Raw genomic sequence first — 115,343 nt, 5'->3', positions numbered from 1 at the left:
TGACCTGACCGTGCAGGCCACGGTGTCCGACGACATCACGGGTGCCATCGCCGACTCGATCAACTACACGGTCGAGGAGCTGCGCAGCCTGGTGGGCCGAATCAACCGTACCGCCGCGGCCGTGGCCGAGGCGTCTGCCAGTGCGCAGGTCACGGCTTCGCACCTGCAGGCCGTCAGTGAACAGCAATCGCGCGAGATTCGCGAGACCGGTGAGGCTGTCCTGAACATGGCGGCGCAGATCAAGCAGGTGTCTGCGTCTGCTTCCGAGTCGGCCGAAGTGGCGCGCCAGTCGCTGTCGGCGGCCAGCCGTGGTCGTGACGCCGTGCAGAACGCCATTGCCGGCATGGGCGGCATCCGCGAGCAGATTCAGGACACCGCCAAGCGCATCAAGCGCCTGGGTGAATCCAGTCAGGAGATCGGCGAGATCGTCGAGCTGATTTCCAACATTACCGAACAGACCAACGTGCTGGCGCTGAACGCTGCCATTCAGGCGGCATCGGCGGGCGAGGCAGGTCGTGGCTTTACCGTGGTTGCCGAAGAGGTGCAGCGTCTGGCTGAACGCTCGGCCGAGGCCACGCGCCAGATCTCGGCCCTGGTCAAGGCCATTCAGACCGACACGCACGATGCGGTGGCGGCCATGGAGCGCAGTACGCAGGGTGTGGTGCGGGGAGCCAAGCTGTCCGATGAGGCTGGCATGGCGCTGATCGGCATCGGCCAGGTGTCGCAGGAACTGGCGGACCTGATCATGCGGATTTCCCGCACGACCGAGAACCAGGCAGCTTCGGCCTCGTCGGTGGCGCAGAGCATCCAGCGCATTCTGCTGGTCAACAGCCAGACCAACGAGGGCACGCAGCAGACGGCAGGATCCATTCTGCAGCTGTCCGAGCTGGCACGGGAACTCAAGAATTCAGTGGCCCGCTTCCGGGTGGGGTGAAGTTTCAGGGGTGTGAGCGCATCTCCGGATGGTCCGGCTGCGCGATCCAATCAGTCGAAGAGGGTGACGGGTGGAACACGGCAACAATATCGATATGATGACTCTGTCCTGGTTCGTGCCAGAGATTCGGGAGTCGCTGCAGCACGTCGCGCATGCGCTGGACGAGCTGCGGGCCAACCCGCATGGCCAGGACGCCATCAAGCGCGCACGCCTGCACCTGCATCAGACTCATGGTGCGCTGCAGGTTGCGGGCATTTCCGGTGTGGCACTGCTGACCGAAGAAGCCGAGCATGTGATCTCGGCCTTCGAGGACGGGGTGCTGGAAGCCGACGAATCGAGCATCGATGTCCTCAAGATGGTGATGCGTGCCATCACCGAATACCTGGAGGACATGCAGGCCAGCGGCACGTCAATTCCGGTGCTGGTCCTGTATCCGTACTACCGTGATCTCGTGGGTCTGCGCAAGGCCGTCCAGCCCGATCCGGCCGCGCTCTTCGACGTGGACCTGGATCGTGCGCTGCCGGCCTCGGTGCGCGCCATGATTTCCGACGCGCCGGACCGTGAAGAGCGGGCGAAATCTGCCGCACGCGGCTTCGAGCGTGCGCTGCCGGCGCTGATCCGCGGCGAGAACGTCGTGGCGGCCATCGACGGGCTGCACGAGTCCATGGGCCGCATGCTGCGCAATCAGCCGCATGTGGGTGCGCGGCTCTTCTACTGGCTGTCGTATGCCTTGCTCGACGGCCTCAAGCACGGTGCGCTGAAGGTTGATCTGGCCACCCGTCGTGCGGTCGGTCGCATCAACATCCAGAACCGCCACCTGTTCACCGGCCAGTCCGACGTGCCGCCGCAGTTCATCAAGGAACTGCTGATCATCCTGGCGCAGGCCGGAAGCGGCTCGGCTGTTGTGGAAGAGGTCAAGCGTCACTTCCATCTGGCCAGCCTGGTGCCAGCCGACTACGAGCGTCGCCGCTATGGCCTGGCCGATCCGGAGACCATCCGTATCGCCCGAGAGGCGCTGGTGCTGGTGCATCGCACCTGGGAGAAACTGGCAGGCGGCACGCAGGCCGAGGAGCCTGCCTTCGTCGAGGCTGTTGGCCATCTGAACCAGGCGCTGGCCAAGACCCATTACGCCGGTCTGGGCATGCTGGGCAAGACGCTGGCCACCATGCCGGCGGCGCTGGCCGGACAGCAGGGCCGGACGCGCGAGATGCTGGCCATCGAGGTGGCCACCGCGGTGCTGTTCATGGAAGAGGCGCTGGCGGGCGCACTGCGCTCCAACCCGGCCTATGACGACCGGGCGCAGGAACTGGCAGCCCGCATCAGCAGTCTGCTGGCAAACCCGGAGTCCTTCGATCCCACGCCGCTGCCGTGGCTGGTGGCGCTGTCGAACCAGGCCTCCGAGCGCATGACGCAGGCGGCCTTCGTCAATGAACTGAAGCACAACCTGTCCACCTGCGAGCAGGCGCTGGACGATTACTTCCGGGATGAAACGGCGGTGAATCGTCTGGAGACGGTGGAGCCGCTGCTGGCCGAGACGAGCGCCGTGCTGACCGTCCTGGAGTACCGGGATGCGGCCCAGGCCTGCCGTGCCATCAGCAAGCAGGTTGACGACATCATCCGTGCCCGCGTCACGCTGAATGATGCCGGCCGCGCCCGCCTGGCCGATGGTCTGAGTTCGGTGGGATTCTTTGTCGAGACGATGCTGCAGTCGGCATCGCGCGCCCGCCGTTTCCGCTTCGATGCGCAGCGCGGCATGCTGTTCGAGGACACCTCCATTCCTGAAACGCCGGAAGAGGTTGTCTCGGATGCCGATTCCAATGCACTGCTTCGCTCGTTTGCTGACGACGCATCGGCAGGGGCCGAACAGGCCGCGGATGCTTCGCATGAAGCCGCTCCCGAGGCGGCCGTCGCTGCGGCTGGCCTGACGGCGGCTGCGGGTCTGGCAGCGGCACAGGGTGCAGCTGAAGCGCCCGCATCGAAGGACCATGACGGGGCAGGGGATGCGCTGGCATTCGAGCTGCCGTCGCAACCCGTTGCTGAGGCTGCCATGCAGCCGGCTGCCGACGAAGGCCTGGCATTCCCGGCACCAGAAAGCGTGCAGGCCGACGTGACAACCGAGGTGGCTGAACCGGCCCTGCCCGAGGGCGTGCTGGAGGACGGCACTGTCGAGCTGTCGGCCGATGAGGCCGAGCTGCACGAGATCTTCCTGCTGGAAGCTGCCGAGGTGCTGGATGCCATCGACGAGAACCTGGGCGTGGTGCGCAAGGCACCGGATGACCGCGAGGCGATGACCACCATCCGCCGCGGCTTCCACACGCTGAAGGGTTCCAGCCGCATGGTGGGTCTGGACGCCTTCGGCGAAGCTGCCTGGGCCTTCGAGCAGATGATGAACCACTGGCTGTCCGAGGACAAGGATGGCACCACGCCGCTCTTCGAGCTGATCCAGGACGGTGCCAACTTCTTCCGCAGCTGGTGCGAGCAGCTGCAGGCCGCGCCGCGCCGTGTGCTGGACGCCAGCCTGCTGACGGCCCGTTGCAACGCATTCCCCGACAAGCCCGCTGCCGTGCCGGCCGCCAAGCCTGCTGCGCCGGCGGCTGCTCAACCCGTTGCTCAGCCTGCCGCTCCGTCAGTGGCCCAGCCGGCTGCCAAGCCTGCCGTTCAGCCGGCACCGGTGGCTGCGCAGCCTGACGAAGAAGAGGTCGAGACGCTGCCCCTGCTGGAACTGGATGGCGAGGCCGACACGCTGCCCATGCCCGAAGTGCATGCACCGGAGCTGCCCACGCTGGAGGTGCCGTCGCTGGACGACGCCCTGTCGGCCAGTGCGCTGCCTGCCTCGCGGGCGGACGGTTTCTCGCAGAGCCACAACTTCGCCAGTGTCTCCCGGTCGATGCCCGAAGGCGATCTGCGCCAGTCGCTGGAAGGCTTCCTGGACGACGCCAGCCATCGCCAGGCCGACATGCCCGTGGCCGATCTGGCTTCCCTGCACAGCGATCCGGTCCGTCCGGCGGATTCCCTGCGGGATGAGGACTTCGGAAGTCAGCAGGACGACTTGCTGGGCAACGGCGCCTTTGAAGCCCAGGACGAGGACGAATCCTCCAGCGATCAGGCCGATCTGGATGCCTGGTCCAATGCCATGGCGGGCGAGTCTGCGGACTTCGATTCCCTGCTGGGCGAGCTGCCCAATGGTGACGAGCTGGCACTGAACAATGTCGAGGCTGCCGACCTGGATCTGGCCGATGCCTTCATGGTGCCGGCTGATCTCGGCGAGGATGACGACATTCCGCTGCTGGACATGGGGTCAGCCCTGCCGGCCGGGAAGCCCGTCGAGAAACCGGTCGAGGCTGCGCCGGTTTCGCATGATCCGTTCGACTTCAGCGCCGCTTCGCTGGGTGTTGAAACGAAGTCGTTTGCGGCCGAAGTGCCTTCCGAGCCTTCGCAGGAAGATACGCTGGACTTTGGCGCCTTCAAGTTCGATGACGAATCGGTGTCCGAATCCGTTCAGCCGGACCATGAGGTGAAGCCGGTCGCCGAGACGCCGGCGCCCGCCGCGCCCGTGGCTGCCCAGCCGGCCCCGGTCGCACCGGTGGTGCCCGAGGCTCCTGTCGTGCCGTCTGCACCTGTTCCGGTTGCCAAGGTGGCACAGCCCGAGCCCCAGGAATCGATGGTTCGCATCGGCGAGCGCCTGGTGGATGCCGAACTCTTCGAGATCTTCAATGCCGAGGCCACGCAGGCCCGCATGCGGATGAACGAGGACTGGCAGGATTGGCATGCCTCCGACGCGCTGCGCGCACCCGAGCCGCTGATTCGTGCGCTGCACACCCTGGTGGGCACGTCACGTCACGTGGGGCTGGTCCAGGTGCGCGGCATTGCCGCCGCCATGGAAAAGCTGCTGGTGAAGCAGCGCGAAGTGGCCAAGCCGCTGCCCGATGGCATGAAGGCCAGCATGCAGGCTGCGCTGGGCGTCATCGACCGGATGCTGGCCGAATTCGCTTCGCGCATCGAGCCGGCGGCCGATCCCGAGACGACCCAGCGCATGGAAGCGCTGCTGGCCAACTGGGATGCCGAGATCAACGCCGACAGCCAGCCGGCCAAGCCGGCGGTCGAGCCGAAGTCCGACCGCGAGATGCGCGGCGAGGACCTGCTGAAGAAGGCGGCCGAAGTGCTGGGGGCTGCCCGGCGCGAGACCGAGGAAAAGAGCGATCCGCTGGCCGGCCTGGTCGACGAGATCGATCCGGACCTGGGCCCGGTGTTCTTCGAGGAAGCCGAGGAGCTGATGCCGCAGGTGGACAACAACCTGCGCGAATGGCGCGAGCGCCCGGCCGATGGCTCGGTGCCTGGCGCGCTGATGCGGCTCTTCCACACCATCAAGGGCAGCGCCCGGATGGCCGGTGCCATGCGCTTCGGCCAGATGATCCACGAACTGGAAACCCAGGTCGAGGACGCGCTGGCCCAGCCGCCGGTGCAGCCGGCGGTCATTGAGGCGGTGCTGGCCGGCTATGACCAGGCCGTGTCCGCCTACGAGGTGATGCTGCATCCCGAGCTGGCCGAGCAGCGTGCTGCCGAGACCAAGGCCCTGCAGCAGACCTGCGCGGCCCAGGCTGCCAAGGCCCAGGAGGCGGCGCCCGAGGCTGCTGCTGCGCCGCAGGCCCAGCCGGCGGCACCGTTGCCGCAATGCGAGGCCCTGGCACGCCAGCAGGCTGCCCAGGCAGCCGCCCAAGCCGCTGCGGATGGCCATGCACATGATGCGGCCAAGGCGGGTGGAGCCCTTCTGGATCCGTCGATGGGTGGAGCGGCCAACCCGGCCGCGGCGGCCCAGCATGTGATCCGCGTGCGCGCCGACCTGCTGGACCGCATGGTGGCCGAGGCCGGCGAGGTGGCCATTGCCCGGGCACGTCTGGACAGCGAGATGGGCCTGATCCGTGGCGCCATCAACGAGCTGACCGAGAACGTCAACCGCCTGCGCCTGCAGCTGCGCGAGATCGAGATCCAGGCCGACAACCAGATCCAGGCCAAGATCGCCCACTCCAACGAGACCGAAACCGAGTTCGACCCGCTGGAGTTCGACCGTTACACCCGCTTCCAGGAAGTGACGCGGATGCTGGCCGAATCGGTCAACGACGTGTCCACCGTGCAGCAGAACGCCCTGCGTGCCCTGGATGCCGCCATGCAGGACCTGGCGCGGCAGGGGCAGGTGAGCCGCAGTCTGCAGCAGAGCCTGATGCGTGTGCGGATGGTGCAGTTCTCGACCATCAACGACCGCCTCTACCGCGTGGTGCGTCAGGCCGGCAAGGACACCGACAAGCGCGTGACCCTGGAGATCAAGGGCGGGCAGGCCGAGATCGACCGCAACGTGCTGGACCGCATGGCGGGCCCCATCGAGCACATCCTGCGCAACTCGGTGGCCCACGGCATCGAGGAACGCGCCAAGCGGGCCGCCAGCGGCAAGCCGGACATCGGGGAACTGACCATCGAGGTCTCGCAGGATGGCAACGAAGTCATCATGCGCTTCCTGGACGATGGCCAGGGCCTGGACTATCCCCGCATCGAGGCACGGGCACGCGAACGCGGCCTGATTGCCCCCGATCACCAGCCGTCCGAGCGTGAGCTGGCCCAGATGATCTTTGCGCCGGGCTTTTCCACCGCCAAGCAGGTGACGGCGCTGGCTGGCCGGGGTGTGGGCATGGACGTGGTGCGCGCCGAAGTGGCGGGTCTGGGCGGCCGTATCGACGTGGATTCCACGACGGGCAAGGGCAGCTGCTTCACCGTGCACCTGCCGGTCTCGCTGGCGGTCACGCAGGTGGTGCTGCTGGAAATCGAGGGTGGCAAGTTCGCGGTTCAGAGCGCCCTGGTCGAGCAGATCGTGCAGATGAAGCCCGAGGCGCTGACCGAGGCCTACCAGGCCCAGCGCCTGGAGATTGCCGGCGAGCGCGTTCCCTTCTACTTCCTGGGCAGCCTGCTGGAGATCCCCGGCGTGAAGCCGGTCGCCCAGCGTGTGGCCCCGGTGGTGGTGCTGCGTGCCGGCGCCACGCGGATCGCCCTGCACGTGGACACCGTGGTGCCCAACCAGGAGGTGGTCATCAAGCACATTGGCCCGCAGCTGGCCCGTCTGGCGGGTGTGGCTGGCGCCACGGTGCTGGGTAACGGTGACATCGTGCTGATCCTGAACCCGGTGCAACTGGCCATGGCTCGCGTGGCCGGTCAGCTGGGCAAGGGCAAGGCCGCCACCTTCAGTGCCAGCGAACTGCAGACGGCCGCCACCGTGATGGTGGTGGACGACTCGGTGACGGTGCGCAAGGTGACGCAGCGACTGCTGATGCGCGAAGGCTACAACGTCGTGCTGGCCAAGGACGGCGTGGATGCCCTGCGGCAGATGCAGGAACTGATTCCCGACGTGATGCTGGTGGACATCGAGATGCCGCGCATGGACGGCTTCGACCTGACGAAGAACGTGCGCGAGCACGCCGACTTCGCCAACGTGCCGATCATCATGATCACCTCGCGGACGGCCGACAAGCACCGCAACCACGCGCTGTCGCTGGGTGTGGACGTGTTCCTGGGCAAGCCGTTCTCCGAGGACGACCTGCTGCGCCACGTGCGAAGCTTTGCCAGCCAGCGTGCACCCCGGGCGATGACGAACTGAGCATCGGGGTGAAGGGCTGCCGGCTTCGGCTGGCAGCAGAGAAAAGGGGCAGACCTCCGATGAGGAGGCTGCCCCTTTCTGCTTTATGGCTTTGTCTGGACGAAACCGGAACGGTTTCACCCATCAGGCCTTCATTGCTTGAGGATGAAGGTGATGACTTCCTTCAGTTCGTCGTCGCTGATGGCGGCCTTGCTGTTGGGGGGCATGGGGATCTTGCCGAAGCTGCCCTTGCCGCCCTTGCGCACCTTGTCGAAGAGCTGCTGGTTGACGTCCTGGCCCTTGTACTTCGCGGCCACGTCCTTGAAGGCAGGGCCGACCATCTTCTTGTCCACCGAGTGACAGGTGGTGCAGGAGGCCTTGTTCATGGCCGTCTGCGGGTCGCCGGCCAGTGCGGGGGAGGCGACGGATCCGACCAGCATGGCAGCCAGGATGCCGGGGATGAAAGTGCTTTTGTTCATGTTGATTTCTCCGGGTAGTGAACTCGGGGTGAACTGGTGGTGAACCGTTCCGAAGAATCAATTGTTTGCATGGGGGCAGGAAAATCCTTGACCGCCCTCAAGACAGATGCATTTGCCGGGTTTGTATTTTCAAAAGGACTTGCCCGGCATGAAAGGAATATTGCATGAACTGATATTCATCAACTTATCGGGCTGACGGGGATCAAGATACGGCATTGAAGGATATTTATTTTTATTCTCAGTCCCTTTGTTTTGCTGATCCGTTTGGTCCGCTCGGTCGTTCTGTCATTCTGGGAGGTTGGCCATGCGACGGTGTTTGTCAGGAATAAACGAGATTCGGATGATAATGCTTATTAATAACTATGTGTGATCCAGTCTGGCGGGGCAGAGTGGCTGTCTCAACGATATGTCGCTGAAATTGCGTCAGGCACGTTCGGCCAACATCCTGACACCTTGTGCAAAGACCTTCAGGCTACGCGACGTTGCCCGGTCTGCATCCAGCAGCCTTCCCAGCCTCCGGGCTCCTTCGTTCTTCTGGAAGTCCTTGATGTTCCGCTCAAGCTCGTGCGAGGGTTTTTGGCACTCGTCAGGGTCGGGGAATCGTTTGGCAAGGGTCCGGATCTTCTTCTGGGCCTCTGGATAGGCTGCGATCAATGCGTCGGGGTCGGCCAGGTACCAGGACTCCAGCTCCTGACAGACGAGGCGTATCAGGGTCTTGCGGCCACTGGTGGCGCACATGGTCTGTAGCCGTGCCTTCAGGGCAAGGCAATCGGCATTGTCATTGTCCCGGACAACGACGAAGCGGGCACCAGGTTCCTGCCATGCTTTCAGCTTGATCGGAATGCTCTTGTCGAGATCACTCTTGCCTTGGTGCGGGAGCAGAAGAAAGTGCTGCCCCTGTATCCATCCGGGGACCAGACGAGGCAGGTATTCTGCCAGCATGACCTTCATGGAAGGTTCTTCCAGCAGGAAGATGACGCGGCCGCTCACGTGTTCAGCCCTTCAAAGACCCCTTGCTTCCACAGATAGCCGGGCAGGTCGCCGGCGTCAACCAGTGCCTGCAGGTTGGCCGAATCACTGGCATGGGTGATGGTGGTGAAGCCGTTTTCTTTCTTCAGACAGTAGATCTCTTCCAGCTTTAGTGCGTTCAGGAAATCTGGGGAGTGCGTGGAAACGAAGACCTGGCCACCACGACGGGCATAGCTTCTGAATTCCTCGGCCAGTTCCGGCAGCAGATCGGGATAGAGCTGGTTCTCGGGTTCCTCGACGGCCAGTAGCGGAAACGGCCTGGGATCCTGCAACAGGACCAGGTAGGCGAACATCTTGATGGTGCCGTCGGAGACGAAACGGGCGATGAAGGGATCGTGGAATTTCCCGTCCTGAAAGCGCAGGACCAGGCGGCCGTCTTCCGTGGATTTCGCTTCGATATGGCTGATGCCGGGGACACGACGCTTCATGGCCTCCAGGACGGCCTGGAAACGTTCCGGATGATATTGATGCAGGTACTGGGCCACCTGGGCCAGGTTGTCACCCCGAGTGGACAGGTGCTCGGCAAAGCCTTCTTCCGTAGAGGGGCGTGCGTCGGCAATGTGGAAATCGGAGATCTGCCAGTTCTCGATCAGGCTGCGGAACTCGGCCACGACCCGGAACTCCTTGAACTGGCCTAGCCCCTTGATGGCCAACACATCTGGCTCGTCCAGCGCGAATACGGCACGCTGTTCGTCTGTGCCAGCCAGTCCATATGCGGATTCATTGGTGATGGCCGTTCCCGTACCCCGTTGGAAGTCGACGAAGTGCCACGGTCTTCCCTCCTGCCCGCGGCGGTACTTGAGGACCTCGCGCTCAATGACGACCCGCCCATCCAGCTCGTCGAAGGCCAGCTCATAGGTGGCCAGGCGCCCGCCCGACTCGCGGAACTTGATCTCGATCCGGATGGGCCCCCGCTGGTCGCGGCTGCGCAGTTCCCGCATGGACCCGCGTCGGGCCACGGCCTTGCCTACATTATGGGCAAGCGCATCCTTCAGAAAGGAGAAGACGTCGAATAGGGTGCTCTTGCCGGTGCCATTGGCGCCGACCAGCGTCACGAGCCTGGGCAGCCCATCCAGATGTGCATGGCGGAAGGTGCGATAGTTCTGGATCTTGATGGATTCGATCTGCATGGGCTCGCCGTGTTGAGGGTATGAAGGAAGAGGGCCGACCTCCCTGGATCAGGCGTTGCTTTTGATGATACTCGGCCTGACAGGGATACAATGCGCTGTCGTCGAACCGAATCGCATTTCCGGGGAGCCTTGTGGTGTTCTGGGCAGGAGCAGGTCACTTCACGTCGCGGGCTGCGGAGCAGGCCGTGATGGCGCGTTCGTTGCGTCCGGGCAACGGGCACGGGAGCGCATCATGACCCTTTCTGCCGCCACATCCACCGTCCAGACCCTGCTGGCCTTCGACTTTGGCCAGAAGCGCATTGGCGTGGCGGTGGGCAACAGCCTCACTGGTGCGGCGCGACCGCTGGCCACGCTGACCGAGCAGACCACGGATGGTCGCTTTGCCCGCATCCAGACGCTTCTGAAGGAATGGCAACCCACCGGGCTGGTGGTGGGGCGGCCGCTGCACCCCGACGGCACCCCGCATGAAGTCACGGCGCTGGCCGAGCGTTTTGCGCGCCGGCTGGAAGGCCGCTTCGGGCTGCCCGTCTTTCTGGTGGATGAACGCTACAGTTCGGTGGCGGCCCAGGAGCGGATGCGCGACGAGGACGACGAGCACGTCACGCGCGGTGGCCGGCGTCGCAAGGGCGGGGCGTCGCAGGGCGACGATGCGACAGCTGCGGCCATCATCCTTGAACAGTACCTGAGCGAGACACGATCATGACGACCCCTCTGCCGGCCGATGCCGAGACCCTCTTTGCGCGTCTGCGCGATTCCCTGAAGGACGCTCTGGGCGTTTCCTGCAACGGCCTGGCACAGGGCGGAGCAGATGCCCCGAAGGGCGAGGGCGCAGCCTCGGCGGGTGCTGAAGACGCGCCCGCCTTCATCGGCATCCACACGGGCGGGGCGTGGCTGGCGGCCCGGCTGCATGCCGAGCTGGGGCTGTCGTCGCCGCTGGGCTTCCTGTCCAGTGCCTTCTACCGCGACGACGTGCAGGCGCGCGGCCTGTCGATGCGGATGCAGCCCACGCGCATCGATTTTGACGTGAACGGGCGCGACATCGTGCTGGTGGACGACATCCTGCATACGGGGCGCACCATCCGCGCGGCGCTCAACGAGATCTTTGACTATGGCCGGCCGGCGCGGGTGCGTCTGGCCGTGCTCATCGACCGCGGCGAACGGGAGCTGCCGGTGCAGCCCGATCATGTCGGGACGCGGCTGGTGCTGCAGCCCGGCGAGAAACTGGCGCTCAGCCAGCGGACCAACGGGATGTTCGAGCTGCGGGTGGAAACGGTACAGGCGTGATTGGCGCTGATCAGGCGTGACCGGGCCGGGAAGGCCGGAAGAGTTCAGCAGAGGTAGAGAGGCAAGACATGCAGATGCAACAGGTGCAAGTGGGCAAGGACGGGCGACTGCGCCACCTGCTCACACTGGAAGGGCTGTCGCGTGACATGATCCATCAGATCCTGGACAACGCGGCGTCGTTCCTGAACGTGTCCAACCGGGAAATCAAGAAGGTGCCGCTGCTGCGCGGCCGTTCGGTGTTCAATCTGTTCTTCGAGGATTCGACCCGCACGCGCACGACCTTCGAGATTGCCGCCACCCGGCTGTCGGCCGACGTGGTGAACCTCAACATCAGCACCTCGTCCACCTCCAAGGGCGAATCGCTGCTGGACACCATCGACAACCTGCAGGCCATGGCGGCCGATGTGTTCGTGGTGCGGCACAGCCAGAGCGGGGCGGCGCACCTCATTGCGCAGCACGTGGGCGACCATGTGCACGTGGTCAACGCCGGTGACGGACGGCATGCGCACCCCACGCAGGGGCTGCTGGACATGTACACCATCCGCCACTTCAAGAAGGACTTCACGAAGCTGTCCGTGGCCATCGTGGGCGACATCACCCATTCGCGGGTGGCGCGCTCGGACATCCATGCACTCACCACGCTGGGCGTGCCTGACGTGCGCGTGGTGGGGCCGCTGACGCTGCTGCCGGGCGGTCTGGAGCAGATGGGCGTGTCGCTGCACACCGACATGCGCACTGCCCTGAAGGACGTGGACGTGGTGATCATGCTGCGACTGCAGAACGAGCGGATGCGCGGCGCGCTGCTGCCCAGCCCGCAGGAATACTTCAGCCGCTACGGCCTCACGCGCGAGAAACTGGCACTGGCCAAGCCCGATGCCATCGTCATGCACCCGGGGCCGATGAACCGGGGCGTTGAAATCGAATCGGCCGTGGCCGACGGGCCGCAATCGGTCATCCTGCAGCAGGTGACCTTCGGCATTGCAGTGCGCATGGCCGTGATGAGCATGCTGGCAGCGGGATGAAGGAGAACATGATGCAAGAAGGTGTGATCAAGGCAGGCCGCAGCGGGCATGAAGCCTCGTTTTCCATCACCGGCGCGCGCCTGGTGGACCCCTGGGTGAAACTGGACATGCAGGCCGACCTGCATGTGGCCGATGGCCGCATCATCGCCGTGGGCGCTGCGCCCCATGGTTTCCGGCCGGCACGGACCATCGACGGCACGGGCCTGGTGGTGTCGCCGGGACTGGTGGACCTGTCCGCCCGCCTGCGCGAGCCGGGCTTCGAATACAAGGCCTCGCTGGAATCCGAGATGCAGGCCGCCGTGGCCGGGGGCGTGACGGCGCTGGCATGCCCGCCCGACACCGACCCGCCGCTGGACGAGCCGGGCCTGGTGGAAATGCTGAAATACCGCGCCCACAACCTGGGACTGGCGCACCTGTACCCGCTGGGCGCCCTGACCGTGGGCCTGAAGGGCCAGGCGCTGACCGAAATGGCCGAGCTGACCGCCGCCGGCTGCGTGGGCTTTGCCCAGGCCAGCCAGCCCATTCAGGACACCCAGGTGCTGCTGCGCGCCATGCAGTATGCCCATTCCTTCGGCTACACCGTGTGGCTGAACCCCGTCGACCCCTTCCTGTCGCGGGGCGGCGTGATGCACGCCGGGCCGTTTGCCTCGCGGCTGGGGCTGCCCGGCAACCCCGTCACCAGCGAGACCGTGGCGCTGCACACCATCTGCGAACTGGTGGCCTCGGTGGGCTGCCCCGTGCACCTGTGCCGCCTGTCGTCGGCCGCCGGTGTGGAGCTGGTGCGCCAGGCCCGCAAGGCCGGCCTGCCCATCACTGCCGACGTGGCCATCAATCACCTGCACCTGACCGATGTCGATGTGGGCTTCTTCGACTCGGCCTACCGGCTGGAGCCGCCGCTGCGCGCCCAGCGCGACCGTGACGCCCTGCGCGCCGGTCTGGCCGACGGCACGCTGGACGCCATCTGCTCGGACCACACGCCGGTGGTGGAAGACGCCAAGCGCCTGCCCTTCGGCGAAGCCGAACCGGGTGCCGTGGGCCTGTCGCTGCTGCTGCCCCTGTCCCTGAAATGGGGCAAGGAACAGGGCCTGAACCTCGTGTCCGTGCTGGATCGGCTCACCCGCATCCCGGCCGGCATTGCCGGCATCGACCCTGCCCGCAAGAACGAGCCCGCCGGCCTTTCCGTCGGCGCCCGGGCTGACCTGTGCGTCTTCGACCCCGAAGAATCGTGGGTGGTGAACGAGAAAACCCTGTGGGGCCAATGCACCGACACCCCGTGGCTGGGCCGTGAAGTGCAGGGCCGCGTGCGCCTTACCGCCGTGGGCGGCCGCCTGGTCTTCACGCGGTGATCCCCGCCCTGCGCCGTGCGGCGCGTCTGCCCCTGCTGACGCTGCTGCTGGTAGCGGGCCTGGTGGGACTGGCGCTGATGCAGCCCTGGCTGCCTCAGCAGGGCAGGCGCGTCCTCATCCGCTGGTGGTCGTGCCTGCTGATGCGCATCTGCGGCGTGAAAGTGCAGGAAACCTGGGCCGGCGACCCCGCCCGGCCCCGCACATTGGCCGAACTGGCCCCCGGCCGCCTGCTGGTGGCCAACCACGTCTCGTGGCTGGACATCTTTGCCATCAACTCCCTGGCCACCTCGGCCTTCGTGGCCAAGGCCGAAATAAAACGCTGGCCCGTCATTGGCTGGCTGGTGAGCCTGGCCGGCACCGTCTACATCGCGCGGGGTAACCGCCGCGCCGTCCCCGACGTGCTGCGCCAGATGCGCGAACGCCTGCGCACCGGCTTTCCGGTGGCGCTTTTCCCTGAAGGCACCACCAACGCCGGACCGGAACTGAAACCCTTCCACGGCAACCTGCTGCAGGCCGCCATCGACGAAGAAGCCGAGATCGTGCCCGTGGGCCTGAAATACCTGCACACCGACGGCACCCCGGGCGTGGAGGCGTACTACCTGGACGAGACGACGTTCATGCAGTCGCTGTGGGCCGTGGTGGGGGCGAAGGGGCTGGTGGTTCGGGTGGTGGTGTTGGATGCCGTTCCCTCGGGGGGAGGGAACGGCGGGAGGTGGGGGAGAGGTTGCGGAGGGCCATATCCGATGGTATGGCTGGCTACATGTTCTGAGATTTGTCTTTGAACAGGTCCATGCGACTTTGTACTTTTCCGGTGCGTTGTAGAAGATGGGGTTCTACCCTCGACGCTTCTCGGTATTGGCCGAGCAGTGTCTTTCCGAGGGTTTGAATATTGTCAGGAGATTTTGATCTGAAGAATGCGTTGCTATATATTCTTATTTTCTTATGTCTCTTATTTGTTATTCGAAGCCCTTTCGGAGTAATGGCGACTCCTGTTATAACTCGGGTTTTATTGGCGGAGAAATGCGAGATTTTGTGTCCGCGCAGATCGTTTTTTTTGAGGTGCGTGATGACCTTATTTCTAAGCTCTTGGGAGGCTGCCTCTCCAGAAAAGAACATGTCGTCGACATAAAGAGAAAAACAGAGGTTATTGCTTCTTGCGAGGTTTCCTATCCATGAAAACATGTCCTTGCAAGCGAAGTACGATAGGGTCGGGCTGATTGGGCTTCCGGTAGGGAGTGCGCCGTGGATGCAGCATATTTTTGCCAGGAGTCTAGCAATGTCGGGGGCGCACTTCATCTCATTTTGGAAGAAGTTATGTACTTTCTTAATTTTTACGGATGGATAGAATTTTTCTATATCTACTTTGAATGATGGTTCGTGGATTCTGTCTTTGTGGAACTCAGCATTGTTTAAGTAAGAGCGGCCTTTCGTCGCAGAATAGACAAATTCTTCCTTCTTGATTCTAGAAAGGAATTTTGCTATTTTTTTGTGAATCTTGAGAAGGTCTTCTTTGGGCTCCTGGATTTTTCTTGGTGTGTGGGTGATGTTGCAAATCTTATCTCTAGGTTTTTGTTTTGTCTCCCATAACTTATAGTGCTTGCTTGTGTCTGATGCGAGGCGAATGATAGTTTTTGCATCTGTTTCAAGTATGCGCGCAAGCCTCCTTTTGGATTTGATCGAATAAAGAGGTGATTGATCTTTGTTGTATTGTTTTTTCGAGATCATGTTGTTCTTCTCTTTCTTTTAATGGAGGGGGTTAGGAAAGCCAGTCTTGGATCCAGTGAGCTATTTTTGCAAGCCTATAGAAAGCTTGAATTGCGTGAAGCACCTGGCTGAACGAAATTTGCTTCAGCTTTGTGGTGATCGTTTCACACCGAGCTCGACTAGTGTTAGTCTGGCTATCCTTCTTGCAGTTGAGGCTAGATTGGTCACACATAAAAAATCTCCAAAGACCGACGGCACAATTACCGTCGCTGTCGCGTCATTTGGGTATATGTGTGACAGGAGAAACTGCAAGATTCTTACCCCCATCCAACCGCCGCTTACCTGTCGTAAGTGCGGCTATGTCTCGCTTCACAGACTGTACGCATGGATCGTCGGTCGTCGCGCGTCCTCGGATCGGCAGCGAGAGGCCTGCTAGGCGAAGTTAGAGACCGAGGTCCCCACAAGCACTTTCGCGCTCAATTTGCTACTACAACATCTCCTTTTTCTAACCACGCACCGATTCTAGATGTTTTTAGAGATTTGTCTAATTTTTGTTGTGTTATAGGTTCGCATTGTTGGTTTTGTGCTTGTGATGGTTGTTGTTTTTAGACAGCGTCTCGCAACGGGCACCCCCGTATATGTACCTCCACGCGCTGCATCAGCCCTGCCGGCACGCCGTGATCTTCATAGCGCTTGCCCCAAACATCCAGTATCCGGCGCGTTGTGGTACACACTTCCGCAAGCAGTTCTTCCCGAACCTGCCCTGGTAGCCCCAAGCGCTGGAAGAAGGCGTTGAAGGTATCCAGCCCGATGGCATCAAAGCGCTTGGTGCCTGCCATGTTGAGGGCGATGGTCTGGTCGTGCTGGGTCCAGGCGACGGTGGATACCAGGTCGTAGGCGGGAGCCAGTCGGGGTTTGTTGGGGGTACGGTAGATGAGCGACCAGTTCTTGATGTGGGCGTCTCCGTTGCCCAGCAGGACGTTGAGCACCAGGCGGCGGGTCATCTCCTTCAGGTCATCGATGCCGCCGGCGTATTGCAGCAGCGTCATCGCCATCATGTCGTAGTTGACGCGGTTGTATTTCTGGCTGGTGCGCAGGCTGAATACCTGGACGAAGTCTTCAACGTGGATGCGTTCCTTAAGGGAAAGGGGCGCGTCGCTGTCGTTTTGTGGGCGGGAGGTGTCGTTCCGATCGAAGCGACGAATGGCGTAGAAGGGTTCGTCGGGTAGATGGCCCAGAATATTGGAAAGGCCTTCCAGTTGGTCGGGGTGCAGCAGCAGGGTTTCGGGTACGTCGATGCCTACGGCGCGGGCGGTGGCCATGGCGGCGGCTTCCACTTGCGGCAGGCCGGGAAAATCGTGGGAAGGGGGCTTGATGATGTAATTGCCCAGCCGACCGCCGGTATTGAGGGTGTAGCGTTCTCCCTGCCGCAGCATGGAGAATTTGAGCTGCATGCCGCCCAGCGAGAATTTCAGGTGGGTGGAACCTGCTGTCTGAGGTGCGCCATCGTCGGCTGTATCGGCATTGATGGGGAGCGCGCCGGCTTGTGTTGCGTGATTCTTGTGCCCCGGCGGCGGCGCGTTAACTGGCCGCAGGATGACGGCTCCCGGCAGGTCATGGCCCAGTGCTTCCAGCAGCAGGAACTCGCGGTCTTCGTGGACTTTCAGCTGCTGGGCGATGCGCGCGCGCATGCCGCCTTCGGGCAGCAGGTTGGAGAAGAAGGGCGGCGCCTTGATGGAAGCCGACTTGTGGCGCGGGTCCAGCAGCAGGCGGCGTGTCTGGGCTTCATCGTCCGGATGGGTCCATGCCAGCGAGAGGATTGGCCGAGCGGGGCCAGCGTCCAGATACTCCTCGCTGACGCTGAAGACGGTCCGTTCGTCCGGGTAATGGGTCAGGTAGCCGACGAGGGTATCTGACAGCCACACGCCCAGGGTGCGCGGCGCTTTCATTCGGGATCCGCCAGATAGGCGTAGCGAGTCATCAGGTCCATCGGGCCGAAGTCCTCGTCTGGCTCATGGGCCGGGTTCTGAGGCGGCAGTCTGCCTCGGCCACGCAGGTTCTGCTGGATGAGGGCGGCCTGGCCGACGGGGACGAGAGCAATTTCCAGGCCCAGTGCCGACACGTAGCTGATGAAGCTGTCCAGGGTCACGTCGTGGCCGTTCTCGATGTGCGAGACAGTGGCCTGGCGCAGGGGGCGTGGCTGGCCTTGGCGGTAGTGGCGCAGGCCGCCCTGGCTGCGGCCGGCGGCTTCACGTATTTGGCGCAGCTGCTGGCCCAGGTGGGCCAGTACGTCAGCGTTGTGGGGGGAGCGTGGGGTGGACATGGTGTGGCTGGCGTGGGAGTGCTTAAATTATACGCTATAGCGTATCACAGGTTATAGTTCTATACGTAATAGAGTATTGTCGGCTGTTGGCCATTTTATGGGCTTTAATCGTTGTGGGTTGCAAGAAACAGCCGAAATCTGTTCTTGCAACCCGGGACGGCTCGATCAGCTGTATAGATCGTCCAGATCCTGTACGTATGGTCCCTGATAGCTACGCCAGTACATCAGGCCACTTTCGTTTGGATAGACAGATCGGTCATCCACAACGTATGACTCGGGGTCTTTGAGTTCCTGTCCCCACTTCCAGTCTGATGGAACGTGCCAGACTGTGCATTGCAGTCGTTTGACCTGGGGTGAATTTAAACTTGTGCAGATCTTTGCTTCGTCGTTCCGGTCGCCTTTTATCAGTATCAGTTGAAGACCTTGGCTCCAGGTGTTGATCACGCCATAAGGAACCTCCTGACTTCTGGTGATGTTCGTTCTATGGCCCCCCATAGGAAGGGATGTTCCGCCCCCTGATGGAGGAGGTGTATCCCTGTCCGTTGCTTGGTATCCGAGGTCCACTGCAGCATAGCCGCTGACGGAAGGACCGATTTCAAAACTGTCCTCACGGATGTTGATTGTGTAACTAATCTCCATCGTATTGAAGCCGCGGGTTAGCCAAGGTTCGCCGTACATGGAGGGGTTGCGAAAGCGCGTATATTCGCTTTCGCTTGTAACCTTGTAGACGTAAGTTCCGGGGGGCGTGGCGTGATAGTAGCGCCGGCTACATAGACCATATGAGTCGTAAATTGGGGCTCTGACCCAGAGACGATTCGGGTCGTCGATGTAGTTATTTGATGAAAGTGCAGCGGATATGCGTACTTTCGCAATCCCCAGAGGTTTCTGCTTTTCCAGATATGGCTTGTCAAATGACTGGCTTGCGTAGGCTCTTGTCTGGCAATAGTTCTGTTCAATCATCGCCAACAACACGTCCCCACGAACGCCCGTGTTGCTGATGCTGGGCACCGTCTTGGGTTCCGGAGTTGGAGTCGGCGTCGGCGTGGGGGCAGGCTTGGTATCTGCCTGTGCCACCGGCTGCGTCGGGGCAAGCGTGGTCGGGGGCAGATTGGTTGTCTGGTTCTGCGGTACGGTGGGTGCCGGCTGTACAGAGTTGGGCTGTCCAACGGCAGGCGTGTTCACCTGGCCAGTGGGTGCAGGGTTGTTCTGTGGCGTGGTGACCGAGGGCGTGGAGGGGGCGGTGGCGACGATGTTCTGCGTCGGCGTGGGGGCTACGGGGCTGGCGGATACGGCTTTGTCCCGTTCGCTGCCGCCACCGCCGCCGCAGGCGGCGAGCATCACGCTTAGTGCGGTGGCGTTGCAGGTAGTGCGAAGGATATGGGGATGTCTGGATGCCATGTTGCGTCTCCAGGGTGCAACGTATTGCACAAGATGGACCATGGAGGAATCATATTCTTGACCTTGGGTGGTGCCAGATGTTTCGGCCAAAAAGCATCAGTCGCAGCAGGGCGAGGGGCGCGGTCTGTCGTGCGGCAGCGACGAAGGCTGCCGCAAGGCGGCGTTGGCAGGGAGTTTGTCGCGCCTGGCTTGAGTGATCAGGCAGCTGCGAGCTTCAGCAGCCTGCAGGGCAGAGGCGTTGTCATGGGCTGCCCGTAAGGCAGCCTGCCGTGATGGGGCGCGCGAGTGTGCGCGCCCGCGTCCATGCGTCAGTCCTTCCCGCCGCGTTTTCGCCCCGGGCAGGGCTGCTGGAAGACGTGGCGGTTTTCCAGGCGGATGGCGGTGAGGCTGCCGCCCCAGACGCAACCGGTGTCCAAGGCGATGAGGTCGGGTTGCAGTCTCAGGCCCAGGGATGACCAGTGGCCGAAGATGATGGGGCGGCCGGCGGAACGGCGGTTAGGGGCCTGGAACCAGGGGATGAGCCCTTCGGGGGCATAGGCCGGGGCTTCGGTGCATTTGAAGTCCATGCGGCCGTCGGCGTGCAGGTAGCGCAGGCGGGTGAGGCCGTTGACGATGCAGCGCAGGCGGTCGTCGCCGCGCAGGCTGTCGCTCCAGCGGTCGGGGGTGTTGCCGTACATGACGGCCAGGAAGTCCTGCCAGTGGGGGCCGCTCAGGACTTTTTCCACTTCGTGGGCCAAGTCGCGGGCCTGTTCGAATTCCCATTCGGGGAACAGGCCGGCGTGCACCATGAGGAAGTCGCCCTGGCGCAGGGCCAGGGGGCGGGTGCGCAGCCAGTCGATGAGTTCGGGGGCGTCGGGGGCGCGCAGGATGGGTTCCAGGGTGTCGCCGGGACGCGGGGTGCGGATGCCGGCGTACTGGGCCAGCAGGTGCAGGTCGTGGTTGCCTAGGACGGTGCGGGCGCGCAGGCCCAGTTGGCGGATCTGGCGCAGGGTGCCCAGGGAGTCGGGGCCGCGGTTGACCAGGTCGCCGCAGAACCAGAGCGGTTCGGTGGGGGCGGCACCGATTTTCTTCAGCAGTTGTTCCAGCGGCTGGCGGCAGCCTTGCAGATCTCCAAAGGCCAGTGTCACGTCGAGGTCCCCCGTGTCAGTGTTTTCGCTTTCGTCCGCGTCGGTTGCTGCCTTTGGCGGCTTTGGCCGCGGGCTGGGTGGGCGTGGTGTCGGCCGGCTCGTCAGCGTCAGCTTCCGCTTCGGGTGCGTCGGCGGTGGCAGCGGCTGCCGGTTCGGCGTCGGCGGCTTCGGCTGTGGCAGTGGCCTCCTGTTCAGGCGCGACTGCGTCTGCCTTGGCGGGCTCGTCTTCTGCCGGCCTGGCCTGAACCTTGTTTTGTGTTTCGGGTTCGGCGTCCATTTCAGCCGGGGCAGCAGCTTCCTCGGCGACCGGGGTTGCTTCCGTGGCCTGCGACGTGGTGGCCGCAGCGGCGGATGAGGCCGTCGGCGTGGGCGAAGCCACCGATTCTGCCGGCATGGCCGAATCGGCTGGTGTGGTTGGCTCAGCCGACGCAGCGACAGGCTCATCAGCCGTCTCGGTCCGGGTGGCCACCTGGGCCAGGTGCTTCAGGCGGGCCAGCAGGGCGTCGTTGTCGGGCAGCAGGGCGGCCAGTTCTTCGCGGGACTGCACGGCGTCGTCCTGGCGGCTTTCTGCCAGGGGAGCCGGTGTGGTGTCAGGCACGGCAGGGCTGGCCGTCGGTGTCTGCCGGTTGACCGGAATGGGCTGGGCCACGGGGTCGCGCAGCATGGAGACGGCGAGCGGGGAGGGCTCGATTGCCGCAGGGGCCAGGGCAGCACCTGCCAGCCGGGCGGCGACGGTGCTTCCGGCTGTGGCGGGTGTGCTGGTCGGGGCAGTCGTGGTCGCGCCCTGGGGGGCGGCCGCCGGTCGGGATGCGGCCGAGGTGGCGGGTGCCGAGACAGGTTGCCGGGGTGTGGCCGGAGCCGTGGCCGCGGTGGTCGACGGTGCCTTGGTGGCGCCGGCATCCGGTGCGGGGCTGGTCTCTGTGGCCGACGGCAAGGTAGCCGGGCGAGCGCCCGGGGTGGCCACGGGCGGGTACAGCGGGGCCGGCTTGTATTCGGGCACCCACAGGGTCAGCATCTGGCGCACCTCGGCGTCGCCCACGGGGCCGGGGGATTCCAGCCAGCGCTTGACGGAGATGTCCCAGCTGGTGCCCGGGGGATCGATGGGGCGGGAGACACGCAGCTTGGCGTGCGGGGTGGGCAGGGTCTTCTCGTTGTCGGCCAGCAGTTCCTCGAAGAGTTTCTCGCCCGGGCGCAGGCCGGTGAAGGCGATGGGGATGTCGGCTTCGGTGTAGCCCGACAGGCGCACCATGGTGCGGGCCAGGTCGACGATGCGGATGGGCTGGCCCATGTCCAGGACGAAGGTCTCGCCGCCGCGTCCCATGAGGCCGGCCTGCAGCACGAGCTGGGTGGCCTCGGGGATGGACATGAAGTAGCGGGTGATGTCGGGGTGGGTGACGGTGATGGGGCCGCCGTTGGCGATCTGCTCGCGGAACTTGGGAATGACGCTGCCGCTGGAGCCCAGCACGTTGCCGAAGCGCACCAGCACCATGGGCAGGGTGGCCATGCTGTGCTGGTACTGCAGGATCATCTCGGCCAGGCGCTTGGTGGCGCCCATGACGTTGGTGGGGTTGACCGCCTTGTCGCTGGAGATGTAGACGAAGCGCTCGATGTCGAAGCGCGAGGCCACGTCGGCCAGGACGCGGGTGCCCCAGGCGTTGTTGCGCACGGCCTGCCAGGCGTTGTTCTCTTCCAGGATGGGAACGTGCTTGTAGGCGGCGGCGTGGTAGACGATGGTGGGACGGTGGCGCTCGAAGATCTCCTGCAGGCGCGCGGCGTCCTTGATGTCACCGACGATGGGCACGAGGCGCTGTTCGGGGAAGGCGCGCTTGAGGTCTTCGGTGACGCGGTAGAGGGCGAACTCGCTCAGCTCGTAGATGATGATCTGGCCGGGCTTGAAGCGGGCGATCTGGCGGCAGAGTTCGGAGCCGATGGAGCCGCCACCGCCAGTGACGAGGACGGACTTGCCTTCCAGCATCTGGCGCAGGCCGCCGGTGTCGAGGCTGACGGGGTCGCGGCCCAGCAGGTCGTCCACGTCCACGTAGCGGATCTGGGAGACCTTGACCTGGCCGCTCATCAGTTCCTGCACGTCGGGGATGACCAGCAGCTTGATGTGGGCGCGTTCGCACAGCTCGAAGACGCGCCGGCGGGTGGCGTGGTTGGTGGCGCCGACGGCCAGCACGGCGTGCTTGCAGTTGCTGTCGCGGGCGATCTGTTCAAGCTGTTCCCAGTGACCCAGGATGCGCACGCCGCCCATCTGGCGGCCAACCTTGTTGGGGTTGTCGTCCAGCACGCCGATGACGTACCAGTACGGGTTGCGATTGAGCTCGTCGATGAGGGAGAGGGCGGCGTTGCCCGCGCCCAGCAGGATGACGGGCTGGGGCTCGACCCCCTTGGCGCCCATGGCCTTTTCCTTCCACCAGCGGTAGAGCAGGCGCCCGGCGCACATGAAAAGGATGAGCAGCAGCGGGTTGAGGAAGTAGAGCGAGCGCGGCACGCCCAGGCCGTTGCGCCAGAGCAGCAGCAGGATGGGGATGATGAGTGCCGAGGTGCCCACCGACATGGCGATGAGCCGCATGTCGTGGATGGAGGCGTAGCGCCAGATGCCCCGGTACAGCCCGAAGTAGACGAAGCAGCCCACCTGCACGGCCAGCACGGCGGGCAGGGTCTGGAAGAGGATGATCTGCGTGGAGCGGTCCAGCTCGAAGTTCCAGCGCAGCGAGAAGGTGAAGGTCCAGACCAGGGCGGCCACGACGATGTCGTGGCCGATGGCAATGAAGGTGCGCGGATTGACGTTGAACAATCTCATGTCAGGAAACGGGCTCCTTGCGGCCGGCGCCCAGCAGGTAGGCGGCGATGATGAGCGGCAGGTAGGCCAGGGCAACCAGATGCCAGGCCTGGCCGGGCTGCAGGCGGGCAAGCGCTGCCAGGGGCAGAAGCCAGAGTACGTTGATCAGGCAGTATACAAGTGTGACCCGTGCGTGGCTGTTCCAATGCCTGCTGAGGCGCTGGTAGGCGTGGCTGCGATGCGCATCGCCCACACGCTGGCCGCTGAGCAGGCGGCGCAGCAACGTGACGGTTGCATCGGTGATGAAGAGGGCACCCAGGATCATCCAGCTGGTAACGGGTATGCCGTAGCCTGCGCTGACATCGGTCTCGCCGGTCAGCTGGGCCTCGCGCAGCCAGGTCAGGTGGCCGGTGATGTCCAGTCCGGCCACGGCCAGGATGGAAAAGCCCAGGAAGAGGCTGCCGGCATCGCCCATGAAGATGCGGGCCGGCGCCCAGTTGTGCACCAGAAAGCCTGCAGTGGCGGCGGCGATGATGAGGCTGCCGACCGACCACGGGTCGGTCATGAGGAACTGCAGCTGCAGGCGCTCCAGCAGGCCGGAGGCGGTATCGGCGCCGTTTTCGGCCAGCATGAGGCTGCGCAGCAGCACGCCGGCCAGCAGCATGAAGAGGGCCTGGCTGGCGGCGATGCCGTCGATGCCGTCCATGAAGTTGTAGAGGTTGATCCACCAGGTGCCCAGCAGCATCAGGGCCACCACCAGGCCCAGGGTCATGAAGGCGGGCAGCAGGGCGTCGCGGGCCTCGGCCTGGGTGAAGGTCTCGGACATGCCAGGCAGGCCCCAGCCGGACAGCAGCTGCCAGAGCTGTTCCTTCAGGCCGGCCCAGGCGCTGCCTGCACCGGGCAGGCTGGAGAGCACCACCAGCAGCCAGGCGCAGCAGAAGAGCTGAAAGCCCAGCCGCAGGCGGATGCTGAGCGGCTCGCGGTCGTCCTGCAGGCCCAGGATGCCCAGGACCAGCGCGGCAAGGAGGAGTGGAAGGGCGATCCAGACCAGGGGGCCCAGGCTGTAGAGCCAGGCCGCATCCTGCGCCAGCAGGTTGGCGAAGGCGCCCTGGTCGAGGGGCTGGCCCAGACCTACCAGATGTGGCAGGGTGACCACGGCCAGGGTCAGCAGCAGGAAGCCCGCCAGACTGGCGGCCACGATGGCCGCGCCACCGCCACGCGGGGTGACGCGGGTGTGGGAGGAGCGTTCGTTGGGAACGTCTTCCAGCCCCCAGGTCACGGCGTTCCGGATGATGAGACCGGTGCCTGCCCAGGCGAGGGCGGCGGTGGCGGCAAGTATCAGCAAAAGCGTGATGGAGGTCACCTAAGTCTTCCTGGGAATGGGGGGAATGCCACGTGGGCGACGGTCGGGACCGCTTATACTCCAAAAATTATGCGCCTGTTCGGGGCTGATCCGAGCGTTGCCGCCGGGGCGCGTTCCATTGCCGGACAGCGGTCCGGCCTCAATCGGAAGGATACTGAATACATGATTCTCGTGACAGGTGGTGCCGGTTTCATCGGCTCGAACTTCGTGCTGGACTGGCTGGCTGGCAGTGACGAGCCGGTGGTCAACGTCGACAAGCTCACCTACGCCGGAAACCGGCAGAACCTGGCGTCGCTGGAAGGCAATCCGGCGCACCACTTCGAGCAGGTCGACATCTGCGATCGCGAGGCCATCGACGCGCTGCTGGCCAAGTACAAGCCCCGCGCCATGGTGCACTTCGCGGCCGAAAGCCACGTCGACCGCTCCATCCACGGTCCGGCCGCCTTCGTGCAGACCAACATGGTGGGCACGTTCACGCTGCTGGAAGCCGCCCGTCAGTACTGGAACCAGCTGCAGGGCGCCGAGAAGGAGAACTTCCGCTTCCTGCATGTCTCCACCGACGAGGTCTATGGTTCGCTGGAAGCCGACGATCCGGCCTTCACCGAGACCACGCCCTATCAGCCCAACAGTCCGTATTCGGCCAGCAAGGCCGGGTCCGACCACCTGGTGCGCGCCTATTTCCATACCTATGGCATGCCGGTGCTCACCACCAACTGCTCGAACAACTACGGGCCCTACCACTTCCCCGAGAAGCTCATCCCGCTGGTGATCACCAACGCGCTGGCCGGCAAGAACCTGCCCATCTACGGCGACGGCAAGAACGTGCGTGACTGGCTGTTCGTGAAGGACCACTGCAGCGCCATCCGCCGTGTGCTGGAAGCCGGCAAGCCGGGCGAGACCTACAACGTGGGCGGTCACAACGAGAAGACCAACATCGACATCGTGCGGCAGATCTGCAAGCTGCTCGACGAGATGAAGCCCGATGCGGCCGGTTCCTATGAGCGTCTCATCACCTTCGTGAAGGACCGCCCCGGTCACGACCGCCGCTATGCCATCGACGCCGCCAAGATTGGCCGCGAGCTGGGCTGGACGCCGGCCGAGACCTTCGAGACGGGCATCCGCAAGACGGTGCGCTGGTACCTGGACAACCAGGACTGGGTGGCCAACGTGCAGTCGGGCGCCTACCGCGAGTGGATCGAGCACAACTACCAGGATCGCAAGGGCGACGCGAAGCAGTGAGCGTGGCCGAAGCCTGGCACTGACGAATCCAAACCTAGCGAGCCAAATCCCATGAAAGGCATCATCCTTGCCGGAGGTTCCGGCACCCGGCTGTACCCGGTGACGCAGGCTGTGTCCAAGCAGCTGCTGCCCATCTATGACAAGCCGATGATCTACTACCCGCTGTCGTGCCTGATGCTGGCCGGCATCCGCGACATCCTGATCATCTCCACCCCGCAGGACACGCCACGCTTCCAGCAGCTGCTGGGCGACGGCAGCCGCTGGGGCGTGTCGCTCAGCTATGCGGTGCAGCCCTCGCCGGACGGCCTGGCGCAGGCCTTCATCATCGGTGAGTCCTTCATCGGAAACGACAGCTGCGCGCTGGTGCTGGGCGACAACATCTTCTACGGCCACGCGCTGGGCGAGGATCTGGCGCAGGCCGGCCGCCAGGAAAGCGGCGCCACGGTCTTTGCCTATCGTGTGCATGATCCCGAGCGCTACGGCGTGGTGGAGTTCGACGCCGAAGGCCGCGCCGTCAGCCTGGAAGAGAAGCCCACGCAGCCCAAGAGCCGCTATGCGGTCACCGGCCTGTACTTCTATGACAACCAGGTGGTGGACATCGCCCGCAACCTGAAGCCGTCGCCGCGTGGCGAGCTGGAAATCACCGACGTGAACCAGCACTACCTGAAGGCGGGCCAGCTGAAGGTGAAGACGATGGGTCGCGGCTATGCGTGGCTGGACACCGGCACGCAGGAGTCGCTGATCGAGGCGTCGATGTTCGTGCGCACCATCGAGAAGCGCCAGGGCCTGAAGATCTGCTGCCCCGAGGAAGTGGCCTTCCGCAAGGGTTACATCACGGCAGACCAGCTGGCCAAGCTGGCCGAGCCGCTGAAGAAGAGCGGCTATGGCCAGTACCTGCAAACCATTCTGACTGAACGGATTTTCTGATGAAGCGTATCGATACCGCCCTGCCGGATGTTTTCCTGATCGAACCGAAGGTGTTCGGCGACAGCCGTGGCTATTTCTACGAAAGCTACAACCAGAAGGTCTTCGACGAGATGGCGGGGTCGCACGTGGAATTCGTGCAGGACAACCAGTCCCGTTCGGCCAAGGGCGTGCTGCGCGGTCTGCACTATCAGATCCAGCAGGCGCAGGGCAAGCTCATCCGCGTGATGGAAGGCGCCATCTTCGACGTGGCCGTGGACATCCGCCGTGGCTCGCCCACCTTCGGCAAGTCGGCCGGTTTCGTGCTGTCGGCCGAGAACAAGCGCATGGCCTGGATTCCGCCGGGCTTTGCTCACGGCTTCCTGTCGCTGGAAGACGGCACCACGGTGCTGTACAAGGCCAGCGATTTCTACGCGCCGGCGCATGAGCGCTCGCTGCTGTGGTCCGACCCGGTGCTGGGCATCGAGTGGCCGCTGGATCAGGTGGGCGGTCTGTCGGCCGTGCTGGTGTCCGACAAGGACAAGATCGGCAAGCCGCTGGCCGAAGCTGACGTCTACGCAGAGGGGCAGCCATGAAATTCGTCGTGACGGGAACCACCGGGCAGGTGGGCTGGGAGCTGGTCCGCGCGCTGCAGCCGCTGGGCGAGGTGGTGCCGGTCTCCATCGACGACCTGGACCTGACCGATGCCGAGGCCACGCGCCGGCTGCTGGACCGCGTGAAGCCCGATGTGGTGGTGAACCCGGCCGCGCATACGGCGGTGGACAAGGCCGAGACCGAGCAGCAGGAGCTGGCCCGGGTGCTGAACGCCGACGTGCCGGCCGTGCTGGCCGACTGGTGCAAGGCCCATGGCGCGCTGCTGGTGCATTACTCCACCGACTATGTGTTCAACGGCGAAGGCACGCGCCCTTGGAAGGAAGACGACGCCACGGCGCCGCTGAACGTCTATGGCGCCACCAAGCTGGCGGGTGAACAGGCCATCCAGAAGAGCGGCTGCGCGCACCTGATCCTGCGCACCTGCTGGGTGTATTCGCTGCACGGCGGCAACTTCCTGAAGACGATGGTGCGGCTGGCTTCCAGCCGTGATCACCTGAAGGTGGTGGCCGACCAGTACGGCGTGCCCACGCCGGCCTCGTTCATCGCCGACGTGACGGCCGAGCTGATCCGTCGCCGCAGCTTCGATCCGAAGCTGGCCGACTGGTCGGGCATCCTGAATCTGGCGCCGTCGGGCGAGACCACCTGGCACGGCTACGCCCAGACCGGGCTGAAGCTGCTGCACGAGGCCACGCTGGCCGCCGGCGAGAACACCGCCCAGCGTCCGCGCCCCGAATGGCAGGTGCCGCGCATGCCCACGCTGGAAGCCGTGCCGGCCACGGAATTCCCGGTGCCCAGCAAGCGGCCCAGCAATTCGCGGCTGGACCTTTCCCGCATCCAGCAGGTGTGGGGGCTGCGGATGCCGCCGTGGGATGAGCTGCTGAAGACGGTGCTGCGCGACGCCTGATCGCCGCAGCAGGCAGTCACGCTGAATGCGTGGCCGCCCGCGTGTCATTCAGGACCGAGGGGACGCTTCCGGCAGGATGCCGGGAGCGTCTCTTTTTTGCATACAGGGTGCATGTCGGTCATGCGCGAATCATGGGCATTGGGGCTGCGCCGACGGCTGGCGTTTCAGCCGTGAAGCGGTTTTCTGCGCGCATGAAAGATCGCTTGCGGGGTATTTTTACGAAACGGAACCAAAATATCGGATCCCGTCAAGCTGCTGTGTCTGATTCAATACAAAGATGGGCGATTTTGATTGTCAAACGTTGCAAATACATCTAATTGTTCGGTTTGTATTAAATTTTGGCAAATTGGTAAAACCAGAGACGTCGTATTGTTTTTGATGGGTGCGCTTTTCTGTGTGGGTAGAATGCTACAGCTTTGAATTCTGGCTGGCAGCGAGCCGATAAATGTGCGGAATCACGGGATATTTTGAACCTGGCCAGCGACGTGCGTCGCCGGATCTGTTGCTGAAGATGGCCAAGGCCATCCATCATCGCGGACCGGACGACGCAGGGGCATGGACGGATGAGGGGGTGGGTCTGGGGTTGGGGCATCGGCGCCTCTCCATCATGGATCTGTCGCCGGCGGGCCATCAGCCCATGGTCTCGGCCTCGGGCCAGCGGGTGCTGGTCTTCAACGGCGAGATCTACAACTTCACCGAGCTGCATGCCGAGCTGGAGCAGCAGGGCCGGGCCCCGGCCTGGCGGGGGCATTCCGATACCGAGACGCTGCTGGCGGCCTTCGAGGCCTGGGGCGTCGAGCAGACGCTCAAGCGTGCGCGGGGCATGTTTGCCCTGGCGCTGTGGGACCGTCAGAACCGGACACTCACGCTGGCGCGTGACCGGCTGGGCGAAAAGCCGCTCTACTACGGCTGGCAGATGCAGGGACAGCAGCCGGCCTTCCTGTTCGGCTCCGAGTTGAAGGCGCTGCGTGAGCATCCGTCCTTTGCGGGCGAGGTGGATCGTTCGGCGGTGTGCCTGCTGCTGCGCTACAACTGCGTGCCGGCGCCGTATTCCATCTACCGGGGCATTGCCAAGCTCATGCCCGGGCACTATCTCACGCTGACCGAGCAGGACCTGCAGGCGCAGCGTCTGCCGGCTTCCACGCCTTACTGGTCGCTGGCCGAAGTGGCGGTGGCCGGCGTGGCGGCTCCCTGGCAGGGCTCCGATGCCGAGGCCATCCGCGAGCTGGATGCACTGCTGCGCAATGCCATCGGCCAGCAGATGGTGGCCGACGTGCCGCTGGGCGCCTTCCTGTCGGGCGGCATCGATTCGTCCACCATCGTGGCGCTGATGCAGGCGCAGTCGTCAAAACCGGTGAAGACCTTTTCCATCGGGTTTGACGAAGCGGGCTACAACGAGGCCGTGTACGCCAAGGCAGTGGCCGATCACCTGAAGACCGAGCATACCGAGCTGTATGTGCAGCCGGCACAGGCGCAGGCGGTCATTCCGCGTCTGCCCACGCTCTATGACGAGCCCTTTGCCGATTCGTCGCAGATTCCCACCTTCCTGGTGTCGGAGCTGGCGCGCAAGAGTGTGACGGTGTCGCTGTCGGGCGATGGGGGCGATGAGCTCTTCTGCGGCTACAACCGCTATCAGATGACGGCCCAGCTCTGGAACCGTCTGGGTTCGCTGCCGCTGCCGCTGCGCCGAATGCTGGCTGGGGGCATTCACCTGCTGTCTCCCACGCAGTGGAACCAGCTGGCGCGCAAGCTCCCGGGGGCAGGCTCCCGCTACGTGAATCTGGGCGAGAAGCTGCACAAGGGCGCGAGCGTGATGGGCGCGCGTTCCATCGAGGACCTGTACCTGGGCTTTGTCAGCCACTGGCCGGACCCGGCGTCGGTGGTGATCGACGGGCGGGAGCCGCCCACGCTGGTGACGGGCAACCGGCCCGACCTGCGTGGTCTGGATGGTGTGCAGCAGATGATGGCGCTGGATGCGCTGACCTACATGGCCGACGACATCCTGGTGAAGGTGGACCGTGCCTCGATGGGCGTGTCGCTGGAAAGCCGGGTGCCCTTCCTGGATCATCGGGTGGTGGAGTTTGCCTGGCGGCTGCCGCAGTCGCTGAAGCTGCGCAATGGCCAGGGCAAGTGGCTGTTGCGGCAGGTGCTGTACCAGTACGTGCCTCGTCAGCTCATCGAGCGGCCCAAGCAGGGGTTTGCGGTGCCCATCGACGCCTGGCTGCGCGGTCCGCTGCGTGACTGGGCTGAAAGCCTGCTGGACGAATCGCGCCTGCGCGACGAGGGCATCTTCCAGGTGGCCGCGGTACGCCAGAAGTGGGCCGAGCACCTGTCCGGCAAGCGCAACTGGCAGCACTGGCTGTGGGATGTGCTGATGTACCAGGCCTGGGCCGAGGAACAGAAGAAGTGAGATTCGGGGCAGGCCTGCCGGGATGCCGGCGTGCCTGACCCCGTCTTCGGAGGAGACGGCTGCGCCATGGCGCAGCGCGTGAAGGGCGCGGGGGCGCAGACATGCCACCCCCGTTTCTTGACCCGCTTAGGCGCCCGGTTCTGCGCCCGTGACCGGGGCGCCTGACGTCACTGCATCCGTTTCAGCGCCGTTGGGGCATCCACCGGGGGCTTCCAGCCCAGCTGCTGGCAGAAGCGCTGGTTGTCCACGGCCAGAGATCCGGCCAGGCGCTGCCAGATGCCCGACTTGCCCGCCAGCCTGGCCAGACTGGCCAGCAGCGCCGGTGGCACGGGCAGCAGGCGGGCCGGCTTGCCGGCGGCCTGGGCCATGGCCCGGATGAGGGCCGGTGTGGAGAGTGCCGGACCATCGCTGAGGTGAAAGAGCCCGGCCGCGCGCCCGGGGTTCTCCAGAATGGCCATGATGGCGCTGCACAGGTTGTCGATGGCCAGGAAGCTGCGCTGGTTGTCGACGGACCCCAGCGGCAGCGGTAGCCCGCTGGTGGCCAGTTTCTGCAGGGCCGCAAAGTTGGCCTTCACGCCCGGGCCATAGACCAGCGGCGGCCGCAGGATGGTGATGACCAGGCCGTGCTTCAGACGCTGCAGGTGGCGCTCTGCCGCCAGCTTGGCAAAGCCGTAGCAATCCTCGGGGCGGGGCGGGTCGTCCTCGCGCAGGGGGTGTCCGGGGGCCGACCATTCGCCGGCGGCCTTGATCGAGCTGAGAAAGATGAACTGCGCCACGCCGGCACGGGCGGCATCGCGCGCCAGCCGGCGCGGTGCTCGCACGTTCACGCGCCAGAGCTGGCGCTGGCTGTCGCGGTTGGCATCCAGCGGCACGTGGGCAATGCCGGCGCCGTGGATGACGGCGCGGGCGCCTGTCAGCACCGGCTGCCAGTCGGCATCGGGTCCGACGCCCGGATGGGCAAGAACCTGCAGACGCTTGCTGTGGATCCAGTCTTCCATGGTCTCGTCATGGCTGGTGCCTGCGGGCGAGGTGTCGGCCTGGCCGCTGCGTGCAGCAGCCTCCCCAGGGGAAGAGGGTGACAGCCGGAAGGTTGCGGGGTTGCGCGTGACGGCGCGCACGCTGTAGCCGGCTTCCAGAAGCTGGCGCACCAGGTGCTGACCGATGAAGCCGCCGGCACCGGTGACAACAATCGGTGCGGAAGTGGACGGCGCAGTGTCGGATGGGCAGACGTTACAGTTTTCCATGGCGGAAGATTGTATAGTTGCGCCCGGACGGCCCGGGTGGGCGCCGCATGGGTTCTGGGTGTTTTCCGGCAGGGCCCGGGCGTTCGTGCCAGTAGGGTTGTCCATGGCTTGCGCGCTTTCGCGCGGGTGGGCCGCCCCGGTGTGCAGACCGGGGACAGGCATCAGGTTCGGCGGCGTGTTTCGGCACTGCGCGGGTGCGCGTGGCGGCGTGCGTGGATGGGCAATCTGGAGTATCGTTAGACACATCCCGGAATGTGTCCTGGCGGGCCTGTGCGCCGGCAAATCTCAGGTTTTCGGGCGTGCTCCGTCACGTCGGGAGCCCTGCGGGACAGGGCATGTCCCGGGCAGGAAACAGCAGAACAACACGTCTCAGGAAGTCGCGAATTTCCCATGATCGATCAAGTCCTTCCACCTGCCCAGGCGCCTGTGGTCTCCGCGGCCATCTTCAAGGCCTATGACATCCGCGGCATCGTCGAGACCGCACTGACGGAAGAGGCCGTCTCGGCCATTGGCCTGACGCTGGGCGCCAAGGCACGTGCCCGGGGCATTGGCCAGGTGGTGGTGGGCCGCGACGGCAGGCTGTCGGGCCCTGCGCTGGCGCGGGCGCTGTCGGCCGGGCTGTGTGCCGCCGGGGTGGACGTGATCGACATCGGCATGGTGCCCACGCCGCTGGTGTACTTCGCCACGGTGCTGACTGGCTGTGGCACGGGCGTAGCCGTCACCGGCAGCCACAACCCGCCGGAATACAACGGCCTGAAGATGATGCTGGGCGGCGCCACGCTGCACGGCGAGGACATCCGTGACATCGCGGCCACGCTGGCTGATCCGGCACGTTATGCGGCCCTGTTTGCCGCCACGCCGGGCACGGTGCGCACGCTGGACGTGGTGCCTGACTACATCGCCCGCATTGCAGGCGAGGTGAAGCTGGCCCGTCCCCTGAAAGTGGTGGTGGATGCTGGCAATGGCGTGGCGGGTGCGGTGGCTCCGGCGCTGCTGCGGGCGCTGGGCATCACGGACCTTACCGAGCTGTATTGCGAGGTGGACGGGCATTTCCCGAACCATCACCCCGATCCGGCCCACCCCGAGAACCTGCGTGACCTGATCCGTGAGGTGCAGGCCCGCGATGCCGATATCGGCCTGGCTTTCGATGGGGACGGCGACCGGCTGGGCGTGGTCACGCGCAGCGGTCAGATGATCTTCCCCGACCGGCAGCTGATGCTGTACGCGGCCGACGTGCTCGAGAAGAACCCCGGCGCCACCATCATCTACGACGTGAAGTGCACCCGCAACCTGGCGCCGTGGATCCGCGAGCGGGGCGGGGAGCCGCTGATGTGGTGCACCGGCCATTCGCTGGTCAAAGCCAAGATGAAGGAAACCGGCGCGAAGCTGGCCGGCGAGATGAGTGGCCACATCTTCTTCAATGATCGCTGGTACGGCTTTGATGACGGGCTCTACACGGCAGCGCGGCTGCTGGAGATCCTGGCGCGCGTGCCCGATCCGGGCGCGCTGCTGGAAGGCCTGCCCGATGCCAGCAGCACGCCCGAGCTGCAGGTGCCGCTGGCCGAAGGCGAGAATGCGGCGCTGGTCCAGGCGCTGCGTGAGCGCGGACACTTCGAGGAGGCCGAGATCATCACCGTCGACGGGCTGCGCGTGGAATACCCCGACGGCTTTGGCCTGGTGCGTGCCTCCAACACCACGCCGGTGCTGGTGCTACGCTTCGAGGCTGACGATGCGGCCGCACTGGCGCGCATCCAGCAGGCCGTGAAGGCCGCGCTGCTGGCCATCCGCCCCGATCTCTCCATTCCGTTCTGAGTGCCCGTTTCCCATCATGACCCAGTCCTCCGGCGCCCAGAACATTGCCCGCTGTCTCTACGGCTGGGGCTGGCGCCTGGCCACCCCGCTTCTGGGCAGCTATCTGCTCTACCGCAGTCTCTGGCAGCCTGAGTACCGTCAGCACTGGGACGAGCGCTTCGGCTACTGGCGCGCGCCCAGCAACACGCCAGACACGCACAGCTATCACACCGGTCAGGTGCGGCCGCTGTGGGTGCATGCCGTGTCGGTGGGCGAGACGGCCGCCGTGCTGCCGCTGCTGCGCCAATGTGCGGCCGCCTGGCCCGAGGTGCCCATCCTGCTGACGCACGGCACGCCCACCGGACGGGCCACCGGTGCGCTGCGTCTGAAGGATCTGCCCGGCCGCATTGCGCAGAGCTATCTGCCCTATGACCTGCCGGGGGCGGTGGAACGGTTCTTCCAGCACTGGAATCCCGCCATCGGCCTGATCGTCGAGACTGAGGTCTGGCCCAACCTGGTGGCGGCCGCCAATCGTCACCAGGTGCCGCTCATTGCCGTCAACGCCCGTCTTTCGCCCCGTTCGCTGGCGCGCGGGCAGCGCTTCCGCTCGCTGATCGAGCCTGCGGTACGCGGCTATTCGATGATCATCGCCCAGACCCAGGACGACGCCGAGCGCATCGCCCATCTGGGGCAGCGCCCCGAGTTCGTCACCGGCAACCTGAAGTTCGACCAGCCGGCCGACTTCGTGCTGCAGGCGCGCGGCCGGGGCTGGCGAAAGCGTTTCGGCGACCGTCTGGTGATTCTGGCGGCCAGCACTCGTGAGGGCGAGGAAGCCCTGGTGCTGGAGAGCTGGAAGCGCGTGATGCAGCACCGTGATCCCCGGCTCGGTGGCATCGGTGACAGCCTGCCACCCATGCTGATCATCGTGCCGCGCCACCCCAACCGCTTCGAGGCGGTGGCCCGACTCATCACCCGCCACATGGGCGAGGCGCCGATGCAGCGCAAGGCGCTGGATGATCCGAACACCGATTTCTCGCACTGCAACGTGCTGCTGGGCGACTCCATGGGCGAGATGCAGGCCTGGTACGCGGCGGCCGACGTGACGGTGATGGGCGGCTCGCTGCTGCCCTTCGGATCGCAGAACCTGATCGAGGCCAATGCGGCCGGCTGTCCGGTGGTGCTGGGACCGTCGGTCTACAACTTCCAGCAGGCCGCCGAGGCGTCCATCCTGTTCAGCGCCTCCATCCAGGTCAGTGACCCGCGCGAGGCCATTCCGGTGGCGCTGGAGCTCGCAGCCGACACGGCGCGACGGGGCGCCATGTCCGCGGCCGGGGCCGCCTTTGCCCAGGCGCATCGGGGCTCGCTGGAGCGCACGCTGGAGGCCATTGGCCCGCTGATGGAATCGGCACTGGGGCCTCCGGTGGCCCCGCTGGTCACCGCGCCGCCGCAGGTCGAGCTTTGACGGGCTGACCGTTGCCGGGCGACACCGGCGCGGTGGCCGTGCTCGACCCGGCAGGGGCCTTCAGATAACCGTCGACCGCCGCGATGTCGGCGTCATCGAGTGCGCCGATGGCTGCCTTGAGTCGCAGCTGGTTCAGCAGCACGGCGTAGCGGGTGGAGGCCAGGTTCTGACGGGCCTGAAAGAGCTGCTGCTGGGCGTTCAGCACGTCGATGTTGACGCGCACACCGGCACGATAGCCCTCATGGTTGGCCTCCAGGGCCAGCTGGCTGGAGCGCACGGCCGCCTGCAGCGCATCGGCCTGCTCCATGCTGCTTTGCAGGGCCAGGTACAGGTCGCGCACCTGCTGGGCGGCGCCACGCCGGGCCGCTTCCAGCTGACTTTCCCGCTGTTCCAGCGTGGCCACGCTGGCGCGTTCCTGGGCCACCAGTCCGCCGCCGGCATAGAGCGGGATCCGGACCTTCACGCCCGCGGAAATGTCGCGGGAGCGGTGCACCTGGGTGCCTACGGTGACGTTGGTCTGGCCATTGAGGGCACCGGCCTGAGCGCCGATGGTGACGGTGGGGTAGTGGCCCGCACGGGCAGCATCCACACCGTGACGGGCGCCCTGAACCCCCATTTCTGCCTGACGCACCAGGAAGCTGCGGGTGCGCGCCTGGTCTTCCCAGTAGGCCTGTGACTGCGCCGGTGCCAGCGGCAGGCGGGTATCGGGGGCCAGGCGCTGCAGGCGATCGGCCGGCAGACCGGTCAGCTGGGTGAAGGAGGCCTGGCGGCCCTGCAGCGCATGACGGGCCGCCGCCAGCTGGGCGCGGTTCAGGTCCAGCCGGGCCTGGGCTTCCTGCTGGTCGGTGATGGTGGCATTGCCCGCTGCAAAGCCTTCTCGGGCCGCTTCAAACTGTTCCTGGATGGCGTGGCGCTGCGCCTCGACCACGTCCAGGGCATCCTGTGCCGACAGCACGGCAAAGTAGCTGGAGGCCACCTGTTCGGCCAGGCTCTGCAGGGCCTGCGCCAGACGGCTCTGCGCCAGCAGTTCGGCTACCTGGGCCTGCTGCAGACGGGCCGCGTCCTGCGGGCTGTACACCGGAATGCTCAGGTTGATGCCGGCCAGCCGGTTGTCGTAGTAGTGCCGGGAGAACAGGTTGGTGTGCAGCTGGCCGTTGGTGGTGCTCAGCTCGGCACCCAGGCTGGGCCGAAGTCGGGAGCGCGCTGCCTTGCGCTGCTGGTTGTCGATGTCCACCTGCAGTCGGGCGGCCTGTACGGTGGGGTCCTGCCGCTGCGCGGCATCAAAGGCTTCCTGCAGGTTGGTGGCCCAGGCGGGCAGGGCGGGCAGCAGCAGCGTTGCCAGCAGCAGGCGGGTGAGCCGATGTGTCTTGATCATTGCCCTTCCGTGTGTGTGGCCCGCCGGGTCTCAGTACCGGGCCATGGTCGGATCCTGCTGCACGGCCCAGGCGTCGATGCCGCCGGCCAGGTCGTGGACCTCGGCAAAGCCATGGTGTGCCAGAAAGTGGACCGCCCGCAGGCTGCGCACGCCGTGGTGGCAGATGCAGACGATGGGCTGCTCGGGATCCAGCTCGTGCACCATGGCGGGCAGCTCGGCCAGCGGCACGTGCTGCGACTCGGGCAGGCTGACGTGTTCGAACTCCCATTCCTCGCGCACGTCCAGCAGCAGGGGAGATTCGCGTCGAGGGTCTCCCAGCCACTGGGCCAGCTGTGCGGGCGAGAGGCGGCTCATCTCGGCGCGGTGGTCAGAAATGGAAATGGCTGACCGAGGGGAAGCCCTGCAGGGCCGGAGCCATTGTCTCGAACAGGTTGAGCGACTGCAGGCCCTGGTCGGTGCGGGTGTAGACGCGGGCTTCCATGACGGGAGCCTCGCCGATGAAGCAGAAGAGCCGCCCGCCGGCGTTCAGCCGGGCCAGGAAGTCGGCCGGCTCGGTGGCCACGGCTCCCGACAGGATGATCACGTCCCAGCGGGCATCGGAGGCCTTCAGGGCCTCGTGGCCGTCGCCGGTGTGCAGCTGCAGGTCGGTCAGGCCTGCGCGGGCCAGGTTGGCCGCGGCGAAAGCGGCAAGCGCCGGGTCGATTTCCCAGGAGCTGATGTGGCGGCTGCAGTGTGCCGCCAGCGCCGTGCCGTAGCCTGATCCGGTGCCTACCTCCAGCACCTTTTCGTGGGGCTGGATGGCCAGATCTTGCAGCAGGCGGGCTTCCACCTTCGGCGCCAGCATCACCTGGCCCGAGGCATGACCGTCGATGTTGAGCGGTACCTCGGTGTCGGCAAAGGCCATGCCCTGCGAGGCGGCCGGCACGAAGTCCTCACGGCGGACTTCTGCCAGGATGCCGAGCACCCGTCCATCATTGACCCGCCAGGGGCGGATCTGCTGTTCGATCATGTTGAAGCGGGCTTGCTCGATGTTCATGGTGTTCAGCGCCGGGTGATGTCTCTGGATGAAGTATGCCAGCATGCCGGGAACGACGAAACATCGGGAAGGAGAGAAGCCGTCGGGAATCCCGCGCAGGAGGCCTCAGGCAGGCAGGGGGGGCGGGAGCGCGTCCTGGGCCGGGGCGTCGGGCGTGTGCGTGCTGGCGCAAGGCGCCGCAGTTGCCGTGTCCGGGCGCAGCAGCGTCAGCACCAGGTCGGCGTGATGGCGGATGAAGTCGGCCGGATCGATGATGGGCTTGCAGCACTGGCCCACCGAATGGTTCCAGACCAATTTCAGTATGAGCGGGGACATGATCAGGTGGGTGGCCGTGTCCAGGTCACAGGGCTGACGGAACTCCCCCCGTTCGATGCCGCGCTGCACCAGCCGACGGATCACCTCATGGGTGGGCAGGGTCACTTCGTCGTTGAAGAAGCGCGCAATTTCCGGGAAGTTGCTGGCTTCTCCGAGGATGAGCTTCATGATGCCGCCCATCTGCGGCTTGCTGAAGCAGCTCCACCAGCCTTTCAGCACGTCGGCCAGCAGCTGTTCGCTGCTGCCGGTGGCCTGCTCGATGTGGTGACGGAACTGCTCGATGACCGGCAGGATGGTGGCGCGCACCACGGCCTTGAAGAGGTCTTCCTTGCCGGCGTAATACAGGTAGAGCGTGCCCTTGGACACGCCTGCACGCGCGGCCACGTCATCCAGGCGGGCGGCGGCATAGCCCCGGGCCACAAAGACTTCCAGCGCGGCGTCCAGCAGTTCGCCGGGACGCTGTTCCTTGCGGCGCTCCCAGGCACGGGGGCGCTTGCAGCGGGCAGGGGATGGTGTGGTCGTGTTCACCTGACGCATTAATGACTGTCAAGTCATCAATATAGCGTCATTGCGACATTTCCGTCAATCCTGCCGCACCTGGCGCGCTTCCTGGCGCATCCGCCACCAGGCGTCCAGCCGGCGGAACAGCCAGCCCCGCGGTTGCTGGATGCCGGTGCGCACGTAGTCGACCGCCAGCGGGTCTTCCAGGAAGTTGAGCTGCAGCTGCCGGGCCATTTCCTGACCCATGAACAGCAGCCGGTCGCCGGGGCGCAGCTCGGTCGACGGATCGGGCAGCAGGGTGCGCTCGCCACGCCGCACCAGCATCACGGCCAGGGCCGTCAGCCGGGTCTCGTGGTGGCGCGGGTCGCGCAGGATCTGCTCGATGGTGAGCGCACGGCCGCCCCGGTTGCGGAAGAAGGCATTGAAGAGCCCGGGCTGGGTGGGGTCGCAGTGGAAGGCCCAGTTGCGGGGTGCGGCGTTGCCGACCGTGGCCATCACGCGTTCGATGACCCGGCTGGCGGCCGTGTTGCCCTGCTGGCGCACCAGGCTGATGAAATCGCCCAGCAGCGGGGTCTTGAGCGTCTGCAGGATCTCGCGCACCACCAGCTGCGAATGCACCACGCGCAGGTTGGCGCGTGCTGCATCGATCAGCAGCCGGTCGGCCGACTGGTTCTGGCGGATGATGACGTAGATGTCGGGGTTGAGGCGGCGCGCAATGGTGGTGACACTCAGGTTGATGGTGTCGTTGTCGGTGCCGGCCACCAGCACGCTGGCCCGTGCCACGCCGGCGGCCTTCAGCGAGCCCTCGGAGTTGTCGCCGCGCTGCAGGCGTGCTTCGCCGGCCAGGTCCCGGTCGGGGTCGATGGCCTTCCAGGGCACGCGCGCCTCGTCCAGTGTGGCCGAGATGGTCTGGCCGAAGCGGCCGTAGCCGATCAGCACCCACTTGCCCTTGGGCAGATTGATGCGGGTGGGAATGGGCGTGCCCGGCGCGGCCGTCACCCAGTCCTCCATGCGCAGCACCTCGGGTGCGGCGATGTCCAGCGACAGGTTGGTGGCCAGCACCTGGAACGGGTTGACGGCATGCACGTTGCCGAAGGCGTGCAGGTTGTTGGTGCCCTCGGCGTCGGTCACGCGCGCAATGACGGTGATGTCCTCACGCAGCAGCTTGGCGCCGATGGCGATGGTCTGGTTGGCGTGCTCGTTGCTGGTGAGGGCAATGACGCCCTGGCACCAGCGCCGGTGGATGCCGGCATCCTTCAGGGAGCCCGGATGGCTGGCATCGGCCTCCATGATCAGCGGCGGGCTGAGGAACTCGTTGAGCGCAAAGCGGGTGGCGCGCTCGCCGTCGATCTCCACCACCACCACCCGGTGGCCCAGCTGGTCCAGGGCCTGGGCCAGTGCCAGAGCACTGCGACCGGCACCGCAGATCACGAAGAAGGGGCCCGACAGACGCTTGACCTGCCAGCGGAACACGTTGCGTGCCACCGTGCGCCGGAAGGTGCGGTCGGTGGTCATGGCAAACACCGAACCCACCGCGTAGGTCCAGGCCAGCACCGACAGGTAGATGGAGATGATCAGCCAGGCCCGCTGCTGGTCGGAAAAGGGAAAGGGCACCTCGCCGAAGCCGATCGTGGTGGCCGTGTAGCTCATCACGTAGGTGGCGTGGAAGAACCCCATCCGCCAGGGGTTGCCGTCCGGATCGACGCCGGGCGCAATGGCCAGCCCGAAGATCGAGATGGCGTAGACCGCGATCAGGATGATCAGCGGCACCCGCAGGCGCCGCAGGATCATGTAGATGACGTCGATCATGGCGGGGGATCCGTGCGGCAGCCCGACTCAGCGCGTCTGGCGCAGCGTCTCGCCGATCAGCAGGATGACCGAGACCAGGTTGGCCAGCAGCGCACCGCCCGACAGCGACACGATGATGCTGACCGTGTGGCCGTCCAGCGGGGTGTTGTTGAACTGTTCGACCCACATCCAGACCAGCGAGGCAAAGAGCAGCTGCAGCGTCGCCACCAGGCTGGTGGCCAGGTGCGTGGCGCCCATCTGGGTACGGTCGCCGAACTTGATGATCAGCGTGATCAGGTTGATGACCACGGCGATGAACAGCTCGGCCGGGTGGTGGAAGTCGGCACGGTCGATCTCGCCCAGAAAGAACCCGAAGTTCAGGGTACAGGCCAGGATCGTGAAGAAGGCAAAGACGACTTTTTCGAGGTTCACGCTCGACTCCGCGACAGGAAGGGCACTGTGGCGGATGAGGGCATCCTGCCGGACAGGCCGTGGTGGAGGGGGCAGGCCTTCGCAGGGGGCGGCCATGGCACCCCGGGTCTGCCCGCAGGCCGGGCTCCTCGGAGCAATGGCCTCACTGCCGGCATGTTACGCCAGCTGCCCGGGAAGGTGAACCGCCTGCCAGAAATGGTGCAACGGCCCGCGGCCATGTCCCACCTGCAGCGTATCGGCGTGCAGCAGCGCGCCATGCACGTAGTCCTTGGCCATCCGGGTGGCCTTTTCCAGCCCGTGCTGCGGCCACAGCGCCGCGATGGCTGACGACAGCGTGCAGCCCGTGCCATGCCCGTGCCGCGTGGCAATGCGGGGCGCGGACAGGCGGATGACGCCCTCGGGCGTGGCCAGCAGGTCGGTGGATTCGGGGGCGTCGGGGGTGTCGTCGGCCAGATGCCCGCCCTTCAGCAGCACGTTGGGCACCCCCAGCGCCTGCAGTGCGGGCAGGCAGGCGTGCATGCCGGCTTCATCGACGGGCTGCGCGATGCCCAGCAGCCGGGCGGCTTCCTTCAGGTTGGGGGTCAGCAGACTCACCTGCGGAAGCAGCACGGTGCGGATCCGCTCCAGGTCGCTTTCATTCATCAGGCGCTTGTGGGTGCTGGCCGCCATCACGGGGTCGAATACCACGAAGGGCGGCCGATGGCGGGTCAGCACTTCGGCAATCGCCTCGGCAATCCCGGCGTTGGCCACCATGCCGATCTTCACGGCGGCCACCGTCACGTCCTCGAACACGGCTTCCAGCTGCGCCTGTACCAGCTCTGGCGTCAGCGGTGAGACCATGCGCACGGCCTGCGTGTTCTGCGCCACCACGGCCGTCACCACCGCCATGCCATAGGCGCCCAGCGCGCCGAAGGTCTTCAGGTCGGCCTGGATGCCAGCCCCGCCGGTCGGATCGGTGCCGGCGATGGAAAGTACGTTGGCGGGGGCGGTGGGCGCAGGGCAGGGCGTGGAGGCCGGGGTCGAGGTGGGGGACATGGCGGTATGTCGGGAAAGAAGCAAGGAAAACAAGGGCGGAGAGGAGAACCTGCGGGGTAGCGCCGTCACCCGCGATGCGGTGCCAGGGACAGGGAATGAAGGGCGCACGACCTGCCGGCCCCAAGGATATCCAGATGACGCGTTGTCTGCCGGAATCCTCAAGGATAGGAGTATCGGCTTCCGGTCTTCGCGGATCCGGACGGGATGAAGGCCGAGCAGCACCGGCTGCCACTCATGCGGGGTGTGCTTCAGGGCATACCCGCATCCCGGCAGGCAGCTTCCCCTGCCAGGGGTGATAGGATGCCATCCGTCTCGGTGTCCGTTTCCGGAGTCCTGCCATGTCCCGTTCCGACAACCCCGTGTCGGGCCACTTCGATCCTGCGGCGCTTGCCGGCCAGCCTGGCGCGGCCGCGCGCGCCATTCCCAACCTGCTGACCGTCGCTGGCGTCGACCCCAGTGGCGGGGCCGGCGTGCTGGCCGACATCAAGACCTTCTCGGCGCTGGGGGCCTATGGCTGTGCGGTCATCTGCGCGCTCACCGCCCAGAACACCCGAGCCGTCACCGGCATCGAGGGTGTCTCCACCGATTTCATCCGGCTGCAGATCGACACGCTGTTCGATGACGTGCGCATCGACAGTGCCAAACTGGGCATGCTGGGCACCGCCGCCATTGCGCGCACGGTGGCCGACGCGCTGGAGCCGCTGCTGGCTTCGGGTCAGCTGCCGGCGCTGGTGGTCGACCCGGTGATGGTCTCCAAGGGCGGCGACGTGCTGCTGCCCGCCGACGCCATCCGCATGCTGACTGAGGCCGTGCTGCCGCTGGCCACCGTCATCACGCCCAACCTGCCCGAGGCCGCGCTGCTGCTGGATCAGTCCGCCCCCGACGACGTGGCGGGCATGCGCCGGATGGCCGAGCGGCTGCGCCGCCTGCTGGCCGATGCCGACGGGCGCTGGGTGCTGCTCAAGGGCGGCCACCTGCCGGGCAACCCGGTGGACCTGCTCTTCGATGGCGACCGGATGATCCAGCTCGATGGCCCGCGCATCGACACCGACAACCTGCACGGCACCGGCTGCACGCTGTCGGCCGCGCTGGCCGCACTCATCCCGCAGTCGGCCGACATGCCGGCCGCTGCCCGTGCCGCGCGCGACTATCTCACCGGCGCGCTGGCCGCCTCCAGCCAGCTCACGGTGGGGCGGCGGGTGGATGGCCGGGGCCATGGACCCGTGCATCATTTCCATCGGCTGTGGTCGCGCGGCTGACTTTTCTGTATCAATCTGTTCCAGGGGGCGTGATGCCGGTGAAAGTGGCAGGATTTGGCACCGTGCCTGCCACGATGCGCGTTAACATCCTGCCCCATGGAATCCCTCTACGCACTCCCCCTGATGGTCAAGGCCGTCATCCTCGGCATTGTCGAGGGCCTGACCGAGTTCCTCCCCATCTCCAGCACCGGCCACCTCATCCTCACCAGCTCGCTGCTGGGCTGGGATGACGAAAAAGCCAGCGTCTTTGCCATCGCCATCCAGACGGGCGCCATCCTGGCCGTCATCTGGTACTACCGCGAGCGCATCGGCAAGGTGCTGGCCGGCCTCACGTCCGACCGCGTGCAGCAGCGCTTTGCGCTCAACATCATCATCGCCTTCATCCCGGCGGCGGTGCTGGGCGTGCTGTTCAGCAAGCTCATCAAGACCCACCTGTTCGGTCCGGTGCCGGTGGCCATCGCCCTGGTGGTGGGGGGCCTGATCATCTTCCTGGTGGAAAAACGCCAGGAAAACATCGCGCCGCGCATCACCGACATCGACAGCCTCACCGCCGTCGATGCGCTGAAGCTGGGTCTGGCGCAGGCCTTCGCGCTTATCCCGGGCACCAGCCGTTCCGGCGCCACCATCATCGGCGGCATGATCTTCGGCCTGTCGCGGCAGGTGGCCACCGAGTTCTCCTTCTACCTGGCCATCCCCACGCTCATCGGCGCCAGTGTCTATGACACCTGGAAGAGCCGCGACCTGCTGAGCGCCGGCGACATCCCGCTGTTCGCCGTGGGCACCATCTTCGCGTTCTTCAGCGCACTGGCCTGCGTGCACTGGCTCATCCGCTTCGTGGCCAGCAACAGCTTCCGCGTGTTTGCCTGGTACCGCGTGATCTTCGGCCTGCTCATCCTGGCGGTCACCTACACGGGCGTGCTCCACTGGGGCAGCGCCATGGACTGATCGTCCGGCTTTCCCGACATCCCTCCCATCCCGGACCGGCACGGCCCCTGCGGCCTTGCCGGTCCTTTCTATTTGGCGGATGGGTAGGCGTCCTGATGGCGGCCAGGCACATTCGGGAAAGTCCCTATCCGGTGGGGCATGACATACTTCCGGCCTTCCTCTTCTTCCTCCGGGAGTTTTCATCGTGTCCGACGCGGTCGTCGCCAATCGGCGCGGCTGGCTGATCCTGGCCGCCGATCTTGTCCTCTTCTTCCTGCTGCTGCGCTGGCTGCCGTTCTCGCCTGTCGAGAACCGGGGGCTGGCGCTGCTGGTGTTCGTGGGTGTGCTGTGGCTGACCGAGGCCTTCCACATCACCGTCACCTCGCTGATGATCCCGCTCTTTGCCATCGGGCTGGGGGTGCTGTCCACCAAGGCAGCCTTCGCGCCCTTTGCCGAGCCGGTCATCTTCATGTTCTTCGGCGGCTTCGTCATCGCGGCCGTGCTGCACATCCAGAAGCTGGACCTGTGGATTGCCGGACACGTCATCCGGCTGGCCGGCGGCAGCCTGAAGCTCACCATCTTCTACCTGTTCGCCGTCACGGCGTTCCTGTCGCTCTTCGTCAACAACACGGCCGTGGCCGCCATGATGCTGCCGCTCACCCTGGGCATCCTGCGGCAGGTGGACGTGGAGAAGAACCGCAAGCTCTACGCCTTCGTGCTGCTGGGCATCGCCTTCAGCGCCAGTATCGGCGGCATCGGCACCCTGGTGGGCAGCACGCCCAACGCGCTGCTGGCCACGATGATCGACATCAGCTTTGCCGACTGGCTGAAGTACGGCATGCCGGTGGTGGCACTGATGATGCCGGCCATGGTGCTGTCACTGTGGGTGGTGCTGCGCCCCGACTTCAGCGTGCCGTTCAACGTCGACATCGAGGACATCCCGCTGGATGGCCGGCGGATGTTCACGCTGGTCGTCTTCGCTGCCACGGCGGTGCTGCTCATCCTGGGCAAGCTGGTGGTCGGACCGCTGCAGCAGCTGCTGGCGCTGCCCGAGCCCATCAAGAACATCGATTCCGTCATTGCCATGCTGGCCGTGGTGGTGATGTGCGTGGGCGGTTCGGCCAGCTGGAAGCAGATCCAGGAGCACACCGAATGGGGCGTACTGATGCTGTTCGGCGGTGGCCTGGTGCTGTCCATCGTCATGAAGGACACCGGGGCCAGCAAGATCCTGGCCGACAGCATCGTGGCTGCCGTGGGGCATCAGCACCCGGTCATCATCATGCTGGCGCTCACCAGCTTCGTGGTTTTCCTGACCGAGTTCACCTCCAACACGGCCACGGCGGCGCTGCTCATGCCCATCTTCATCACGGTGGCACGCACGCTGCAGCTGCCCGACATCGCGCTGGCTGCCATCATTGCCTGCGGGGCGTCGTGCGCCTTCATGCTGCCCATCGCCACCCCGCCCAACGCCATCGTCTATGCCACCGGCAAGATCCGGCTGGGCGAGATGGTGCGCGTGGGCCTGCTGCTCAACATTGCCTGCATTCTCATCATCGGGCTTCTGGCCCATGGCCTCTGGGTGCATTGGTAAAATCCAGCCTCTTTCCCTAACGGAGGATCCGTCTCATGCAACTCCCCAATCATGAAGGCAGGAAGGTTCCTGCCGTCGTCTTCCATACCCGCTCGGGCGATGCCTGGGTGGATGTTTCCACCGACGAACTGTTTGCCGGCAAGCGCGTGGTGGTGTTCTCGCTGCCGGGCGCCTTCACGCCCACCTGCTCGTCCTCCCACCTGCCGCGCTACAACGAGCTGGCCCCGGTCTTCAAGAAGCTGGGCATCGACAGCATCCTGTGCGTCTCGGTTAACGACACCTTCGTGATGAACGCCTGGAAGGACGACCAGGAAGCCGAGAACATCGGCGTCATTCCCGATGGCAACGGTGAGTTCACCGCCGGCATGGGCATGCTGGTGGACAAGAACGACCTCGGCTTCGGCAAGCGCTCGTGGCGTTATTCGATGCTGGTCGAGGACGGCACCGTCAAGAAGATGTTCATCGAGCCGGACAAGCCGGGTGACCCGTTCGAGGTGTCGGATGCCGACACCATGCTGAAGTACCTGGACCCGAACTACCAGCAGCCGCCGTCCGTGGCCATCTTCACCAAGCCGGGCTGCCCCTTCTGCGCCAAGGCCAAGGCCCTGCTGAAGGAAAAGGGCCTGTCCTACGAGGAGATCGTGCTGGGCCGTGACGCCAGCACCGTGGCCGTGCGCGCCATCAGCGGTCGCACCACCGTGCCGCAGGTCTACATCGGTGGCCGTCACATCGGCGGCAGCGACGATCTGGAGGCGTACTTCAAGGTGCAGGGCTGACGCTGGCGCTGCAGGGGACAATTGCCCCAATCCGTGGGGGCATAACCCCAGGACCATGCGGCTTCTGCGGGCGGGCTCCGTCCTGCAGAAGCCGTTTTCGTTTGGGGCAGGGCCGCTCTCTGGCAGATCAGTGCCTCAATCTGTGCTCTGGACGAGCAAAGCATGATATTCGGAGATTGGAGTCAAATGCCGCTAATTTGATAAAAATCCAAATTATAAATTGATAAATAACAAGTTATATTTTCATATTGACAATGTGTTTTTTCTTGTGAAAATATGATTCATTCAGGTTATTTTTGCAGGAGATGTTGTGCGTGGCCAACATTTTGTCCTTTTGCTCATGCTTTCTTGTCATGCTGCATCAGCGTTTGCTGAGTTGCCGCTGACGGTTGAGGACCTCGTTACCGACAAGGGCAGATTCAAGCTGGATCTGTCCTTTGCCTACGCCAATGTGGACCAGACAGGCGTCTCTACCGGCGAGCCCATTTCCGTACAAACCGGGCCGACGTCGTTTGTACAGGTGCCCACCGCCGTGGGCGAACGCTCCAGCAACCGCGACACACTGGTCGGTACACTGGGTCTGCGTTATGGCATCACCGGCAAAACCGAGGTGCTGCTGCGTACCAGTTACCTCCACGACAGTGAACGGGTTCGGGACGCGGCTGGGCGCAGCAGCAACCGCCTGAACCATTTTGCAGACACCTGGGCGGGGATCAACCACCAGTTCCGCGAGGAGGATGATTACCCAGCCTTTCTTGGCTTTGCCGAAGTGGCCCTCAGCCAGCGCCTGCGCTCATCCAGCAAGTCATTCAGGTCGGCCATGCTGGGCTTCACTACCTACAAGGCACTGGATCCGGTCGTGTTTTCACTGACGGGGGCCTACCGCTTCAGCCGCAGCTACCGTGATGGTGCCGATACTGCCAGGGGCGGCAACCTGCTGATACTGACGCCCTCCGTGGGCTTTGCCGTCAATGATCGGGTCACACTCACGACCGGCATGCAATGGACGCGCCAGACAGCGGAGCGCTTCAATGGTGCCGCAATGGGAATCAATCGGACCGCTACAGATCTGCAGCTTGGTTTCGGATATGGGTTTGCCACGGGTAATACCCTCAACGTCACGCTCAAGACCAATGCGTCCGGCGGGCAGGGAGCCGAGATGCGGGTCAACTGGTTGTATACGTTCTGATGGTGAAAGGGGCGGGAGAATGTCTGCAGACAGAATGCTTCTGGTCGTCAGTCTGAGTGTGAGCCTTGCAGCGTGGCAAAGCCAGGACGTTTGGGCAGAAGACGGCTCATCGGCTTCTGGGGAACGAGAGGCCGGCGGAAGCCCGAAGCAGGAAGAAGGGCGGAAGCAGGCCATTCCGTTACTGCCGAAGCGCAAGCAGCCTGAACCCGGACCGGAAGCCTTCATTCTCTCCAGCGAAGTGGTGAAGGGGCAGATTCCGGTAAAAAGCTGGAAAACCTTGCGTGACCGGCAGATCGTCAAGCAGGATCAGGATTACTCCTGTGGTGCCGCATCGTTGGCTACGTTGCTCAACGGGTTCTACGGCCAGAAGCTGACCGAGGAGCAGTTGCTGAAGGCCATGGACAAGGGCGATGCCCGGGCGAGCTTTGATGACATGACCCGCGCTCTGCCAAAGTTTGGCTTTCGGGCACAGGGATTTGCCGCCAGCTGGGAGCAACTGGCCCGGTTGAAGATGCCGGTGGTGGTGTACATCAAGGTACGCAAGGACGATCATTTCAGCGTACTGCGTGGCATCAGTGGCAACACGGTGTGGCTTGCCGATCCGAGCCTCGGGAATCGCACCTACAGTCGCGCGCAGTTTCTGGACATGTGGCAGACCCGTGATGGCAAGGATCAGCCCGAACTGGCAGGCAAGTTTCTGGCGGTTCTGCCGGCATCGGTGGATGTGAGCAGGGCAGAAGCGTATTTCTCCAGGGCACCATGGCGGCAGAGTGTTGGTGCGGTGCAGCAACTGAGTTTCAGAAGCATTCCCTGACGTCATGGGTAGTGACAGGGGAAAAAACAGGCTGGTACATGGTGATTTTCATCATGTACCAGCCCCAGGGATTGGCGGTGAGGCAACACCGTCATCGGCGCCTCGGGAGTCTTTCGAGGCTTGTTATTGTGTTCGACCACATGGAGTCTATATGAGCACGATCAAACGCATGGTCCTTGTTCTGGCCGCTGTCGGCATGGTTTCCACGCAGGCGTACGCCGGTGAAAGCGCTGTAAGTACTGCGCCCCTGTCGCCCCAGCTCAGTACCTTCAGTCAGGATGATATCAACAGCATGTTCGAGGCTTCGGGCAAGCCGATGCAGCTGGCCGTGCTGTCGACTCAGGAGATGGAGAAGACTGAGGGTTCGGTAGCGCCCTTGGTCGCAATTGGGGTCATGACTGCATCAAGATTCATCGTGCAGCGTTGGGTTACACAGCGCGTTGCGCAGGCCATGATTGCGCGTGGTGCTACGAATGTTTGGGCCCCCAGCCGAGCAATTGCCTCCCGTATTGCTGGTCGAAATGGGATTCGTGAGTTCCATGCCGGTTCTGGGGCTCGTTATACTCATTTTCACCCAAATCCCCGTAACGGATCTCATGTTTGGTATGGGTCGCCACGTTGATCTGTTTTGATAATATTCTGGGCCTCAAGTCATGAGGCCCTTTGGGGGAGAGTGATGTCGTACATAAGTGTTTTGTGCAGCAAGTCACCATTGAATTTCGTAACGAAAGACAGATATTTCAGATTTGTTTTTCATGGCGAATTCGCTGGGTATTTTGTTTATACTAGGATTGATTATGGGGATGGGTTTTCCTGTTCCTCGGACGGGGCTGTTGAATTACCGGAGTCGAGGATGGGGTTTTTCAGTTCTTTGGCGAAGGAAAGGGGCGTTTTGTTTTTGTACTATAGACTTGGCAAGAATGAAGGGGATGATTCTGCTGTAAAGTATATATTGGGCCGTGTCGCTGACGATGATGTTGACGATGTCTTTGTTGGGAGAGGAGAGAAAGTTACTGCCGGACGCGTGTACAGGTTGAAAGAGAGGTAGTGCTTTCAAGGTTTGTCAAGGTGTCGCCAGTGTACAGAAAATGGTTTGATTTCCCGGGCGTCTTGGTCCATCTGAGGTCCGAGATAACTGATTCCCCCGGGGTCTGGGGGCTCTTGTTGCTGGCAGGGAAGTGTTCGTACAGGTTCGTGCCCGGTTCTGGCCTGCTGCTGACCGGTTTCTCTCAAACATTCTTCTCTGAGCGCGAGCCAGCCGGCGGCAGCGACGATCTGGAAGCCTACTTCAAGGGCTGATGCCTGAACGCCGCGCGAGCGCGCGGCGTCCGGTTCCGGGTGCGGGCGGCATGGCGCCGTCCCGCCCGGCATGGCGTCACCGCGCCTCGGCCAGCTCCTGGCGGTAGCCCGCCACGGCGCGGGCCAGACCTTCCTCCAGGCTGATGCGGGGACGCCAGCCCCCCAGGGCCGCCGTCATCGCCGGCAGGTCGGCACACCGGGCCTGCTCGTTGCTGCGTTGCAGCCGTTCCACCGGCTGCAACGGCAGTTCGGTACCCAGCAGCCGCTGGATGATGGCCACCACGTCCGCGATGCTGCCCAGCCGGCCGTTGCCCACATCGATGCTGGCCGGTTCGGCTCGGGGCAGCAGGGCGCCGCGAATCAGCGCCTCGGCCACGTCCTCGGCGTGGATCCAGTCGCACAGCCGGCCCGGATTGCCAATGGCCGGCGCATGTCCCTGCAGGAGCGACAGGATCACCGAAGGCACCAGCCGCCGGTGGTTCGGGTCGTCCTCGCCATAGGCCATGCCGATGCGCATGTTCAGCACATTGGTGCCATAGAGCCGGTTCAGGCTACCGGTCAGCACCTCCACCATCGCCTTGCTCATCCCGTAGGGCGACCCCAGCGCCAGCGGGCCCTGCCACGGATTGGCCGCTTCCATCGAGCCCGCCACCACCACGCGGCAATCAGGCACCCGGTCCATCGCCCCCAGCACCAGATTGATGCTGCCCACCAGGTTCACCTGCAGCGCCTGGACAATCGAGGCCACCGAGCGATCCGTATTGGCATAGCCGGCCAGGTGAATGACGTGGTCCGGCCTCAGATCGTGCAGCGTCTGGGCGCAGGCGGCTTCATCATTCAGGTCGATGATCGCTTCCTGTACCGTTGCGTCCGGCAGTGGCCGGCTCTCGGCCCGGCGCAGCGCAATGATTCGTGCTCCCTGGCGGTGCAGCAGCCGGATGACGTGCCGCCCCAGAAAGCCGGCCGCCCCGGTCAGGGCAAAGCGGTGGCCCTTCAGGTCGGGCAGCGGTGGCACGGGCGGCAGCTGCGAGGCAGGGGCGGACGATGCGTGGGGAGTGCTGGGCATGGGCCGGTCGTGCCGCATCACGCCTGCTTGTAGCGGATCAGGTCGGTGATCCCGTGCCCCAGTCGTTCGCCGCGCCGCTCGAAGCGGGTGGATGGGCGCGGGCAGGGCAGGGAGGCTGTTTCAAACGGCCGCACCGGCTCGGCCACCAGCGCCGGAATCTCCGCCAGCACCTCCTCCATCTGGTCCGCATAATCCTGCCAGTCGGTGGCCAGGTGCAGGTAGCCGCCGGGCTGCAGCGCCGCCACCAGCTCGTGCACGAAGGGCGTCTGGATCAGTCGGCGCTTGTGGTGCCGCGCCTTGGGCCACGGATCAGGGAAGAACACATGGATGCCCGCCAGCGACCCGGGGGCGATCATCTGCCGCAGCACTTCCTGGGCGTCATGCTCGATGACCCGCAGGTTGGACAGTTCCTTCTGCTCGATGAGCTTCAGGAGCGCCCCCACGCCGGGCGTGTGCACGTCGATGGCGATGAAATCGATGTCCGGTGCGTTGGCAGCAATCTCGGCCGTGGTGTCGCCCATGCCGAAGCCGATTTCCAGCACCACGGGCGCCTGCCGGCCGAACGCCTGCGGGTAGTCCAGGGCCTGCTCGCGGTAGGGCAGGCCGAACACCGGCATCAGCCGTTCCCAGGCATCGCGCTGGGCAGCCGAGAAGTGCGAGCGGCGCAGCACATAGCTGCGGATGCCGCGCCGGTGCGGCGCGTCGGTGTCAGGAGTGGCAGGGGGGGTAGAGGGAACAGTGGCGGGATCGGTGGGCAGGGAACTCATCGATGACGACGGCGCAGCGAGTGCAAAGCGCGGGAATGGCGAAAGCAGGGAGGGTCACGGAAAGGAGGGGGGCCCGCAGGCCCCCGCGGTGGGCGCTCAGCGTGCCACGCTGGGCAGCAGTCCTTCCGTGGGCGAAGACGGCGTGGCCGCATAATACTTGCGCGGCATCCGGCCAGCCAGCCGGGCCAGGCGGCCCGCTTCCACGCCGGCTTTCATCGCCCGCGCCATCATGACGGGATCCTGCGCCTTGGCAATGGCCGTGTTCATCAGCACCGCCGCGCAGCCCAGTTCCATGGCCACCGTGGCGTCCGACGCCGTGCCCACGCCGGCATCGACGATCACCGGCACCTGGGCCTGTTCCAGGATCAGCTTCAGGTTCCAGGGATTGAGAATGCCCATGCCCGAGCCGATCAGCGAGGCCAGCGGCATGATCGCCACGCAGCCGATGTCTTCCAGCATCTTCGCCTGGATGGGGTCGTCACTGCAGTACACCATCACCTCGAAGCCTTCCTTGACCAGCGTGCGCGCCGCGGCCAGTGTCTCGGGCATGTTCGGAAACAGGTTCTGCTCGTTGCCCAGCACCTCCAGCTTCACCAGCGTGTGGCCGTCCAGCAGCTCGCGGGCCAGCCGCAGCGTGCGCACGGCGTCCTCGGCCGTGTAGCAGCCGGCCGTGTTGGGCAGGATGGTGAAACGGTCGGGCGGCACCGCGTCCAGCAGGCTGGGCTGCCCGGCATGCTGGCCGATGTTGGTGCGCCGGATGGCCACGGTGACGATCTCGGCGCCACTGGCGTCGATGGCCTCGCGCGTCTGCTGGAAATCGACATACTTGCCGGTACCCACCAGAAGCCGCGATGAAAAGGTGCGGGAACCGATGACCAGGGGATCAGGGGCAACCGTGTCGTTCATGCCAGATTCTCCAAAGCGTGTTTGAGGGAGGGATGGTGAACCGGACGCCCGTGGTGCATCATGGGTTTTCCGCGAGTCCGGGCTCTCCGTGGTCCAGGGGCTTCCGCGGGTCAGGGACTTCCATGGTCCAAGGGCCATGACGGCGTGCCGGCATCGGCCGATCCATCCAGATCATGAATGGTACCCGCCCCGGCGCCCGTGCATGTCCCGGACCATGCATGACATGCGCCCGGTGCATGCCCTCATGCCGGCGGATGCTGCTGCCCGGCGCCCCGTCAGCACACGGCAGGGGCCGACACAGGGACGCGTAATGCCATGGACGCGCCCCGTACCGGCGAATAATAATGTCCCGACTGCGTTAGCCGCCCCCCACCGCCACCACGATCTCCAGCCGGTCGCCAGCTGCCAGCGCCGTGGCGCCGTGCTGTGACTTCGGCACGATCTCGCCGTTGCGTTCGATGGCAATGCGCTTGCCCGCATAGCCCAGTTCCGTCACCAGCTCGGCCAGCGTGGCTGCCGCCGTCCGGTGTGTCTCACCATTCAGGATGATGTCCATCTCGATCTTTCCTCATGCCAGTTACCGCTGGCCCGTCGTCAGACCCAGTATGCAACAAGCCCGGCCAGCACACCAACCAGGGCCACCCAGCCGGCCACCGTCCACAGCAGCCGCGTGCCCAGCACGTCACGCATCATCAGCAGCGACGGCAGGCTCACCGAGGGCAGCGTCAGCAGCAGCGCCCCGGCCGATCCGGTGCCCAGCCCCAGTGCCAGCATCCCCTGCACGATGGGAATCTCGGCCGCCGTCGGAATCACGAACAGCGTTCCCACCACCGCAAAGAAGACGATCCACAGCACACCATCGCCCAGCGCCCCGTCCACATGCGGGAACAGCCACACCCGGGCCAGACTCAGCGCCAGCACCGTGATCACATACACCGGCACCGTCGACAGGAACAGCTGCCACAGCGCCGGCAGCCAGCGTTGCAGGAAGGGTTTGCGCGCCTCGGCATCTGCTGCCGCCTGTGCCGCTGCCAGCGTCGTGTTCACCGACACGCCGCCCGTGTTTGCCGCCACCCGGGGCAGGGCGGTAGCGCCGGTCCGATCCAGCGCAGCGTTCGATTCAGTCACCGAACCTGCGGCCAGGCCAGCGGCTCCGTTTGCGCTGCCCCGAACTGTCGTATCGCCCGGCAGGGCCGTATCCCGGCCTCCGGAAACCTCACGACGCTCCGCCAGCCGTCCCACCAGCCAGGCCGCGCCGAACACCAGCACCACCCCGAACACCACCCGCAGCAGCGTGAATCCACCACCCAGCACGAAGTACATGAATACCAGCGTGGCCGGATTCAGCACCGGGTTGGCCACCCAGTACGTCACGCTGGCGCTGGCCGACGCCCGCGCCCGGTACAGTCCCACGGCGACGGGGGCCGCACAGCAGGTGCACATCATGCCCGGCAGCGCTGCCAGCGTGGCCACCAGATGGCTGCCCAGGCGCGAGCGCCCCAGAAACCGCACGATCCAGTCCGGCGGCAGCAGAATCTGCACCAGCGAACCCAGCACGATGCCCAGCACCGCCGCCTTCCAGATCGCCAGAAAATACACCTGCGCGTACTGCCACATCGCCTGCCACGGGCTGTCGTAGCTGTCGGCCAGAATCGACTTGCCAATGTCGTGCTTCTCGATGGCCACGAAGGCCTTGTGGTAGTACGGGTCCCACTTCACCCAGTACAGGCCCACGCACAGAATGGCCAGAAAGAGCAGGGGTTTCCAGGCAGGAAAACGTTTGGCCGTCGGTACGGCCGCTGATTCAATAGGGTTGGATGACATGATGAAAAATCCCCGAAGGGGAGAAGTGGATCCCTGGTGCGTGTCATGGACTCAGGCATCCCCGCGTGGGAGCGATGAGTCCATGACATGCTCTGCTCCGTCCGGTCGCCCGGTTCGTGCCGGGTGTCCGTAAAACGGTCGGGACATGGAAAGGCCGCCCGGGGAGCCGCTGCCGTCCATCGGCAGCGGTGCCCCCTGGGCGGCCGGGAAGGAAAGAGACGGGACGCGAATGACCCCCGAAGGGAGATTCAGTGATGCCCGTCCTGCTTGTACGCCGACGACATCAGCTTGTCGGTATAGGCAATGGCCATGGCCGACAGCAGGAAGGTCAGGTGAATGGCCGTCTGCGCAATCAGCGTGCGGTCGGTGTAGTTGTCGGCGTTGATGAAGGTCTTCAGCAGGTGGATGGAGCTGATGCCGATGATCGACATCGCCAGCTTCACCTTCAGCACCGAGGCGTTGACGTGGCTCAGCCATTCCGGCTGGTCGGGGTGGCCCTGCAGGTCCATCCGGCTCACGAAGGTCTCGAAGCCGCCCACGATCACCATGATCAGCAGGTTCGAGATCATCACCACGTCGATCAGCGCCAGCACCACCAGCATGATCACCGTCTCGTCCAGCGAGGTCACCGGCTTGTCCGAGCGGTAGCCGATGCTCTCGACCAGCGCCTGCAGCGCGTGCTGGTTGCCGAAGGCCGCCTCCACCAGGTGCTACAGCTCCAGCAGGAAGTGCTGCACATAGACCGCCTGGGCCACGATCAGCCCCAGGTACAGGGGCAGCTGCAACCAGCGGCTGGCAAAGATCAGCCCCGGCAGCGGCCGAAGGCGCACGTTGATGGCCTGCGTGGCCGGAGAGAGTGTGGCGTCGGAATGCGCCGGCGTGGCATGGCCATGGCCGGTCGCGTGGTTGGCGTGTTCGCTCATGAAATACGGGGGTTGAAACGGGGCGCGTATTGTAGAGCGAGACGTCGGGGGAGCCGGCCTTCAGGGCCCTTCCGGGAGGGGCGCCACCCGCCGTTCGGCGGCTGCATCCCACCTTTCGGTCTGTCACCTCACTCGTTGGGCACCTGCTCGGCCAGGAAACCGCCGCTCTGGTGCGCCCACAGCCGTGCGTACAGCCCGTCGCGGGCCAGCAGCTCGGCGTGCGTGCCTTCTTCCACGATGCGGCCCTTGTCCAGCACCACCAGCCGGTCCATGGCCGCGATCGTCGAGAGCCGGTGCGCAATGGCGATCACCGTCTTGCCCTTCATCAGCTCGTTCAGGCTGTCCTGAATGGCCACTTCCACCTCGGAGTCCAGCGCACTGGTGGCTTCGTCCAGCAGCAGGATCGGCGCGTTCTTCAGCATCACCCGGGCAATGGCAATGCGCTGGCGCTGCCCACCCGAGAGCTTCACGCCACGTTCGCCCACCTGCACGTCAAAGCCCGTGTGCCCCTGCGGATCTTCCAGCGCCGCAATGAAGGCATCGGCCTGCGCGCGCCGGGCGGCGTCCAGCATCTCTGCGTCGGTGGCATCCGGACGGCCATACAGGATGTTGTCGCGCACCGTGCGGTGCAGCAGCGACGTGTCCTGTGTCACCATGCCGATCTGCGCCCGCAGCGAATTCTGCGTCACGTCGGCAATGTTCTGGCCGTCGATGGTGATGGCCCCTTTCTGCACGTCATAGAAGCGCAGCAGCAGGTTCACGATGGTGGACTTGCCCGCGCCGGAGCGTCCCACCAGGCCGATCTTCTCGCCGGGGCGGATGTCCAGGCAGAAGTCCTCCAGCACCGGCCGATGCTCGCGCCGCGCGTTCTCGCTGTACGAGAAGTCCACATGCTCGAAGCGGATGCCCCCCTGCTTCACCACCAGCGGCACGGCGTTGGGCTTGTCCAGCACCGTGTGCGGCCGGGTCAGCGTATTGATGCCGTCGCGAATGGTGCCGATGTTCTCGAAGAGCGAGGCCGACTGCCACATGATCCATTGCGACAGCCCGTTGATGCGCAGTGCCATGGCCGTGGCAGCAGCCACCGCGCCCGGACTGGCCTTGCCATGGTGCCAGAGCCACAGGCCGATGGCAGCCGTGCCGCCGGTCAGCAGCATGTTCACCGTCTGCGACACGACTTCCAGCGTCGTCACCCAGCGCATCTGGGCATGCACCGTGACCATGAAGTCTTCCATGGCCGAGCGTGCGTAGCTGGATTCGCGGTCGCTGTGCGAGAAGAGCTTGACCGTGGCGATGTTGCTGTAGGCATCCGTGATGCGGCCGGTCATCAGCGCGCGGGCATCGGCCTGCGCCGCCGCCAGCTTGCCCAGCTTGGGCACCGTCCAGACCATCGTGGCGGCAAACAGCACGATCCATGTCACGAACGGCAGCAGCAGCCAGGCATCGAACTTCCACAGCACCACCGAGCTCGTCAGGAAATAGACGACGATGTAGGTGGCCATGTCGGCGAAGGTCATCACCACCTCGCGTACCGCCAGCGCCGTCTGCATCACCTTGGCCGACACGCGACCGGCGAACTCGTCCTGATAGAAGCTCAGGCTCTGGGCCAGCATCAGTCGGTGAAAGCGCCAGCGCAGCCGCATCGGCAGCACGCCCTGCAGCGACTGGAAGCGCAGCGATGATGACAGCAGCACCAGCAGCGGGCTCAGTACCAGCACCACGCCCATGATCGTCAGCGTGCTGCCTTTTTCGGCCCACAGCGTCTCGGGCGTGTAGCGGCCGATCCAGTCCACCACGAAGCCCATCCACTGGAACAGCAGCGCCTCCAGCACGCCGATGCCCGCCACTGTCAGGAACAGCAGCACCAGCCAGCGCCGCACGCCCTGCAGCGAAGAGAGCACGAAGCGCCACAGGCTTCGTTCGGTGATCAGTCGTGTTTCATCCGGATACGGGTCGATCCGGCTTTCGAACCAATGGAAGAAGGATTTCATGCGTGGGGGAGGGATGCAGACTTTTCCGCATTCTATCCGCCACGCTGCGAGGTCAGTGCACTGCCCATGGCGGCCGTCACCGTCAGCGCGATGGCGCACCACTGCGTCAGCGTCAGCAGCTCGCCCAGCACCAGCATGGCCACCACGGAGGTCAGCGCCGGCTCCAGACTCGTCATCACTCCGTAGGTGCCGGCCTGCAGCCCGCGCAGCGCCTTCATCTCCAGGAACATCGGAATGGCGCTGGACACGACGGCCGCCCCCAGTCCGATCAGCAGCACCTTTGGCTCAAACAGCGCTGTGCCGGCATGCACCACGCCGATGGGGAACATCATCAGCGCGCCGATGCTGACCCCCAGCGCCACCGTCGTGCCGGCGTGCAGGTGCTGCGTCTTCTTGCCAAAGATGATGTAGCCCGCCCAGCACACCGCTGCTCCGGCCGCGTACAGCATGCCCAGTGGATCCAGGCTGGCCGAGGCCACGCCGGGCACCACGCCCTGCGCGCCTTCGGCCACGGCGTGGGCACCGGCCGCGCCTTCGATCACGGCCTGGGCCGCAGCTGCATCGCCGCCACCATGCCAGATGGGCAGCAGCATCAGCAGACCCGCCACCGTGCAGCCGATCCAGACGAAGTCGATGGGCCGGCGCGATGCAAACAGCGCCACCGACAGCGGTCCGCAGAACTCGATGGCCACCGCAATGCCGAACGGAATCGTTTCCAGCGCCAGGTAGAAGAGCATGTTCATCATGCCCAGCGTCATGCCGTAACGCGCCACCACCCACCAGTCATGGCGTGGCATGCGGTGCCGCCACGGGCGTCCGAACAGGATCAGCACCAGGGCCGAGAACAGCAGCCGCAGTGCCGTGGTGCCCTGCGCGCCCACGATGGGGAAGATCTGCTTGGCCAGCGAGGTGCCCAGCGCCAGCGACGTCATCGAGCCCAGCAACCACAGGATGGGCTTCAGGGGAAAGGCAGAAGGGGCATTTGCCGGCGCCTGGGGCGCAGCAGCAGGAGAATCCATGACGGTGAAAGCAGAATCCGGGAAAGGGAGCGCGCGCGCCTGGGGCGATGAAGAAGCGGCACAGCCGATGGGAAGCCGCAAGGCCGCGGCCTGCGCGGTATCCCGCGACAGGGGCACCGGGGAGCGTCGCGCGGAAGACCCGCACGGTTCAGCGAGAAGGTCGCCGGCATGCGCCCGCAACGTGCGCAAGACCCTCCATGATAAGGAGGACGATGCGGATCCCGTCAGGCGCCGCCCGGCGGCCCGACCACCGTCGGGGGAGTGTTGCAAATCTGACGACACGCAGCCTTCTGTCCCGCCACGCTTCTCGGATGGGGACGATGTCGCCCACAGCCGCCTGTCGGATGTACCGGGGGAGGGCGCGGCCGGCTTGCCACTGTGCAGCTGGGCAGGCGGACAGAAATCATCGTACAATGCGCGCCATGCGGGCGTAGCTCAGTTGGTAGAGCGCCGGCTTCCCAAGCCTGAGGTCGCGAGTTCGAGGCTCGTCGCCCGCTCCACATTCCTTCATCGGTGGCAACACCGGGTCGGTGGTCATGGCGTACTGGCCCATGGCCAGCACCCCCAAGGTCCACAGCCGTCGACATCCCGGTCGGTTCCCGGCCGCGGCAGCCAGCGCATTTCAGCGCCAGGCGCCCATCTCATCTCCCCCTGTCTCCTTGGCAACGTCCGCATGAAGCGCGACATCACGTGTCGCCGCCGTCGTGTGCGGGCCATTTCCGTTGTCTTTCTCGGCCCCGCAACACCGGCAGGATCTGCATCACTTCGGAAGCCTGTGCGGCATCCGAACCTCCTTCAAAGCCCGGGCAGGCCCATGAAGGCCTGTCCCGCGCATGTCCTGCCAGAAAACGAAAGGTCCCGGCGCTGCCCGCACTACAGGGCTGCGCCGGGACCCGGTGCCGTCACGGTTTCTCGTGCGGCTCCAGCCGGTCACGCCGGATGGCGTCATCTTCCATCAGCTCGAACCACATTGCGTTGAGCACGGCAAAGGCGGCTGCCAGGGGCAGGCCCAGAATCCAGGCGAAATACCACATGGTCGGTGTCCTTATCGGTGAACGTTGCGGGGGAGAGTGAGGCAGCAGGGATCAGTACGCATGGCCCTTGCCCTTCCGGATGTCGTCAGCGTCCACCTTGCCGCGCAGCACCGTGAAGACCCAGCTCGTGTAGGTCAGGATGATGGGCATGAAGATGGCCGCGGAAATGAGCATGATGAACAGCGTGAGGTGGCTCGAGGACGAGTCCCACACCGTCAGGCTTGCCGCAGGCATGCTGGACGACGGGAGGATGAACGGGAACATTGATGCCCCCACACTGCCGATGATGCCGGCAATGCCCAGGCCCCCGGTTAGCAGGGCTGCCAGCGGCCGGCGACCGGCCAGGCACAGCGCCGCCAGCAGCGGACCTGCCAGGCCCACAGCCGGAACCGCCCACAGCAGCGGGTGGGCCGCGTAGTTGGCAAACCAGGCATCGGCCTGCGTGCTCACGGTCTTGAGCAGCGGGTTCGAGACCCCATCGGTGGGCAGGTTGCTGGTGATGACGTAGCCGTTCACCAGATGGGCCAGCACGACGCCCGCCACCGCGTACAGCACCACGGTCAGGATGGCCGCCACGATGCCGAAGCGTCGTGCGCGCTCGGCCACGATGCCCGAGGTCTTGAGCTGCAGCCAGGCCGCCCCGTGCATCACCAGCATGGCCAGCGACACCAGACCGCACAGCAGGCCGAAGGGGTTGAGCAGACCAAGGAAGGTGCCTTCATAGAAGATCTGCATGTCTTCCCCGATGTGGAAGGGCACGCCCTGCAGCACGTTGCCCACGGCCACTCCGAAGATGATCGAGGGCAGGAGTCCGGCCATGAACAGGACGGCATCCCAGCGGCTGCGCCAGGCGGGGTCTTCACGCTTGCTGCGGAACTTGAAGGCCACCGGCCGCAGGATGAATGCGAACAGGATGGCGAACATGGCCAGGTAGAAGCCCGAGAACGACACCGCGTACAGCTGCGGCCAGGCGGCGAAGATGGCGCCGCCGCCCAGGATCAGCCAGACCTGGTTGCCTTCCCAGATGGGGCCGATGGTGTTGATGACGGTGCGGCGCTCGATATCGGTGCGTGCGACGAAGGGCAGCAGCGTGCCGATGCCCAGGTCGAAGCCGTCGGTCACCGCATAGCCGATCAGCAGCACACCCATCAGTGCCCACCAGATCACGCGCAGCACTTCGTAGGAGACGAGTTCGTGGAGGATCATGTTCCTTTTCCTTGCAGTATCACTGTGCGGAAGCCAGGGCGCTGGCTTCACCGGGCTGAGTTTCATGCGGGATCGGATGGTCTTCCGGCCCCTTGCGGATGGCCTTGAACATCAGCTTCATCTCGATGATCAGCAGGACGGTGTAGATCGCCACGAAGCCGGCAATCGTGAAGAGCACGGTGGAGGCGCCCAGGTTCGAGACGGCCACGGCTGTCGGCAGCACCCCTTCGATGACCCAGGGCTGGCGTCCCAGCTCGGCCACGAGCCAGCCGCTCTCGATGGCGATCCAGGGCAGCGGGATGGCGAACACGGCAATCCGCAGCAGCCACGGGTAGGCATCCAGCCGGCGGCGTGCCGACAGCCAGAAGAACGTGGCGGTCAGCAGGATCAGGAACAGGCCCACGCCCACCATGGCACGGAACGAGAAGAACAGCGGAGCCACCTGTGGCACCGTGTCCCAGGCCGCGCGGCTGATCTGCTCGGGCGTGGCCTGACGGGGATCGTCCACATAACGCTTGAGCAGCAGTGCATAGCCCAGCGCATGGCCGTGTTCCTCGAAGATGGCACGCTCCGGCGCGTTGGCGTCGAGGTTGCCCTTGGCGGCACGGATCTTCTGCAGGGCGTCATAGGCCTTCAGACCGTCGCGGACGTGGTGCTCGGCGCGCTGGACCAGATCCTTGATGCCGGGGATTTCCGTGTTGAGCGAGCGCGTGCCGATCAGGCCCATGACCCAGGGCACGTGCACGGCATAGTGCGTCTCGCGGGCTTCCTGGTCAGGAAAGCCGAAGGCCGTGAACGGGGCAGGGGCCGGCTCGGTATCCCAGATGGCCTCGATGGCCGCCAGTTTCATCTTCTGGTGTTCCGTCGTGAGGTAGCCGCTTTCGTCACCCAGCACCGCCACCGACAGCGAGGCGGCCAGACCGAACGATGCGGCCACCGTCATCGAGCGCTTGGCCAGCTGCAGGTGCCGGCCCTTGAGCACGTACCAGGCCGAGATGCCCAGCACGAAGATGGCGGCTGCGACATAACCGGCCGAGACCGTGTGCACGAACTTGGCCTGTGCCACGGGGTTGGTGAGGACGGCAAAGAAGTCCTTCATCTCCATCCGCATGGTCTGCGGGTTGAACTCTGCGCCCACCGGGTTCTGCATCCAGCCGTTGGCGATCAGGATCCAGAGTGCCGAGAAGTTCGAGCCGATGGCCACCGCCCAGGTCACCAGCAGGTGCTTGACCTTGGACAGCCGATCCCAGCCGAAGAAGAAGAGACCCACCAGGGTCGCTTCCATGAAGAAGGCCATCAGCCCCTCCAGGGCCAGCGGCGCCCCGAAGATGTCGCCGACATAGTGGCTGTAGTAGCTCCAGTTCATGCCGAACTGGAACTCCATCACGATGCCGGTGGCCACGCCCATGGCAAAGTTGATGCCGAAGAGCGTGCCCCAGAACCGGGTCATGTCACGCCAGATGGAACGCCCCGTCATCACGTAAACCGTTTCCATGATGGCGAGCAGGATGGACAGGCCCAGCGTGAGCGGGACGAACAGGAAGTGGTAGAGCGCTGTCAGCGCAAATTGCAGCCTTGATAGGCTGACGATGTCGACATCCATGTTGGGGGTTCCTCTTCTCGGTTTCGGGATGGTGTATCAATCGGGTCTCAGCGCAGCCAGCGCGGCCTCGAAGCCCTCGCTGCCGCGCCGGAATTCACCTTCGAGCCTGCCGTTGCGCAGCACCAGCAGGCGATCGGCCAGCGCCGCTTCGCGGCGCAGATGGGCGGCCATCAGCCATGCACGCCCTTGGCCCAGCGTGTCCAGTCGGGCCAGCACATCGGCGGCCGTGGCGGCATCCAGCCCCTCGGTCGGCTCATCCAGCAGCCACAGGGGGCGCTTCTGAAGCAGCAGTCGGGCCAGCGCCAGGCGGCGGGCCTGGCCGGCCGACAGCCCCAGGCCGCCTTCGCCCAGTCGCGTGTCCAGCCCGGCCTGCAGGCGCCGTATGGCGTCCGCCAGACCGGCTGCTTCCAGGGCCTGCCACAGTGCGGCGTCGTCCGCGTCCGGGTCGGCCAGGCGCAGGTTGTCGCGCAGGCTGTCCTGGAACAGGTCCGGACGCTGGTTCAGCCAGGCGCCGGGCTGCGTCAGGACGCGCCCGGTGTGCGGATGGCGCTCTCCGGCGATCAGCGCCATCAGTGTCGACTTGCCTGCGCCGCTGGGGCCGACCACGGCGACCCGTTCGCCCGCGGCCAGCTTCAGCGACAGTGCGGTCAGTGCATCCACAGGGCTGTCCGGATGACGGACCGACACGTCATCCACGATGATCGCACAGCCCGTGTCAGGGCGTTGGGCGGGGGGCTGAACGGTCGGCGCGCAGTGGGGGGAAAGCCGACGAGCCGCCAGCCAGGCGCGGCCCGATTCGAGTGCTCCCCGACGCAGCGCCGCAAAGGGTTCCATGGCCGTCAGCGCAATCAGTAGCGCCAGGGCTGCTTCCGGCGTGCCGATCTGCCCCTGTTCGGCCAGCAGGCCCACACCCAGCAGGACCAGGGCCAGCGTGAGGCTGCCGGCCACACCATGGATGGCGGCCGCTTTCGCGTCCAGTCGCTGCAGACGACGGTCACTGCGCGCCAGACGTTCATCCGTGCGGCGCAGGGTGTCTCGCTGGGCGGCCAGCCGGCCGGCCATGAGCAGTTCCGTCTGGCCCGACACCAGGTCCACGGCCTGGGCGCGCAGCCTTTCCGTGAGCAGGGCCCGCCGTGTGGCGGGGCGCCGCGAGCGGCGGGCCAACACGATGATCACGGCCAGGCCGATGATCAGCATCCAGCCGCCCAGCGCGAGGCCGAGCCAGGGCGACATCACGCCGACCACGACCGTGGCCAGCAGCGTCGCACCCAGCGCCGCGGCGGCCGGCACCAGCAGGCGAAGATAGAAGGCGTCCAGCGCATCCAGGTCCGTGGTCAGCCGGAACAGGGCCCGTGCCGGACGGCGCAGCAGGTCCTGGATGCTGGTGCTCTCTGCCCAGCCGCGGAAGAGGCGTTCGCGCAGTTGCGCCAGCGCCGCCAGGGTGGCGTCATGGGTGACGAGCCGCTCGCCATAGCGGGACACGGTGCGCCCCAGCGCCAGCAGCCGGATGCCGGCAGATGGCGCAAAGACATCGAAGGCCAGCGCGGTGGCGGGCTGCAGCCCGGCAATGGCGGTTGCCGTGATGAACCATCCCGACAGGCCCAGCAGGCCCATGCCGGCCAGCACCGTCACGGCAGCCAGCGCGGCGCCCCATTTCATGCGTGTCGACGCGCCGTCGCACATCGCCTTCAGGGCGGGCAGGGAGGAACGATGGGCCATGCCATCCTTCGCCGCGCTGTCCCTCTCGGTCACCGGGGCGTCTTTCCCTGTTAGCGGGTCGTCCTTTCCTGTCATGCCGCAGTCTCCGGATCCGGGGAGGGCAACTGCACGATGCGGTCCATGCGCGCGGCCAGTCGGGGATCATGGGTGGCCACGATCAGCGTGCGGCCCCGGGCCAGCGTCACCAGGGACTCGGCCACTTGATCGGCGGTTTCACTGTCCAGGTGGGCCGTGGGCTCGTCGGCCAGCAGCAGGTCGGCTTCAGGTGCGGCCATCAGGCGCGCCAGCGCAAGACGCGCGGCCTCGCCCCCCGACAGGCCTGTTCCGCCTTCGCCCAGCGAGATGCCCGGATGGGCCTGGGCCACGGTATCGAGCCGGGCCTTGGTGATGGCCTGGCGCACCCGTTCGTCATCGACGCTTGGGCGGCCGAGCGCGATGTTGTCTCGCACAGGGGCGGCAAACACGTGGGCGCGCTGCCCCATCCAGGCCATGCGTTCACGCAGTGCCCGGACCGTGTCCGGAGCCAGTGTCTGGCCGTCGATCTCGATGCGCCCCGCCGTGGGAACCAGCAGGCCTGCCAGCAGCGACATCAGGACCGTCTTGCCCGTGCCGCTGCCGCCCACCAGGGCCACGTGCTCGCCGGGGCGCACCGCCAGCGAGAAACCTTGAAACACCGGTTTCTCATCGGGAAAGGCGAAGCCCAGGTCCGTGAGCCGCACACTGGGGGCTGGACGCTGGGGTGATGCAGGATCCACCGATGCCGGTTTCACTGATGCCGCTTTTGCCGATGCCGCTTTTACCGATGCCGGCTTCACCGCCTCGGGGGCCGGTCGATCATGGCGGGTGGACGCAAGGGGATCCGTTGCCGGCTCTCCGGTGTCAGGCCGAACGGCATGGGCCTCATCCAGCAGCGGCAGGCCGTTCCCGTTCAGCCGCTCCAGGGCGTCCATGGCGGCAACGCCGGCGGCGCGGTCATGCCAGACCGCGGCCAGTTCGCGCAGCGGCTCGAAGAACGCGGGCGCCAGCAGCAGGATGAAAAGCCCTTCGCCCAGTGTGAGCCGGCCACCCCAGGCACCGAATTCCAGATAGCCCAGCACGTGAAAGCCCACATAGGCCGCCACCATCGCCACGCCCAGCGCCGAGAAAAGCTCCAGTACCGCCGAAGACAGGAACGCAATGCGCAGCACCTTCATCGTGCGCTGGCGCAGGTCTTCGGCACTGGCACGCAACCGGCGGGCCGTGGCCTGCACGCTGCCCAGGGCACGCAACGTGGGCAGCCCCCGCAGCCGATCCAGCAGGAAGGCGTTCATGCTGCTCATCTGCAGCCATTGCGCCTCGCTGGCCGCCCGGGCGCGCCAGCCCACCAGCACCATGAACAGCGGAATGAGCGGGGCTGCCGTGATCAGCACGGCCGCGGCGGCCCAGCTGTACCACGCCACGGGCAGCAGGATCACCAGGGGCATCAGGCGCACGCGCCACATGGCACCGTGGTAGCGCGTCAGCCATGGCAGGATAGCCTCGGCCTGTTCGGCCAGCACACTGGCGGCCGTGCCGGCATGCAGCCGGGAACGATCCAGCGGCGAACGCGCAGACAGAGAGGTGATGGCCCGTTCCCGCCAGAGACTCAGGCGTTCACGTGCCGACTCGAACATCCGGGTGCTGCTCCAGGCATCCAGCCAGGCGCGCAGCAGGCCGGCCACGACGATGCCCGCTGCTGGCCACACCACACCGGCCAGGCCCGCGCCTGACTGCAGACGGGCGACACCCAGCGCCAGCAGCGCGGCCTGGGGAATCCAGAGCAGCGGACTCAGCGCATGGATCAGGCAGGCAGCGTCAAGCCGCATGCCCGGGATGGAACGGGAGGATGCAGGATGTTGTCGAACGGGGGCTGACTCTGCGTGCCCGGCAGGCGTCTCGCCTTCGCGGTTCCCACGGTCTGGAGAACTCGGGGTGATCATCACGCGATCTTATATGATCACCACCGGCGTCGTTCATCATGAAAACTTCTTTATCGTATCCACAACGACGCCACCGTCGAAAAGGAGACGGCTGCCCCCAAGGCCCAGTCCCGTCCTGTCCTGTCCCGGGCCGGGCCAGGCCAGGCCGGGGTGTCCGGGATTGCCGGGCTGTCCAGGGACGGCTTCGGTAACATAGGCCGCACTGTACAGAACAGAAATCAGGGAGGTGCCTCCAATGTCCGAACCCATCCATCTCGTCGTCACGCTGCAGGTCAAGCCCGGTCACCTGGACCGCCTGAAGCAGGCCACGGCCGAGCTGGTGGCGGCCAGCCGCCAGGAAGCCGGCTGCGTCTCCTATGGCGCCGCTTATGCCGAGGACGGGGTCACAGCCTACATCATCGAGCACTGGAAGGATCAGGCGGCGCTTGATGCCCACAACAAGACCGCCCATTTCATCGAGGGCGTGAAGAAGCTGCAGGATGCCTGCAGCACGCTGCAGATTCATCGCGTGCACTGGCAGGGTTGACCCGGGTGTCCTGAGCGCCGACAAGCCCCGACAATGAGCGGGTCATGAAGAACCCGCACGTCAGCGCACTCGCGGCCGCCCATGGGGCGGCCGTGCTTTTCGGGCTCACCGGCATCCTCGGGGCCCTCATCCGTTTCGATGCCGTGGCCATCACCGCCGGCAGGGCAGGGTTCGCCGCAACTGCGCTGCTGGTGCTGGCCCTGGTGCAGCGCAGGCCGCTGCTGCAGGGGCTGGGCTCGCATCGCGCCGGCATCCTGCTGGTCAGCGGCCTGCTGCTGGCCATGCACTGGATCACCTTCTTTCTGGCCGTCAAGGTGGGTGGCGTCGCCGTGGCCACGCTGGGTTTCGCCAGCTTCCCGGCCTTCATCGCCCTGCTGGACGTCGTGCTGTTCGGCGAGCGCATTGGCCGGGCAGAGGGCACGATGCTGGCGCTCGTCACCCTGGGGCTGGTGCTGGTCACGCCCTCGTTCGACGTGGGCGACCAGGGCACCGCGGGGCTCCTGTGGGGGCTGGCCTCGGGGTTGAGCTTTGCCGGCCTGGCCATCTGCAACCGTCGCGGCAATCGGGGCATGGACGCCATCCAGGTGGCTTTCTGGCAGAACCTCGTCGTTGCGCTGCTGGTGCTGCCATTGCTGGGCCTCAGTCTGGCCCCTCCTCAGGTAGCTCGATCGCAGGCGACTTCCTCCTTGGTGACCGGGGCTGCCGCCATCGACTGGGCCAGCTGGTTCTGGCTGGCCGTGCTGGGCGTCCTGTGCACGGGTCTGGCACATACTCTGTTCGTCAAAAGCCTTGAGTCGCTTGATGCCCGCAGTGCCGGCATGATCATTGCCCTGGAGCCGGTCTACGCCATCGCCTGCGCCTGGTGGCTGTTTGGCGAAGAGCCCTCGGGGCGCATGCTGGTGGGGGCATCGCTCATCATCCTGGCCACCGTACTGTTGGCCATGGGCCACAAGGCCTCGGCTGCCCGGAAGAGGGCTTCCGAAGGCATGAAGGCCTGACCCTTTCAGCGGGCCGCCTGTCGGTATCTCGTACCGCTGTACGCCCAGCCTCCAGCCCTGTCCCGCGCCGTGTCTCGCCGCTGCGTCGCATCGTGGCGCGCTGCCCGACAGGAGGTCGCGTCCCACGCCACAGCCCGACGTTTTTCTCTTTGAAACACCCACGGCGGATCGCTCCGGGCTTACAATCGACCCCGCTCCAACCCCTTGTCTAGCGTGACGGTAGGCATGGGGACACTGTATGTGTTATTTTTACGGAACGGCAAGTCGCTGCGGCCCATGGCTCGCCAGCACCTGTCATCCCGTGGAAAACGGCTCGTGCAGCGGGTTTCCGGCGTTTCCACACCCTCGTGGCGCGCCAGGGTTTTCCTTCGGTTCAGCTTTCCTGCGGTCGGGGCCTTTCTCCCGTCCTGCCGGGTCGACCGCCGTCCAGCCTGACGGTGGCGCCTTCGTCTTCATGCGGCCTTCGGCCGTTTTCGTTTTTCTGGCAAACCGGGCCGGATGGCCCGTTGCGCCCTGTCGTTCTGGAATGTACGCCCTATGAAACGTGATGTCCTGCCTGCCGCCCACACCTCGTCGGCGCTGCCCGTCCAGCCCATCAGCCAGGATGTGCTGGCCGAGAAGTACCTGAAGGACGGTGAGAAGACCGAAGCCGAGCTGTTTGCCCGGGTGGCGCGCGCGCTGGCCTCGGTCGAGAAGCCCGAGATCCGTGACGAGTGGGAAGCAAAGTTCCTGGGCAACCTGCATGCCGGTGCCATCGGTGCGGGCCGCATCATGAGCGCAGCCGGTACCGATATCCAGGCCACCCTCATCAACTGTTTCGTGCAGCCCGTGGGCGACTGCATCCAGGGCTACGACGACCAGGGCTACCCCGGCATCTACGAGGCCCTGCGCGAGGCGGCCGAAACCATGCGTCGCGGCGGTGGCGTCGGCTACGACTTCTCCCGCATCCGCCCCAACGGCGCCGAGGTCAAGGGCACGCACTCCATCGCCTCCGGCCCGTGCAGCTACATCAACGTCTTCGACCAGAGCTGCGCCACCGTCGAGAGCGCCGGCAGCCGCCGTGGCGCCCAGATGGGCGTGCTGCGCATCGATCATCCGGACGTGCTGGACTTCATCACCGCCAAGCGCACCCCGGGCCGCTGGAACAACTTCAACGTCTCGGTCGGCGTCACCGACGCCTTCATGAAGGCCCTGCAGGACAACGCCGACTGGGAGCTGGTGCACCGCGCCCGCCCCGGCCGCAAGGTCATGGCCGCAGGCGCCTATCAGCGTGACGACGGCAAGTGGGTCTACCGCCGCGTGCCGGCCCGGCAGCTGTGGGACACGATCATGAAGTCCACCTACGACTTCGCCGAGCCCGGCATCCTGTTCCTCGACGCCATCGGCCGCGACAACAACCTCAACTACTGCGAGACCATCGAGGCCACCAACCCCTGTGGCGAGCAGCCGCTGCCGCCCTACGGCTGCTGCGACCTGGGTCCCATCATCCTGACCCGCTTCGTGCGCAACGCCTTCGGGCATGGCGGCGAGCCGACCTTCGACTTCGCCGCCTTCGAGGACGTGGTGGCCATCCAGGTGCGCGCTCTCGACAACGTGCTGGACGTGACCTTCTGGCCGCTGGACAAGCAGCGCGCCGAAGCCGCCGCCAAGCGCCGCATCGGCGTGGGCTTCACCGGCCTGGGCAACACGCTGGCCATGCTGAAGCTGCGCTACGACCGCGCCGAGGGCCGCGCCATGGCCGCCCGCATTGCCGAGACCATGCGCAACGCCGCTTACCGTGCCTCGGTCGAGCTGGCCAAGGAGAAGGGCGCCTTCCCGCAGTTCGACGCCGATCGCTACCTGGGCAAGGGCAGCAAGAAGGGTGAGGGCAGCTTTGCCTCTCGCCTGCCTGACGACATCAAGGCCGACATCCGCAAGTACGGCATCCGCAACAGCCACCTGCTGTCCATCGCGCCTACCGGCACGGTCAGCCTGGCCTTTGCCGACAACGCCAGCAACGGCATCGAGCCGCCGTTCTCCTGGACCTACACGCGTCGCAAGCGCGAGGCCGACGGCAGCCGCAGCGAATACGTGGTCGAGGATCACGCCTGGCGGCTGTTCAAGTCGCAGGGCGGCGACGTGGACAACCTGCCCGACTACTTCGTCAACGCCCTGGCCATGACGGCCCAGGAACACGTGGCGATGATGGAGGCCGTGCAGCCCTACGTCGACACCTCCATCTCCAAGACCGTCAACGTCCCGGCCGACTACCCGTACGAAGACTTCAAGGACCTGTACCAGCAGGCCTGGAAGGCCCGCCTGAAGGGTCTGGCCACCTACCGGCCCAATCCCATCCTGGGCGCCGTGCTGGAAGCCGAGCCTGCCAAGAAGGAAGAGAAGCCTGCCGACAAGGCCGAGGCCGCCGCGCAGCAGCACGAGCAGGATCCGATGCGCAAGGTGATCGAGCGCCGTCCGCAGGGTGCGCTCAACGCCGTGGCCGAGAAGATCGAGTACTGGACGCACGAAGGCCAGCAGCGGCTCTACCTCATCGTCTCCTTCCTGCCGGTCGAGGGCACCGATGGTCGTACCGTCGAGCGCGCCATCGAGTTCTTCATGCCCGTGGGCCAGAGCGGCGAATCGCAGCAGTGGATCACCGCCACCATGCGGATGCTCAGCCTGGCGGCCCGTGGCGGCTTCCTCGACCGTGCACTGTCCGACATGCGCAAGGTCACCTGGGACCGTGGCCCGGTGCGTCTGGGCACCTATGTGAAGGCCGATGGCACCCACGTGCCGCGCTGGCACGACAGTGAAGTCGCCGCCATCGCCTACGCCATTCAGAACCTCATCGCCAAGCGCCAGGAGGCCGTGCAGGCCTCGCTGTTCGAGCCGGGCGAGCTGCCGTCGGTCGAGCCGGCCGTGCAGGCTGCCCCCGAATCCTCGGGCATCATGGCCGGGAAAAAATGCAGCGAGTGTGGTGCCTATGCGATGATCCGGAAAGATGGCTGCGACTACTGCACCCAGTGCGGCATGCTCGGCAGCTGCGGTTGATCGGCCACCCCGGTTGATCGACCATTCCGGCTGATCGGCCGCCCCGGCTGATCCACTTCCCCACAGGAGGCGCCCTTGGCCATCCAGCTGTACACCTTGCTGTTTGCCCTGGTCGTGGCCCTGATGCCGGCTGCGACCCGAGCCGCTGCGGATGCGCCGGCACCGGCGCATGCCGACTGTGCTGCCCAGGACCCCATCCGCCTGGGCGGGCTGGACTGGGAAAGCGGTCAGATCACCACGGCGCTGCTGGACCTGCTGCTGCGCGAGGGCCTGGGTTGCCGCACCGAGGTGGTGCCCGGCTCAGTGCCCAGTCTGGAATCGGCCCTCATCCAGGACGACATCCAGATCATTGCCGAACAATGGGTTGGTCGCTCGCCCGGCATCGAGAAGGCCGTGGCCGACAAGAAGGTCGCCATTCTGGGGGACACGCTCACCGGCGGTGCCGTGCAGGGCTGGTACGTGCCCCGTTACGTGCAGGAGCAGCACCCCGACCTGAAGTCGGTGGATGATCTGGCCAGCCATGCCCATCTGTTCCCCAATCCCGAACAGCCCGGCCAGGCACGCTTCCTGAACTGCCCGGCCGGCTGGGCATGCGAGACCTTCAACACCCGGCTGCTGGCCAACACCGGGCTCTCCACGCGCTACGCCAACGTCCATCCCGGCACCGGTGCGGCGCTGGATGCCGAGATCGCCTCGGCCATTGCCCGCCGCGAGCCCTTGCTCTTCTACTATTGGCACCCGGCCGGCCTCATGGCCAAGTACGACCTGGTGCCCATCGCGTTCCCCGACTACGACGCCCGCTGCTGGCCCGAGCTGATGAACCCGGCTTCCCGTGATCGCTGCGTCTCGGGCTTTCCGGTGTCCCGGCTGGCCATGGCCGTCTCGGATTCGCTGCAGAAGCAGTATCCGCAGGTGATCGCGCTCATCCGGAAACTCCAGCTGTCGCCCGAGGTGCTCGACCGGCTCATTCTCGACATGACCGAGAACCGCCGTGACGGCCCCGCTCAGGCGCGCCTCTTCCTGCAGCAGCGTCCCGAGCTGTGGGCACCCTGGCTGCCGGCCGAGGCCGCCCAGCGTGTCGCCCGCCGGCTGGGCATCGACACGGCACGCCTGCCGGGGCAGAAGGGCGCTACGGAAGCGCCTGCTGCTTCGGACAGAGCGGAAGCCTCTGGTCCGGAAGCCTTCTTCCCCGCCTGGTCGGTGGCCGACTGGCTCAACGACAGCCTGGCCCGACTCGTTTCCAACCATGGCGAGACCTTCCGCGCCTTCAGCCAGTCGCTGCTGCATGGCCTGCTGCTGCCGCTGGAGCGTGCGCTGGCGGCGGTGCCGCCCTGGCTGCTGCTGGCGCTGCTGGCCGGCCTGGCCTGGCACGCCACGGGCAGCCTTGGGTCGGCCGCCTTCAGTGCGGCCGGCTTCTACCTCATCGGAGGGCTGGGCCTGTGGACGCCGCTCTTGCAGACCCTGGCGCTGCTGGTTGCGGCCTTCCTCTTCATTCTGGTGATCGGCTTCCCGCTGGGCATCCTGATGGCGCGCAGCCGCTGGCTGCATCGGTGGCTCTCGCCTGTGCTGGACATCATCCAGACCATGCCCAGCTTCGTCTATCTCATTCCGGTGCTGATGCTCTTCGGCATCGGCCGCATTCCGGCGCTGTTTGCCACCGTGGTCTACGCCACCGCTCCGCTGGTGCGTCTCACCGCTCTGGGCATCCGCGAGGTTGACGCCCGGATGGTCGAGTCGGCCGAATCCTTCGGCTGCACCCGCACCCAGCTCCTGTTCTGGGTGCTGCTGCCGCAGGCGCGGCCCGCCATCCTGGCCGGCATCAACCAGGCCGTCATGATGTCGCTGGGCATGGTGGTGGTGGCCTCGATGATCGGTGCGCGCGGTCTGGGCGAGAACGTGCTGCAGGCCATCCAGACGCTGGACATCGGCCGGGGCGTGCAGGCCGGTGCCGCCATCGTCATCCTGGCCATCGTCATCGATCGCATCACCCAGGCCTACGGACGGAGGGGGAACAGATGACCCGCATCGTGTTCGAGGATGTCAGCAAGATCTACGGCGACCGGCCCCGCCAGGTGCAGGAGGCCATGGCCCTGCTGCACCAGAACGTGCCCAGCGACGAGATCTTTGCGCGTACCGGCTGCCGTGTCGGGCTGCGTCACATCAGCCTGGAGATTCCCTCAGGCGGCATCTTCTGCGTCATCGGCCTGTCCGGCTCGGGCAAGTCCACGCTGGTGCGCCACATCAACCGGCTCATCGAGCCCTCCTGCGGCCGCATCCAGGCCTGCGACATCGATGTCACGGCCCTGGATGCGCGGGGCCTGCGCGAATTCCGGCGTGCCCGGGTCAGCATGGTGTTCCAGCACTTCGGACTGCTGCCGCACCTGACGGTGATGCAGAACACCTGCTTCGGCCTGCGTGTGCGGGGCCTGTCAGCCAAGGAGCAGCGCGAGCGTGCCTACTACTGGCTGCGCGAGATGGAACTGGCCGACATGGCCGACAGCTATCCGGAACAGCTCTCGGGCGGCATGCGCCAGCGCGTGGGGCTGGCGCGGGCGCTGACGGCCGATACTGACATCATCCTGATGGACGAAGCCTTCTCGGCCCTTGATCCGCTCATCCGCATCCGGCTGCAGGACACCGTGCTGGCCCTGCAGCAGCGGCTGGGCAAGACCATCGTCTTCATCACCCACGACATCGACGAGGCGTTGAAGATGGGCAGCCGCCTGGCCATCCTCAACGCCGGCGAGCTGGTTCAGGTCGGCACCCCGCAGGAACTGCTCGACCATCCGGCCAACGACTACGTGGCCGAGTTCATGCGCACGGCCCGTCACCCCGGCAGTGCCTGCTGAAGGGAACGGCTGAAAGGGGCCGCTGAGGGGCACCGGCTGAGGTGGGGGCCGGGGCCCGTTGAAGGGACCCGCTGATGCGCCCTCTGCGCCTTTATCCGCCGGAGGGCCAGGGCAGGAAGCTCAGCCGCCCGACAGTTCGACCGAACGCTGTCCGGCCTTGGCCGCCGCCACATCCACCAGTCGGCGCAGCGCCTGACCCTGCTCGAACTCCTCGATGGCGGCATGCGTGGTGCCGTTGGGTGACGTGACGGCCTGACGCAGCGCCACGAAATCGGCGTCGTACTGCGTCTGCAGCGTGGCTGCCCCCAGCGCCGTCTGTGCCGCCAGCTGCTTGGCCAGCTCGCGCGGCAGGCCCAGGTTCACGCCGGCGTCAGCCAGCGCCTCGGAAAACAGGTGGTAGTAGGCTGGGCCGCTGCCGCTGATGGCCGTGACGGCATGCAGCTGGGCCTCGTCATCCACCCAGAACGAACGGCCCACGGCATCGAAGAGCCGCGAGATCGTCTGGCGCAGCGCCGGTGACACGTCCTCGTCGGCATACAGCCCCACGCAGCCCTGGCGCACCATCACGGCCGTGTTGGGCATGCTGCGCACCACGGGCCGTTCCAGCGGCAGCGAGGCGCGCAGTGTCCGAAGCGGCACACCGGCCATCACCGAGATGATCGTGGCGTTCTGCAGCTGGCTGGCCGGCAGCGCACTCAGTGCCTCGCGTGCCATCACCGGTTTCACGGCCATCACCACCAGGTCATAGGGGGTGTCCGGCAGATCGGCCGCCTGGCGATACAGGCGGGCCTGCACATCCTGGGCACGGATCGGATCCACTGCATCAATGCCGTCCACCAGCCCGGCACCCAGCCAGGCCTCGCCCAGGGCTGCGCCCATGCGACCATATCCCAGAAAGAGAGCGTTCAGACCCATGCTTTACTCCTTGTCGTCGTGCGCAGTCGGGGTCGACCGAGTCGCGCGACAGACCTGGCGCCTGTCGCAGAGGCTACATGTTAATGGTTTTTCCTGAGGACAATCTGCAACACCCCATGGCCTCATGCCCATTCCGCATGCTCATCATCATGCAGCCCACCTGTTCGGCGCCTTCCCGTCCGGCGCGTTTCCCCTGGCAACCCCTCATCCGGAACACCGCGGCATGATCACCGGCAACACACGCCTGCTCGCCCACATCGGCTATCCCACCCAGACCTTTCGGTCTCCGATGATCTACAACCCCTGGTTTGCCCACGTGGGCGAGGACGTGGTGGTCGTGCCTTTCGCCTCGCAGCCCGACAGTTACCCGGCGTTGCTGCGAGCACTCTTTGACACGGGCAACGTCGTGGGAGCGCTCATCACCATGCCGCACAAGAGCACCACGCCGGCGCTGCTCGACCGTGTCTCGGTCGCCGCACGCATCGCCGGTGCCTGCAACGCCGTGCGACGCGCGCCTGACGGCAGCCTGGAAGGCGACATGTTCGATGGCGAAGGCTTCGTGCTCGGCATGCAGCGCAACGGCGTGAGCGCCCGAGGCTGCTCGGCGCTGGTGGTGGGCAGTGGCGGCGTGGGCTCGGCCATTGCCGCGTCGCTGGCCGCCGCTGGAGTGGCGCGACTGGCGCTTTTCGATGTTCGTGAGCCCGTCATGCAGGCGCTGGCCGGACGGCTGCGACAGCACTACCCGACGCTGGAGGTCGTCACCGGCAGTGCCGACCCGGCCGGCTTCGACATCGTGGTCAACGCCACGCCGCTGGGCATGAAGGCCGGTGACCCCCTGCCCATCAATGTCGAGCGCATCCCGCCGCATGCCTATGTGGGGGAAGTGGTGCTCAGTGCCGAGGTCACCCCCTTTCTGGCCGCTGCCCGGGCGCGTGGCTGCCAGGGGCAGGGTGGGCTGGACATGCTCTATGAGCAGATTCCCGCGTACTTGGCATACTTCGGTCTTCCGGTGGCCACGCCCGGGCAACTGCGCGCACTGGCCAACCCGATGGCCTGACGCTTTCCCCGGGCCGGGCGTACCACCCCATCAGGGGCGCCGCGCTCACCCCGGGCATGGCAGGGTCGTCGGAAGGCGGGAATGGTCGTGTCCCGTACCATCGACCATCCCGTCGTCTTCCGTCCCATCGTCAACATGGACATGCAGGATCCGATGCAGCATTCCACACCATCCACCGCATCAGACATCCGCACGGCGGATGCCGTCCCGCCGACGGCGGGACACGCCCCGGGTACTCCCACCCTGGATGTGCGCACGCTGCTGGATGGGCGGGGCGTCAGCCGCTACCAGCAGTGGATCATCGCGCTGTGCTTCCTGGTCGTGGTCATGGATGGCTTCGATGTCGTCATCATGGGCTTCGTGGGGCCGGCGCTGAAGGCCGCCTGGCACTGGAGCAATGACGACCTTGCGCCGGTGCTGAGTGCAGCGCTGGCCGGCCTCACCCTCGGTGCCATGGTGGCAGGCCCGCTGGGCGATCTCTTCGGCAGGCGTCGCGTCCTGTGCGTCGGCGTGATGATGTTCGGCCTCTTCACGCTGCTGGTGGCCACCGCCACGGATCAGTGGCATTTCATCGCCTACCGTTTCATTGCCGGGCTGGCCATGGGCGGCATCATGCCCATGGCGGCCACACTGGCCACCGAATACGCGCCGCGTGCCCGGCGCTCGCTGCTGGTCACCATCGTCTTTGCCGGTTTCACCGTGGGGGCCGCCGGTGGCGGCTTCCTAGCAGCCTGGCTGGTGCCGCACTGGGGCTGGCAGAGCGTCTTTGTCTTTGGCGGCGTGGTGCCCATGGTGCTGTCGCTGGTCATGGCGGCGCTGATGCCGGAATCGCTCACCTACCTCGTGCATCGCCAGGGCAGCCAGGCGCGCATCCGCCGGATTGTCGAGCGCTGTGCCCCGGGCAGCACCTCGGAAGACACCGTCTTCGTGCTGCCGGCGCAGTCCCGGGTGGAAAGTCACGAGCGCCCCGTGCAGATCGTGCTCAACCGCCACTACCGTGCCGGCAGCTTCATGCTGTGGAGCATCTATTTCCTGCACCTGTTCCTGGTCTACCTGCTGGGCAGCTGGCTGCCCACCATGCTGAAGGACGCCGGCATGGATCTGCAGCAGGCCGCCATCGTCAGCGCCATGTTCCAGCTGGGTGGACCGCTGGGCTCCATCATGCTGGGTTGGCTGATGGACCGCCATGAGGCACACCACGTGCTGGCTGGCGCCTACCTGCTGGGAGGCGCTGCCCTGGTGCTGCTCGGCTACGTCGGTGGCCACTATGCACTGATGTGTGCCGTTGCCTTCGTCATCGGTGCCGGGCTCAATGGGGGCGGTACTGGCATGAACGCCCTGTCCAGCCACTTCTTCCCGCTGCCGGCGCGTGCCACCGGCAACGGCTGGATGCACGGCCTCGGCCGCATCGGGGCGGTCATCTCGGCCTTTGCCGGCGCCTGGATGCTGAATGCCGGCTGGAGCCTGGCTGCCGTCACTGCCGCCCTGGCCGTGCCGGCCGTGCTCATCGCCGCCCTGCTGGCCATGAAGTACCTGCATTACCGGGGGGAGGGGCGCACGGCAAAATGAACGTCGCGCAGAAGCTTCGCTCATGAGTAAGGCGCCCGTGCCTGCACGGTTGCCGCAGGCCGGCATCCTGGGGCAGTCTGCCGGGCTGCTCCGGTGAACAGCCATCGCACGATCAGTGGGATGCCTGAGCCCGCGTCACGATCTCGGCAAAGCGCTTCTTCGCTCGCGCCGGCACCGCATCGGGCACCTGCATCCGGGACGGATCGGCATCGCCCACCTGAATCAGCATCACCATGCCCATGGCATAGTGCGGCAGGCATTTCACGCCGTACAGCCCGGATTCGGTGAACGTCACCTCGATTTCCTCGTTGATCTTGCCCTTGAAGGGCTGGGCGCCCGCCGGCAGCATCCCGTCGATGGAGGCGGCATTGTGGCCGCTGGTCGTGGCCAGGAACTTCACCGTGTCGCCGGGCTTCACCTTCAGGAACTCCGGTTCGTACACCATCGGGCCGGTGCTGTTGCGGTTCAGCATCTTTACCTGGAAGGTTTCGGCCTGCGCTGGCAGCGCAGCCAGCAGCAAGGTGGCAGACAGGGCCAGCCCGCCCAGACGGGAAAGAGGGAATGAAGTCGACATCATGATGAATGGACCTGCTCCAGGCAGGTCAGTGAACGGGTTTTTCGGAAATGCCGCCCTGAGCCAGCGCACCGAAGCGCAGAATCCGCGCCCCGTCGGCCGGGTCGAACAGCTCGGTGGCACGCACCTGAAAGATCTCCTTCAGCAGCGGCGCCTGCAGGATCGCCGCCGGCTTGCCGATGGCATGCAGCCGGCCCTGGTGCATCACCGCCAGCCGGTCGCAGCGCATCGCCTGATTCAGGTCGTGAATGGCCATCACCTTGGTGATCGGCAGCGCCAGCACCAGGTCCATCAGTGCCAGCTGCTGGTGGATGTCCAGGTGATTGGTGGGTTCGTCCATCAGCAGGATCTGCGGCTGCTGGGCCAGCGCCCGTGCAATGTGGATGCGCTGGCGTTCCCCGCCGGAAAGCTGCCCCCACAGGCGCTGCTGACGGTCGTGCATGCCCACGCAGTTCAGCGCCTCGGAGACGATCTCGTCATCGCGCGCGGACCAGCTCTGCAGCGCCGACAGCCATGGCGTGCGGCCCAGCTCCACGGCATCCCGCGCGGTGATCGCATCCAGTGTATCGGCCGTCTGCGCCACCATGGCCAGGTGCTGGGCCACCTGCCGGCGCCCCATGGCACGCAGGCTGTGGCCCTGCAGGTGAACGGTGCCCTGCGTGGGCGCATGAATGCCCGCCAGAATGCGCAGCACGCTGGATTTCCCCGACCCGTTTGGGCCGATCAACCCCAGCAGCTCGCCCGGCTTCACGGCCAGCGACACGTCCGACAGCACCTTGTGCCGTCCCGCGTGCCAGCTCACCCCGTTCATTTCCAGGGCGGGCACCTCACGCACCTCGGCGAATTCCTGTTGTGTCGTGATCATTCCTGACTCCGGTGCTTCATGGCTGTTGCCGACGTCCCAGCAGGATGATCGCGAACACCGGCGCGCCCACCAGTGCCGTCACCACGCCGATGGGCAGTACCTGGCCCTTCAGCAGGATGCGCGAGCAGACATCCGCCAGCATCAGGAAGAGGGCACCGATCAGCGCACTGGCCGGCAGCAGCCGGTGGTGGCGAACGCCCACCAGCAACCGCGCCACGTGCGGAATCACCAGCCCCACGAAGCCGATGGCACCCACCACCGACACCATCACGGCCGTCACCAGCGCAGCCGTCAGCAGCAGCACTGCCTGCACCCGGCGCACGCCGATGCCCAGCGCCGCCGCTGCCTCGGCCCCGAAGGTGAAGGCATCCAGCGCCCGGGCATGCAGCAGGCAGACCACCAGCCCCAGCGCCGCCACCACGGTCGTGATGGGCACATCCGGCCAGCGCACGCCGCTCAGGCTGCCCAGCAGCCAGAACATGATGCCGCGCGCCTGTTCGGCACTGCCCGACTTGGTGATGATCAGCGAAGTGAGCGCATTGAAGAGTTGCGACCCCGCAATGCCAGCCAGAATGATCTGCCCGCTGTTGCGCAGTCCGCCGCCACCGGCTGCCTGGGCCAGCAGCGCCACCAGCGCAAAGGCCGTCACCGCGCCGGCGAAGGCGCCGACCGTCATCGACACCACGCCGCCGCCCACACCGGCCACTGCCACCAGCACGGCACCCGTGGAGGCGCCGGCCGAGATGCCCAGCAGGTAGGGGTCGGCCAGCGTATTGCGCAGGAGCGTCTGCAGCACCACGCCGGACACTGCCAGCCCCGCGCCGCAGCAGGCCGCCACGATGGCGCGGGTCAGTCGATAGTTCCAGACAATGCCGTCATCGATGGGATCGACCTCGATGCCGGCACCCAGCAGGTGGTTGGCCAGCACGTCACCGATGGTGCCGGCCGGCATGCGGATCTCGCCGGCCCACATGCACAGCAGCATCACCGGCAGCAGCAGCACCAGTGCCACGAGAGCCAGCAGCAGACGGCGCAGCCATCCTCGCGCCAGGGCAGGGGGCATGCTCACCTCAGTGCGCCGCGCCGGCCTTCACCACGGCATCGGCAATCGCCTCCATGCCGTCAGCAATACGGATCGAGGCCTGCAGTGCGTCGGCATCGACAATGGCGATGCGGCCGTTCTTCACGGCGTCCATATGCTTCGTCACCGGATCACTCTTCAGGAATTCCAGCTTCTTCTCGTAGTCATCCGCCGGGAAACGCCGACGGTCCATGCGCGCAATCACCAGAATGGTGGGATTGGCTTTGGCGATGGTTTCCCAGCCCACGGTCGGCCACTCCTCGGCCGAGGTCACCACGTTGCGCAGACCCAGTTCCTTCAGCATGTAGCCGGCCACGCCCTGCTGGCCGGCCATGTAGGGATCCACGTCCATGTCGGCGCTGGAGAACCACACGGCGGCCGACAGATCCTTGATGCCCGAGTCCTTCACCTTCTGCACGGCCACGCTCTGGCGTGCCTTCAGATCATCCACCAGGGCCTGACCGTTTGCTTCCACATCGAAGATCTCGGCCAGTTGCGAAATGCTCTTGTACAGCGCCGCGATGTCATAGGGCTTCATGCGCGTGCCGTCGGCGCCCATCAGATTGTCCTTGCCCTCGCAGTCCGATGGCATCAGGTAGGTGGGGATCTTCAGGTCATGAAACTGCTCGCGCGTGGCCACCACGCCTTCCTTGCCGATCTGCCACTCGAACTGGGAGACCACCAGCCCCGGGCGCTTCTCCACCACGGCCTCGAAGCTCGGGTCGTTGTCGGCCAGGCGCGGCACCTTGGCATTGATGTCCTTGAACTTCGGCAGGACCGGGTTGAACCATACCGACGTGCCGGCCACTTTGCTGCCCAGACCCAGCGCATACAGCATCTCGGTACCGGCCTGGCCCACGGTGATGACCGAGCCCGGTGCCTTGGAAAATTCCAGCGTATAGCCGCAGTTGTCCACCTTCAGTGGATAGTGGGTGGCGTGTGCGCCCAGGGAAAGACCGCCCAGCCCCAGGGCCAGCAAGGCGGCTGCAATGTGATGACGGGTCGACATGGTTCTCGCTCCTTCGATGTCGTGACGGTTGTGGCCGTCGAAGGGAAGAGCGGTGCGAGAACCTTTTTGCGTGTCTGCCGATGGGCAGGCGGTCGTGACGACCACCATGCGCCGTGCAAGCGTGTCCGGCATCCCGCTGCCTGAATCATCAGGGCGGTACACCCACCGGACATCGCAGGCAGGAAACCCGGAACGCATGACCGGGAATCCATGGCACGGTGCCAGGAAGGCATGGAGTCGGGAAAGCCCCGGAACGCCGAGTGCAAGAAGGATCGCTCACTGCTCCGGACACCCCGCCGGCCATGAACAACAGCTTGCCTTGGCAGGTCTCCTGACTGGCACTTCATCGCCGATCCTCGCCTTCCCGGACCCGAAGCGGGGTCCAGTGGTCCTGAGAGGACAGGCTCCATGCCTACAGTTGCGGGGGCAGTTCCATTTCGTGCCGCGCCGGGCATCAATGTCCGGATGTCGGCTGGATTCCCTATGTGGCCGGGGTGCAGTGGATGGCAGACGACAGCACCCGGGCAACTTCCGTGGGATCTGCCTCGAAGCCCTTTTAATGGCGCGTGGTGACGCCGAAAGACGGGTGATGCAGACCCCGGGAACGTCTGAGATTTGCAGACTTTCCCTGCGGAACCAAAGCATCTACAGTCTACGCAAGCACCTTGCCAGCGTCAAATGATGGCCAGCGCTGCCCGCTTCCGGAAAGGCACGCCCGCGTCAAGGAATCGCTACCAGCTACCATAGCGTGTTTCAGTCCATCCATCAGGCGACCGTGCCGGGCCCTGGCCGGCGGTCGGGGCTGATGCCCACCTCCCGCCCTGAAAGCGCCCGATTTTGCCCAAGTCCTCCTGAGCCATCGGACACGACGCCAGAAGATCCTCAACATGCCCGATTCCAAGATCCGGCCGACAGCACGGCCGCAGCACGTTTCCGACAGCCAGCCTGTGGATGCCGTCCGCTGGCGCGTCTTCCTGATGTGTTTTCTGGTGGTGCTGTTCGACGGCTTCGACACGGCCGCCATCGGCTACATTGCCCCCTCGCTGATGCAGGACTGGGGCGTGGCCAAGCCGGCCCTGGCCCCCGTGCTCAGTGCGGCACTGTTCGGCCTGGCTGCTGGTGCCCTGATGGCGGGGCCGCTGGCCGATCGCTGGGGACGGCGCCTGGCGCTCATCGGTTCGGTGGCGGTGTTCGGCGCCGCCTGCCTGGCTTCGGCCTTCTCGCCGGATCTGACCACGCTCACGGCGCTGCGCTTCATCACCGGCGTGGGACTGGGGGCGGCCATGCCCAACGCCGTCACGCTGGTCAGTGAATGCAGCCCCCCGGCACGGCGCGCCTTCATCACCAATGCCATGTTCTGTGGCTTTCCCCTGGGAGCAGCGCTGGGCGGCTTTCTGGCCGGCTGGATGATTCCTGCACTGGGCTGGCGCAGCGTGCTGCAGCTGGGCGGCGTCGCACCGCTTGTCCTACTGCCGGCCCTGGCAATCTGGCTGCCCGAATCATTGCGTTACCTGCAGACCCGCCAGGACGGGCACGATCGTGCCCAGGCGCAGGCCCCCCGCAGCATTGCCCTGGTGCTCTCGCGCCCGTTCCGGCTGGGCTCGCTGATGCTGTGGCTGGCCTACTTCATGGGGCTGGTGGTCTTCTATGCCCTCATCAACTGGATGCCCGTGCTGTTCCGCGAAAGCGGCATGGATCCGCGCACCGCATCGCTGATCACGGCGCTGTTCCCGCTGGGCGGCGTGGGCGCCATTGCCCTGGGCTGGCTGATGGACCGCTTCGACGGCAGCAGCGTGCTGGCGCTGGGTTACGGCGCCACGGCGCTGTCCGTCTGGGCCATCGGGCAGGCCATTGGCGGCCATGGCGTGTTGATGGCCGTGGTCTTCGTGGCTGGCCTGGTGATGAACGCCGCCCAGGCCTCGATGCCGGCGCTGGCCGCAGGCTTCTACCCCACCGAAGGCCGTGCCACCGGCGTGGCCTGGATGCTGGGCATCGGCCGCTTTGGCGGCATCGCCGGCTCCTTCCTGGTGGCCGATCTCACGGCCCGCCAGATGAGTCTGCCCGACATCTTCGGCGTCGTTGCCATCGCCGCACTCATCGCCATGGTGGCGCTGGGCATCCTGCGGGTGGCCTCTCGGGGGCGGTAACGGGTTCAGCTCCCGACAGGACAGAAAGCACACGTTGGAACACGCACCGCCGGCACCGCCCCGACCCGCCGAGGCAGGCGCAGGCGTCGCGGGCCCGGATGCTCAGGCCCCCAGCGTGGCCCCGCCGTCGATCACGATCTGCTGCATCGTGATGTGGCCGGCCTGATCTGAAGCCAGGAACAGCACCGCGTCGGCGATATCGTCCGGCCGGCCGATCTTGCCCAGCGGAATGCCCAGCTTGTACTGCTCCGGCAGTCCCTCCACCAGGCGGCGCTGTCCGGCCGGGTCCCCCAGCATGCCGGCCAGCATCGGTGTGTCGGTGGAGCCGGGCGACACGATGTTGCAGCGCACACCAAAGGGCGCCAGTTCCAGCGCCACTGTCTGACTCATGGCCGCCATGGCTGCCTTGGACGTGCAATAGGCCAGCATGCCGATGCGCGGCACCACCGCCGCATTGGACGCGATGTTGACGATGGCGCCCCGGCGCTGCGCCTTGAACACCGGCGCCCATTGCTGGATGAGGTGGAAGGGGCCGGTCACGTTCACGTCCAGACAGGCATTCCAGTCCTCGGCTGTCAGCGTGTCCAGCCCACCGATGCGCAGCACGCCTGCGGCGTTCACCAGCACGTCCAGCGTCCGCCAGCGTGCCTTCAGCTGATCGCACACCTGCACGATGGCCTTCGTGTCCGTCACGTCCAGCTGGATCTGCTCGAAGGTGGGCGCATCGCCCGTGCCGCCGCCCGCGGCTGCCGTGGGCTGCCGGTCCAGTCCGATGACTTCGGCGCCCGCTTGCACGAAACGCTGTGCGATGCGCTGACCAATGCCCTGCGCCGTGCCGGTAACGAGAACGCGTTTTCCAACGAACCGGTTGTCGTCCGAAATCCTGTCCTGTTTCTGAATGTCGCTCATGGCTGAATGTCCGTGATTTCCTGGCAGCTTGTTACGACCCCGCAGCGGGTGGCCACGTATTTCAGGGCCATGCGGTGTTCCTCTTCCGAGAAGTCCGCCACGGCATCCCCCACCATGAAGGGCTGGATGTCCTTCATGAAGGCTTCCACGGCCGTGATCATGCAGCCGATGTGTGCATAGACGCCGACAATGATCAGCTGGTCGCGCTTCAGCGCCTTCATCCGCGTATCCAGGTCGCTGCGCTGAAAGGCGCTGTAGCGCCACTTCGTCAGCACCACGTCCCCCTCGACGGGGGCAATTTCCGGTACCACGGCCTGCTGGGCAGGATCGGCCTTCGTCAGGCCCGGCCCCCACATGTCGTTGAGCAGCGCACGGTCGGATGCCGGCTGATCGTGCGGCTGTGCCGTGTAGAAAACCGGAACGTCATGTGCAGCGGCCCAGCGTTTCAGCGTGGCAATGTTGCCGATCAGTGTCTGCAGCAACCCGGAGTCGGTTTCATAGAAGCGAAGGAAATAGCGCTGCATGTCGTGGATGAGCAGCGCTGTGCGTGAGGGATCCAGCTTCCACGCCACCTTGTTGACCGGAAAGCTGTCGGGCGCGGGCATGGGGTAGCTGCGGATGAAGGGAATGGCCATGATGAAATGCCGGGAAAGCAAGAAAAGGGATGTTGAAAGGGGGCTGACCGGGATGGGACATGGAGTGGGTGTGGCAGTGCCAGCCGAAGCTGGCAAGCTGACCCCAGGACGTGCTGTCAGGCTGCGGTCGGGATGGGGGCGGCCTGTTCTTCACCCAGTCCGCAGGCACGCAACATGGTGCCCTGCTTGGTCTGGACCTCGTTCCATTCGGACTGCGGATCGGACGCATCAACGATGCCGGCGCCGGCATAGATCTGCAGCCACTTGTCATGCAGCACGCCGCAGCGGATCGTCACCACCCATTCACCGTTGCCTTGCGCATCCATCCAGCCCACGATGCCGGTGAACAGGCCGCGGTCATAGGGCTCGATGCGCCGGATCAGTGCATGCGCGGCATCACGCGGTGTGCCGCAGACCGCGGGGGTGGGGTGGATGCAGCAGGCCAGCTGCAGCGCATTGGTCTGCGGATCCTGCAGCTCACCACGAATGCGGGTGGAAAGATGCCACAGGGCCGCCGTGTTGATGAGGGAGGGGCGGGCGGGCACGTCCAGTGCTGTACACAGCGGCGCCAGCCGAGCCTGGATGTCTGCGGTCACGAACTGGTGCTCGTGATGGTCCTTGCCTGAGGCCGCGAGCCTCTCGGCCGTGGCCTGGTCTTCGGCGGGGTCGGCCTGGCGACGGGCGGAGCCCGCCAGCGGGTTGGACTGGACCGTGGCACCGTGCTTCTCGATCAGCAGCTCGGGGCTGACGCCTACCAGGTGGATGTTGCCGGGCAGCGGGACCTGAAACAGATAACCCGACGGATTGAGCCGGCGCAGATTGGTGCGCAGCGCCGCCACAGGTACCGCCTCGGTGAAGTGAAGGCGGCTGGTGATGGAGAGCACCACCTTGTGGATGCCTTCGGCGGGAAATGCAGCGATGGCGTTGGCTACCCCCTGCTGAAAGCCGTGCTGATCCGGCACCGTATCCATGGAACGCAGGGCGGGCATGGGCATGGCCTGCGCATGGGTGGATGGGTCGGCCTCTTGCCAGGCCGCGGTCTCTGGTACGTACAGCTGGCTGGGCTGGTTCACGTCGAAGGGAATGGCCCCGACGACGACCGGGTTTTCCATCCCTGCCTTCCGGGCACGATCGAAGGCGGCCCTTACCTGCTGCTGCAGTGGGCTGTCGGCTGCATCCCCGTTGACGGCAGGCACCGTGATGGTCTCGCGGACGCCGTGGGCATGCAGCTCGCGGCTGCCGCTGGAAAAGATGAACTCCGCACGGACCGGCATGGCCTGCGTGCTCGACGTCGAGGTAGTCATGGAATGAAGGATGACTTGATAGTGGGAATTGTTTGCTATTCTTGAATAATAGCTTGAAAGGCCACATCCGCGAGGGCCCGTTCAAAGGAGTCCTGGGAGCCCCGGGGCGCGGCCGCCCATGCCAGACGGAGGGAGGAATACGAGATGCCGAATACCGAGCGCAGACAGTCCTTGTCGAAGGGGAAGCAGCAAAGAGAAGGCTGCTTCTCATGCAGGAGGGGGGCTCCGGGCAGACTGACGGCCACCGCTCTGGCCCTTGCTGCCGTTCTTCCCGCCCCGGCAGCATTTGCACAGGCCCAGGGCCTGCGGGCCGATATCCGCGAAGTCACCACGCTGGACAGTGTGGTCGTCACCGGCGAGAAGGTGCGCCGCACGGTCAAGGAAACCGCCAGTTCGGTGGCCGTCATCGGCAACCGTCACCTGCAGGAGCAGCCCGAGGCGGCCGCGGTGCGTGATGTGACGCGCAACATCCCCAACGTGCTGTATACCGGGCCTGGCAGTGCGCCCGTCATCCGGGGCGTCGATGGCCAGGGGGCCAGTTCCGGCGCAGGCGCCTTCTTTGGAGGTACGGTGCCACGGGCCCGTGTCAATGTCGACGGCCACAACCTGAACTTCTGGGAAACCGCCTATGGCACCACGTCCATCTGGGATGTGGATTCCGTCGAGGTCTATCGCGGTCCGCAGACGGCGGCGCTGGGTGCCAACAGCATTGCCGGTTCGGTCATTGTCAACACCAAGGATCCCACCTTCAAGCCGGAAGGTGCGGCGCAGCTGCAGCTGGGCAGTCGCAAGGCCCGACGTGCCTCGGTGATGCTGTCGCGGCCGCTGGTGGACGAGGAACTGGCAGCACGCATTGCGCTGGACTACAGCAGCCGCGACACCTACATCAATTACGTCAATCCCACCTATTCCAAGGGGAATACCGATACCAGCCCCGAGAACATCAACGGCCGCATCAAGTTGCTGTGGACGCCCGGTGCGCTGCCGGGCCTGGAATCGAAACTGACGCTTTCCTATCTGCGCGGCAACCTGCCCACGTCCGAGGCGGCCAATGATCCTCATGACCAGTTGAACAATGCCACGCCGACCATGCCCACTTTCAACACCCATGGGTGGACAGGGGTGCATGATCTGGCCTATGACCTGGGCAGCGGGGTTCGGCTGGACAACCAGTTGCAGTACAGCCGCAGAAACACCGAACGGGTATCCGTTCCGATGAGCAACGGCGGTGCCCACATGGATTCGCGTGATTTCTCAGAGGAGTTGCGTGCCAGCTTCAAGGCGCCCGACAACAGCCTCAGTGGCATGGCGGGCGTCTACTACAACAACGTGGATGCCGATGACCTGCTGTACCTGCGTGGCACGTCGTCCTTCCACGACAAGAAGGACAGTCTGGGGGTTTTCACCGAGTTGAGCTGGCGCCTTGCGCCGCAATGGTCGTTGACCGGCGGCCTGCGCTATCAGCACGACAGCGTCAAGCGCAACGGGACCTCCAGCGTTGCGCGCATGCCATTGGCCTTCGACGAGACCTATCACAAGCTGCTGCCCAAGGTCTCCCTGGCCTATGACGTGTCACCTGACTGGACGGTGGGAGCGCTGGTGAGCCGTGGCTACAACCCTGGTGGTGCGGGGTTGCGAACGGCCAACGGCTCGTTCTACAAGTTCAACCCGGAAACGATGTGGAACTATGAGCTCTTCACCCGCATCGACACGCTGGGCGACCGGCTGGTGGTGAACGCCAACCTGTTCTGGGATGACCGCAAGGATTCGCAGGTCGATGTGCCCGACTACGTGAACGGCAGGCTGATGGGCAACGTGGTGCGCAATGCCGATGAATCGCGCTCCTATGGTCTGGAGGTGTCGGCGGACTACAAGGCGCTGGACAGCCTTGACATCCGTGCCAGCGCCGGCCTGCTGCGCACGAAGATTCACCGCTTCTCCGATCCGGATGGCGTGTCCTTCGAGGGCAATGAGTTTGGCCGTTCACCGCGGTACATGGCGGGTCTGGACGTGAACTGGAACATCACTGATCAGCTGGCGCTGAATGCCAATGTGCACCGCACCGACGGCTATCACTCCAGCGACAACAACCTGCCGGGCTATGACGTGCAGGCCTACACCGTGGCCAATGCGCGTCTCTCGTACCAGATGGACCGGACGTGGCAGTTCTACGCCTATGTGGACAACCTGTTCGACACCCGCAAGCCCACCTGGAAATTCGATGACCGCAGTGCCGGTGGCATTGTCATCGTGTCCGACGTGCTGGAACCCCGGATGTATGGAGTGGGGGTGAAGGTGACGTTCTGAAGTCTGGCACGCACCGACCTGGAATGGTCTGGATGGCGTGAGGCCCGTATAGGAATGCTGATTCGCCTGGCTGGCCACCTTGCGTGGCCAGCCCTCCTGGCAGGATGGTTCCCGCCGGTTGACCGCCGCCGGTTCCGTGAGAGCAGCGTGCTCACCCCCGGGCCCAGGCCCCCATGGTCGCCAGCCCCAGCATCGTCATGGCCAGCGAGCCGATGACGTGGATGCCGACGGCGCCCACGGCCCAGGCCAGGCGCCCGTCCTGCAGGTGAGCGGTGACCTCGGCCGAGAAGGTGGAGAAGGTGGTGAGCCCGCCCAGGAAGCCGGTGATGATCAGCAGCTTCCATTCCGGGGCCAGGCCCACGTGCTGGCCAAAGAAGCCCAGCGCCACGCCGATGAGATAGCCACCCAGCAGGTTGGCGACCAGCGTGCCGGGCGGGATGGCGGGAAACAGGGCGTTGAGTCCCTGACCCAGCAGCCAGCGCAGGCAGGCGCCGGCGCTGGCTCCGGCCGAGATGGCAAGCAGTTGCTTGATCATCCCGCCATTTTACAGGTCCACCTTCACGCCCAGCTTGATGACGCGGGGTGAACCGGCGGCCAGGCGGTTGCCGCCACCGGCCCAGTACCGCTTGTCGGCCAGATTGTCGACGTTGAGCTGCCAGGTGGTCTGCTTGCCGAACAGGTGGTGCTGGTACTGGACGCCAGCGCTGTAGAGCGTGACACCACCCAGCCAGGCCTGGTTCAGGTCGTTGACCGGCCGACGGCCCGTGTAATAGGCGCCGCCGTTGACGGACAGACCCGGGGCAAAGTCATCCAGCGCATACGACAGGAACAGGCTGCCGGTGTACCTGGCGGCGTTCTCGGGGCGCTTGCCGTTGTAGGTGTCGTTGATCTTGCGGAACTTCGGATCCAGCCACAGTGCCGACGACTGCCAGGACAGCTGACGGGTGAGCGTGCCCTGGGCCGACAGTTCCAGACCGCGGTAGCGCTGTTCGCCATCGGCCGTGTAGACGTTGTTGGCGTTGGTGTAGTAGCCGGGGCGGTTGATGTCGAAGACGGCGGCCGACAGCAGCGTGCCGTTGGGGATCTGCCAGCGTGCGCCGATCTCGTACTGGTCGCTCACGCCCGGGCGCAGCCGTTCGTTCTGGTTGGCCGTGCCGGCCGGTGCGGCCTCGCCTTCTTCCAGGGCCTTGCCATACGAGCCGTAGAAGGACAGGGTGTCATCGGGCTTGTAGACCACCGAGGCCATGGGCGTGGTCTTGGTGGCGTCATAGTGGTTGGTGCCCTGGTCGCTCTTGTACTTGCTGTAGCGCAGGCCGCCGATGACCTGCCACTGCGGGTTCAGGTCCACGCGGTCGATGGCGTAAACCCCCAGGTCGGAGGTTTCCAGCAGCGGCGAGGTGGGATTGGCTGGCCGGGTACCGAGCGTGTAGTTGGTGATGGCCACCGGGTTGTACAGGTTCTGGCTGGCCACCGTGTAGTTGCGCTGGTAGACCGGGTCCTGCTTCTTCTCGGCACGGGCCACGCCAGCCGTCAGGTTGTGCGTGACGCCGGCGGTGTCGAAGGTTCCGGCAAGCTCGCCACGCAGCAGATCGGACGTGTTGACGTTGTTCTGCATGTTGCCGCGGATGCGGCCGGCCCCCGTGGCCACGGCGGCCGCGTTGGTGAACTGGAAGATGGGCAGCGTGCGGTCACGGTCCACCTTGGAGCGGCCGGCTTCAACGGTCAGCGCCCAGTTGTCCGACAGCGAGTAGTCGGCCCGTGCCTGGATGTTGGTGGTCTCGGCACGGAAGGTGGCCCAGTCCGGGCCCACGAGTTTCTTCGGATCGACAGCGCGGGGCAGGGTGATGGTGCCGTTGACGGCGGCGGGCAGGGCCACCCCTGCCTGCTCGACGGTGCGGCGGCGGTCGTATTCCAGATCCAGTGCCAGCACCAGGCGGCTGGTCACACGCCAGTCGAAGGCGGCCGAGGCGAAGCTGCGGTTGCCTTCGTCCACGCCATCCAGGTAGTTGCCCAGCTGGCCGCCGGCCACGTTCAGGCGCAGCGCGTACTGGTCTTCATCGCCGAAGCGGCGCCCCACGTCGGCATGCGCCAGGAGGGTGCCGTTGGTGTCGAAGCGCAGCCCCACGCTGGTGACGGGGTGAAGGCCGGCACGCTTGGTGACGTAGTTCACGATGCCCGACGGTGCGGTGAAGCCGTAGTACAGGGCCGAGGCGCCTTTCAGCACTTCCACACGGGCCTTGTTCTCCATGGGCACCTGCGAGAAGTTCATGATGGGCATGGAACCGTTGAGGCGGTAGTTGGTGCGGTTCTGCACTTCCACGCCGCGAATGACCAGCTGGTCCCAGGTGTCGCCGCCGTTCTGCTGGCGGGTGACACCGGCCGTGTTGCGCACGGCGTCGTAAAGGCCTTCGGCAGCCTGTGCTTCCAGCACCTTGCTGGTGACGACGTTGATGGTGGAGGGCACGTCCATCACGTCAGCGCCGCGGAAGGTGCCGGCCTTGACGGTGACGGGCTTGAAGCCTTCGGAGCGCACGGCGGTGACATGCACGGCCTGCAGTGTGGCGTCGTCCTTGCCGGAGGGGGCGCTTTCAGCGCTTTCGGCGGCAACGATGACTTCCTGGGCATGGGCCAGGGGGGCAGCAAGGGCCAGGGCCAGCATCAGCGGCAGCCGGCGCAGGGTGTGGGGGCAGGTGGAGATCATGAGTTATGAAAGGTATGTGCTGGAAATGCAACAGCGGTATGGTAATCGATATGCTTCGCAACATCCGTCATGTCCACGATACGAACGGATAAATGAAAAGGCCGCCGAATGGCGGCCTTCGTGCAGGCTGAGGAGGGGATCAGCCCTTGCCCAGCTGCTGCTTGACGGCGTCGACCACGCGCACGGCCATGGCGACGATGGTCAGCGTCGGGGGCGCGCAGCCGCCGGTGGTGAAGACGGCGCTGCTGGCCACGTACAGGTTGGAGACACCATGCACGCGGCAGTTACGGTCGACCACGCCCTGCTTCGGATCATCGGCCATGCGGGCCGTGCCGGCGGGGTGGTGGGCCGTCATCTGGGTGACCAGGGGCAGGCCATCACGGCGCTCGACACGCAGCCGGCCGATGCCGGACTGCTCGAAGGCCTTCTGCACGATGTCCTGCGTGCCCAGGGCACTGCGGATGTCGAAGTCGCGCCAGCGGAATTCCACCTTCGGCTTGCGCATGCCGGTGGCGTCGCGCTCGTCGCTGAGGGTGATGCGGTTGTCCGGATCGGGCGACTGCTCGGCGATCTGGTATAGATCGATGACCTTGAAGAACTGGTCTCGGTGCGGTGCCTCGTACCAGCCGCCGCTGTCGCGGTTGTACGGGATCTGCAGCCAGGGCGCGCGGGCCACCTTGATGAACACCAGGTCGTCGATGCCGCCCAGCACCTTCAGCAGGTGGTGCAGCGGGCGCTCGGGCATCTGGCGGGCACGCAGGTCGCGCACGATCTTGCGCAGCGAATAGTAGGCCGGCGAACGGAAGGTGGTGCCGCGGCCGAACAGGCGCTGTGCGAGCCTCACGCGCGAGAACGCCGGCTGCGCGTTGAGCCCGATGGAGGTGTTCATCAGGTGGCGCTCTTCCAGCGTCTTCTGCGGGATGGCCAGCTTGCCCAGCACGTGCGAGAGGCCGCGGTGCTGCAGGTCATAGAGACCGAAGGCCGAGATGGGCTGGTTGGGGAACAGCGTACCGGTCTTGACGATCTGGCGGTCCATCAGGAAGCGGCCGACCAGCCCGTTGTCGTTGCCCAGACCATTTTTGGCCACACGATCGGAGGCCAGCAGCAGGCGGGGCACCTGGAAGCCACCCTGGGCGAGGATCACCTGCTTGGCCGCAATGGTGAAGCGGCGCCCGTCCAGGCAGGCCACCTTCACGCCGGTGACGGTGCTGGCATCCTCATTGGTGTCCAGCTCGACCGCGTTGGCCTTCATGATGAGCCGCATGTTCTGGCTCTGCTTGATCCGGCCGCCGATGCCTTCGGTGAGCGCGGCCTGCGAGCCGGTCATGTACAGCTTGGTCTCCAGGGTGTTGTCCTTGAAGTCCAGCAGCTTGCGTTCGTCGGAGACCCACGGAGCCATCTCCAGCGAGTCGATGCCGGTTTCCCACAGCTTGAGCGCCCGCAGATAGTACGGGTGCATCGTGTCGTAATCGATGGGCCAGCCACTGTGAGGCATCCAGTCGCGCTTCTTGAAGTCGATGGGATCGAAGGTGGCCAGGTGGCAGTTCTTCGTGCCATGGACCTGCACGTCCCATTGCACCGAGGTGCCGCCGAAGCGCCGGTCATGCGACCAGACGATGTCGGGGTAGAGGTCGGGCGTGTCTTCGGAGACGCCGGCCGCCAGTTGCTGGGTGGCTGCGTCAGGTTCTTCGCCGCCGGATTCCAGCAGGATGACATCGAGGCCACTGTCCAGCAGTTCCTGGGCAGCAGCAAGGCCGGCAGGGCCGGCCCCGATGATGCAGACGTCGGTGTTCAACGTCTGCTGATCAGGGATGGAGTGTGGGGAGACAAGCATCGTGGGCTTTCCATGGCCGTCGGGGAAGCGACCATTATAGGAAGCCGTTACTAAATCTTGCGGTTTTGTGACGCTTGGAAATGACGAAGGGTGGTGTCGTGTCGATGTTTGCGCCGGTAGAGGCGGTGCAGGTGTTGTGGGGGGGCAACGCGCAGCCGTCGGACGGGAGACATGACGGTGGGTACGGCCTGGAGCGACACCGGGATCGGCAGGGTGGCCGCCGGGGCAGGCTGCCGATGACGGGATCCGTCTGACCGCGAATCGGGACCGGAAACAGGGACACCGGGAATGATTCGCAGCGGAACATGGGCAGAGGTCAGGATCTGTGCACAGGTCGAATCATCGGAGGGGGTCTGTGGGGCGCAGCGCAGCCAGACCACACGCTTGCCCTGGCGGGCTTCGTCGCGCAGGCGGGTGGCAACGCGGGCCACATGCTGACTGCCCGTGCCATCGAACTGGTCATGGGGAGCCAGTGCCGGGGCCAGGCAACTGCGTTCGGCATCCTTGCGGATCTGCTGACGGACCGGCTCGGAGACGCGGGCCTCGTACAGCACCAGGTCGGCGGCCTGCAGGGCGCGCAGGGCGTGCAGGGTCAGAAGGCCCGGGTCGTCGGGGTCGGCATGCACCACGACGACCTCGCCTTGTCGGGCGGCCTGGCCATCCAGCTGGCGGGCCAGCTCAGCCTCGGCCGCTGCAATGTCTCCCTGGGCCACCAGGGCGTCGAAGCGGCTGGCAAACAGGGTTTCCCAGAAGTGGCGTCGTTCGCGCACGGTACCCAGCTTCTCCTGCACCCGGGTGCGCCAGCGGCCAGCGATGTTGGCCAGGGTGCCGGTGTGCTGCGGCAGCAGGGCCTCGATGCGTTGACGCCAGTGCCGGATCAGCACGGGCGACGTGCCGGATGAGGAAATGGCCACCTGGATGGGGCTGCGGTCGATGACGGCCGGGGTGATGAAGGAGCAGCGCTGCGGATCGTCCACCGTGTTGCACAGCAGGTGGCGGGCCTGGGCGGCCTTGAACACCTGGCTGTCCACTTCGGCATCGCCGGTGGCCGAGACCACCAGGAAGACGTCCTGCAGGTGCTCGGGGTGGAATTCGCGCGCCAGCCACTGGATGCGCCCTTCGTTCTGCCAGTCCAGAAAGGCTGGCGCCAGTTCGCGGGCCACCACGCGGATGTCGGCGCCGGCCTGAAGCAGGCTATCGGCCTTGCGGGTGGCCACCTCGCCTGCACCCACCAGCAACACGGCACGACCTTTCAGGTCGGCAAAGAGGGGGAAGTACTGCATGATGGGGGTCCTTGGTCCGTAGGGCAGGGAGGTTGCTGCCGGGATGTGTTCCCGGAGGCATCCGGATGGTGTTCAGGCAGCGACAGTCCAGAAATCGCGCGGGGCGTCCAGAACCGGGGCAATGATGCCGGTGCGTACCGCAAAGTCGCCAAAGCCTTCCTCGCCCTGGCGCCCCTGGGCCCAGGCACCCAGCCAGCCGTCGATGATTTCCAGAATCTCTTCCTGCACGATGTTCTCCTTGAAGAGGCGCGGGATGCGGGTGCCTTCGCGATTGCCGCCCACGTACAGGTTGTAGCGGCCGATGGCCTTGCCCACCAGGCCGATCTCGGCCAGCATCGAACGGCCGCAGCCGTTGGGGCAGCCCGTCACGCGCAGCACCACGTGCTCTTCGGACAGGCCGTGCCGCGCCATCAGTTCGTCCATGCGGTCGGAGAACTGCGGCAGGAAGCGTTCGGATTCCGCCATGGCCAGCGGGCATGTGGGCAGCGAGACGCAGGCCATGGAGTTCTCGCGCTGCGGCGTCACGCGATCACTCATCAGCCCATGGTCGCGGGCAAGGCGTTCGATCTGCTCCTTGTCCTCGGGGCGCACATTGGCCACGATCAGGTTCTGGTTGGCCGTCAGCCGGAAATCACCCTTGTGAACCTTGGCAATCTCGCGCATGCCAGTCTTCAGCGGTTTGCCCGGGCGGTCCACCAGACGGCCGTTCTCGATGAACAGCGTCAGGTGCCAGTTGCCTTCCTCGCCCTGCACCCAGCCGATGCGGTCGCCCCGAGTGGTGAATTCATAGGGGCGGATGGGCTCGAACTTCGCGCCCATGCGGTTTTCCACTTCGGCGATGAACACGTCGGTGCCAACGCGCTCCAGCGTGTAGCGGGTCTTGGCATTCTTGCGGTCGCTGCGGTTGCCCCAGTCACGCTGCACCGACACGATGGCAGCAGCGCAGTCGAGCACCTTGTCCAGCGGCAGGAAGCCGAATTCGCGCGCCACGTTGGGATAGGTGCGGGTATTGCCGTGTTCCATCGACAGGCCGCCGCCCACCAGCACGTTGAAGCCGACGAGATGCTTGCCGTCACCGATGGCCACGAAGTTCAGGTCGTTGGCGTGCAGGTCCACGTCGTTGTGCGGCGGGATGACCACCGTGGTCTTGAACTTGCGCGGCAGATAGCTCTTGCCCAGCACGGGTTCGGTGTCGTCGCCGCTTTTGGCCTTGTCGATGACCGGGGTGCCGAAGAAGTTCTCGGTGGATTGCACCTTCTGCCCGTCCAGCCAGATCTCCGCGTAGGCCCGGGTGCGAGGCAGCAGATGCTCGGAGATCTTCTTGGCCCATTCCCAGGCTTCACGGTGCAGTGACGATTCCACCGGGTTGCTGGTACACAGCACGTTGCGGTTCACGTCACCCGCAGTGGCGATGCTGTCCAGGCCCAGCTGGTTGAGCCACTGGTGCATGGGCTTGATGTTCTCTTTCAGCACGCCATGAAACTGGAAGGTCTGTCGGTTGGTGAGCCGGATGCTGCCGTAGAGCGTCTGTTCGGTAGCGAACTTGTCGATGCCCAGCCATTGCTGCGGCTGGATGATGCCGCCTGGCAGGCGACAGCGCAGCATGACGTTCTTCAGCGGCTCCAGCTTCTGACCCACGCGCTCGGCACGGATGTCGCGGTCATCCTGCTCGTACATGCCGTGGAAGCGGATCAGCTGGAAATTGTCTCCGTTGAACCCACCGGTGAGTCCGTCACCCAGATCTTCACGGATGGTTCCCTTCAGGTAATGGCTGTTGCCTTTCAGGCGTTCATTGTCGGCCAAGGGCGCATCAGGCAGCTTGGCGCGTTTGTCCAGTACGGCGTTCGACATGGTGTTTCTCTGGAATCTCGGGTTGTTCAATCGTGATGCGCAGGCATCTAATGCCTTTGGGGTGTCACGGAAGAAGCGTGTGCCTTCAGTAGACATCCCGCTGGTAGCGACGGTCCTCACGCAGGTCGTTCAGATAGTCGTCGGCATCGTCTTCGGACATGCCGCCGTGGGTCATGACGATCTCTTTCAGGGCGCGCTCCACGTCACGTGCCATGCGGTTGGCATCACCGCAGACATAGAGGTGTGCGCCTTCTTGCAGCCACTGCCAGACATCGGCTCCCGCCTGTGCCAGACGGTGCTGCACGTAGACCTTTTCCTTGCCCTGGCGGGACCAGGCCAGGTCCGCGCGGGTGAGCAGACCGCTCTTGCGGTATTGCAGCCATTCGGCCTGGTAGAGAAAGTCGTCAGTGAAACGCTGGTTCCCGAAGATGAGCCAGTTCCGGCCTGTATCACCCTGCGCCTCGCGTTGCTGCATGAAGGCGCGGAAGGGGGCGATGCCGGTACCGGCGCCGATCATGATGATCGATGTGTCGCCATCGGCTGGCAGGCGGAAGTGAGGGTTGGGCTCGACAAAGACACGCACCCCATCGCCTTCTTCCAGCAGGTGGCCCAGGTAGCCGGAAGCAGCGCCGGTGTAATGCTGGCCGTGGTGACGGAACTGCACGACACCGACGGTGAGGTGCACTTCATCGCCCACGTCGTCCTGTGATGAAGCAATGGAATAGAGCCGTGGTGCCTGGGGACGGAACAGTTTCAGAAGCTCCTGCGCTGGCAGTGGATGCGGGTGCTCGGCAAATACGCCCACGGGTGGTGTGCTGGCCAGGTAGACATCCAGCGCTTCGGCGTTCTCGACGATTTCCTGCAGCTCACGCTTTCCGCTGTGGGCAGCATAGGCCTGCACGAAGGAAGGCGTGTTCTGCGTGATATCGACGTGATGAGTGAGTGCATGACGGATGTCGGTGGATGTGCCGTCGGCCAGTTGCACCGTTTCGTCGCCTTTCAGGCGGTGCAGGGACAGGATCTCGCTGACCAGGTCCGGTGCGTTGACCGGCCACACGCCCAATGCATCGCCGGGCTGGTACCGGATGCCGGAGTCCGACAGATCGATCTCGATGTGTTCGACATCCTTTTCGGCGTTGCGCGAGGTGATCTTCTGGCGTACCGACAGGCTGGCGGTGAAAGGCTGCTCTCGCGTCCAGACCTGTGCAGCCGGGGCCTCGGCGGTTGCCACGGCGGCATCAGCAGGCTGGGGGAAGCTTCCCAGGTTGCCGGCCGTGTTCAAGGTTCCCGGGGTGCTAGCCAGCGGAAACGCGCCCGGGAATGCTCCCGGAAAGGCCCCCGTCGTGCCCGGGCTGTTGCCGGCGGCGGGCTGAACACCACCCGAGGCGGGTCCTGCATTGTCTCCGCACAGCTTCTTCAGTACCGGCGTGATGGCGTCGATCCATGCGGTGGCAGTGGCCTGGAAATCCAGATCGCAGTCACCGCGGTCATGCAGTCGGTGTGCGCCTAGCTCGGCCAGTCGTGCATCAAAATCGCGACCTGCCTGACAGAACTTCGGGTACGAAGAGTCGCCCAGTCCCAGCACGGCAAAATGCAGCGTGTCCAGCTTGGGGGCCTTCTTGCCGAACAGGAACTTGTGCAGGGGCAGTGCCTCTTCGGGGGGCTCGCCCTCGCCCTGGGTGGAGCTGACCAGCAGCAGGATGTCTTCACCGGGCAGTGTCTTGCTCTTGAAGTCGGCGGCACTCGTCAGTCTGGGCTGCAGGCCTGCCTTTTTCAGGCTGTCTGCCAGTTGCGAGGCCACACGGCGCGCGTTGCCCGTCTGTGAGGCGGACAGGATGGTGATGCGGCGCGTGGCTGCCGGTGCGGTTCCTGTGGCAGTGGATGTCTGGCCGGCTGAGCCTCCGACGACTGCACCGGGAACTGTGAGTGCGCCACCGGGCTGTCCTGTGACGGCACCTATGGCACCGGATTGACCAGGAAAGGCCTGTGCGGCCGGCTGCTGGCATTGGGACCAGCAGTAGCCCGACAGCCAGGCCAGCTGGATCGGGCTGAGGCTGCCAAGCTGGAGGATCAGTTCTGGAGGGAGCGGAATGCCGGGATTCATCGTGCACGCGGAAAGAAAGGGGCTGAACGGGTCTTTCCGGGTACTGGCATGTGTTCTTCCTGAGAACGAGCCTGATGTCATCTGCGTCCGGATGGACCCTGCGAACTGGATCCAAAGATAAGGAAACCCCCGGTGTGCAGGAACGAAGGCTTTCGGGGAAAGACATTCGGTTTCTGTATATGGTGCGGCCGCGTGTGGATGGCAGGTTGCATCGCCAGTCTGAAACCTGCTCCTTTTCCAGGGGCTTTCATGTGATCAGGGGGGCTGACATGACGCTGTTTGCGTGACAAGGCTCCCTGAGTCTTGACCCAGATCGTGTTTTCAGTCGTTATTACATGGTTATATAACGGCTTTGGACCGTGTGACATTCCAGCTCCTTGTAGGGGAGACCGTTCATGGACGTTTCGGCTGCTGCATTGATGGCTTCGTCTTCACATTCCTTGCCCTGCCTGTACCGCAGCAGGCTCATGATGCTGGTGCTCGGGGCTCTGGCCGTTTCGACCGCAGCGGCCCAGCAGTCTTCCCCGGCTTCGGGCGAGGAGCCTGGCGTATTCGAGCTGGGCACTGTCGAGGTGAGGGCACGTGCACCTGTGCAGCCGGATGTGCTGAAGCTGGGCGGAAGCTTGCTGACAGCTGCCCGGGTCGATACGGTGTCGGACGCGGTACGCCATCTGCCGGGGGTGAGCCTGACGGTGAACGGCCGCAACGAGACGATGCTGAACGTGCGCGGCTTCGATTCCCGACAGGTGCCGGTGTACGTGGACGGCATCCCGTTGTATGTGCCTTATGACGGCTATGCGGACTTCGACCGCTTCACGGCCTTCGATCTGGCACAAGTGAGTGTGGCCAAGGCAGGTGCTTCTCTGCTGTACGGCCCCAACACGCTGGGTGGTGCGGTCAACCTGGTGACGCGCCGGCCGACGCAGCCCTTCGAAGGCGATGTGCGCCTGGGGCTGGCCACTGGAGGAGGACGCAAGGCGGCGCTGAACCTGGGAGGCAAGCAGGACCTCTGGTATTACCAGGTGGGTGCCTCGCTGCTGGAGTCCGATCATTTCCGGCTGCCCAAGGGGTTCAAGGATTTCAAGCGTCAACCCACCGATACTGGCAAATATCGGTCGAATGCCGACCGCAAGGACCGGCGCCTGTCGTTCAAGCTGGGGCTGATGCCCAATGCGTCGGACGAGTACGCCGTGGGCTATGTGCGCCAGCGAGGCGAGAAGGGCAACCCGGTCTATACGGGCACTTCCACGGCGCGCAATGCGACGCGCTACTGGCGCTGGCCGTACTGGGACAAGGACAGTGTGTATGTGCTGACATCCACCCGGCTGGATGCAGGCAATGTGCTGAAGACGCGTCTCTACCACGACACGTACAAGAACGGGCTGGACATGTATCGCAACGCCAGTTACGCCGCGCATGACCCTACCAGCAGCTACAAGGACATGAGCCTTGGCCTGAGCGCGACGTGGGAAAACCATGCGTTTGCCGCGCATGCGCTGCGCCTGGCGGCACACTACAAGGTGGATCGGCATGACGACGAGGGACGACGCTATCGGGACGTGACGACTTCGCTGGTGGCGGCCGATGACATTGCACTGAATGACCGGCAGAGGCTGACGCTGGAGCTGAGCCATGACCAGCGGGATGCGAAGGAGGTCTACCAGTGGCCGACCGGCAAGACGGATGCCACGAACGGGCTGATCCGCTTTGGCCAGATCCTGGGCGCATCGGGTGACGAGGCCTATGTGCTGGTGGCGCAGCGCACGCGCTTTCCCACCATCAAGGATCGCTACTCGGCACGGTTGGGGCGGGCGCTGCCCAATCCCGACCTGAAGCCCGAGCTGGCTCATCATCTGGAGCTGGGCGTGCAGGGGGCACTCTGGCAGGGCGCCCAGGGGCAGGCAGCCATCTTCTACAGCCGGGTGCGCGACCAGATCCAGACCATGACGGTGAATTCCTCGTCCTGCGGCGGCACGACCTGCAACCAGGAGCAGAACGTGGGGCGTACCCGCAATCAGGGGCTGGAGCTGTCGCTGGTGCAGCAGCTGGAACGGCAGTGGGCGCTGAACCTGGGATATACGCTGCTGCATCGGACCAATCTGAGTGATCGCAGCATCCAGCTGACTGATACGCCCCGACACCGATTGCTGGCCGGGGTGCAATGGCAGCCGCAGGAGCGCTGGACGCTGCGTGCCGACGTGGAGGCCGAGCAGGGGCGCAAGGTGCAGTTCTCTGGCAGTCGGCAGGCGCTGGCCCTGGGTGGCTACGGCGTGGTGGGGCTGGCTGCCCGTTACCAGGCCACGCGTGCGCTGGATGTCGATGTGGGCGTGAGCAACCTGGGCGACAAGTGGTATCAGTTCTCGGATGGTTATCCGATGCCCGGGCGCAGTTATTATCTGAATGTGGGGTATCGGTTCTGAGCCGGAACCCGGCATGAGGCATCGGTCATGGTCCTGTTGGCAGTCGGCCTTCGGGCCCCGGTGCCAGGCCGGAATCCACTTGTAGAGGACCGGCGTTTGCACAGGAGAACGGGACATGGGGAACGGGCAAGGGGATCTGCCTCTGGCAGCGCTGGAGCATGCCGATGACGAGCATGACATGGAGGACGTGCTGGAACGGGTGGCCAGGCGCCTGCAGGCCGAGGGCGCCCATGTGGGCGGTCTGGTGCACCGGGTGGATGACTACCCCAGTGGCAGCAAACGGATGGTGCTCTTTGATCTGCGGTCAGATCGCTCGTTCGAGCTGTCACAGGATCTGGGGGGCGCATCGGTGGCCTGCAACCTGAACCCGCAGGCGTTGGGCGAGGCCAGTGCTGTGCTGCGTCAGGCACTGGCCGATGGTGTCGATCTGGTGGTGATCAACCGCTTCGGCGGCGTGGAGGCCGAGGGCGGTGGCTTTGTCATGGAGTTTGCCGATTTCATCGAGGCCGGCATTCCGGTGCTGACGGCGGTGGCTGCACGCCACCAGTCCGGCTGGCAGCGTTTCACGGGCGGGCTGCACGTGGCATTGCCTACAGACGAGGAGGCGCTGATGGCCTGGTGCCGGGCCCAGCTGGCACGGCGAGGAGCAGATGGCACCGTACCCGTCAGTGCCAAAGCTGACGTACCGCCCCAGACGGGGGGCGATGCCGGAGCCGGTGAGGATAGGGTCCGGACCCCGGGACAGCACCCGGCGCTGGCCTGAACGTCGGGATACAGCGTATGGTGCGGGATGGTCGCTTCGACGCCGGGCGCCGTCGCTGGCTGGCCGGCGTGGCGGAAACGACGGCTCTGGCCGTGTGGCCAGGTGTTGGCGTGAGTGCCGATGCTGCTGTCGCTACTGTCGCAGCCGCCCCTGCCGCTGCAGCCGAGCTGGATGGGCTGGTGGCACGCTTTGGCGCTCTGCCAGCGAACGGAGAGGTACGCCGGGTGTTCGCGGCCGGACCTCCGGCCGGCGTGCTGCTGGCGGCCGTGGCGCCACAGAAACTGCTGGGATGGCCCATGAAGCTGCCGGCCCAGGCCCGAGCCTGGATGGGCGAGCCACTGGCCGATTTGCCGTACCTGGGGCGGCTGGCGGGGCGAGGCAGCACGATGCCGCTGGAGGCTCTGCTGGAGCTGCAGCCGGACTTGGTGCTGGATTCCGGTACGGTGGATGCCACCTACCTGTCAGGGACTGAGAGGCTGCATCGGCAGACGGGGTTGCCCTGTGTGCTGGTGCAGGGTGGGCTGGCGGATTCGGCCCGCCAGCTGCGGGCCGTTGGGGCGCTACTGGGAGAATCAGCACGCGTCGAGCGCCTGGCGGCTTTTGCCGATGAGGTGCTGAGGCTGGCGGCTCAGGTGACACGGGACGTGTCAGCGGAACAACGTCCCAGGGTGTACCTGGCACGTGGCGTGGCGGGCCTTGAGACCGCGCGGATCGGCGCCATCAATGCAGAGGTGATCGAGCTCGCCGGAGGCCGCAATGTGGCGGTCGAGAGTGGTCGGGGTGGATTGATGCGTGTGTCGCTGGAGCAGCTGTTGCGCTGGGATCCGGCCGTGATTCTCACCCAGGATGCCGGCTTTGCGAGCAGCGTGCGTCATGACAGGGACTGGCGATCTGTCCGTGCGGTGCGTGAGGGGCGGGTCCTGCTGGCACCCGCTCTGCCCTTTGGCTGGCTGGACGGGCCACCCGGAATGAACCGCCTGATGGGGCTGCGCTGGTTGCTGCAGCGGCTGCATCCTGACCATGTAGTCTGGCGCACGGCATCGTCGCTGGATGACATGGTGCAGAGTTTCTATCAGCTGTTCTATGGCAAGGCGCTTTCCGCAGCACAGCGGCGGGAACTGCTGACTGCATGAGATGAAATCGGTTGCCGATGCTGCCGGGGAGCGCCGAAACCATGCAGAAAATGAACTTCACCTTCAGCGCCAGCGGCTGGTCGGCCATGGCCGACAGTCCGGACATGCCCTCTGCCCTGATGATTCATCTGGGGCGTGATGTCGAGAGGGGCTTCGAGTTATTCTCTTCCTACATGATCGGCGTGCACAAGGAATGGTCCCGTCTGGCTGGCGTGGAAGGGCTGGGCGAAAAGGCCCTGGCCCATGCACGGGCGCAGGGCATGACCGGCAAGGCGCTGGAACAGACCGCCTATGACATGTCCGTGCACGACATGACGGAATTCACCCGGCTGGGTGAGATGCTGCCGGAAATTGGCGTACGCAAGGACGTAGAGGCAGGTCGGCTGCAGCGTGTGCTGCCGGACTGGGCTGGCAGTACGGTGCCCGTTCATGCGCTGACGGCCACGCGGCTGCTGCCGGCCAGAACCCGGGCGTTCATCGATTTCATGAAGGAAAACGCGCAGAATCCTGACTGATTCAGAAAGCAGTCATCTGGGCTGAAGTGGCGGATCAGCAACTGGCCGACGGTCCATGAATCCTTTCAGGAGCAGCGCTTGCCATCGTAGGAGTTTCGTTGTCCGGGACGCTTTCTGCTGGAGCAGGTGGCTGTGTTCCTGCCTGGTGCGCTGGTGGTATGGGCTGTGGATGATGCCGGCAATGGCCGGCTGGTGCTTCTGGTTACGGCCATCATGACGGTGGCGATGGCCGCGAGCATTGTCCGTTTTGAGCGCCGATACGTTGCCGCTCAGCCCGGCAGTGCATCATAGTCGGCCATGGGCACCGCTTCGAAGAACTCGGTGGCCCCGGCCGTGATGGCCACGTGGCTGAACCAGCTGTCCTTCGTGGCGCCGTGCCAGTTCTTCACGCCTTTGGGTGTGATGACCACATCGCCTGGTTTCATCGCCCGGGCTGGCTGGCCTTCTTCCTGATACCACCCTTCGCCGGCAACGGCGATCAGGATCTGGTAACCATCGGTATGCACATGCCAGTTGTTGCGACAGCCCGGCTCGAAGCTGACATTGGCCACGGCGACCGGAATGTCCGGGTTGGCAGCCAGCATGCTCAGGTAGCTTTGTCCCACGAAGGAGCGGGCGTATTTGTCGTTCTTCTCGCCAAACGGGAATATGCCGTGTTTGACCTGTTGCTCGCTGTTCATGGCTGTTCCTCCTTGTCCGTATAGATCTGTTTGGCCAGATTGAAGGCCGACCAGGCTTTGGGCCAGCCCACGTAGAAGGCCAGATGGGTAATGACCTCGGCAATTTCTGCCTGGGTGATGCCATTTTGCCTGCCGATGCGCAGGTGGGCGGGGATCTGTTCGAAATTGCCGCCCGAAATCAGTGCGGAAATGGTGATGAGACTGCGCGTGCGGGGCGCCAGCTCCTGCTCGCGCGACCAGACCTGTCCGAACAGGACATCATCGTTCAGTTCGGCGAACTTGGGGGCGAAGTCACCCAGCCGGTCGCGGCCAGCCGTTTGTTTCTGGGGCATGAGGCTTTCCTCCATGGGATTGGGGAGCTGGGCTTGCAGATGTTTCTGGGTGCCCGCTTCGCTTTTGGGTTGCAACGGGTCTCCACAGGTTGCCTGTGGACGCTCGCCGGATATACGGGGCAAGATAGCATGAGCTTCGGCCCGTATCCATTGATGTCACTTCAGTCTGGACAGCCATTGCCGGACCTGTGCGCGGCTTTCCTCGGCTTTTGTGCCTTCCATGACGAACAGGATGCCATCGCGCTCGCGCCCGCCCTGAAGGGACAGACCCGGAGTCACACGACAGCCCTTACACAGGCGGTTGATCTCTTCGAAGCCGCTGCCCACGCCGTAGCCGGCATGGGTTTTGAAGGGTGCCACGGTCTTGCCCTTCAGATCATGGCTGGCCAGAAAGCTGCGGATCGGTGGCGGCAGCTGCATGCCCCAGGTGGGAAAACCAATGAATACCCGGTTGAACTGCTGCAGGTTGTCGAGGCGGGTTCTGAGAGGAGGCGATAGCCGCTTTCATCCTCCATCTGCACCTGCGCTACGGTGGCCCGACAATTTTCGGGGTAGGGCTTCTGCAGTTCCAGGGCCACCAGTTCTCCGCCAGTTTCCGTCTGGATCATGCGTGCCACGGCCTCGGTGTTGTGGCTGCGGCTCAGGTAGACGATCAGATCTTTGGCAAAGGCCGATGGCATGACGAATACGGAGCAGCACAGGGCAACGAGGACGCCGCACAGCATGGAAGCCGTGCGGCTGATGAAAAATGATCTGAGCGGAAATGAAAAAGCCCGGCACAAGGCCGGGCTTTTGAGAAACTGGTGGGTCGTGTAGGGCTCGAACCTACGACCAACGGATTAAAAGTCCGCTGCTCTACCAACTGAGCTAACGACCCAGATTTAACCTGTCTGTCAGGTCATTCAGTGTTGCGGTGCGCTGCATCACTGAAGAAACAGCATGATATCAGCGCTTTTTCAGCTTTGCAAGTGGGTGGGCGAAATTTTTTTGATGGGGCCTTGCTGCATGGGGCGGATTGCACTGCATGGGGCCTGCATCACGGGGGCGCCTCCACTTGCTGACGAGCTTACATGGCTTTCAGACGCTCACGCGCGGCGTTGGCCGCCGGGGTGTTGGGGTGCTCCTTGCCGATGCGGATGAAGGTCTGGCGGGCCGCCTTGTCGTTGCCAGCGTCGACCTGGGCATTGCCGATCAGCAGCAGGGCGTCGGCCTTGCGGGCGCTGTCGGGGAAGCGCTGGATGAGCGACTGCAGGGTGTTGACCGCGCCGTTGTAATTGCCCTGGGCGTACTGGGCCCCGCCCTGCCAGTACAGCGCAGTAGGCAGGTAGGGGCTTTCCGGGTAGGTCTTGGCAAACTTGGCGAAGGCCTGGTCGGCGGCCTTGAAGTTGCTCTTGCGGAAGAGGGCGAGTGCGGCTTCGAACTCGTTCTTCTCGGCCTGCTCGACGCTGAACTGGCGGCCGTCGATGGTGACCTGTGTGGGCTCGAAGCGCTTCAGGCGCGAATCCATGTCGGCGGACATGTCCTGCTGGCTCTTCTGGGCCTGCTGCAGCTGGTTCAGGGTGTCTTCGAGCTGGCCGCGCAGCTGGGCCACTTCCTGGCGCAGGCTGTCGATGTCGTTCTGGCGCGAGAGGCTGGCCTTCTGGCTGACTTCCAGCCGTCCCAGGCGCTGCTCGATGTCGGTCTGCCGGCTGGCAAGGTCGTTGAGCTGGCGGGAGAGGTCACGCTGCAGGGTGTCGACCTTGGTGCGCAGGTTGAGCACCGCCTGGCGGGCCTCGTCGTCACCGAACAGGGCGGCCTGGGCCGGAGGGCTGGCCAGCTGCAGGCCGGCGCCCAGCAGGGCGGCCAGCAGCGGGGCTTTGAGGAAGACAGGGCGAAGACGCAGGATCATGTCAGGTCATCCGGGCAGGATGGATCAGCGGTAGTTGATGTCGACCCGGCGGTTCTGCGAACGGGACGACTCGTCGGTGCCGGAGGCGCGGGGTTTCTCCTCGCCGTAGCTGATGGATTCCATCTGGTTCTCGTCGACGCCCAGTGTGCTGAGGGCGCGGCGCACGGCGTCGGCACGCTTCTGACCCAGGGCCAGGTTGTACTCGCGGCTGCCGAACTCGTCGGTGTTGCCTTCCAGCACGATGTGCTTGTCACGATGGGCGGACAGGTAGTTGGCGTGGGCTTCGATGATGGGCTGGTATTCGGGCAGGATGGCGAAGCTGTCGAACTCGAAGAAGACCTCGCGCTTGGCCAGCGGGCTGTTGGGATCCTGCAGGGGGTCGGTGGCCTCGTCCTGCGGCTGGACGGGGGTGATGTCGTGGCCGCTGTCGAGGTTGCCGTCCTGGCCTTGACCTTCCTGGCCCTGAGTGGCTTCGTCGGTGGCACTGACGGCGTGCTCGTCGGACTCACCGAGGTCGACCGAGGTACAGCCGCTCAGGATGGCAAGGCCCAGCCCGAGACTGAGCAGACGACGTTTGGACAGGGTGGAAAACATCGGAAGGCTCCTATTGCTTGAATCGTGATGCTCTGGATGTCGTGAATTCTTGGTGGTCACTTGACGACACTATAGCGGTTCTGGCGGCCGGAGCGCCCAAAGGCAGGCCGGCCGTACCGGGCATGGGCGTGCTCGGGCGGCCGGGCGTTACCAGGTGTACGGTCCCCAGGCGGGCTCGCGCACGCTGCTGGTGCTGCTGGACAGGCGCTGCTTGACCCGGCCATCGGTGGAGACGGCCATCAGGTATTCGCGACCGCCGGCGCGGGTGGTGTACATGACCCACTGGCCATTGGGCGCGAAGCTGGGGGACTCCTCTTCGCCGGTGTCAGTGAGGAGCGTCTCGTCGCCGGACTGAAGATCCTTCAGGGCGATGAGAAAGCGTCCGTTGCGCTGGGTGACATAGGCCATCTGCTGGCCGTCGGGACTGATGCGCGGCGACACGTTGTAGGACGAGCCGAAGGTGACCCGGGAGGCAGCGCCGCCGTTGCTGGGCATGCGGTAGATCTGCGGTGCACCGCCACGGTCGGACGTGAAGTAGAGGAACTTGCCGTCAGGTGAGTAGACGGGTTCGGTGTCGATGCTGCTGGACTGGGTGAGACGCCGGGCGCTTTCGCCGCCATCGGCGCTGACCTGGTAGATCTGGGAGCCGCCGTCACGGGTGAGGGTGACAGCCAGGCTGCGGCCGTCATGCGACCAGGCCGGAGCACTGTTGCTGCCCTTGAACTTGGCAACGGCCTTGCGCTGGCCGCTGGCCAGGTCGTGGACGTAGACGACGGGCTTCTTCGTCTCGAAGGAGACGTAGGCCAGCCGCTTGCCGTCAGGCGACCAGGCAGGCGAGATGATGGGTTCGCCGGCATTGAGTGCGGTCTGCACGTTCTGGCCGTCCCAGTCGGCCACGTTGAGCCGATAGCGGTTGCCCTGCTTGGTGACGAAGGCGATGCGGGTGGAGAAGATGCCCTTGATGCCGGTGAGCTTCTCGTAGACGATGTCCGCGATGCGATGACCGGCCAGGCGCACGTCGGACTCACCGGCCGTCATGGTGGCTTCGGTGATGACGGACTGGCGCACGGTGTCGGCCAGCTTGTAGCGGAATTCCAGTCGGGCGTTGGCCACGGGCTGCACCGAGCCCACCAGTACCGAGTCGGCGCCCTGACCGCGCAGGGCCGACATGTCCAGCGGCGAGTTTTCGCTGAGGGTCTCGGTGAGGTTGACCAGCCGGAACATGCCGCTGCGCTGCAGGTCTTCCTGGATGACGACGTCAAGCTGCTGGGGAGCCTGGCCGGCGCCGTTGAAGGGGGCCAGGGCCAGCGGAACCTGGCGTGCACCAACGCCGCTCACGTCGATGCGCATCGACTGGGCCGACAGGGAACCCGCCATGAAGAGGGCGGAGGCAAGGATGCCAAGGTGGAACGCGCGTCTTTTCATGATCTGATTATGACTCAATCCTGTGGGCCATGATGGATTTCCAGCGTGCTCTCGCAGCTGCCGGAACGGGGGCAGGGGAAGGGGTCGGTGCGCCGGATGGCGCGCTCGGCGGCACTGTCCCAGGCAGCATTGCCGCTGGACTGCTTCAGGCGCACGTCCTGGATCCGGCCGTCACGATCAAGCCGCACGTCGAAGACTGCCTTCGGATTGCCGCTGATCTGCTGGAAGAAGGTGGTGTTGTTGCGGATGGCCGAGCTGACACGGGCCGCATAGCCGGCATCGCGGGCACCGCTGGTACTGCCGTGGATGGCGGTGCTGTCGGCATCACCGGCCTGGCTGAGCAGGGCGCTGACGGCAGCCTTGCGGCGAGCCTCGGCGGCCTGGCGCTGGGCGGCGGCCTTCTCGGCGGCAGCTTTCTGGGCAGCCGCCTTCTCAGCCTTTTCAGCTTTCTCTTTCTCAGCCTTTTCTTTCTCGGCTTTTTCCTTCTCGGCCTTTTCCTGAGCCAGCTTGCGCTGACGCGCCTCTTCCTGCTTCTTCTGCTCTTCGCGCTTCTTCTCTTCTTCCTGGCGCTTCTTCTCTTCGGCAGCCTTGCGCTCGGCTTCCTTGCGTGCTTCCTCGGCCTTGCGTTCCTGTTCCTTGCGCTGGGCTTCCTCGCGTTGGCGCTTCTCTTCGGCGCGCTGACGCTCCAGCTCGGCCTGGCGGGCACGCTCACGCTCGCGCGCCTCGGCTTCCTGGCGTTTCTTCTCTTCCTCGGCCAGGCGGCGCTTCTCTTCTTCGCGGCGACGTTCTTCCTCGGCCTTGCGCTCGGCTTCTTCCTTCGCCTTGGCGATGGCAATGGCCGGGTCCGGCTGCTCGGCCTTCACGGGCTCGGGTTCCGGCGCCGGGGCAGGCTTGGGCGGCGGTGGCGGCGGCTCGGGGGCCGGCTGCGGCTCAGGTTCGGGCGCGGGTGCCTCGGGTGCCTCTTCGGGGGCCGGCAGGTCCTCCATGGGGATCCACAGCTCGGCCTGCACGACTTCGGGCTGGGGCTTCTGCCAGTCGATGCCGACGAACAGCAGCGTGCCCAGCCCCACGTGCATCAGCAGGGCAAGCAGGAAGGACAGCAGACGGCTGGCGCTGCTGCCTTGGGCGGAGGGATCGGCGTGCGGGTTGGCCATGCGCGCAAACGGGGGCGGAGGTCAGGAGGAACGAGCCGGGGCGGTGGGCCGGGGCTTGACCATGAGGCCGACGCGGGCGACGCCCTGCTGCTTGATGTCGCCCATGACGTCGAGGATGGTCTCGTAGCGTACCTGCTTGTCGCCGCTGATGACGACGGGCTGCGGCCCCTTGCCGTCGGCCGCGAGGGCGGTGAGCAGCTGTTTCAGCTCATCGGGCAGTCGTTCACGGGTGACCTGGATTTCCTGTGGCTTGGGCTGGTTGCGTGTCTGCAGCGTGAGCTTGCCGTCGGCGGTCACCTGCACCTCGATATAGGGCTCGGGCTGGCGCGGGGTGGCGTCGACGGCGGGCAGGTCGATGGTGCTGGCGGGCACAAAGGGGGCGGTGACCATGAAGATCACCAGCAGCACCAGCATCACGTCGATGTAGGGGACCACGTTGATGTCGCTGACCAGGCGCTTGCCGCGGCCACGACGGCGGGGGGCGGAGGCGGGCATGATGTCAGCGGGCGTGTCGGTCGAGGATGTTCGAGAACTCGTCGATGAAGGTCTCGAAGCGGTTGGCCAGACGCTCGATCTCGTAGGCGTAGCGGTTGTAGGCGACGACGGCAGGGATGGCGGCAAAGAGGCCGATGGCGGTGGCGACCAGGGCCTCGGCGATGCCGGGGGCCACGGAGGCCAGGGTGGCCTGCTGCACGTCGGCCAGGCCGCGGAAGGCGTTCATGATGCCCCAGACGGTGCCGAACAGGCCGATGTAGGGGCTGACCGAGCCGGCCGAGGCCAGAAAGGCCAGCGAGGATTCGAGGGCGTCCATTTCACGCTGGAAGGCGGCACGCATGGCCCGCGAGGCGGGGGCCAGCACGATGTTGCTGCTCTCCGGGCCACCGTTGCCCGTGATGCCGTTCTGGCGGGCGCGGCGGAATTCCTTCATGCCGGCTTCGAAGATGCGGGCCATGGGGCCAGGGTCCTTGCTGGCGTGCGAGACCTCCTGGTAGAGCGCATTGAGTTCGGCGCCCTGCCAGAATTTTTCCTCGAAGCGGTTGGTGGCGCGCTGGGCCGCCTTGATGGCGAACAGCTTGCGGAAGATGATGGTCCAGGACACCAGGGAGATCACCAGCAGCAGGGCCATGACGGCCTGTGCCAGCAGGCTGGCATCGGAGATCATGGACAGGATCGAGAGGTCGTGGGCGTTCATCGCGGGAATCGGGTTGGTCCTGTGGGAAGCTCAGTCTTTTGCAGGCTAGGAACGGCTGAGCTGCGGGAATGGCCGACATGGATCGGCCAGGCCGGAAAACGGGGATCAGGGGGCGTCGGCGTCCGATGCGGGCGGCACGCACTGCCGAAGCCGCTCGAACACGTCGTCGGGCAGGGGTACCGGGCGGCCGGTAGCCGGCTCGATGCAGGCAACCTTGACTGCACCTTCGGCAAGCAGGGCGCCGTCGGCCTGGTTGCGGGCGCGGTGCAGCAGCCGGATGGAGGCACGGCGGATGTCCAGTCTGGGATCGTTCAGACCGGTGTCGACGGCCAGCAGGTCGTCGAGTCGGGCAGGGCGGTGGTACTCGATGCTGCAGTTGCGCACGACCAACGCGGTGCCCAAGGTGGCCAGGCGCTGGTGGTCGACACCAAGCGCGCGCAGCCAGTCGCTGCGCGAGCGCTCGAAGAACTTCAGGTAGTTTGCGTAGTAGACGATGCCACCCGCGTCCGTATCTTCGTAGTAGACACGGACATCGATCGTATGGAGCTGTATCACGACACGATTCTAACTGGCAGGCCAAGGGCGTGCCGGGCTTGCCAGTGTGGTTCTGTGGTTTCGGTGCCACCGGTGCGCGGATGGCCGGAAAGCAGGCCGTCCGGGCTGTCGGGCGGCTTGCCGCCGGCGGCCTCACTGTAGCCCGGGCTCCATGGGCTGGCGACGGGAGGTGTCAGTCCTCGGTCTCCGATGCTCCGCGCTGGGCGGTGGGCACCGGCAGGCCGAAGTGCTCCCAGGTGGTGGCGGTGACCATCCGGCCGCGCGGGGTGCGCTGCAGCAGGCCCTGCTGGATCAGGTAGGGTTCGATCACGTCCTCGATGGTGTCACGGACCTCACCGATGGCGGCAGCGATGTTGTCCAGCCCCACCGGACCGCCGCCGAAGCGCTCGATGATGGCTTCGAGGAGCTTGCGGTCCATGATGTCCAGGCCGATCGGGTCCACGTCGAGCATGCCCAGGGCGTCGTCGGCCACGCGGCCGGTGATGCGGCCGTCGGCGCGGATCTCGGCGTAGTCCCGCACCCGGCGCAGCAGGCGGTTGGCGATGCGCGGTGTGCCGCGCGAGCGGCGGGCGATCTCGTTGGCACCATCCTCGGCGATGTCGGCGCCCAGCAGCCGGGCCGAGCGCAGCACGATGCTCTGCAGCTCGTCGGTCTCGTAGAACTCCAGCCGTGAGACGATGCCGAAGCGGTCGCGCAGCGGGTTGGTGAGCATGCCGGCCCGGGTGGTGGCGCCCACCAGGGTGAAGGGGGCAATGTCGAGCTTGATGGAGCGGGCGGCCGGCCCTTCACCGATCATGATGTCGATCTGGAAATCTTCCAGTGCCGGGTAGAGGATCTCTTCCACCACGGGCGAGAGACGGTGGATCTCGTCGATGAAGAGCACGTCATTGCGGTCGAGCCCCGTGAGCAGGGCCGCCAGGTCGCCGGGGCGTTCCAGCACCGGGCCGGAGGTCTGCTTCAGGTTCACGCCCATCTCGGCGGCGATGATGTGCGCGAGCGTGGTCTTGCCCAGCCCCGGAGGACCGAACAGCAGCACGTGGTCCAGCGCCTCCTGGCGCCGGCGGCTGGCCTCGATGAAGATGTCGAGCTGCTGGCGGATCTTGCGCTGGCCCACGTAGTCGGCCAGCCGGCGCGGACGCAGCGCCTTTTCCAGCTGCTCTTCCTGCACGGAAACAGGGGCGGCGTCGATCAGGCGGTCGTGTTCGATGGGCATGGCGTGTTCCTCAGCCGGCACGCACCAGCAGCTTCAGTGCCTGGCGGATGCCGTCGTTGACGTTGACGCCCTCGGGCAGCTTCGCAATGGCGGCATTGGATTCCTTCTCGGAATAGCCCAGCGCCAGCAGGGCACGCAGGATGTCGTCGCCACTGGAAAAGAGCGCCTGATCATTGATCTGGATGCCGCTGGAGGCCAGGGCCAGCTTGCCTTTCAGTTCCAGCAGCAGGCGCTCGGCTGTCTTCTTGCCGACGCCGGGCACCCGGGTGAGGCGGCCCGTTTCCTGCTCGGCCACGGCACGTGACAGATCGTCCACGCTGAGTCCCGACAGCACGGCCAGAGCCATGCGCGGCCCGATGCCCGAGACGCGGATCATCGCCCGGAAGGCCGTGCGCTCGCTCTCGGTCAGAAAGCCGTAGAGCAGCTGGGCGTCCTCGCGCACCACCAGATGGGTCCAGAGCGTGACGGTCTGGCCGGGTGGGGGCAGTTCATAGAGCGTGCTCATCGGCACGGAGATTTCATAGCCGACCCCATGAGCATCGACAAGGATTTCAGGGGGATTGGCAAGGACCAGGGTGCCGTGGATGCGACCGATCATGGGCGAGGGGGCTGGGCGCGTGAAGATACTGGGATTTTACACAGTATCGGGTCAACGGAAAGTGCGGGCCTGCTGCCTGTGGCGGGATTGGTCCGTCATCCGTGGCCAAGGAAGCAGGTTGCTGACGAATGGTCGATGCGCGGCCTGTGGATGGAAGGTGCCGCCGATGCGCCACCGTCGGGACATCAGGCGGGCCAGGCAGCCTGCCGGTCCGTCGGGCCGATCCGTTCAGCCCAGCACCCGCCCCGCACGCAGGCGTCGGCCCAGGCTGCCGATGACGGGACCGCCGTGGTTGTGGCAGATGGCGCAGGCCAGTGCGTCGGCGGCGTCGGTGCTGGGCAGGCCGGGCAGCGTCAGGATCCGCTTGACCATCTCCTGCACCTGTTCCTTGGTGGCGCGGCCATAGCCCACCACGGCCTGCTTGATCTGCAGGGCCGTGTATTCGTGGACGGGCAGCCCGGTGCTGACCATCGCACCGATGGCGGCGCCGCGCGCCTGGCCCAGCAGCAGCGTGGACTTGGGATTGACGTTGACGAAGACGATCTCGCAGACGGCCACGGTGGGACGGTATTCCTTCACCAGCTCGATGATGCCCTGATGCAGTCGCCCCAGACGTTCGGGCAGCTGGCCTTCACCGGAGCGGATGACGCCGCTGGCGACGTAGCGCATGGCGTCACCCCGGGTGTCGATGAGCCCGAAACCGGTGGTGCGCAGCCCGGGATCTATGCCAAGGATGCGCATGGGGGCAGAGACGTGGCAAAGGGGGAGGCCTGCCCGGCGGGAAGGCTGGGCAGGCGTGGCCGTGCATCCAGCAGGGCCGGACAGGCTGCGACAGGGGGGTGGTGCATCAGTGGCGGAAGTGGCGCACGCCCGTGAACACCATGCACACGTCGCGTTCGTTGGCCGCGTCGATCACTTCCTGGTCGCGCATCGAGCCACCGGGCTGGATGACGGCGGTAGCGCCGGCATCGACCACCACGTCCAGGCCGTCGCGGAACGGGAAGAAGGCGTCCGACGCCACAACCGAGCCCTGCAGGTCCAGACCGGCATTGGCGGCCTTGATGGACGCGATGCGGGCCGAATCCACCCGGCTCATCTGCCCGGCGCCAATGCCCAGTGTCTGGCCGTTGCCGCAATAGACGATGGCATTGGACTTGACGTAGTGGGCCACCTGCCAGGCAAACAGCAGGTCGGCCAGCTGCTGCGGCGTGGGCTGACGCTTCGTGACGACCTTCAGGGCGCTGGCCGTCAGGCGATGCTCGTCGGGGCTCTGCACCAGCAGGCCGCCGCCCACGCGCTTCAGGTCCAGCCGGTTGCCGCCCTGGGCCATCGGCACCTCCAGCAGGCGCACATTGGGCTTGTCCTTCATGATGGCCAGGGCGTCCTCGCCGAAGCCGGGAGCCAGCAGCACTTCGACGAACTGCTTGGACACGGCCTGGGCAGTGTCGCCGTCGACCGGGCGGTTGAAGGCGATGATGCCGCCGAAGGCCGAGGTGGGGTCGGTCGCGAAGGCACGCCGGTAGGCCTGCAGCGGGCCGTCACCGATGGCCACGCCACAGGGGTTGGCGTGCTTGATGATGACGCAGGCCGGCTGCTCGAAGGCCTTCACGCATTCCCAGGCGGCGTCGGCATCGGCGATGTTGTTGTAGGACAGCTCCTTGCCCTGCAGTTGCTGGTAGGTGGCCAGCGTGCCCGGGGCGGGCTGCGCCTCGCGGTAGAAGGCGGCGAACTGGTGCGGGTTCTCGCCATAGCGCATGGGCTGCACGCGCTCGAACTGCAGCGTGAGCGTGGCGGGCAGCGGTGCCTTGCTGCCGTCTTCGGCAATGGCCGACAGGTGGTTGGCCACAGCGCCGTCGTACTGGGCGGTATGGCCGAAGGCCTTCACCGCCAGGTTGAAGCGGGTGGGTCCGGAGACGGCCTTCTGCGTCTGCAGCTGCTGCAGTACCGGCTGATAGTCGGCCGGATCGACGATGACGGTGACGCCGGCGTGGTTCTTGGCCGCCGCGCGCAGCATGGCCGGACCCCCGATGTCGATGTTCTCGATGGCTTCATCAAGCGTCACGCCCGGGCGGGCCACCGTCTGCTGGAACGGATACAGGTTGACGGCCAGCAGATCGATGCGGCCAATGCCGTGCTGCTCAAGGGCCGCCATGTGCGCGGGCAGGTCACGCCGGGCCAGCAGGCCGCCGTGCACCTTCGGATGCAGGGTCTTCACCCGGCCATCCAGCATCTCCGGAAAGCCGGTGTAGTCGGAAACCTCGATGACGGGCACACCGGCCTCGGCCAGCATCCGGGCCGTTCCTCCCGTGGACAGGATCTCCACGCCCAGGGCGTGCAGCCCGCGTGCGAACTCCAGAACGCCCGTCTTGTCGAAAACGCTGATCAGGGCCCGGGTGACCGGCGCCGGGGGCAGATCCGCGGGTTTGTTCACCCCGCTGGCATGAACCGTGATCGACATGTCAGTTTCCTCCTTGATTATTGAGCAGACCGTAGGTCGTGAGTTTCTTGCGAAGCGTATTGCGGTTGATGCCGAGCATGGCCGAGGCGCGCAGCTGATTGCCGCCGGCGTGGCGCATCACCACTTCCAGCATCGGCTTTTCCACGGCCGACAGCACCATGTCGTAGATCAGGCCAGGCTGGGTGTTGTCCAGGTCCTCGAAGTACTTTTCCAGATTGCTGGTCACGGCTTCCTGAAGAGTCATCGGAGGCTTGGTCATGATGGTTGGGTTCCTCCCTGATCGATGCCGGTGTCCAGCAGGGACGCCCGATCGGCGAAGTAGCGTTCCAGCAGGCGGACCTGTCCGTCGGCCTGCTCACAGTCATTGATGGCGTGTCGAAGCGCCTCGGTGGCTTCGTCCGGTTGTCGGTCGCCGCAGAGTGCCTGCAGGTACCAGCCGATGTGCTTGCGGGCAGTGCGCACGCCGGTGAACTCACCGTAGAAGCGGTAGTGGTCGTTCAGGTGCTCCAGCAGCAGGTCTCGCACCTCCCGCCAGGTGGGGGCTGGCAAGCGGGTGCCGTGGGCCAGATAGTGATCCACCTCGCGGAAGATCCAGGGCCGTCCCTGGGCGGCTCGGCCGATCATCACCGCGTCGGCGCCCGTCTGCGCCAGGACGTCCCGTGCCTTCTCGGGGGAATCGATGTTGCCGTTGGCCACGACCGGAATGCCCACGGCGGCCTTCACCTCGGCAATGGTGGTGTAGTCGACCGGGCCGTGGTAGCGGCAGGCGCGGCTGCGGCCATGCACGGTGATCATCACGGCACCGGCCGCCTCGGCGGCACGCGCCAGCGCCACTGCATTGCGATGGTCAGGGTCGATGCCGGTACGCATCTTGACGGTGACCGGCACCGGCACGGCCTTGACCACGCGCTCGATGATCTCGATGGCCAGCGGCTCGTTCCCCATCAGGGCGGAGCCGGCGTAGACGTTGCAGACCTTCTTGACCGGACACCCCATGTTGATGTCGATGATCTGCGCGCCGCGTTCGACGTTGAAGCGGGCGGCCTCGGCCATCATGGCGGGGTCGGCGCCGGCGATCTGAACGGCCTTGGGCTCGATCTCGCCGGCATGGTCGATGCGGCGCGAGGTCTTGACGCTGTTCCAGAGCCGCGGGTTGGAGGCCGCCATTTCGGAGACGGCATAGCCGGCGCCCAGGCGCTTGCACAGCTGCCGGTAGGGGCGATCGGTGACGCCGGCCATGGGCGCCACCAGGGCCCGATGCGGCAGCGCATACGGACCGATTCTCAGCAGCGCGGGCTGACTGGGGGCGGGCGGGGCGGCGGAGGCGGGCATTGCGGACGGCAGTGCGAAGGGATGACGCGGGAGCGGGCAGATGGTGGAGCGATCCACCATTGCGCCGGTGGCGGCGGTGCGGGGG

General features: G+C 65.4%; 95 protein-coding genes, 2 tRNA genes, 1 pseudogene and 1 riboswitch (1 of these 99 cut by a window edge). Of the genes and pseudogenes, 35 read left to right on the top strand and 63 right to left on the bottom strand.

The features are described 5' to 3' along the window. Both EL249_RS12815 and EL249_RS12810 read left to right on the top strand, forming a co-directional pair. Positions 1–934, top strand: partial view of a methyl-accepting chemotaxis protein gene (locus tag EL249_RS12815; RefSeq protein ID WP_005671718.1) — the 3' end only. The gene continues 1,268 nt to the left of window position 1, outside the view; only the last 934 of its 2,202 coding nucleotides appear in the window; its start codon lies beyond the left edge, outside the window; it ends in the stop codon at positions 932–934. 94 nt (positions 935–1,028) lie between these two features. Beyond that, positions 1,029–7,574, top strand: a complete 6,546-nt coding sequence (locus EL249_RS12810) for a hybrid sensor histidine kinase/response regulator (protein ID WP_005671720.1) — start codon at positions 1,029–1,031, stop codon at positions 7,572–7,574. A 131-nt stretch (positions 7,575–7,705) separates the two neighbouring features. Here the strand turns inward: EL249_RS12810 and EL249_RS12805 are convergent, their stop codons facing one another. The 3 genes from EL249_RS12805 to EL249_RS12795 form a co-directional block, all read right to left on the bottom strand. Continuing rightward, positions 7,706–8,032, bottom strand: coding sequence for a c-type cytochrome (locus EL249_RS12805; RefSeq protein ID WP_005671722.1), 327 nt, complete (start codon positions 8,030–8,032; stop codon positions 7,706–7,708). A 423-nt stretch (positions 8,033–8,455) separates the two neighbouring features. Then, positions 8,456–9,022, bottom strand: coding sequence for a DUF4276 family protein (locus tag EL249_RS12800; protein WP_005671723.1), 567 nt, complete (start codon positions 9,020–9,022; stop codon positions 8,456–8,458). Continuing rightward, positions 9,019–10,191, bottom strand: a complete 1,173-nt coding sequence (locus EL249_RS12795; RefSeq protein ID WP_005671724.1) for an AAA family ATPase — start codon at positions 10,189–10,191, stop codon at positions 9,019–9,021. Before EL249_RS12795 ends, EL249_RS12800 begins: the two co-directional genes overlap by 4 nt. Before the next feature lie 232 nt (positions 10,192–10,423). Here EL249_RS12795 and ruvX point away from each other — a divergent pair, with 232 nt between their 5' ends. From ruvX to EL249_RS12770, 5 genes are all read left to right on the top strand, one after another. Then, positions 10,424–10,894, top strand: coding sequence for a Holliday junction resolvase RuvX (ruvX, locus tag EL249_RS12790; protein WP_005671725.1), 471 nt, complete (start codon positions 10,424–10,426; stop codon positions 10,892–10,894). After that, on the top strand, positions 10,891–11,475 hold the full coding sequence (pyrR, locus tag EL249_RS12785; protein ID WP_005671726.1) for a bifunctional pyr operon transcriptional regulator/uracil phosphoribosyltransferase PyrR: 585 nt from the start codon (positions 10,891–10,893) through the stop codon (positions 11,473–11,475). Before ruvX ends, pyrR begins: the two co-directional genes overlap by 4 nt. Before the next feature lie 68 nt (positions 11,476–11,543). Continuing rightward, positions 11,544–12,497 carry an aspartate carbamoyltransferase catalytic subunit gene (locus EL249_RS12780; RefSeq protein WP_005671727.1) on the top strand — a complete coding sequence of 318 codons (954 nt, stop codon included), beginning with the start codon at positions 11,544–11,546 and terminating at the stop codon, positions 12,495–12,497. An 8-nt stretch (positions 12,498–12,505) separates the two neighbouring features. Continuing rightward, complete coding sequence (locus tag EL249_RS12775; protein WP_232002022.1) at positions 12,506–13,843, top strand: dihydroorotase; 1,338 nt, start codon at positions 12,506–12,508, stop codon at positions 13,841–13,843. Next, the gene (locus EL249_RS12770) at positions 13,840–14,625 is read left to right on the top strand and encodes a lysophospholipid acyltransferase family protein (protein WP_126348249.1); all 786 of its coding nucleotides are present in this window, start codon (positions 13,840–13,842) and stop codon (positions 14,623–14,625) included. The genes EL249_RS12775 and EL249_RS12770 overlap by 4 nt, the downstream gene beginning before the upstream one ends. On the opposite strand, the gene EL249_RS12765 is transcribed toward EL249_RS12770, so the two are convergent. The 7 genes from EL249_RS12765 to EL249_RS12735 form a co-directional block, all read right to left on the bottom strand. Continuing rightward, positions 14,600–15,568 (bottom strand): reverse transcriptase family protein, encoded by a 969-nt coding sequence (locus tag EL249_RS12765; RefSeq protein WP_083799419.1) that lies wholly within the window; start codon positions 15,566–15,568, stop codon positions 14,600–14,602. The genes EL249_RS12770 and EL249_RS12765 overlap by 26 nt on opposite strands. A 584-nt stretch (positions 15,569–16,152) precedes the next feature. After that, positions 16,153–17,496: a type II toxin-antitoxin system HipA family toxin gene (locus EL249_RS12760; RefSeq protein WP_005671730.1), complete on the bottom strand. Its 1,344-nt coding sequence runs from the start codon at positions 17,494–17,496 to the stop codon at positions 16,153–16,155. Continuing rightward, positions 17,493–17,870, bottom strand: coding sequence for a helix-turn-helix domain-containing protein (locus EL249_RS12755; protein WP_005671731.1), 378 nt, complete (start codon positions 17,868–17,870; stop codon positions 17,493–17,495). Before EL249_RS12755 ends, EL249_RS12760 begins: the two co-directional genes overlap by 4 nt. 165 nt (positions 17,871–18,035) lie before the next feature. Then, positions 18,036–19,268, bottom strand: a complete 1,233-nt coding sequence (locus EL249_RS12750) for a RodZ family helix-turn-helix domain-containing protein (RefSeq protein ID WP_126348247.1) — start codon at positions 19,266–19,268, stop codon at positions 18,036–18,038. Between the two features lie 308 nt (positions 19,269–19,576). Continuing rightward, entirely contained in the window at positions 19,577–20,395 is an 819-nt protein-coding gene (locus EL249_RS12745; protein WP_005671734.1) for a symmetrical bis(5'-nucleosyl)-tetraphosphatase, read from the bottom strand. Between the two features lie 16 nt (positions 20,396–20,411). Beyond that, the gene (locus tag EL249_RS12740) at positions 20,412–23,201 is read right to left on the bottom strand and encodes a polysaccharide biosynthesis protein (protein WP_005671736.1); all 2,790 of its coding nucleotides are present in this window, start codon (positions 23,199–23,201) and stop codon (positions 20,412–20,414) included. Position 23,202: 1 nt separating this feature from the next. Continuing rightward, on the bottom strand, positions 23,203–24,543 hold the full coding sequence (locus EL249_RS12735; RefSeq protein ID WP_005671738.1) for an MraY family glycosyltransferase: 1,341 nt from the start codon (positions 24,541–24,543) through the stop codon (positions 23,203–23,205). A 162-nt stretch (positions 24,544–24,705) separates the two neighbouring features. Here EL249_RS12735 and rfbB point away from each other — a divergent pair, with 162 nt between their 5' ends. The 5 genes from rfbB to asnB all read left to right on the top strand — a co-directional run bounded on the left by rfbB (position 24,706) and on the right by asnB (position 30,614). Continuing rightward, positions 24,706–25,782, top strand: a complete 1,077-nt coding sequence (rfbB, locus tag EL249_RS12730) for a dTDP-glucose 4,6-dehydratase (RefSeq protein ID WP_040529557.1) — start codon at positions 24,706–24,708, stop codon at positions 25,780–25,782. A 51-nt stretch (positions 25,783–25,833) separates the two neighbouring features. Continuing rightward, entirely contained in the window at positions 25,834–26,709 is an 876-nt protein-coding gene (rfbA, locus tag EL249_RS12725; RefSeq protein ID WP_005671742.1) for a glucose-1-phosphate thymidylyltransferase RfbA, read from the top strand. Then, positions 26,709–27,281, top strand: coding sequence for a dTDP-4-dehydrorhamnose 3,5-epimerase (gene rfbC / locus EL249_RS12720; protein WP_005671744.1), 573 nt, complete (start codon positions 26,709–26,711; stop codon positions 27,279–27,281). The genes rfbA and rfbC overlap by 1 nt, the downstream gene beginning before the upstream one ends. Then, the gene (rfbD, locus tag EL249_RS12715; RefSeq protein ID WP_005671746.1) at positions 27,278–28,204 is read left to right on the top strand and encodes a dTDP-4-dehydrorhamnose reductase; all 927 of its coding nucleotides are present in this window, start codon (positions 27,278–27,280) and stop codon (positions 28,202–28,204) included. The genes rfbC and rfbD overlap by 4 nt, the downstream gene beginning before the upstream one ends. A gap of 445 nt (positions 28,205–28,649) precedes the next feature. Continuing rightward, positions 28,650–30,614, top strand: coding sequence for an asparagine synthase (glutamine-hydrolyzing) (gene asnB / locus EL249_RS12710; protein ID WP_040529559.1), 1,965 nt, complete (start codon positions 28,650–28,652; stop codon positions 30,612–30,614). 167 nt (positions 30,615–30,781) lie between these two features. On the opposite strand, the gene EL249_RS12705 is transcribed toward asnB, so the two are convergent. Continuing rightward, on the bottom strand, positions 30,782–31,858 hold the full coding sequence (locus EL249_RS12705) for an NAD-dependent epimerase/dehydratase family protein (protein WP_005671750.1): 1,077 nt from the start codon (positions 31,856–31,858) through the stop codon (positions 30,782–30,784). A 390-nt stretch (positions 31,859–32,248) separates the two neighbouring features. On the opposite strand from EL249_RS12705, the gene EL249_RS12700 reads away from it, so the two are divergent. Both EL249_RS12700 and EL249_RS12695 read left to right on the top strand, forming a co-directional pair. After that, positions 32,249–33,670 carry a phosphomannomutase/phosphoglucomutase gene (locus tag EL249_RS12700; RefSeq protein WP_005671752.1) on the top strand — a complete coding sequence of 474 codons (1,422 nt, stop codon included), beginning with the start codon at positions 32,249–32,251 and terminating at the stop codon, positions 33,668–33,670. A 16-nt stretch (positions 33,671–33,686) separates the two neighbouring features. Continuing rightward, a complete protein-coding gene (locus tag EL249_RS12695) occupies positions 33,687–35,111 on the top strand; it encodes a 3-deoxy-D-manno-octulosonic acid transferase (protein WP_005671754.1) in 1,425 nt (474 codons plus the stop codon). Here EL249_RS12695 and EL249_RS12690 read toward each other — a convergent pair. From EL249_RS12690 to thiD (EL249_RS12660), 7 genes are all read right to left on the bottom strand, one after another. After that, on the bottom strand, positions 35,083–36,486 hold the full coding sequence (locus EL249_RS12690) for a TolC family outer membrane protein (RefSeq protein WP_005671756.1): 1,404 nt from the start codon (positions 36,484–36,486) through the stop codon (positions 35,083–35,085). The two genes, EL249_RS12695 and EL249_RS12690, sit on opposite strands and share 29 nt — an antisense overlap. A 30-nt stretch (positions 36,487–36,516) precedes the next feature. Then, positions 36,517–36,840, bottom strand: coding sequence for a rhodanese-like domain-containing protein (locus EL249_RS12685; RefSeq protein WP_005671757.1), 324 nt, complete (start codon positions 36,838–36,840; stop codon positions 36,517–36,519). 13 nt (positions 36,841–36,853) lie between these two features. After that, entirely contained in the window at positions 36,854–37,522 is a 669-nt protein-coding gene (locus EL249_RS12680) for a protein-L-isoaspartate O-methyltransferase family protein (protein WP_040530321.1), read from the bottom strand. Between the two features lie 105 nt (positions 37,523–37,627). Further along, the gene (locus EL249_RS12675) at positions 37,628–38,374 is read right to left on the bottom strand and encodes a TetR/AcrR family transcriptional regulator (RefSeq protein ID WP_005671761.1); all 747 of its coding nucleotides are present in this window, start codon (positions 38,372–38,374) and stop codon (positions 37,628–37,630) included. A gap of 45 nt (positions 38,375–38,419) precedes the next feature. Beyond that, complete coding sequence (locus EL249_RS12670; RefSeq protein WP_005671762.1) at positions 38,420–40,147, bottom strand: potassium channel family protein; 1,728 nt, start codon at positions 40,145–40,147, stop codon at positions 38,420–38,422. Positions 40,148–40,174: 27 nt separating this feature from the next. After that, positions 40,175–40,558, bottom strand: coding sequence for a DUF6394 family protein (locus tag EL249_RS12665; protein WP_040529561.1), 384 nt, complete (start codon positions 40,556–40,558; stop codon positions 40,175–40,177). A 156-nt stretch (positions 40,559–40,714) separates the two neighbouring features. Continuing rightward, a complete protein-coding gene (gene thiD, locus EL249_RS12660; protein WP_005671766.1) occupies positions 40,715–41,593 on the bottom strand; it encodes a bifunctional hydroxymethylpyrimidine kinase/phosphomethylpyrimidine kinase in 879 nt (292 codons plus the stop codon). A gap of 338 nt (positions 41,594–41,931) precedes the next feature. On the opposite strand from thiD (EL249_RS12660), the gene thiD (EL249_RS12655) reads away from it, so the two are divergent. The 7 genes from thiD (EL249_RS12655) (at position 41,932) to EL249_RS12625 (ending at position 48,768) form a co-directional block, all read left to right on the top strand. Next, positions 41,932–42,852, top strand: coding sequence for a bifunctional hydroxymethylpyrimidine kinase/phosphomethylpyrimidine kinase (gene thiD, locus EL249_RS12655; RefSeq protein ID WP_005671768.1), 921 nt, complete (start codon positions 41,932–41,934; stop codon positions 42,850–42,852). A gap of 96 nt (positions 42,853–42,948) precedes the next feature. Continuing rightward, on the top strand, positions 42,949–43,797 hold the full coding sequence (locus EL249_RS12650; protein ID WP_005671770.1) for an undecaprenyl-diphosphate phosphatase: 849 nt from the start codon (positions 42,949–42,951) through the stop codon (positions 43,795–43,797). 184 nt (positions 43,798–43,981) lie between these two features. Further along, positions 43,982–45,367, top strand: coding sequence for an SLC13 family permease (locus EL249_RS12645; protein ID WP_005671772.1), 1,386 nt, complete (start codon positions 43,982–43,984; stop codon positions 45,365–45,367). 35 nt (positions 45,368–45,402) lie between these two features. Next, a complete protein-coding gene (locus EL249_RS12640; RefSeq protein ID WP_005671774.1) occupies positions 45,403–46,143 on the top strand; it encodes a glutathione peroxidase in 741 nt (246 codons plus the stop codon). A 310-nt stretch (positions 46,144–46,453) separates the two neighbouring features. After that, entirely contained in the window at positions 46,454–47,332 is an 879-nt protein-coding gene (locus EL249_RS12635; RefSeq protein WP_232002021.1) for a hypothetical protein, read from the top strand. 34 nt (positions 47,333–47,366) lie between these two features. Continuing rightward, entirely contained in the window at positions 47,367–48,146 is a 780-nt protein-coding gene (locus EL249_RS12630; RefSeq protein WP_005671777.1) for a C39 family peptidase, read from the top strand. Positions 48,147–48,297: 151 nt separating this feature from the next. Then, positions 48,298–48,768 carry a hypothetical protein gene (locus EL249_RS12625; RefSeq protein ID WP_126348245.1) on the top strand — a complete coding sequence of 157 codons (471 nt, stop codon included), beginning with the start codon at positions 48,298–48,300 and terminating at the stop codon, positions 48,766–48,768. 753 nt (positions 48,769–49,521) lie between these two features. Here the strand turns inward: EL249_RS12625 and EL249_RS12620 are convergent. From EL249_RS12620 to EL249_RS12585, 8 genes and pseudogenes are all read right to left on the bottom strand, one after another. After that, a complete protein-coding gene (locus EL249_RS12620; protein WP_169311644.1) occupies positions 49,522–50,511 on the bottom strand; it encodes an NAD-dependent epimerase/dehydratase family protein in 990 nt (329 codons plus the stop codon). Positions 50,512–50,528: 17 nt separating this feature from the next. Further along, entirely contained in the window at positions 50,529–51,278 is a 750-nt protein-coding gene (trmB, locus tag EL249_RS12615) for a tRNA (guanosine(46)-N7)-methyltransferase TrmB (RefSeq protein WP_005671783.1), read from the bottom strand. A gap of 96 nt (positions 51,279–51,374) precedes the next feature. Continuing rightward, a complete protein-coding gene (locus EL249_RS12610) occupies positions 51,375–52,184 on the bottom strand; it encodes a thiazole synthase (RefSeq protein ID WP_005671785.1) in 810 nt (269 codons plus the stop codon). Between the two features lie 358 nt (positions 52,185–52,542). Beyond that, positions 52,543–52,740 (bottom strand): sulfur carrier protein ThiS, encoded by a 198-nt coding sequence (thiS, locus tag EL249_RS12605; protein WP_005671787.1) that lies wholly within the window; start codon positions 52,738–52,740, stop codon positions 52,543–52,545. Between the two features lie 38 nt (positions 52,741–52,778). Continuing rightward, positions 52,779–54,008 (bottom strand): permease, encoded by a 1,230-nt coding sequence (locus EL249_RS12600; RefSeq protein WP_005671789.1) that lies wholly within the window; start codon positions 54,006–54,008, stop codon positions 52,779–52,781. A gap of 248 nt (positions 54,009–54,256) precedes the next feature. After that, positions 54,257–54,931, bottom strand: a pseudogene (locus tag EL249_RS12595) (TIGR00645 family protein). A 128-nt stretch (positions 54,932–55,059) separates the two neighbouring features. After that, positions 55,060–56,922, bottom strand: a complete 1,863-nt coding sequence (locus EL249_RS12590; protein WP_005671794.1) for an ABC transporter ATP-binding protein — start codon at positions 56,920–56,922, stop codon at positions 55,060–55,062. 32 nt (positions 56,923–56,954) lie between these two features. Then, complete coding sequence (locus EL249_RS12585; RefSeq protein WP_005671796.1) at positions 56,955–57,941, bottom strand: EamA family transporter; 987 nt, start codon at positions 57,939–57,941, stop codon at positions 56,955–56,957. A 424-nt stretch (positions 57,942–58,365) separates the two neighbouring features. On the opposite strand from EL249_RS12585, the gene EL249_RS12580 reads away from it, so the two are divergent. After that, positions 58,366–58,441: transfer RNA gene (locus EL249_RS12580), tRNA-Gly, on the top strand. A gap of 402 nt (positions 58,442–58,843) precedes the next feature. Here EL249_RS12580 and cydX read toward each other — a convergent pair. The 5 genes from cydX to cydD all read right to left on the bottom strand — a co-directional run bounded on the left by cydX (position 58,844) and on the right by cydD (position 65,347). Then, positions 58,844–58,975 carry a cytochrome bd-I oxidase subunit CydX gene (gene cydX / locus EL249_RS12575; protein ID WP_005671798.1) on the bottom strand — a complete coding sequence of 44 codons (132 nt, stop codon included), beginning with the start codon at positions 58,973–58,975 and terminating at the stop codon, positions 58,844–58,846. 51 nt (positions 58,976–59,026) lie between these two features. Further along, a complete protein-coding gene (cydB, locus tag EL249_RS12570) occupies positions 59,027–60,181 on the bottom strand; it encodes a cytochrome d ubiquinol oxidase subunit II (RefSeq protein WP_005671800.1) in 1,155 nt (384 codons plus the stop codon). 19 nt (positions 60,182–60,200) lie between these two features. Continuing rightward, positions 60,201–61,784, bottom strand: a complete 1,584-nt coding sequence (locus tag EL249_RS12565) for a cytochrome ubiquinol oxidase subunit I (RefSeq protein ID WP_005671801.1) — start codon at positions 61,782–61,784, stop codon at positions 60,201–60,203. Positions 61,785–61,820: 36 nt separating this feature from the next. Then, a complete protein-coding gene (gene cydC, locus EL249_RS12560; protein ID WP_040530339.1) occupies positions 61,821–63,503 on the bottom strand; it encodes a thiol reductant ABC exporter subunit CydC in 1,683 nt (560 codons plus the stop codon). Positions 63,504–63,574: 71 nt separating this feature from the next. Then, on the bottom strand, positions 63,575–65,347 hold the full coding sequence (gene cydD, locus EL249_RS12555; RefSeq protein ID WP_005671806.1) for a thiol reductant ABC exporter subunit CydD: 1,773 nt from the start codon (positions 65,345–65,347) through the stop codon (positions 63,575–63,577). Between the two features lie 349 nt (positions 65,348–65,696). Here cydD and EL249_RS12550 point away from each other — a divergent pair, with 349 nt between their 5' ends. The 5 genes from EL249_RS12550 to EL249_RS12530 all read left to right on the top strand — a co-directional run bounded on the left by EL249_RS12550 (position 65,697) and on the right by EL249_RS12530 (position 72,861). Continuing rightward, positions 65,697–65,987 (top strand): putative quinol monooxygenase, encoded by a 291-nt coding sequence (locus EL249_RS12550; protein WP_005671807.1) that lies wholly within the window; start codon positions 65,697–65,699, stop codon positions 65,985–65,987. A 44-nt stretch (positions 65,988–66,031) separates the two neighbouring features. After that, complete coding sequence (locus EL249_RS12545; protein ID WP_005671809.1) at positions 66,032–66,985, top strand: DMT family transporter; 954 nt, start codon at positions 66,032–66,034, stop codon at positions 66,983–66,985. A gap of 537 nt (positions 66,986–67,522) precedes the next feature. Further along, on the top strand, positions 67,523–70,012 hold the full coding sequence (locus EL249_RS12540; RefSeq protein ID WP_005671812.1) for an adenosylcobalamin-dependent ribonucleoside-diphosphate reductase: 2,490 nt from the start codon (positions 67,523–67,525) through the stop codon (positions 70,010–70,012). 75 nt (positions 70,013–70,087) lie between these two features. Beyond that, entirely contained in the window at positions 70,088–72,031 is a 1,944-nt protein-coding gene (locus EL249_RS13690) for a glycine betaine ABC transporter substrate-binding protein (RefSeq protein WP_005671814.1), read from the top strand. Beyond that, entirely contained in the window at positions 72,028–72,861 is an 834-nt protein-coding gene (locus EL249_RS12530) for an ATP-binding cassette domain-containing protein (RefSeq protein ID WP_005671816.1), read from the top strand. Before EL249_RS13690 ends, EL249_RS12530 begins: the two co-directional genes overlap by 4 nt. Before the next feature lie 120 nt (positions 72,862–72,981). Here EL249_RS12530 and proC read toward each other — a convergent pair whose 3' ends face one another. After that, on the bottom strand, positions 72,982–73,776 hold the full coding sequence (proC, locus tag EL249_RS12525) for a pyrroline-5-carboxylate reductase (RefSeq protein ID WP_005671818.1): 795 nt from the start codon (positions 73,774–73,776) through the stop codon (positions 72,982–72,984). A 223-nt stretch (positions 73,777–73,999) separates the two neighbouring features. Here proC and EL249_RS12520 point away from each other — a divergent pair, with 223 nt between their 5' ends. Further along, complete coding sequence (locus tag EL249_RS12520; protein WP_040530348.1) at positions 74,000–74,833, top strand: shikimate dehydrogenase family protein; 834 nt, start codon at positions 74,000–74,002, stop codon at positions 74,831–74,833. Between the two features lie 81 nt (positions 74,834–74,914). Beyond that, complete coding sequence (locus EL249_RS12515; RefSeq protein WP_005671821.1) at positions 74,915–76,402, top strand: MFS transporter; 1,488 nt, start codon at positions 74,915–74,917, stop codon at positions 76,400–76,402. 112 nt (positions 76,403–76,514) lie between these two features. Here the strand turns inward: EL249_RS12515 and EL249_RS12510 are convergent, their stop codons facing one another. The 4 genes from EL249_RS12510 to EL249_RS12495 are packed head-to-tail and all read right to left on the bottom strand — an operon-like array spanning position 76,515 to position 79,931. Then, positions 76,515–76,979, bottom strand: a complete 465-nt coding sequence (locus EL249_RS12510; protein ID WP_005671823.1) for a pseudoazurin — start codon at positions 76,977–76,979, stop codon at positions 76,515–76,517. A gap of 25 nt (positions 76,980–77,004) precedes the next feature. Then, complete coding sequence (locus EL249_RS12505; protein WP_005671824.1) at positions 77,005–77,841, bottom strand: ABC transporter ATP-binding protein; 837 nt, start codon at positions 77,839–77,841, stop codon at positions 77,005–77,007. Positions 77,842–77,857: 16 nt separating this feature from the next. Further along, on the bottom strand, positions 77,858–78,904 hold the full coding sequence (locus tag EL249_RS12500) for a FecCD family ABC transporter permease (protein ID WP_005671825.1): 1,047 nt from the start codon (positions 78,902–78,904) through the stop codon (positions 77,858–77,860). Between the two features lie 7 nt (positions 78,905–78,911). Beyond that, a complete protein-coding gene (locus EL249_RS12495) occupies positions 78,912–79,931 on the bottom strand; it encodes an ABC transporter substrate-binding protein (RefSeq protein ID WP_050781739.1) in 1,020 nt (339 codons plus the stop codon). Between the two features lie 304 nt (positions 79,932–80,235). Then, a riboswitch (cobalamin riboswitch) is annotated at positions 80,236–80,470 on the bottom strand. 348 nt (positions 80,471–80,818) lie between these two features. On the opposite strand from EL249_RS12495, the gene EL249_RS12490 reads away from it, so the two are divergent. Then, positions 80,819–82,078 (top strand): MFS transporter, encoded by a 1,260-nt coding sequence (locus EL249_RS12490; protein ID WP_005671827.1) that lies wholly within the window; start codon positions 80,819–80,821, stop codon positions 82,076–82,078. A 102-nt stretch (positions 82,079–82,180) separates the two neighbouring features. Here the strand turns inward: EL249_RS12490 and dhbA are convergent, their stop codons facing one another. The 3 genes from dhbA to EL249_RS12475 all read right to left on the bottom strand — a co-directional run bounded on the left by dhbA (position 82,181) and on the right by EL249_RS12475 (position 84,926). After that, positions 82,181–82,987, bottom strand: coding sequence for a 2,3-dihydro-2,3-dihydroxybenzoate dehydrogenase (dhbA, locus tag EL249_RS12485; RefSeq protein ID WP_005671828.1), 807 nt, complete (start codon positions 82,985–82,987; stop codon positions 82,181–82,183). Continuing rightward, a complete protein-coding gene (locus EL249_RS12480; RefSeq protein WP_005671829.1) occupies positions 82,984–83,622 on the bottom strand; it encodes an isochorismatase family protein in 639 nt (212 codons plus the stop codon). Before EL249_RS12480 ends, dhbA begins: the two co-directional genes overlap by 4 nt. A 116-nt stretch (positions 83,623–83,738) precedes the next feature. After that, a complete protein-coding gene (locus tag EL249_RS12475; protein WP_005671830.1) occupies positions 83,739–84,926 on the bottom strand; it encodes an isochorismate synthase in 1,188 nt (395 codons plus the stop codon). Between the two features lie 171 nt (positions 84,927–85,097). On the opposite strand from EL249_RS12475, the gene EL249_RS12470 reads away from it, so the two are divergent. Beyond that, positions 85,098–87,233 (top strand): TonB-dependent receptor, encoded by a 2,136-nt coding sequence (locus EL249_RS12470; RefSeq protein WP_169311645.1) that lies wholly within the window; start codon positions 85,098–85,100, stop codon positions 87,231–87,233. A gap of 151 nt (positions 87,234–87,384) precedes the next feature. Here the strand turns inward: EL249_RS12470 and crcB are convergent, their stop codons facing one another. From crcB to EL249_RS13770, 6 genes are all read right to left on the bottom strand, one after another. Beyond that, on the bottom strand, positions 87,385–87,768 hold the full coding sequence (crcB, locus tag EL249_RS12465) for a fluoride efflux transporter CrcB (RefSeq protein ID WP_005671833.1): 384 nt from the start codon (positions 87,766–87,768) through the stop codon (positions 87,385–87,387). Between the two features lie 9 nt (positions 87,769–87,777). Next, positions 87,778–89,934 carry a TonB-dependent siderophore receptor gene (locus tag EL249_RS12460; RefSeq protein WP_005671835.1) on the bottom strand — a complete coding sequence of 719 codons (2,157 nt, stop codon included), beginning with the start codon at positions 89,932–89,934 and terminating at the stop codon, positions 87,778–87,780. Between the two features lie 139 nt (positions 89,935–90,073). After that, on the bottom strand, positions 90,074–91,729 hold the full coding sequence (locus EL249_RS12455) for an FAD-dependent oxidoreductase (RefSeq protein WP_050781741.1): 1,656 nt from the start codon (positions 91,727–91,729) through the stop codon (positions 90,074–90,076). Between the two features lie 89 nt (positions 91,730–91,818). Continuing rightward, positions 91,819–93,051 (bottom strand): NAD(P)-dependent oxidoreductase, encoded by a 1,233-nt coding sequence (locus tag EL249_RS12450; protein WP_005671838.1) that lies wholly within the window; start codon positions 93,049–93,051, stop codon positions 91,819–91,821. 72 nt (positions 93,052–93,123) lie between these two features. Beyond that, a complete protein-coding gene (gene cysI / locus EL249_RS12445) occupies positions 93,124–94,902 on the bottom strand; it encodes an assimilatory sulfite reductase (NADPH) hemoprotein subunit (RefSeq protein WP_005671841.1) in 1,779 nt (592 codons plus the stop codon). A gap of 85 nt (positions 94,903–94,987) precedes the next feature. Beyond that, positions 94,988–97,006, bottom strand: coding sequence for a diflavin oxidoreductase (locus EL249_RS13770; protein WP_005671843.1), 2,019 nt, complete (start codon positions 97,004–97,006; stop codon positions 94,988–94,990). Between the two features lie 467 nt (positions 97,007–97,473). Here EL249_RS13770 and EL249_RS12435 point away from each other — a divergent pair, with 467 nt between their 5' ends. The 4 genes from EL249_RS12435 (at position 97,474) to EL249_RS12420 (ending at position 101,837) form a co-directional block, all read left to right on the top strand. Continuing rightward, complete coding sequence (locus EL249_RS12435) at positions 97,474–99,426, top strand: TonB-dependent receptor plug domain-containing protein (protein ID WP_005671846.1); 1,953 nt, start codon at positions 97,474–97,476, stop codon at positions 99,424–99,426. Between the two features lie 115 nt (positions 99,427–99,541). Further along, positions 99,542–100,189 (top strand): DUF2478 domain-containing protein, encoded by a 648-nt coding sequence (locus tag EL249_RS12430; protein WP_005671849.1) that lies wholly within the window; start codon positions 99,542–99,544, stop codon positions 100,187–100,189. Positions 100,190–100,206: 17 nt separating this feature from the next. Further along, positions 100,207–101,322 carry an iron ABC transporter substrate-binding protein gene (locus tag EL249_RS12425; protein WP_005671850.1) on the top strand — a complete coding sequence of 372 codons (1,116 nt, stop codon included), beginning with the start codon at positions 100,207–100,209 and terminating at the stop codon, positions 101,320–101,322. A 41-nt stretch (positions 101,323–101,363) separates the two neighbouring features. After that, positions 101,364–101,837, top strand: a complete 474-nt coding sequence (locus EL249_RS12420) for a DAPG hydrolase family protein (protein WP_197721590.1) — start codon at positions 101,364–101,366, stop codon at positions 101,835–101,837. A gap of 269 nt (positions 101,838–102,106) precedes the next feature. Here the strand turns inward: EL249_RS12420 and EL249_RS12415 are convergent, their stop codons facing one another. The 18 genes from EL249_RS12415 to dusB all read right to left on the bottom strand — a co-directional run bounded on the left by EL249_RS12415 (position 102,107) and on the right by dusB (position 115,258). After that, positions 102,107–102,517, bottom strand: coding sequence for a cupin domain-containing protein (locus EL249_RS12415; protein WP_005671856.1), 411 nt, complete (start codon positions 102,515–102,517; stop codon positions 102,107–102,109). Next, positions 102,514–102,849, bottom strand: coding sequence for a carboxymuconolactone decarboxylase family protein (locus tag EL249_RS12410; RefSeq protein ID WP_040530371.1), 336 nt, complete (start codon positions 102,847–102,849; stop codon positions 102,514–102,516). The genes EL249_RS12415 and EL249_RS12410 overlap by 4 nt, the downstream gene beginning before the upstream one ends. A 156-nt stretch (positions 102,850–103,005) precedes the next feature. Then, a complete protein-coding gene (locus tag EL249_RS13410; RefSeq protein WP_419178807.1) occupies positions 103,006–103,290 on the bottom strand; it encodes a flavodoxin family protein in 285 nt (94 codons plus the stop codon). After that, complete coding sequence (locus EL249_RS13405; protein WP_197721589.1) at positions 103,221–103,574, bottom strand: NADPH-dependent FMN reductase family protein; 354 nt, start codon at positions 103,572–103,574, stop codon at positions 103,221–103,223. The genes EL249_RS13410 and EL249_RS13405 overlap by 70 nt, the downstream gene beginning before the upstream one ends. A gap of 76 nt (positions 103,575–103,650) precedes the next feature. Continuing rightward, positions 103,651–103,726 (bottom strand) — tRNA-Lys (locus EL249_RS12400). Positions 103,727–103,915: 189 nt separating this feature from the next. Then, entirely contained in the window at positions 103,916–104,737 is an 822-nt protein-coding gene (gene ybgF / locus EL249_RS12395; RefSeq protein ID WP_005671864.1) for a tol-pal system protein YbgF, read from the bottom strand. A 24-nt stretch (positions 104,738–104,761) separates the two neighbouring features. Then, entirely contained in the window at positions 104,762–105,331 is a 570-nt protein-coding gene (pal, locus tag EL249_RS12390) for a peptidoglycan-associated lipoprotein Pal (RefSeq protein WP_005671865.1), read from the bottom strand. Positions 105,332–105,478: 147 nt separating this feature from the next. Further along, positions 105,479–106,756 (bottom strand): Tol-Pal system beta propeller repeat protein TolB, encoded by a 1,278-nt coding sequence (gene tolB / locus EL249_RS12385; RefSeq protein ID WP_005671867.1) that lies wholly within the window; start codon positions 106,754–106,756, stop codon positions 105,479–105,481. Between the two features lie 14 nt (positions 106,757–106,770). After that, positions 106,771–107,910: a cell envelope integrity protein TolA gene (gene tolA / locus EL249_RS12380; protein ID WP_005671869.1), complete on the bottom strand. Its 1,140-nt coding sequence runs from the start codon at positions 107,908–107,910 to the stop codon at positions 106,771–106,773. A 21-nt stretch (positions 107,911–107,931) separates the two neighbouring features. Then, on the bottom strand, positions 107,932–108,405 hold the full coding sequence (locus EL249_RS12375; protein ID WP_005671872.1) for an ExbD/TolR family protein: 474 nt from the start codon (positions 108,403–108,405) through the stop codon (positions 107,932–107,934). Between the two features lie 4 nt (positions 108,406–108,409). Beyond that, positions 108,410–109,102: a protein TolQ gene (tolQ, locus tag EL249_RS12370; RefSeq protein WP_005671874.1), complete on the bottom strand. Its 693-nt coding sequence runs from the start codon at positions 109,100–109,102 to the stop codon at positions 108,410–108,412. 105 nt (positions 109,103–109,207) lie between these two features. Then, positions 109,208–109,657: a YbgC/FadM family acyl-CoA thioesterase gene (locus EL249_RS12365; RefSeq protein ID WP_005671876.1), complete on the bottom strand. Its 450-nt coding sequence runs from the start codon at positions 109,655–109,657 to the stop codon at positions 109,208–109,210. Between the two features lie 172 nt (positions 109,658–109,829). After that, on the bottom strand, positions 109,830–110,870 hold the full coding sequence (gene ruvB, locus EL249_RS12360) for a Holliday junction branch migration DNA helicase RuvB (RefSeq protein ID WP_040530373.1): 1,041 nt from the start codon (positions 110,868–110,870) through the stop codon (positions 109,830–109,832). Positions 110,871–110,880: 10 nt separating this feature from the next. Next, complete coding sequence (ruvA, locus tag EL249_RS12355) at positions 110,881–111,468, bottom strand: Holliday junction branch migration protein RuvA (RefSeq protein ID WP_005671883.1); 588 nt, start codon at positions 111,466–111,468, stop codon at positions 110,881–110,883. A gap of 228 nt (positions 111,469–111,696) precedes the next feature. Next, a complete protein-coding gene (gene ruvC / locus EL249_RS12350; RefSeq protein WP_005671885.1) occupies positions 111,697–112,209 on the bottom strand; it encodes a crossover junction endodeoxyribonuclease RuvC in 513 nt (170 codons plus the stop codon). A 106-nt stretch (positions 112,210–112,315) separates the two neighbouring features. Beyond that, positions 112,316–113,926 (bottom strand): bifunctional phosphoribosylaminoimidazolecarboxamide formyltransferase/IMP cyclohydrolase, encoded by a 1,611-nt coding sequence (gene purH / locus EL249_RS12345; protein ID WP_005671887.1) that lies wholly within the window; start codon positions 113,924–113,926, stop codon positions 112,316–112,318. Between the two features lies 1 nt (position 113,927). Then, the gene (locus tag EL249_RS12340) at positions 113,928–114,185 is read right to left on the bottom strand and encodes a helix-turn-helix domain-containing protein (protein ID WP_005671890.1); all 258 of its coding nucleotides are present in this window, start codon (positions 114,183–114,185) and stop codon (positions 113,928–113,930) included. Next, on the bottom strand, positions 114,182–115,258 hold the full coding sequence (gene dusB / locus EL249_RS12335; RefSeq protein ID WP_005671891.1) for a tRNA dihydrouridine synthase DusB: 1,077 nt from the start codon (positions 115,256–115,258) through the stop codon (positions 114,182–114,184). The genes EL249_RS12340 and dusB overlap by 4 nt, the downstream gene beginning before the upstream one ends. Positions 115,259–115,343 lie beyond the last annotated feature (85 nt).

Source organism: Lautropia mirabilis (assembly GCF_900637555.1).
Classification (GTDB): Bacteria; Pseudomonadota; Gammaproteobacteria; order Burkholderiales; family Burkholderiaceae_E; genus Lautropia; species Lautropia mirabilis.
Note: the sequence above shows the minus strand (reverse complement) of the source record. Positions and strands in the feature narration are given on the sequence as shown.

Excerpts from the sequence above, each read along its gene's own strand:
- EL249_RS12505 (WP_005671824.1), bottom strand. The coding sequence starts at position 77,841 with ATGATCACGACACAACAGGAATTCGCCGAGGTGCGTGAGGTGCCCGCC.
- trmB (WP_005671783.1), bottom strand. The coding sequence starts at position 51,278 with ATGAGTTCCCTGCCCACCGATCCCGCCACTGTTCCCTCTACCCCCCCT.
- rfbA (WP_005671742.1), top strand. The coding sequence starts at position 25,834 with ATGAAAGGCATCATCCTTGCCGGAGGTTCCGGCACCCGGCTGTACCCG.
- EL249_RS12490 (WP_005671827.1), top strand. The coding sequence starts at position 80,819 with ATGCCCGATTCCAAGATCCGGCCGACAGCACGGCCGCAGCACGTTTCC.
- tolA (WP_005671869.1), bottom strand. The coding sequence starts at position 107,910 with ATGGCCAACCCGCACGCCGATCCCTCCGCCCAAGGCAGCAGCGCCAGC.
- EL249_RS12435 (WP_005671846.1), top strand. The coding sequence starts at position 97,474 with ATGATGCTGGTGCTCGGGGCTCTGGCCGTTTCGACCGCAGCGGCCCAG.
- EL249_RS12500 (WP_005671825.1), bottom strand. The coding sequence starts at position 78,904 with ATGCCCCCTGCCCTGGCGCGAGGATGGCTGCGCCGTCTGCTGCTGGCT.
- EL249_RS12700 (WP_005671752.1), top strand. The coding sequence starts at position 32,249 with ATGATCGATCAAGTCCTTCCACCTGCCCAGGCGCCTGTGGTCTCCGCG.
- EL249_RS12620 (WP_169311644.1), bottom strand. The coding sequence starts at position 50,511 with ATGCCCAGCACTCCCCACGCATCGTCCGCCCCTGCCTCGCAGCTGCCG.
- EL249_RS12545 (WP_005671809.1), top strand. The coding sequence starts at position 66,032 with ATGAAGAACCCGCACGTCAGCGCACTCGCGGCCGCCCATGGGGCGGCC.
- rfbC (WP_005671744.1), top strand. The coding sequence starts at position 26,709 with ATGAAGCGTATCGATACCGCCCTGCCGGATGTTTTCCTGATCGAACCG.
- thiS (WP_005671787.1), bottom strand. The coding sequence starts at position 52,740 with ATGGACATCATCCTGAATGGTGAGACACACCGGACGGCGGCAGCCACG.
- rfbB (WP_040529557.1), top strand. The coding sequence starts at position 24,706 with ATGATTCTCGTGACAGGTGGTGCCGGTTTCATCGGCTCGAACTTCGTG.
- EL249_RS12450 (WP_005671838.1), bottom strand. The coding sequence starts at position 93,051 with ATGCAGTACTTCCCCCTCTTTGCCGACCTGAAAGGTCGTGCCGTGTTG.
- ruvX (WP_005671725.1), top strand. The coding sequence starts at position 10,424 with ATGACCCTTTCTGCCGCCACATCCACCGTCCAGACCCTGCTGGCCTTC.
- EL249_RS12590 (WP_005671794.1), bottom strand. The coding sequence starts at position 56,922 with ATGAAATCCTTCTTCCATTGGTTCGAAAGCCGGATCGACCCGTATCCG.
- EL249_RS12430 (WP_005671849.1), top strand. The coding sequence starts at position 99,542 with ATGGGGAACGGGCAAGGGGATCTGCCTCTGGCAGCGCTGGAGCATGCC.
- pal (WP_005671865.1), bottom strand. The coding sequence starts at position 105,331 with ATGTTTTCCACCCTGTCCAAACGTCGTCTGCTCAGTCTCGGGCTGGGC.
- EL249_RS12630 (WP_005671777.1), top strand. The coding sequence starts at position 47,367 with ATGCTTCTGGTCGTCAGTCTGAGTGTGAGCCTTGCAGCGTGGCAAAGC.
- EL249_RS12760 (WP_005671730.1), bottom strand. The coding sequence starts at position 17,496 with ATGAAAGCGCCGCGCACCCTGGGCGTGTGGCTGTCAGATACCCTCGTC.
- EL249_RS12600 (WP_005671789.1), bottom strand. The coding sequence starts at position 54,008 with ATGTCATCCAACCCTATTGAATCAGCGGCCGTACCGACGGCCAAACGT.
- EL249_RS12685 (WP_005671757.1), bottom strand. The coding sequence starts at position 36,840 with ATGAGCCGCCTCTCGCCCGCACAGCTGGCCCAGTGGCTGGGAGACCCT.
- EL249_RS12810 (WP_005671720.1), top strand. The coding sequence starts at position 1,029 with ATGATGACTCTGTCCTGGTTCGTGCCAGAGATTCGGGAGTCGCTGCAG.
- EL249_RS12495 (WP_050781739.1), bottom strand. The coding sequence starts at position 79,931 with ATGTCGACCCGTCATCACATTGCAGCCGCCTTGCTGGCCCTGGGGCTG.
- EL249_RS12410 (WP_040530371.1), bottom strand. The coding sequence starts at position 102,849 with ATGCCCCAGAAACAAACGGCTGGCCGCGACCGGCTGGGTGACTTCGCC.
- EL249_RS12550 (WP_005671807.1), top strand. The coding sequence starts at position 65,697 with ATGTCCGAACCCATCCATCTCGTCGTCACGCTGCAGGTCAAGCCCGGT.
- cydD (WP_005671806.1), bottom strand. The coding sequence starts at position 65,347 with ATGCGGCTTGACGCTGCCTGCCTGATCCATGCGCTGAGTCCGCTGCTC.
- thiD (WP_005671766.1), bottom strand. The coding sequence starts at position 41,593 with ATGTCCCCCACCTCGACCCCGGCCTCCACGCCCTGCCCTGCGCCCACC.
- EL249_RS12650 (WP_005671770.1), top strand. The coding sequence starts at position 42,949 with ATGGAATCCCTCTACGCACTCCCCCTGATGGTCAAGGCCGTCATCCTC.
- EL249_RS12540 (WP_005671812.1), top strand. The coding sequence starts at position 67,523 with ATGAAACGTGATGTCCTGCCTGCCGCCCACACCTCGTCGGCGCTGCCC.
- EL249_RS13405 (WP_197721589.1), bottom strand. The coding sequence starts at position 103,574 with ATGCTGTGCGGCGTCCTCGTTGCCCTGTGCTGCTCCGTATTCGTCATG.
- cysI (WP_005671841.1), bottom strand. The coding sequence starts at position 94,902 with ATGTCGAACGCCGTACTGGACAAACGCGCCAAGCTGCCTGATGCGCCC.
- pyrR (WP_005671726.1), top strand. The coding sequence starts at position 10,891 with ATGACGACCCCTCTGCCGGCCGATGCCGAGACCCTCTTTGCGCGTCTG.
- EL249_RS12690 (WP_005671756.1), bottom strand. The coding sequence starts at position 36,486 with ATGATCAAGACACATCGGCTCACCCGCCTGCTGCTGGCAACGCTGCTG.
- tolB (WP_005671867.1), bottom strand. The coding sequence starts at position 106,756 with ATGAAAAGACGCGCGTTCCACCTTGGCATCCTTGCCTCCGCCCTCTTC.
- cydB (WP_005671800.1), bottom strand. The coding sequence starts at position 60,181 with ATGATCCTCCACGAACTCGTCTCCTACGAAGTGCTGCGCGTGATCTGG.
- rfbD (WP_005671746.1), top strand. The coding sequence starts at position 27,278 with ATGAAATTCGTCGTGACGGGAACCACCGGGCAGGTGGGCTGGGAGCTG.
- EL249_RS12475 (WP_005671830.1), bottom strand. The coding sequence starts at position 84,926 with ATGACTACCTCGACGTCGAGCACGCAGGCCATGCCGGTCCGTGCGGAG.
- cydC (WP_040530339.1), bottom strand. The coding sequence starts at position 63,503 with ATGGCCCATCGTTCCTCCCTGCCCGCCCTGAAGGCGATGTGCGACGGC.
- EL249_RS12625 (WP_126348245.1), top strand. The coding sequence starts at position 48,298 with ATGAGCACGATCAAACGCATGGTCCTTGTTCTGGCCGCTGTCGGCATG.
- purH (WP_005671887.1), bottom strand. The coding sequence starts at position 113,926 with ATGTCGATCACGGTTCATGCCAGCGGGGTGAACAAACCCGCGGATCTG.
- asnB (WP_040529559.1), top strand. The coding sequence starts at position 28,650 with ATGTGCGGAATCACGGGATATTTTGAACCTGGCCAGCGACGTGCGTCG.
- EL249_RS12520 (WP_040530348.1), top strand. The coding sequence starts at position 74,000 with ATGATCACCGGCAACACACGCCTGCTCGCCCACATCGGCTATCCCACC.
- EL249_RS12680 (WP_040530321.1), bottom strand. The coding sequence starts at position 37,522 with ATGAACATCGAGCAAGCCCGCTTCAACATGATCGAACAGCAGATCCGC.
- EL249_RS12675 (WP_005671761.1), bottom strand. The coding sequence starts at position 38,374 with ATGCGTCAGGTGAACACGACCACACCATCCCCTGCCCGCTGCAAGCGC.
- EL249_RS12610 (WP_005671785.1), bottom strand. The coding sequence starts at position 52,184 with ATGAACGACACGGTTGCCCCTGATCCCCTGGTCATCGGTTCCCGCACC.
- EL249_RS12755 (WP_005671731.1), bottom strand. The coding sequence starts at position 17,870 with ATGTCCACCCCACGCTCCCCCCACAACGCTGACGTACTGGCCCACCTG.
- EL249_RS13770 (WP_005671843.1), bottom strand. The coding sequence starts at position 97,006 with ATGAATCCCGGCATTCCGCTCCCTCCAGAACTGATCCTCCAGCTTGGC.
- dhbA (WP_005671828.1), bottom strand. The coding sequence starts at position 82,987 with ATGAGCGACATTCAGAAACAGGACAGGATTTCGGACGACAACCGGTTC.
- thiD (WP_005671768.1), top strand. The coding sequence starts at position 41,932 with ATGTCCCGTTCCGACAACCCCGTGTCGGGCCACTTCGATCCTGCGGCG.
- EL249_RS12805 (WP_005671722.1), bottom strand. The coding sequence starts at position 8,032 with ATGAACAAAAGCACTTTCATCCCCGGCATCCTGGCTGCCATGCTGGTC.
- EL249_RS12420 (WP_197721590.1), top strand. The coding sequence starts at position 101,364 with ATGCAGAAAATGAACTTCACCTTCAGCGCCAGCGGCTGGTCGGCCATG.
- EL249_RS12515 (WP_005671821.1), top strand. The coding sequence starts at position 74,915 with ATGGTCGTGTCCCGTACCATCGACCATCCCGTCGTCTTCCGTCCCATC.
- cydX (WP_005671798.1), bottom strand. The coding sequence starts at position 58,975 with ATGTGGTATTTCGCCTGGATTCTGGGCCTGCCCCTGGCAGCCGCCTTT.
- EL249_RS12780 (WP_005671727.1), top strand. The coding sequence starts at position 11,544 with ATGCAGATGCAACAGGTGCAAGTGGGCAAGGACGGGCGACTGCGCCAC.
- EL249_RS12425 (WP_005671850.1), top strand. The coding sequence starts at position 100,207 with ATGGTGCGGGATGGTCGCTTCGACGCCGGGCGCCGTCGCTGGCTGGCC.
- EL249_RS12460 (WP_005671835.1), bottom strand. The coding sequence starts at position 89,934 with ATGATCTCCACCTGCCCCCACACCCTGCGCCGGCTGCCGCTGATGCTG.
- EL249_RS12705 (WP_005671750.1), bottom strand. The coding sequence starts at position 31,858 with ATGGAAAACTGTAACGTCTGCCCATCCGACACTGCGCCGTCCACTTCC.
- ruvB (WP_040530373.1), bottom strand. The coding sequence starts at position 110,870 with ATGCCCATCGAACACGACCGCCTGATCGACGCCGCCCCTGTTTCCGTG.
- EL249_RS12375 (WP_005671872.1), bottom strand. The coding sequence starts at position 108,405 with ATGCCCGCCTCCGCCCCCCGCCGTCGTGGCCGCGGCAAGCGCCTGGTC.
- EL249_RS12795 (WP_005671724.1), bottom strand. The coding sequence starts at position 10,191 with ATGCAGATCGAATCCATCAAGATCCAGAACTATCGCACCTTCCGCCAT.
- EL249_RS12765 (WP_083799419.1), bottom strand. The coding sequence starts at position 15,568 with ATGATCTCGAAAAAACAATACAACAAAGATCAATCACCTCTTTATTCG.
- EL249_RS12775 (WP_232002022.1), top strand. The coding sequence starts at position 12,506 with ATGATGCAAGAAGGTGTGATCAAGGCAGGCCGCAGCGGGCATGAAGCC.
- ruvA (WP_005671883.1), bottom strand. The coding sequence starts at position 111,468 with ATGATCGGTCGCATCCACGGCACCCTGGTCCTTGCCAATCCCCCTGAA.
- EL249_RS12695 (WP_005671754.1), top strand. The coding sequence starts at position 33,687 with ATGACCCAGTCCTCCGGCGCCCAGAACATTGCCCGCTGTCTCTACGGC.
- crcB (WP_005671833.1), bottom strand. The coding sequence starts at position 87,768 with ATGATCAAGCAACTGCTTGCCATCTCGGCCGGAGCCAGCGCCGGCGCC.
- EL249_RS12565 (WP_005671801.1), bottom strand. The coding sequence starts at position 61,784 with ATGGATGTCGACATCGTCAGCCTATCAAGGCTGCAATTTGCGCTGACA.
- ybgF (WP_005671864.1), bottom strand. The coding sequence starts at position 104,737 with ATGATCCTGCGTCTTCGCCCTGTCTTCCTCAAAGCCCCGCTGCTGGCC.
- EL249_RS12510 (WP_005671823.1), bottom strand. The coding sequence starts at position 76,979 with ATGATGTCGACTTCATTCCCTCTTTCCCGTCTGGGCGGGCTGGCCCTG.
- ruvC (WP_005671885.1), bottom strand. The coding sequence starts at position 112,209 with ATGCGCATCCTTGGCATAGATCCCGGGCTGCGCACCACCGGTTTCGGG.
- EL249_RS12340 (WP_005671890.1), bottom strand. The coding sequence starts at position 114,185 with ATGACCAAGCCTCCGATGACTCTTCAGGAAGCCGTGACCAGCAATCTG.
- EL249_RS12585 (WP_005671796.1), bottom strand. The coding sequence starts at position 57,941 with ATGGATTCTCCTGCTGCTGCGCCCCAGGCGCCGGCAAATGCCCCTTCT.
- proC (WP_005671818.1), bottom strand. The coding sequence starts at position 73,776 with ATGGGTCTGAACGCTCTCTTTCTGGGATATGGTCGCATGGGCGCAGCC.
- tolQ (WP_005671874.1), bottom strand. The coding sequence starts at position 109,102 with ATGAACGCCCACGACCTCTCGATCCTGTCCATGATCTCCGATGCCAGC.
- EL249_RS12670 (WP_005671762.1), bottom strand. The coding sequence starts at position 40,147 with ATGATCGACGTCATCTACATGATCCTGCGGCGCCTGCGGGTGCCGCTG.
- EL249_RS12750 (WP_126348247.1), bottom strand. The coding sequence starts at position 19,268 with ATGGCATCCAGACATCCCCATATCCTTCGCACTACCTGCAACGCCACC.
- dusB (WP_005671891.1), bottom strand. The coding sequence starts at position 115,258 with ATGCCCGCCTCCGCCGCCCCGCCCGCCCCCAGTCAGCCCGCGCTGCTG.
- EL249_RS12740 (WP_005671736.1), bottom strand. The coding sequence starts at position 23,201 with ATGAGATTGTTCAACGTCAATCCGCGCACCTTCATTGCCATCGGCCAC.
- EL249_RS12640 (WP_005671774.1), top strand. The coding sequence starts at position 45,403 with ATGCAACTCCCCAATCATGAAGGCAGGAAGGTTCCTGCCGTCGTCTTC.
- EL249_RS12415 (WP_005671856.1), bottom strand. The coding sequence starts at position 102,517 with ATGAACAGCGAGCAACAGGTCAAACACGGCATATTCCCGTTTGGCGAG.
- EL249_RS12480 (WP_005671829.1), bottom strand. The coding sequence starts at position 83,622 with ATGGCCATTCCCTTCATCCGCAGCTACCCCATGCCCGCGCCCGACAGC.
- EL249_RS12530 (WP_005671816.1), top strand. The coding sequence starts at position 72,028 with ATGACCCGCATCGTGTTCGAGGATGTCAGCAAGATCTACGGCGACCGG.